The 88,641-nt window shown below is 70.6% G+C and carries 85 protein-coding genes and 1 tRNA gene; 41 read left to right on the forward strand and 45 right to left on the reverse strand.

Annotated elements, in window-relative coordinates:
• Window positions 1-94: 94 nt before the first annotated feature.
• The 3 genes from V8J39_RS10205 to aspS all read right to left on the reverse strand — a co-directional run bounded on the left by V8J39_RS10205 (window position 95) and on the right by aspS (window position 4,623).
• Window positions 95-1,270, reverse strand: coding sequence for a DUF1501 domain-containing protein (locus V8J39_RS10205; RefSeq protein ID WP_336460773.1), 1,176 nt, complete (start codon window positions 1,268-1,270; stop codon window positions 95-97).
• Window positions 1,271-1,281: 11 nt separating this feature from the next.
• On the reverse strand, window positions 1,282-2,643 hold the full coding sequence (locus V8J39_RS10210; protein ID WP_336460774.1) for a DUF1800 domain-containing protein: 1,362 nt from the start codon (window positions 2,641-2,643) through the stop codon (window positions 1,282-1,284).
• Window positions 2,644-2,844: 201 nt separating this feature from the next.
• Window positions 2,845-4,623, reverse strand: coding sequence for an aspartate--tRNA ligase (gene aspS, locus V8J39_RS10215; RefSeq protein WP_336460775.1), 1,779 nt, complete (start codon window positions 4,621-4,623; stop codon window positions 2,845-2,847).
• A gap of 464 nt (window positions 4,624-5,087) precedes the next feature.
• Between aspS and V8J39_RS10220 the strand changes: the two genes are divergently transcribed.
• Window positions 5,088-6,509, forward strand: coding sequence for a cyclopropane-fatty-acyl-phospholipid synthase family protein (locus V8J39_RS10220; protein WP_336460776.1), 1,422 nt, complete (start codon window positions 5,088-5,090; stop codon window positions 6,507-6,509).
• 79 nt (window positions 6,510-6,588) lie between these two features.
• On the forward strand, window positions 6,589-6,981 hold the full coding sequence (locus V8J39_RS10225) for a GFA family protein (protein WP_336460777.1): 393 nt from the start codon (window positions 6,589-6,591) through the stop codon (window positions 6,979-6,981).
• A 156-nt stretch (window positions 6,982-7,137) separates the two neighbouring features.
• Here the strand turns inward: V8J39_RS10225 and V8J39_RS10230 are convergent, their stop codons facing one another.
• On the reverse strand, window positions 7,138-7,902 hold the full coding sequence (locus V8J39_RS10230; protein ID WP_336460778.1) for a CPBP family intramembrane glutamic endopeptidase: 765 nt from the start codon (window positions 7,900-7,902) through the stop codon (window positions 7,138-7,140).
• Window positions 7,903-8,279: 377 nt separating this feature from the next.
• Between V8J39_RS10230 and carB the strand changes: the two genes are divergently transcribed.
• Window positions 8,280-11,618 carry a carbamoyl-phosphate synthase large subunit gene (gene carB, locus V8J39_RS10235; RefSeq protein ID WP_336460779.1) on the forward strand — a complete coding sequence of 1,113 codons (3,339 nt, stop codon included), beginning with the start codon at window positions 8,280-8,282 and terminating at the stop codon, window positions 11,616-11,618.
• A gap of 159 nt (window positions 11,619-11,777) precedes the next feature.
• Window positions 11,778-12,593 (forward strand): cyclase family protein, encoded by an 816-nt coding sequence (locus tag V8J39_RS10240; RefSeq protein ID WP_336460780.1) that lies wholly within the window; start codon window positions 11,778-11,780, stop codon window positions 12,591-12,593.
• 3 nt (window positions 12,594-12,596) lie between these two features.
• On the opposite strand, the gene V8J39_RS10245 is transcribed toward V8J39_RS10240, so the two are convergent.
• A complete protein-coding gene (locus tag V8J39_RS10245) occupies window positions 12,597-13,043 on the reverse strand; it encodes a BrnA antitoxin family protein (protein ID WP_336460781.1) in 447 nt (148 codons plus the stop codon).
• 157 nt (window positions 13,044-13,200) lie between these two features.
• Window positions 13,201-16,716: a DNA polymerase III subunit alpha gene (dnaE, locus tag V8J39_RS10250; protein ID WP_336460782.1), complete on the reverse strand. Its 3,516-nt coding sequence runs from the start codon at window positions 16,714-16,716 to the stop codon at window positions 13,201-13,203.
• Between the two features lie 249 nt (window positions 16,717-16,965).
• Between dnaE and V8J39_RS10255 the strand changes: the two genes are divergently transcribed.
• The 5 genes from V8J39_RS10255 (at window position 16,966) to V8J39_RS10275 (ending at window position 20,997) form a co-directional block, all read left to right on the forward strand.
• On the forward strand, window positions 16,966-18,171 hold the full coding sequence (locus V8J39_RS10255; RefSeq protein ID WP_336460783.1) for a GNAT family N-acetyltransferase: 1,206 nt from the start codon (window positions 16,966-16,968) through the stop codon (window positions 18,169-18,171).
• 35 nt (window positions 18,172-18,206) lie between these two features.
• Window positions 18,207-18,899 carry a glutathione S-transferase family protein gene (locus V8J39_RS10260; RefSeq protein ID WP_336460784.1) on the forward strand — a complete coding sequence of 231 codons (693 nt, stop codon included), beginning with the start codon at window positions 18,207-18,209 and terminating at the stop codon, window positions 18,897-18,899.
• On the forward strand, window positions 18,896-19,249 hold the full coding sequence (locus V8J39_RS10265; protein WP_336460785.1) for a 4a-hydroxytetrahydrobiopterin dehydratase: 354 nt from the start codon (window positions 18,896-18,898) through the stop codon (window positions 19,247-19,249). Before V8J39_RS10260 ends, V8J39_RS10265 begins: the two co-directional genes overlap by 4 nt.
• Window positions 19,250-19,308: 59 nt before the next feature.
• Window positions 19,309-20,178 carry a mechanosensitive ion channel family protein gene (locus tag V8J39_RS10270; protein ID WP_336460786.1) on the forward strand — a complete coding sequence of 290 codons (870 nt, stop codon included), beginning with the start codon at window positions 19,309-19,311 and terminating at the stop codon, window positions 20,176-20,178.
• Window positions 20,179-20,382: 204 nt separating this feature from the next.
• A complete protein-coding gene (locus V8J39_RS10275; RefSeq protein ID WP_336460787.1) occupies window positions 20,383-20,997 on the forward strand; it encodes a glutathione S-transferase family protein in 615 nt (204 codons plus the stop codon).
• Between the two features lie 18 nt (window positions 20,998-21,015).
• Here the strand turns inward: V8J39_RS10275 and V8J39_RS10280 are convergent, their stop codons facing one another.
• The gene (locus tag V8J39_RS10280) at window positions 21,016-21,504 is read right to left on the reverse strand and encodes a peroxiredoxin (protein ID WP_336460788.1); all 489 of its coding nucleotides are present in this window, start codon (window positions 21,502-21,504) and stop codon (window positions 21,016-21,018) included.
• A gap of 116 nt (window positions 21,505-21,620) precedes the next feature.
• Between V8J39_RS10280 and V8J39_RS10285 the strand changes: the two genes are divergently transcribed.
• The 12 genes from V8J39_RS10285 to V8J39_RS10340 all read left to right on the forward strand — a co-directional run bounded on the left by V8J39_RS10285 (window position 21,621) and on the right by V8J39_RS10340 (window position 31,408).
• Window positions 21,621-22,832, forward strand: coding sequence for an NAD(P)/FAD-dependent oxidoreductase (locus tag V8J39_RS10285; RefSeq protein ID WP_336460789.1), 1,212 nt, complete (start codon window positions 21,621-21,623; stop codon window positions 22,830-22,832).
• Window positions 22,833-22,842: 10 nt separating this feature from the next.
• Window positions 22,843-23,421 (forward strand): 16S rRNA (guanine(966)-N(2))-methyltransferase RsmD, encoded by a 579-nt coding sequence (gene rsmD / locus V8J39_RS10290; RefSeq protein ID WP_336460790.1) that lies wholly within the window; start codon window positions 22,843-22,845, stop codon window positions 23,419-23,421.
• Window positions 23,421-24,077 (forward strand): HAD family hydrolase, encoded by a 657-nt coding sequence (locus V8J39_RS10295; RefSeq protein WP_336460791.1) that lies wholly within the window; start codon window positions 23,421-23,423, stop codon window positions 24,075-24,077. Before rsmD ends, V8J39_RS10295 begins: the two co-directional genes overlap by 1 nt.
• A gap of 22 nt (window positions 24,078-24,099) precedes the next feature.
• Window positions 24,100-24,603, forward strand: coding sequence for an RNA pyrophosphohydrolase (locus V8J39_RS10300; RefSeq protein WP_336460792.1), 504 nt, complete (start codon window positions 24,100-24,102; stop codon window positions 24,601-24,603).
• A gap of 258 nt (window positions 24,604-24,861) precedes the next feature.
• Window positions 24,862-25,251 (forward strand): succinate dehydrogenase, cytochrome b556 subunit, encoded by a 390-nt coding sequence (gene sdhC, locus V8J39_RS10305; RefSeq protein ID WP_336460793.1) that lies wholly within the window; start codon window positions 24,862-24,864, stop codon window positions 25,249-25,251.
• 11 nt (window positions 25,252-25,262) lie between these two features.
• Window positions 25,263-25,634 (forward strand): succinate dehydrogenase, hydrophobic membrane anchor protein, encoded by a 372-nt coding sequence (gene sdhD, locus V8J39_RS10310; RefSeq protein ID WP_336460794.1) that lies wholly within the window; start codon window positions 25,263-25,265, stop codon window positions 25,632-25,634.
• A gap of 30 nt (window positions 25,635-25,664) precedes the next feature.
• Complete coding sequence (gene sdhA, locus V8J39_RS10315) at window positions 25,665-27,473, forward strand: succinate dehydrogenase flavoprotein subunit (RefSeq protein ID WP_336460795.1); 1,809 nt, start codon at window positions 25,665-25,667, stop codon at window positions 27,471-27,473.
• Entirely contained in the window at window positions 27,473-27,775 is a 303-nt protein-coding gene (locus V8J39_RS10320) for a hypothetical protein (protein WP_336460796.1), read from the forward strand. The genes sdhA and V8J39_RS10320 overlap by 1 nt, the downstream gene beginning before the upstream one ends.
• A gap of 95 nt (window positions 27,776-27,870) precedes the next feature.
• Complete coding sequence (locus V8J39_RS10325; RefSeq protein ID WP_336460797.1) at window positions 27,871-28,650, forward strand: succinate dehydrogenase iron-sulfur subunit; 780 nt, start codon at window positions 27,871-27,873, stop codon at window positions 28,648-28,650.
• Between the two features lie 208 nt (window positions 28,651-28,858).
• Entirely contained in the window at window positions 28,859-30,283 is a 1,425-nt protein-coding gene (locus V8J39_RS10330) for an AcvB/VirJ family lysyl-phosphatidylglycerol hydrolase (protein ID WP_336460798.1), read from the forward strand.
• A gap of 67 nt (window positions 30,284-30,350) precedes the next feature.
• Entirely contained in the window at window positions 30,351-30,515 is a 165-nt protein-coding gene (locus V8J39_RS10335; RefSeq protein ID WP_336460799.1) for a hypothetical protein, read from the forward strand.
• Between the two features lie 110 nt (window positions 30,516-30,625).
• Complete coding sequence (locus V8J39_RS10340) at window positions 30,626-31,408, forward strand: hypothetical protein (protein WP_336460800.1); 783 nt, start codon at window positions 30,626-30,628, stop codon at window positions 31,406-31,408.
• Between the two features lie 163 nt (window positions 31,409-31,571).
• On the opposite strand, the gene efp is transcribed toward V8J39_RS10340, so the two are convergent.
• On the reverse strand, window positions 31,572-32,138 hold the full coding sequence (gene efp, locus V8J39_RS10345) for an elongation factor P (protein WP_336460801.1): 567 nt from the start codon (window positions 32,136-32,138) through the stop codon (window positions 31,572-31,574).
• 121 nt (window positions 32,139-32,259) lie between these two features.
• On the opposite strand from efp, the gene epmA reads away from it, so the two are divergent.
• Window positions 32,260-33,303: an EF-P lysine aminoacylase EpmA gene (gene epmA / locus V8J39_RS10350; RefSeq protein WP_336460802.1), complete on the forward strand. Its 1,044-nt coding sequence runs from the start codon at window positions 32,260-32,262 to the stop codon at window positions 33,301-33,303.
• Between the two features lie 49 nt (window positions 33,304-33,352).
• Here epmA and V8J39_RS10355 read toward each other — a convergent pair whose 3' ends face one another.
• The 3 genes from V8J39_RS10355 to V8J39_RS10365 all read right to left on the reverse strand — a co-directional run bounded on the left by V8J39_RS10355 (window position 33,353) and on the right by V8J39_RS10365 (window position 37,371).
• Window positions 33,353-34,483, reverse strand: coding sequence for an aromatic ring-hydroxylating oxygenase subunit alpha (locus V8J39_RS10355; protein WP_336460803.1), 1,131 nt, complete (start codon window positions 34,481-34,483; stop codon window positions 33,353-33,355).
• A 122-nt stretch (window positions 34,484-34,605) separates the two neighbouring features.
• Window positions 34,606-35,826: a glycosyl transferase gene (locus V8J39_RS10360; RefSeq protein WP_336460804.1), complete on the reverse strand. Its 1,221-nt coding sequence runs from the start codon at window positions 35,824-35,826 to the stop codon at window positions 34,606-34,608.
• A gap of 171 nt (window positions 35,827-35,997) precedes the next feature.
• Window positions 35,998-37,371 (reverse strand): aspartate aminotransferase family protein, encoded by a 1,374-nt coding sequence (locus V8J39_RS10365; protein WP_336460805.1) that lies wholly within the window; start codon window positions 37,369-37,371, stop codon window positions 35,998-36,000.
• Window positions 37,372-37,505: 134 nt separating this feature from the next.
• Between V8J39_RS10365 and V8J39_RS10370 the strand changes: the two genes are divergently transcribed.
• Window positions 37,506-38,795 carry a glycerate kinase type-2 family protein gene (locus V8J39_RS10370; RefSeq protein WP_336460806.1) on the forward strand — a complete coding sequence of 430 codons (1,290 nt, stop codon included), beginning with the start codon at window positions 37,506-37,508 and terminating at the stop codon, window positions 38,793-38,795.
• Here the strand turns inward: V8J39_RS10370 and V8J39_RS10375 are convergent.
• The 5 genes from V8J39_RS10375 to cyoA are packed head-to-tail and all read right to left on the reverse strand — an operon-like array spanning window position 38,792 to window position 43,775.
• Window positions 38,792-39,562 carry an SURF1 family protein gene (locus tag V8J39_RS10375; RefSeq protein WP_336460807.1) on the reverse strand — a complete coding sequence of 257 codons (771 nt, stop codon included), beginning with the start codon at window positions 39,560-39,562 and terminating at the stop codon, window positions 38,792-38,794. The two genes, V8J39_RS10370 and V8J39_RS10375, sit on opposite strands and share 4 nt — an antisense overlap.
• Window positions 39,549-39,959, reverse strand: coding sequence for a cytochrome o ubiquinol oxidase subunit IV (gene cyoD / locus V8J39_RS10380; RefSeq protein WP_336460808.1), 411 nt, complete (start codon window positions 39,957-39,959; stop codon window positions 39,549-39,551). The genes V8J39_RS10375 and cyoD overlap by 14 nt, the downstream gene beginning before the upstream one ends.
• Entirely contained in the window at window positions 39,959-40,567 is a 609-nt protein-coding gene (cyoC, locus tag V8J39_RS10385; protein WP_442902574.1) for a cytochrome o ubiquinol oxidase subunit III, read from the reverse strand. The genes cyoD and cyoC overlap by 1 nt, the downstream gene beginning before the upstream one ends.
• Before the next feature lie 15 nt (window positions 40,568-40,582).
• Window positions 40,583-42,589 (reverse strand): cytochrome o ubiquinol oxidase subunit I, encoded by a 2,007-nt coding sequence (gene cyoB, locus V8J39_RS10390; protein WP_336460810.1) that lies wholly within the window; start codon window positions 42,587-42,589, stop codon window positions 40,583-40,585.
• A 13-nt stretch (window positions 42,590-42,602) separates the two neighbouring features.
• Window positions 42,603-43,775 carry a ubiquinol oxidase subunit II gene (gene cyoA, locus V8J39_RS10395; protein WP_336460811.1) on the reverse strand — a complete coding sequence of 391 codons (1,173 nt, stop codon included), beginning with the start codon at window positions 43,773-43,775 and terminating at the stop codon, window positions 42,603-42,605.
• A 324-nt stretch (window positions 43,776-44,099) separates the two neighbouring features.
• Between cyoA and V8J39_RS10400 the strand changes: the two genes are divergently transcribed.
• On the forward strand, window positions 44,100-45,419 hold the full coding sequence (locus V8J39_RS10400; protein WP_336460812.1) for an MFS transporter: 1,320 nt from the start codon (window positions 44,100-44,102) through the stop codon (window positions 45,417-45,419).
• An 84-nt stretch (window positions 45,420-45,503) separates the two neighbouring features.
• Here the strand turns inward: V8J39_RS10400 and V8J39_RS10405 are convergent, their stop codons facing one another.
• The 7 genes from V8J39_RS10405 to V8J39_RS10435 all read right to left on the reverse strand — a co-directional run bounded on the left by V8J39_RS10405 (window position 45,504) and on the right by V8J39_RS10435 (window position 52,010).
• Window positions 45,504-46,448, reverse strand: coding sequence for a biotin-dependent carboxyltransferase family protein (locus V8J39_RS10405; protein ID WP_336460813.1), 945 nt, complete (start codon window positions 46,446-46,448; stop codon window positions 45,504-45,506).
• Window positions 46,445-47,143 (reverse strand): 5-oxoprolinase subunit B family protein, encoded by a 699-nt coding sequence (locus V8J39_RS10410; protein ID WP_336460814.1) that lies wholly within the window; start codon window positions 47,141-47,143, stop codon window positions 46,445-46,447. Before V8J39_RS10410 ends, V8J39_RS10405 begins: the two co-directional genes overlap by 4 nt.
• Complete coding sequence (locus tag V8J39_RS10415) at window positions 47,140-47,907, reverse strand: LamB/YcsF family protein (protein ID WP_336460815.1); 768 nt, start codon at window positions 47,905-47,907, stop codon at window positions 47,140-47,142. Before V8J39_RS10415 ends, V8J39_RS10410 begins: the two co-directional genes overlap by 4 nt.
• Window positions 47,908-47,974: 67 nt before the next feature.
• Window positions 47,975-48,460, reverse strand: coding sequence for a hypothetical protein (locus V8J39_RS10420; RefSeq protein WP_336460816.1), 486 nt, complete (start codon window positions 48,458-48,460; stop codon window positions 47,975-47,977).
• Between the two features lie 130 nt (window positions 48,461-48,590).
• On the reverse strand, window positions 48,591-49,202 hold the full coding sequence (locus V8J39_RS10425; protein ID WP_336460817.1) for an MliC family protein: 612 nt from the start codon (window positions 49,200-49,202) through the stop codon (window positions 48,591-48,593).
• A gap of 16 nt (window positions 49,203-49,218) precedes the next feature.
• Entirely contained in the window at window positions 49,219-50,883 is a 1,665-nt protein-coding gene (locus tag V8J39_RS10430; RefSeq protein ID WP_336460818.1) for a thiamine pyrophosphate-binding protein, read from the reverse strand.
• A gap of 53 nt (window positions 50,884-50,936) precedes the next feature.
• Window positions 50,937-52,010 (reverse strand): NAD(P)/FAD-dependent oxidoreductase, encoded by a 1,074-nt coding sequence (locus V8J39_RS10435; RefSeq protein ID WP_336460819.1) that lies wholly within the window; start codon window positions 52,008-52,010, stop codon window positions 50,937-50,939.
• 68 nt (window positions 52,011-52,078) lie between these two features.
• Here V8J39_RS10435 and mnmD point away from each other — a divergent pair, with 68 nt between their 5' ends.
• Entirely contained in the window at window positions 52,079-52,786 is a 708-nt protein-coding gene (gene mnmD / locus V8J39_RS10440) for a tRNA (5-methylaminomethyl-2-thiouridine)(34)-methyltransferase MnmD (RefSeq protein ID WP_336460820.1), read from the forward strand.
• A complete protein-coding gene (locus V8J39_RS10445; protein WP_336460821.1) occupies window positions 52,783-53,667 on the forward strand; it encodes a DMT family transporter in 885 nt (294 codons plus the stop codon). The genes mnmD and V8J39_RS10445 overlap by 4 nt, the downstream gene beginning before the upstream one ends.
• A gap of 49 nt (window positions 53,668-53,716) precedes the next feature.
• Here V8J39_RS10445 and V8J39_RS10450 read toward each other — a convergent pair whose 3' ends face one another.
• The 6 genes from V8J39_RS10450 to V8J39_RS10475 form a co-directional block, all read right to left on the reverse strand.
• The gene (locus V8J39_RS10450; RefSeq protein WP_336460822.1) at window positions 53,717-54,265 is read right to left on the reverse strand and encodes a sarcosine oxidase subunit gamma; all 549 of its coding nucleotides are present in this window, start codon (window positions 54,263-54,265) and stop codon (window positions 53,717-53,719) included.
• Window positions 54,258-57,194, reverse strand: a complete 2,937-nt coding sequence (locus V8J39_RS10455) for a sarcosine oxidase subunit alpha family protein (RefSeq protein ID WP_336460823.1) — start codon at window positions 57,192-57,194, stop codon at window positions 54,258-54,260. Before V8J39_RS10455 ends, V8J39_RS10450 begins: the two co-directional genes overlap by 8 nt.
• Window positions 57,191-57,457: a sarcosine oxidase subunit delta gene (locus V8J39_RS10460; protein WP_336460824.1), complete on the reverse strand. Its 267-nt coding sequence runs from the start codon at window positions 57,455-57,457 to the stop codon at window positions 57,191-57,193. The genes V8J39_RS10455 and V8J39_RS10460 overlap by 4 nt, the downstream gene beginning before the upstream one ends.
• Window positions 57,458-57,472: 15 nt before the next feature.
• Window positions 57,473-58,723 (reverse strand): sarcosine oxidase subunit beta family protein, encoded by a 1,251-nt coding sequence (locus V8J39_RS10465; RefSeq protein WP_336460825.1) that lies wholly within the window; start codon window positions 58,721-58,723, stop codon window positions 57,473-57,475.
• A 380-nt stretch (window positions 58,724-59,103) separates the two neighbouring features.
• Window positions 59,104-59,180, reverse strand: a tRNA-Arg gene (locus tag V8J39_RS10470).
• Window positions 59,181-59,301: 121 nt separating this feature from the next.
• Window positions 59,302-60,717, reverse strand: coding sequence for a sensor histidine kinase (locus tag V8J39_RS10475; protein ID WP_336460826.1), 1,416 nt, complete (start codon window positions 60,715-60,717; stop codon window positions 59,302-59,304).
• Between the two features lie 352 nt (window positions 60,718-61,069).
• Here V8J39_RS10475 and rpmH point away from each other — a divergent pair, with 352 nt between their 5' ends.
• The 8 genes from rpmH (at window position 61,070) to yihA (ending at window position 66,726) form a co-directional block, all read left to right on the forward strand.
• Window positions 61,070-61,207 (forward strand): 50S ribosomal protein L34, encoded by a 138-nt coding sequence (gene rpmH / locus V8J39_RS10480; RefSeq protein ID WP_336460827.1) that lies wholly within the window; start codon window positions 61,070-61,072, stop codon window positions 61,205-61,207.
• Window positions 61,208-61,262: 55 nt separating this feature from the next.
• Window positions 61,263-61,748, forward strand: a complete 486-nt coding sequence (gene rnpA, locus V8J39_RS10485; RefSeq protein ID WP_336460828.1) for a ribonuclease P protein component — start codon at window positions 61,263-61,265, stop codon at window positions 61,746-61,748.
• A complete protein-coding gene (yidD, locus tag V8J39_RS10490; protein ID WP_336460829.1) occupies window positions 61,745-61,987 on the forward strand; it encodes a membrane protein insertion efficiency factor YidD in 243 nt (80 codons plus the stop codon). Before rnpA ends, yidD begins: the two co-directional genes overlap by 4 nt.
• A 2-nt stretch (window positions 61,988-61,989) precedes the next feature.
• Entirely contained in the window at window positions 61,990-62,910 is a 921-nt protein-coding gene (gene ttcA, locus V8J39_RS10495) for a tRNA 2-thiocytidine(32) synthetase TtcA (RefSeq protein ID WP_336460830.1), read from the forward strand.
• 113 nt (window positions 62,911-63,023) lie between these two features.
• A complete protein-coding gene (locus V8J39_RS10500) occupies window positions 63,024-63,239 on the forward strand; it encodes a hypothetical protein (protein WP_336460831.1) in 216 nt (71 codons plus the stop codon).
• Between the two features lie 258 nt (window positions 63,240-63,497).
• On the forward strand, window positions 63,498-65,327 hold the full coding sequence (gene yidC / locus V8J39_RS10505; protein WP_336460832.1) for a membrane protein insertase YidC: 1,830 nt from the start codon (window positions 63,498-63,500) through the stop codon (window positions 65,325-65,327).
• Complete coding sequence (locus tag V8J39_RS10510) at window positions 65,324-66,073, forward strand: MOSC domain-containing protein (RefSeq protein ID WP_336460833.1); 750 nt, start codon at window positions 65,324-65,326, stop codon at window positions 66,071-66,073. Before yidC ends, V8J39_RS10510 begins: the two co-directional genes overlap by 4 nt.
• A complete protein-coding gene (yihA, locus tag V8J39_RS10515; protein ID WP_336460834.1) occupies window positions 66,073-66,726 on the forward strand; it encodes a ribosome biogenesis GTP-binding protein YihA/YsxC in 654 nt (217 codons plus the stop codon). The genes V8J39_RS10510 and yihA overlap by 1 nt, the downstream gene beginning before the upstream one ends.
• Here the strand turns inward: yihA and V8J39_RS10520 are convergent.
• From V8J39_RS10520 to argB, 3 genes are read right to left on the reverse strand one after another with little or no spacing between them, the layout of a single operon-like run.
• Window positions 66,723-67,217, reverse strand: a complete 495-nt coding sequence (locus V8J39_RS10520; RefSeq protein ID WP_336460835.1) for a SixA phosphatase family protein — start codon at window positions 67,215-67,217, stop codon at window positions 66,723-66,725. The two genes, yihA and V8J39_RS10520, sit on opposite strands and share 4 nt — an antisense overlap.
• A complete protein-coding gene (locus tag V8J39_RS10525) occupies window positions 67,214-67,801 on the reverse strand; it encodes a ferredoxin (protein ID WP_336460836.1) in 588 nt (195 codons plus the stop codon). Before V8J39_RS10525 ends, V8J39_RS10520 begins: the two co-directional genes overlap by 4 nt.
• Window positions 67,802-67,851: 50 nt before the next feature.
• A complete protein-coding gene (gene argB, locus V8J39_RS10530) occupies window positions 67,852-68,730 on the reverse strand; it encodes an acetylglutamate kinase (RefSeq protein WP_336460837.1) in 879 nt (292 codons plus the stop codon).
• 145 nt (window positions 68,731-68,875) lie between these two features.
• On the opposite strand from argB, the gene V8J39_RS10535 reads away from it, so the two are divergent.
• Window positions 68,876-69,607, forward strand: a complete 732-nt coding sequence (locus tag V8J39_RS10535) for an SDR family NAD(P)-dependent oxidoreductase (protein WP_336460838.1) — start codon at window positions 68,876-68,878, stop codon at window positions 69,605-69,607.
• Between the two features lie 153 nt (window positions 69,608-69,760).
• Here the strand turns inward: V8J39_RS10535 and V8J39_RS10540 are convergent, their stop codons facing one another.
• The 10 genes from V8J39_RS10540 to V8J39_RS10585 form a co-directional block, all read right to left on the reverse strand.
• Window positions 69,761-70,546 (reverse strand): amino acid ABC transporter ATP-binding protein, encoded by a 786-nt coding sequence (locus V8J39_RS10540; protein ID WP_442902575.1) that lies wholly within the window; start codon window positions 70,544-70,546, stop codon window positions 69,761-69,763.
• 10 nt (window positions 70,547-70,556) lie between these two features.
• Window positions 70,557-71,876, reverse strand: coding sequence for an amino acid ABC transporter permease (locus V8J39_RS10545; protein WP_336460839.1), 1,320 nt, complete (start codon window positions 71,874-71,876; stop codon window positions 70,557-70,559).
• Between the two features lies 1 nt (window position 71,877).
• Window positions 71,878-73,152, reverse strand: coding sequence for an amino acid ABC transporter permease (locus V8J39_RS10550; protein WP_336460840.1), 1,275 nt, complete (start codon window positions 73,150-73,152; stop codon window positions 71,878-71,880).
• A 134-nt stretch (window positions 73,153-73,286) separates the two neighbouring features.
• Window positions 73,287-74,309 (reverse strand): amino acid ABC transporter substrate-binding protein, encoded by a 1,023-nt coding sequence (locus V8J39_RS10555; protein ID WP_336460841.1) that lies wholly within the window; start codon window positions 74,307-74,309, stop codon window positions 73,287-73,289.
• Between the two features lie 223 nt (window positions 74,310-74,532).
• The gene (locus V8J39_RS10560; protein ID WP_336460842.1) at window positions 74,533-75,249 is read right to left on the reverse strand and encodes an ATP12 family chaperone protein; all 717 of its coding nucleotides are present in this window, start codon (window positions 75,247-75,249) and stop codon (window positions 74,533-74,535) included.
• 10 nt (window positions 75,250-75,259) lie between these two features.
• Entirely contained in the window at window positions 75,260-75,940 is a 681-nt protein-coding gene (locus V8J39_RS10565; protein ID WP_336460843.1) for an HAD-IA family hydrolase, read from the reverse strand.
• Window positions 75,937-76,998, reverse strand: coding sequence for an RluA family pseudouridine synthase (locus V8J39_RS10570; RefSeq protein ID WP_336460844.1), 1,062 nt, complete (start codon window positions 76,996-76,998; stop codon window positions 75,937-75,939). Before V8J39_RS10570 ends, V8J39_RS10565 begins: the two co-directional genes overlap by 4 nt.
• Window positions 76,995-77,369 (reverse strand): fluoride efflux transporter CrcB, encoded by a 375-nt coding sequence (crcB, locus tag V8J39_RS10575; RefSeq protein WP_336460845.1) that lies wholly within the window; start codon window positions 77,367-77,369, stop codon window positions 76,995-76,997. Before crcB ends, V8J39_RS10570 begins: the two co-directional genes overlap by 4 nt.
• A gap of 31 nt (window positions 77,370-77,400) precedes the next feature.
• Window positions 77,401-78,801 (reverse strand): replication-associated recombination protein A, encoded by a 1,401-nt coding sequence (locus tag V8J39_RS10580; RefSeq protein WP_336460846.1) that lies wholly within the window; start codon window positions 78,799-78,801, stop codon window positions 77,401-77,403.
• A 136-nt stretch (window positions 78,802-78,937) separates the two neighbouring features.
• Window positions 78,938-79,366: a VOC family protein gene (locus tag V8J39_RS10585; RefSeq protein ID WP_336460847.1), complete on the reverse strand. Its 429-nt coding sequence runs from the start codon at window positions 79,364-79,366 to the stop codon at window positions 78,938-78,940.
• Between the two features lie 257 nt (window positions 79,367-79,623).
• On the opposite strand from V8J39_RS10585, the gene thyX reads away from it, so the two are divergent.
• The 5 genes from thyX (at window position 79,624) to V8J39_RS10610 (ending at window position 85,229) form a co-directional block, all read left to right on the forward strand.
• Window positions 79,624-80,538, forward strand: a complete 915-nt coding sequence (gene thyX, locus V8J39_RS10590) for an FAD-dependent thymidylate synthase (RefSeq protein ID WP_336460848.1) — start codon at window positions 79,624-79,626, stop codon at window positions 80,536-80,538.
• Window positions 80,539-80,869: 331 nt separating this feature from the next.
• Window positions 80,870-81,493, forward strand: coding sequence for an aldehyde dehydrogenase iron-sulfur subunit PaoA (gene paoA / locus V8J39_RS10595; RefSeq protein ID WP_336460849.1), 624 nt, complete (start codon window positions 80,870-80,872; stop codon window positions 81,491-81,493).
• Complete coding sequence (locus V8J39_RS10600) at window positions 81,490-82,440, forward strand: FAD binding domain-containing protein (RefSeq protein WP_336460850.1); 951 nt, start codon at window positions 81,490-81,492, stop codon at window positions 82,438-82,440. Before paoA ends, V8J39_RS10600 begins: the two co-directional genes overlap by 4 nt.
• A gap of 4 nt (window positions 82,441-82,444) precedes the next feature.
• The gene (paoC, locus tag V8J39_RS10605) at window positions 82,445-84,643 is read left to right on the forward strand and encodes an aldehyde oxidoreductase molybdenum-binding subunit PaoC (RefSeq protein WP_336460851.1); all 2,199 of its coding nucleotides are present in this window, start codon (window positions 82,445-82,447) and stop codon (window positions 84,641-84,643) included.
• A gap of 181 nt (window positions 84,644-84,824) precedes the next feature.
• On the forward strand, window positions 84,825-85,229 hold the full coding sequence (locus V8J39_RS10610) for a hypothetical protein (protein ID WP_336460852.1): 405 nt from the start codon (window positions 84,825-84,827) through the stop codon (window positions 85,227-85,229).
• A gap of 2 nt (window positions 85,230-85,231) precedes the next feature.
• Here V8J39_RS10610 and V8J39_RS10615 read toward each other — a convergent pair whose 3' ends face one another.
• Window positions 85,232-86,134 (reverse strand): phosphotransferase family protein, encoded by a 903-nt coding sequence (locus V8J39_RS10615; protein ID WP_336460853.1) that lies wholly within the window; start codon window positions 86,132-86,134, stop codon window positions 85,232-85,234.
• A 117-nt stretch (window positions 86,135-86,251) separates the two neighbouring features.
• On the opposite strand from V8J39_RS10615, the gene V8J39_RS10620 reads away from it, so the two are divergent.
• On the forward strand, window positions 86,252-86,878 hold the full coding sequence (locus V8J39_RS10620) for a class I SAM-dependent DNA methyltransferase (protein ID WP_336460854.1): 627 nt from the start codon (window positions 86,252-86,254) through the stop codon (window positions 86,876-86,878).
• Window positions 86,879-87,003: 125 nt separating this feature from the next.
• Here V8J39_RS10620 and rplQ read toward each other — a convergent pair whose 3' ends face one another.
• Together rplQ and V8J39_RS10630 are read right to left on the reverse strand one after the other, a co-directional pair.
• Window positions 87,004-87,423, reverse strand: coding sequence for a 50S ribosomal protein L17 (rplQ, locus tag V8J39_RS10625; protein WP_336460855.1), 420 nt, complete (start codon window positions 87,421-87,423; stop codon window positions 87,004-87,006).
• A gap of 121 nt (window positions 87,424-87,544) precedes the next feature.
• Window positions 87,545-88,561 (reverse strand): DNA-directed RNA polymerase subunit alpha, encoded by a 1,017-nt coding sequence (locus V8J39_RS10630; protein ID WP_336461202.1) that lies wholly within the window; start codon window positions 88,559-88,561, stop codon window positions 87,545-87,547.
• Window positions 88,562-88,641: the final 80 nt, after the last annotated feature.

Raw genomic sequence — 88,641 nt, forward strand, 5'->3', positions numbered from 1 at the left:
TTCATCGCCCCCCGGGCCTCGGCCGGCGGCGCGAGGGCGGGGGCGCTGCCCCCGCACCCCCGGGATATTTGGGCAAAGTCGAGACCGGCGGCGGTCAGAGCAGCAGGCCGGGGTTCTCGCCCATGTCGAGGCCGGGGAAGATCGTGCGCTCGAGCAGGGCGCGGTCGAAGCCGTAGAGGCCGCGCATCGCCCAGGCCGCCCAGCCGCGCACGTCCGAGGTCGGCATCAGGTCGCGCCGGGCATAGAGCGCGGCCTCGTCGAGGCCCGGCCAGCGCCCGAGCACCCGGCCGCCGCGCACCGCGCCCCCCGCCACCAGCATCGCGCCGCCGGTGCCGTGGTCGGTGCCGCCGGTGCCGTTCTCCTGCGCGGTGCGGCCGAATTCGGTCATCGCGAGGACCGTGGTCTTCGACCAGACCGGGCCCAGCCCCTCGCGCAGCGCGAGGATCGCCTGCGACAGCTGCGCGAGGTTGCGGGTCATCACCTGCGCCTGCGCGCGGTGGGTGTCCCAGCCCGCCACCGAGAAGGCCGCGATCCGGGTGTCGCCCGCCAGCCGGCCGGCGGCGAAGCGCGCCAGCCGCACCGTGGCGCCGTTGTCGCCCGGGGCGCCCGGCTCCATCCGGCCGCCGATCTCGCCGGCGAGCCGCATCGCCTCGGCGCCCGCGTCGCGAAACAGCGGGTCCTCGTGATAGACCATGTCGAAGAGGATCTGCGCCTGTTCGGACAGCGCGAGCTTCGTGTCGGGCGACCAGCTCGCCACCGGCGCCGGTCCCGACAGCACCAGCATCCCCTCGGCCCCGACCGAAAAGGCGGTTTCGGACCCGAGGCCGGGCATCGCCTGCAGCATCCGGTTCAGCCAGCCCTCGCGCACGAGGCCCGCGGGCACGTCGCCGCCGGTCCCGGCCTCGAGGATGTCCTGGCCGTCGAAATGGCTGCGCTTGTCGCGGTAGGGGGTCGAGACCGCCTGCACCACGCCCAGCTCGCCCGCGGCCCAGAGCGGCATCAGCGGCGCCAGGCCCGGGTGCAGCGCCCAGGGCCCGCCGATGTCGAGCGCCGGCGCCCCCGCGGTCAGCCCGGGGCGGTAGGCCGCCAGCAGCGGGTCGCCGACCGGGCGGCAGAGGTCGAGCCCGTCCATCGCCCCGCGCAGGATGATCACGCACAGCCGGTTCTCGCCCGGGGCCTGCGCGAAGGTCACCGTCGACATCAGCGGATGCGCGGCGGCGGAACAGGCGGCGAGGGTCGCGCCCTTGAGGAACCTGCGGCGATCGAGCATCGGGGCCTCCGTCAGCGGCGGTTGAAGTCGGGCGAGGCCAGCACGAGGCCCACCGCCTCGCGCCCGGATTCGGCGCGGGCGACGGCGGTGGTCAGCACCGGCCCCGCGGCGTCGGCAAGCGCGTTGCGCAGGAACAGCCGCGGGTCGCCGGGGTCGCGCGACCAGAACGGCGGCTGGGTCATCGCCCAGTCGATCCGCCCCGCAAGGCCCTGGCTCGTCAGCCAGACATCCGCCGCCTCGGGCCAGCCGTCGGGGCCGGCGGGCTCGCCGATCGGCTGGCCGAGCCGGCGCAGCGGCTGGAACAGCCGCTTGTTGGCCACCGGCGGCGCGAGCGCCGCGACGCCGTCCCCGCCGACCGCCAGCGCCCGGAGCGCCGCCACCAGGAAATCCTGCGGCTGGCGGATCTTCTGCCCGAAGCTATCCCAGGCCGCCGGATGCGACAGCAGCGCCTCGCAGACCGGCACCAGCGCGCCGTCATGCGCGCGCCAGGCGGCCTCGATCGTGGCCACGAGGTCGGGGTCGGGATCGTCGGCGCAGAAATGCACCGCGAGCTTGCGCGACAGGTGGCGCAGGGTCTCGGGCCGGCGGGCGAGATCGTCGAGCGCGGCCTCGACATCGGCGATCCGGGCCCGGCCCGGGCCGCCGTAGGCCCGGCCCAGCACCGTCTCGGCCCCGGGCTCGGCAGCCTCGGGGCGGAAGGTCATGCCGGCCTGCGGGCTCCAGCCGAGGCCGGTGAGCAGCAGCGCCATCTGCCGCACGTCGTCCTGGCCATAGCCCGCCCCGACCCCCAGCGTGTGCAGCTCCAGCAGCTCGCGCCCGAGGTTCTCGTTCAGGCCGCGGCCGCGCCGGGCGGCGGCGCTGTTCGGCCCGACCGAGACGTTCTGCTCGAGGTAGACCAGCATCGCCGGGTGCAGGATCGCCGCGCGCAGCATGTCGGCGAAGCGGCCCGCGACATGGGGGCGGATCGCCTCGTCGGCGAAGGCCAGCACCATCGGGCGCTGTTCGGCGCCGCGGCCGATGACGGTGAAATGGTCGGCCCAGAACGCCACCAGCCGCTCGCGGAACCCGACCGGCGCGGCGACGGCGCGGGCGATCTGCGCCACGCCGTTGCCGCGCGCCGCCGCCACCAGCCGGGCCTGGGCTGCGCGGAAGTCCTGCTGGCTGCCGGTGCCGTCCTTCCGCGCCGCGCGCGCCTCGCGCAGGGCGAGGATCATCGCGCGGACCGCCTCCGACGAGGGGGCGGGATGGCGGGCGGGCATCGGGTCGGGGCCGGAGAGGTCGTCGAGAAGCGCCGCCGCGCCCGCGGGCGGCGCGCCGCCGGGGACGAGCCCGGTGCCGAAGCGCAGGGCGGCGATGGTGGCGGCGGCAGGCATCGTCTCACTCCGTCAGGGCGCCGCCCCGCACGGCCGGGCCGCGCGGGGCGCCGGCACCGGAGGGCCGGTTCGGCCGGAGCATAGGGGCGCGGCGCGCACGAGGGCAGACACTTTGACGCGAGGCGCAGGGCAAAGCAGGGGGTGCGGGGGAGGCGCGCCTCCCCTGCCCTTTCTTTCCGGCCCGTCGCCTGTCGGCCGCGCTCAGGCGTCCTTGGGCAGGACGCGCAGGCGCAGTTCGCGCAGCTGTTCGTTGGTGGGCTCGGACGGCGCGTTCATCATCAGGTCTTCCGCGCGCTGGTTCATCGGGAACATGATGACCTCGCGGATGTTCACCTCGTCGGCGAGCAGCATCACCACCCGGTCGATGCCCATGGCGCAGCCGCCGTGCGGGGGCGCGCCGTACTTGAACGCCTTGACCATGCCGCCGAAGCGCTTGTCGACTTCCGAGTTCGGGTAGCCCGCGATCTCGAAGGCCTTGTACATGATTTCGGGCGTGTGGTTGCGGATCCCGCCCGAGATCAGCTCGTAGCCGTTGCACGCGAGGTCGTACTGGAAGGCATGCACCTTCAGCGGGTCGCCCTGCAGCGCCTCCAGCCCGCCCTGCGGCATCGAGAACGGGTTGTGGCTGAAGTCGATCTTGCCGTCGTCGGTCTTCTCGAACATCGGGAAGTCGACGATCCAGGCGAACTTGAAGCAGTCCTTCTCGGTCAGGCCGAGTTCCTCGCCGATGACGTTGCGGGCGCGGCCGGCGACGGCCTCGAAGGTTTCCGCCTTGCCGCCCAGGAAGAAGGCCGCGTCACCCTCGCCCAGACCCAGCTGCACCCGGATCGCTTCCGTGCGCTCGGGGCCGATGTTCTTGGCCAGCGGGCCGGCCGCCTCGATGCTGCCGTCCTCGGCCTTGCGCCAGAAGATGTAGCCCATGCCCGGCAGGCCCTGGCTTTGCGCGAAGGCGTTCATCCGGTCGCAGAATTTGCGGCTGCCGCCGGTGGGCGCCGGGATCGCGCGGATCTCGGTGCCGTCCTGCTCCAGCAGTTTCGCGAAGATCGCGAAGCCCGAGCCCGCGAAATGCTCGCTGACCACCTGCATCTCGATCGGGTTGCGCAGGTCCGGCTTGTCGCTGCCGTATTTCAGCAGCGCCTCCTTGTAGGGGATCAGCGGCCAGTCCGTGTAAACGGTCTTGGCGGGCGCGAATTCCTCGAACAGCGACTGGATCACCGGCTGCACGGCGGCAAAGACGTCCTCCTGCCGCACGAAGCTCATCTCGATGTCGAGCTGGTAGAAGTCGGTGGGCGAGCGGTCGGCGCGCGGGTCTTCATCCCGGAAGCAGGGCGCGATCTGGAAGTAGCGGTCGAACCCCGCGACCATGATCAGCTGCTTGAACTGCTGCGGCGCCTGCGGCAGCGCGTAGAACTTGCCCGGGTGCAGGCGCGACGGCACCAGGAAGTCGCGCGCGCCCTCGGGGCTCGATGCGGTGATGATCGGCGTCTGGAACTCGTTGAAGCCCGCGTCCCACATCCGGTTGCGGATCGACCGCACCACGTTCGAGCGCAGCATCATCTTGCGGTGCAGCCCCTCGCGGCGCAGGTCGAGGAAGCGGTAGGTCAGCCGCGTCTCTTCCGGATAGTCCGGCTCGCCGAAGACCGGCAGCGGCAGGTCCTCCGACGGCCCGAGGATCTCGCACTCGGTCGCGTAGACCTCGATCTCGCCGGTCGGGATCTTGGCGTTGACGAGGCTCGCATCGCGCAGCTTCACCCGGCCGTCGATGCGGATCACCGTCTCGGCGCGCAGCTTCTCCAGCGTCGCGAAGGCCGGGCTGTCGCCGTCGGCGATCACCTGCGTCAGGCCGTAGTGGTCGCGCAGGTCGATGAACAGCACGCCGCCATGGTCGCGCACCCGGTGGACCCAGCCCGAGAGACGCACGGTCTCGCCGGCATGGCCCTTGTTCAGCCCTGCACAGGTGTGACTGCGATAAGCGTGCATTGTGACTTCCCTTCCCGCGGGTCCAGCATCGCGCCGTGAAAGCGCGGAACGTCCGTGCCGTCAAGGGGACCGGAAGTCAAGCCGCGCCCCCGTTTGCGAAAGACCCGCATCCCCAGCCGGCGGCCCGTCCCGGGACCGCCCCGGACGGCCTGCGCCACAGCCGCCGCAGGCTGCGCCGCCAGGGGGGTGCGGCGATTTCGCATTCGCAGAAAATGCCGCTTTTCAAAGGAACATCCGCGGCGCAGAAATAGTTAACGACCAATTTACCGACGATCAGCGGCGACCTGCCGACGCGCAAACGATCCCGTGTTCCCCATCGCCATGCGATGCGGAGGGAGCGCGCCTGCGGCCGGATGACCGCGGTTCCCGACATGACCCCGGCGGCGGCCCAGGCGGCAGACCGTGTCCGAGGGGTGGAAGCGAAGACCAATACCTCCGATTGCCGCCTGACGGAGCGAATGACGATGTGGGGACCCCTCCTCGACCAGCTACTGAACCGTTTTGTTGACCTTGGCCGGCTGACGCTCACTTGGCCCGACGGCCACACCACCCGCTATGGCAGTGGCAGTGGCAGTGCGGGCGGCGGCGGTGGCGGCGGATCGGGCGATGCGCCCGACATCGCCCCCGACATCGCGGTGACGCTGAGCGATCCCGCCATCGCGCGCCGGCTGGTCACCAACCCCGACCTCGCGCTGGGCGAGGGCTACATGCAGGGCAGCCTGCGGATCGACGGCGACGACCTGCGCGGGCTGATGCGGCTCCTGCTGATCAACCTCAACCGCCCGCGGCCGATGGTCTGGTGGCGCCGGCCGCTCGACCTTGCCGACACCGCGCTGCGGCCGCTGATGCAGTGGAACGACGCCCGCCGCTCGAAATCGAACGTCGCGGCGCATTACGACCTCTCCGACGCGCTCTACGATCTCTTCCTCGATGCCGACCGGCAGTATTCCTGCGCCTATTTCCGCAGCCCCGACGACACGCTGGAACAGGCGCAGGCGCAGAAGAAGGCCCATATCGCCGCGAAGCTGGCGATCGCTCCGGGAATGCGCGTGCTCGACATCGGCTGCGGCTGGGGCGGCATGGCGCTGACGCTCGCGCGCGACCACGGCGCGCGGGTGCTGGGCGTCACGCTCTCCGAGGAACAGCACCGCGTCGCGCGCGACCGCGTCCGCGCCGCGGGGCTCGAGGACCGGGTCGAGATCCGCCTGACCGACTACCGCGCCGTGACCGGCACCTTCGACCGCATCGTCTCGGTCGGCATGTTCGAACACGTCGGCCTGCCGCAGTTCGAGACCTATTTCCACAAGGTCCACGACCTGCTCGCCCCGGACGGCATCGCGCTGATCCACACCATCGGCCGCTCGGCCGCGCCCTCGGCGACCTCGCCCTGGATCCGCAAGTACATCTTCCCCGGCGGCTACGTCCCCTCGATGTCCGAGGCCTCGAAGGCGATCGAGGCGACGCCGCTGTGGCTGCAGGACATCGAGGTGCTGCGCCTCCACTACGCCGAGACCCTGCGCCACTGGGAGGAACGCGTCTCGGCCCGCGCGGCCGAGGTGGTGGCGATGTACGACGAGACCTTCCTGAGGATGTGGCGCTACTACCTGATCGCCTCCGAGATGTCGTTCCGCGCCGGGCGGCAATGCGTGTTCCAGTTCCAGCTGGCGCGCCGCGTCGACGCGGCGCCGGTCACCCGCGACTATCTCTACCCCCAGGCGCCGGCCGGTGCCGAGGCCTTCGGCAGCCTCGGAGGCAGCGTCGGGGGCACCCTCGCGGCCAGCCTGGGGGGCAATCCGGGGGGCGGATCGCGCACCGCCCCGGCGGCCGCGCGGCCCGGCGCCCCGCGCCCCTCCGCACGGCCGCGCCCGAAAGTGGCGGCGGAATGACGCCCGCGCCGGGCGGGGCGGCTTGCGCGCCGCCCCGCCCGGCCGCACCCTTGCGCGCCAGCCACCGAAGGGGACGCGCATGCTCGAAGGCCATTGCCACTGCGGCGCCGTCCGCTGGCGCTTCACCGACCGCCTCACGTCGGTCACCGCCTGCAACTGCACGATCTGCCGCCGCTACGGCGCGCTCTGGGCCTATGGGCACGAGGGCACGGCGGTGGTGCTGGCGGGCGAGACCCGCAGCTATGCCCACGGCCGCGCGGCCGATTTCCATTTCTGCCCGACCTGCGGCTGCGCCGTCGCCTACCGCGACCGCCTGCCGCGCGGCGACGGCCAGCGCTGGCTGGTCGTCAACCTGCGCATGATCACCGATCCTGCCGCGATCGCGGACCTGCCGATCGACCATTTCGACGGGCTCGACAGCTTCGAGGACCTGCCGCACGACGGACGCCGCGTCGCCGACCTGTGGTTCTGACGCCGATACCCGCCCCGATCCCGGCGCAGGCGCAGCCTCCCGCTGCGGATGCCTCCGGCGGGGATATTTTGGCAAAGTCGACCCCGGCTTTCGCATTGGCGGAAATATCCCGGGGGGGCCGCGCGCCAGCGCGGCGGGGGCGGCGCCCCCGCCCGGTCAGAACGGCCGCACCACGCTGCCGGAATAGAAATAGGCCCCCATGCCCGCGGTGAACAGCGCGCCCCCCGCCGCGGCATGCAGCACCACCGCCAGCGGCAGCGAGCGGCGGACCTCGTAGGCCCAGGCGAAGACCAGCCCGCCCGCGAAGGTCATCGCCGCGACGATCCAGCTCCAGTACATCAGGTGCGCGACGGCGAAGACCGCGGCATTGGCCAGGATCGCCGCCCGCTCGCCCGGGATCAGCCGGCCGTAGCGGCGGAAGAACAGCGGGCGAAAGATCAGCTCCTGCGGCAGCGCCGACAGCAGCGGATACAGCACCAGGATCGCCACCCACAGCCCCGGCCGCGCGCGCGGCAGCGCGAAAAGCGCGCCCCCCGTCGCCCACAGCACCGCCACCGAGACCGCGAGCGTCGCCGCGACCAGCGCCAGGACCGGCGCCGCCCGCACCCCGCCCCAGCCCTCGGTCGCGAGCCTTCGCCAGGAAAACCCCGGCGTGCGCCACAACAGCACCAGCCCCAGCGCCGTCATCGCGAAGAGCGCGGCGAACATCCGCCCGGGCGGCAGCCAGACCGCGATCACCAGCGGGATCGCGAGGTAGAGCCCCAGGAACTCGGCCCACAGCAGCGGCCGCGACCGCGGCCAGCCGCGCCCGCCGTCGCGCCCCCCGCCGCCGCCCCCGGGATCGCGGCGTCGTCCAGGCCCGGTGAGAGACCCCGCAACCGGCCCCCCTCTGCCAGCCCCTGCCAGGCTCTCGTCCACCATCCGCACTCCCCTACCGAAACTTGCCCTTCCGACACCGCCCCTCCGGTGACGGGCGCCCGTCACCAGCCCGCGGTCACAGCCCCACGACACGACCCGGCGCGATGGCGCGGCCCGAAATCCCGCCCGGGAGCCCGCCCGAAGGCCCGACCCGCGCCGGCCCGTCACCGGCCCATCACCGGCCCGTCACCGGCCCGTCACCGGCCCAGCCCGTCAGATAGGCCCCGTCCGCCCCCGCACCAAGGCCGCCGCGACGATCCGACCTGCCGCGACGGCAGCGCCGCGACGCCCGCGCAGCCCTGCCATGCCCCCTTCCACCCTTGCGCCGCCGCGCCCCTTGGCTATAACGCCGACAATTTGCGCCGCCGAGGATGGGATCCATGCCGAAAAGAACCGATATCAAGTCCATCCTGATCATCGGCGCAGGGCCCATCGTGATCGGTCAGGCCTGCGAGTTCGACTACTCGGGCGCCCAGGCCTGCAAGGCCCTGCGCGAAGAGGGCTACCGGGTCATCCTGGTCAACTCGAACCCCGCCACGATCATGACCGACCCGGAAATGGCCGATGCCACCTACATCGAGCCGATCACCCCCGAGGTCGTCGCCAAGATCGTCGAGGCCGAGCGCCCCGACGCGATCCTGCCCACGATGGGCGGCCAGACCGGCCTGAACACCGCGCTCGCGCTCGCCGACATGGGCGTGCTGGAAAAATTCGGCGTGGAGCTGATCGGCGCGAAACGCGACGCCATCGAGATGGCCGAGGACAGGAAGCTGTTCCGCGAGGCGATGGACCGCATCGGGCTCGAGAATCCCAAGGCCACGATCATCACCGCCCCCAAGCGCGAGGACGGCAAGTTCGACATCAAGGCCGGCCTCGCCGAGGCGCTGACCGCGCTCGAACACATCGGCCTGCCCGCGATCATCCGCCCCGCCTTTACCCTGGGCGGCACCGGCGGCGGCATCGCCTACAACCGCGACGATTACGAATACTACTGCCGCTCGGGCATGGAGGCCTCGCCGGTCGCCCAGATCCTCGTCGACGAATCCCTCCTTGGCTGGAAGGAATTCGAGATGGAGGTGGTGCGCGACCGCGCCGACAACGCGATCATCGTCTGCGCGATCGAGAACGTCGACCCGATGGGCGTGCACACCGGCGACTCGATCACCGTCGCCCCCGCGCTGACGCTGACCGACAAGGAATACCAAGCGATGCGCAACGGCTCGATCGCCGTCCTGCGCGAGATCGGGGTCGAGACCGGCGGCTCGAACGTGCAATGGGCGATCAACCCGGCCGACGGCCGCATGGTCGTGATCGAGATGAACCCGCGCGTCTCGCGCTCCTCGGCGCTGGCCTCGAAGGCCACCGGCTTCCCGATCGCCAAGATCGCCGCGAAGCTCGCCGTCGGCTACACGCTCGACGAGCTGGACAACGACATCACCAAGGTGACCCCCGCCTCGTTCGAGCCGACGATCGACTACGTCGTCACCAAGATCCCGCGCTTCGCCTTCGAGAAGTTCCCGGGATCGAAGCCCGAACTCACCACCGCGATGAAATCGGTGGGCGAGGCGATGGCGATCGGCCGCACCATCCACGAATCGCTGCAAAAGGCGCTCGCCTCGCTGGAAACCGGCCTCACCGGCTTCGACGAGATCGCGATCCCCGCCGAGGGCGCCGAGCCGACCAAGGCCGAGATCGTCAAGGCGCTGTCGCAGCGCACCCCCGACCGCCTGCGCCAGGTCGCCCAGGCGATGCGCCACGGCCTGAGCGATGACGAGATCCAGGCCGCCACCGCCTTCGATCCCTGGTTCCTCGCCCGCATCCGCGAGATCGTCGACGCCGAGGCCGCCGTGCGCGCCGAGGGCCTGCCCACCGACGAGCGCGGCCTGCGCAAGCTGAAGATGATGGGCTTCACCGACGCCCGCCTCGCGGCGCTGACCGGCCAGGACGAGACCACCGTGCGCCGCGCCCGCCGCGCGCTGGGCGTCACCGCGGTCTTCAAGCGCATCGACACCTGCGCCGCCGAGTTCGAGGCCCAGACCCCCTACATGTACTCGACCTACGAAGCCCCCGCGATGGGCGACGTGGAATGCGAGGCGCGCCCCTCGGACCGCAAGAAGGTCGTCATCCTCGGCGGCGGCCCGAACCGGATCGGCCAGGGGATCGAATTCGACTACTGCTGCTGCCACGCCTGCTTCGCGCTGACCAAGGCCGGCTACGAGACCATCATGGTCAACTGCAACCCGGAAACCGTGTCGACCGACTACGACACCTCGGACCGGCTGTATTTCGAACCGCTGACGCTGGAAAGCGTGCTGGAAATCCTGCGCGTGGAACAGGAGAACGGCACCCTTCACGGCGTGATCGTGCAGTTCGGCGGCCAGACGCCGCTGAAGCTGGCGAATGCGCTGGAAGCCGAAGGCATCCCGATCCTCGGCACCACCCCCGACGCGATCGACCTCGCCGAGGACCGCGAGCGGTTCCAGAAACTGCTCAACGACCTCGCGCTCAAGCAGCCGGTGAACGGCATCGCCACCAACCGCGACCAGGCGTTCGAGATCGCCCACCGCGTCGGCTACCCGCTGGTGATCCGCCCCTCCTACGTCCTCGGCGGCCGCGCGATGGAGATCGTGCGCTCGGACGAGCAGCTTGAACGCTACATCCGCGACGCGGTGCAGGTCTCGGGCAAGAACCCGGTGCTTCTGGACAGCTACCTGACCGGCGCGATCGAGGTCGACGTCGACGCGATCGCCGACGGCACCGACGTGCACGTGGCGGGCATCATGCAGCACATCGAAGAGGCGGGCGTCCACTCGGGCGACTCGGCCTGCTCGCTGCCGCCCTACTCGCTCGACGCCGGGACGGTCGCGGAACTCAAGCGCCAGACCGTGCTGATGGCCAAGGGGCTGAACGTGCGCGGGCTGATGAACGTGCAGTTCGCGATCAAGGACGGCGTGATCTACGTGCTGGAAGTGAACCCGCGCGCCTCGCGCACGGTGCCCTTCGTCGCCAAGGCGACCGACAGCGCCATCGCCTCGATCGCCGCGCGCGTCATGGCGGGCGAGCCGCTGACCAACTTCCCGCAGCGCGCGCCCTACCCCGCCGGCGTCGGCCCCGACACCGCGCTGCCCTATGCCGACCCGCTGACCCTCGCCGACCCGAACACGCCCTGGTACTCGGTGAAAGAGGCGGTGCTGCCCTTCGCCCGCTTCCCCGGCGTCGACACGCTGCTGGGCCCGGAAATGCGCTCGACCGGCGAGGTCATGGGCTGGGACCGCACCTTCGCCCTGGCCTTCCTCAAGGCGCAGATGGGCGCGGGCACGCACCTGCCCGAAGAGGGCCGGGTCTTCGTCTCGATCAAGGATGCCGACAAGACGGCCGAACTGGCCGCCGCGATGCGCGATCTGCTGGGCATGGGCTTCTCGCTCGTCGCCACCCGCGGCACCGCCGCCTGGCTGAAGACCGAGGGCATCGAGGCCGAGCAGGTGCTGAAGGTCTACGAGGGTCGTCCCAACATCGTCGACCGGCTGAAGAACGGCGACATCGCGCTGGTGCTGAACACGACCGAAGGCTCGCAGGCCGTGGCGGATTCGCGCGAGATCCGCTCGGTCGCGCTCTATGACAAGATCCCCTACTTCACGACCGCCGCCGCCAGCATCTCGGCCGTCGCCGCGATGAAGGCCCGCGACGAGGGGATCGGCGTGCGCACCCTTCAGGGCTGAGCGCCCGCCACACGGCAGTTCCGGGGGGCCGTGCCGCAGGGCGCGGCCCCGTCGCGTTCAGGCCCTGCCCAATCGGCGGGCAGCGCGCACGCCGCGCTTGACGCGCACAGGTTGCACCGGCTTCCCTGAACGCACCCCAGCGACAGGAGAGCCTTCCCGATGTGCACCGCCTGCCTGATCGAAGACGTGAAGCGCGACATGCTCTCGCGCCGGGCGCTGTTCGCCGGCGCCGCCACCACCGCCGCGGCCAGCATCGCGGCCGGCGTGATCTCGGCCCGGCCCGCGCTGGCGCAGGCGCGGGGCCGCGCCATCGACCTCACCCATGCCTATGACAGCGACTTCCCCACCTTCGACGGCAAGCCCGGCATCCTCTACGAGGTCGACAAGCAGCACGCCACCGACGGCTACCACCTGTTCAAGCTGACGATCTTCGAACACACCGGCACCCATATCGACACGCCGCTGCACTTCGCCGCCGGCGGCACCTCGGTCGACGCGCTGCCGGTCGAGAACCTGATCGCCCCGCTCTGCGTCATCGACATCTCCGACCGCGCCCGCACCGACCCCAACGCCACCGTCACGCCCGAGGATGTCGAGGCCTGGATCTCGGCCAACGGCGCGATCCCGCAGGGCGCCTGCGTGGCGATGCACTCGGGCTGGGGCGCCAAGGTCGGCGAGGCCGCCTGGCGCAACCTGCCCGACGGCACCATGGCCTTCCCGGGCTTCTCCAAGGCCGCGACCGACCTTCTGGCCGACACCGGCGCCGCCTCGATCGGGGTCGACACGATGTCGCTCGATCCCGGCAACTCGGCCGATTTCGCGGTGCACTACTCCTGGCTGCCCTCGGGCCGCTTCGGGATCGAAGGGCTGGCCAACCTCGACCAGCTGCCGGCCGCGGGCGCCACGATCTTCATCGGCGCGCCCAAGCACCGCGGCGGCACCGGCGGCCCGGCGCGGGTGATGGCGCTGGTCTGATCCTCAGGTGTCGATCTCGCCGGGATCGAAGCCCAGGTCGGCAATGTCGATGCCGATCCCGGCCGCCATCCCCTCAAGCCGCTCGTAATCCGCGCCCCAGTCGGGGCGCGCCCCCTCCAGCCCCTCGTCCTCGCGGCGCTGGTAATAGTCCAGCGTGTCGGCACCCCGCACCACGCCCGCCAGCCGCGCGTGCATGAAGCTGCGCAGCACCTCGTTCATCAGCGGCCCGTGCCCGCTCGACATCGAGCGGAAGAACCGCAGCACGTCCTCCTCGACGCGGATCGTCACCCGGACCCGGCGCTTGGGATGGCGGTCCTGCGCGATCCGGTGCCAGTCGAGCGGCACCTTGCCCGAGGTGACGATCGCATTGTGCAGGTCCCATTCCAGCCGGCGCATCGCGTCGGCCATGTAGTGGTAGTTCTCGCGCTGGCGCTTGGTCTGTCGCGGCATCCGTCCCATGTCGCCCCCCCCCGGCATCCGACCTGCGCCCGCCAGACTGCCGCGCAAAGGTTAACGCCGCCCCAGCCGACCGCGCGCGGGGGGTGTACAGGGGGTGCACGGGGGGCGCACGCAAGTCACCCCCCGATTTCCAAGCGCGCCCAGCTCCTTACAGCTCCTCGACCGCGATGACCCCGGTGATCGCCTTCAGCGCGCCCTTGATCTGCGGATTGAGCGGCATCTCGCCCGGCAGCGCGATCTCGATCTCGTTGCCGGTGCCCGGGTCCTCGACGCAGAAGCTCACCGGCCCCCGCCCCGCCCGGGCCTTGGCCTCGGACCGGACCCGCTCGAACAGCGCCGCGACCGAGGCGACGGCGGCGGTGGTGTCGATGTGGATGCGCAGCCCCGCGCTGCCCGCCTCGGCCGCGACCGCGTCGATCGGCTGCGCCGCCCGCGCCAGCAGCTTCAGCGTGTCGCCCTCGAGGTTGGCCTCGACCGTCAGCACCACCGCCATCCCGGTTTCCAGGTACTGCCGCGCCGCCTCGAGCGTGTCGGAAAACACCGTCACCTCGTAAAGCCCGGTCGGGTCCGACAGCTGCACGAAGGCGAAGCGGTTGCCCTTGGCCGACTTGCGTTCCTGCCGCGAACTGACCGTGCCCGCCAGCTTCGCCACCCGCGGCCCGGCCTGGCATTCATCGGTCAACTCCTGCAGGGACAACACCTTTTTCCGCCGCAGCGCCGGCATGTAATCATCCAGCGGATGGCCGGTCAGGTAGAAGCCGACCGCGTTGTGCTCCTGCGCCAGCCGCTCGGCCGGCAGCCAGTCGTCGCCCGGCGCCAGCCGCGGCTCGGGCAGGTCGTCGCCGCCCTCGCCGAACAGCGACACCTGCGCCGAGCTCGCCGCCTCGTGCACCGCCGCCGAATAGGCCACCAGCGCGTCGAGGCTGTCCAGCACCCGGCGCCGGTTCGGGTCCATCCGGTCGAAGGCCCCGGCCTTGGCCAGCATCTCCAGCGGCCGCTTGCCCACCCGCTTCAGGTCGGCGCGCCGCGCGAAGTCGAACAGGTTGCGGAACGGCCGCTCCACCCCGCCCTCGATCCGCGCCGACACCACCAGGTTCATCGCCTCGACGCCGACGTTCTTCAGCGCGCCCAGCGCATAAAGCACCTTGCCGTCCTTCACCGTGAAGGTCGCAAGCGAACGGTTGACGCAAGGCGGCTCGGTCACGATCCCCATCCGGTCGACCTCGCGCTTGTAGATCGCCAGCTTGTCGGTCAGGTGGATATCGCAGTTCATCACGCCGGCCATGAACTCGACCGGGTGGTTCGCCTTCAGCCAGGCGGTCTGGTAGCTGACCACCGCATAGGCCGCGGCATGGCTCTTGTTGAAGCCGTAGTTCGCGAATTTCTCCAGCAGGTCAAAGACTTCACCCGCCTTCTTCTCGGGCACGCCATGGGTGACCTTGGCACCTTCGATGAACTTCGGGCGCTCCTTGGCCATCTCCTCGGCGATCTTCTTGCCCATGGCGCGGCGCAGAAGGTCGGCGCCGCCAAGGCTGTAGCCGGCCATGACCTGCGCGATCTGCATCACCTGTTCCTGGTAGACGATGATGCCCTGGGTCTCGGCCAGGATGTGGTCGATCGTCGGGTGGATCGACTCGAGCGGCCGGGTGCCGTGCTTGACCTCGCAATAGACCGGGATGTTCTCCATCGGGCCAGGGCGGTACAGCGCCACCAGCGCCACGATGTCCTCGATGCAGGTGGGCTTCATGCGCCTGAGCGCATCCATCATGCCCGAGCTTTCCACCTGGAAGACCGCGACGGTCTTGGCGTTGGCGTAAAGCTCGTAGGTCACCTTGTCGTCGAGCGGGATGTGCCCGATGTCGTTTTCCGCCCCCGCCGGCGGCGCGTAAAGCCTGTCCCCGCCGGGACCGACATGCAGGTCGCGCCCCGAGTTGTGGATCAGCGAGATCGCGTTCTGGATCACCGTCAGCGTCTTCAGGCCGAGGAAGTCGAACTTCACCAGCCCCGCCTGTTCCACCCATTTCATGTTGAACTGGGTGGCCGGCATGTCCGACCGCGGGTCCTGGTACAGCGGCACCAGCCGGTCGAGCGGCCGGTCCCCGATCACCACGCCCGCCGCGTGGGTCGAGGCGTTGCGCAAAAGCCCCTCGACCTTCTGGGCATAGTCCAGCAGCCGCGCCACGACCTCTTCGGATTTCGCGGCCTCGCGCAGGCGGGGTTCGTCGGCCAGCGCCTTCTCGATGCTGACGGGCTTCACCCCCTCGACCGGGATCATCTTCGACAGCCGGTCGACTTGGCCGAAGGACATCTGCAGCACGCGCCCCACGTCGCGCACCGCCGCCTTGGACAGCAGCTGGCCGAAGGTGATGATCTGCCCCACCTTGTCGCGGCCGTACTTCTCCTGCACGTAGCGGATCACCTCTTCGCGGCGGTCCATGCAGAAGTCGATGTCGAAGTCCGGCATCGACACCCGTTCCGGGTTCAGGAAGCGTTCGAACAGCAGCGCATAGCGCAACGGATCGAGGTCGGTGATCGTCAGCGCATAGGCCACGAGCGAGCCCGCGCCCGACCCCCGGCCCGGGCCCACCGGGATGCCCTGGTCCTTGCCCCACTTGATGAAGTCGGCCACGATCAGGAAATAGCCCGGGAAGCCCATCTTCTGGATGATGTCCAGCTCGAACCTCAGCCGCGCCTCGTACTCCTCGACCGGGGCGGCATGGGGGATCACGGCCAGACGGGCGCGCAGGCCCTCCCAGCTCTGGCGCTCCAGCTCCTCGACCTCGTCATCGGCGAATTTCGGCAGGATCGGCTTGCGCTTGTAGGCGGCGAAGGCGCAGCGGCGCGCGATCTCGACCGTGGTCTCCAGCGCCTCGGGCAGGTCGGCGAACAGCGCCGCCATCTCCTCGGGCGTCTTGAGATAGTGCTGCGGCGTCAGCCGCCGGCGCGGTTCCTGCTGGTCGACATAGGCGCCCTCGGCGATGCAGATCAGCGCGTCATGCGCCTCGTACATCGCGGCCTTGGGGAAATAGACGTCGTTGGTCGCGACCAGCGGCAGGCCCAGGTCATAGGCCAGCTCGACCGAGGGGCGCTCGGTCGCGCGCTCGGCCTCGGTGTACTGCCCGCCCTCGCCCGGGTGGCGCTGCAGCTCGATGTACAGCCGCTCGGGATAGATCGCGGCCAGCCGCTCGACCAGGGCGCGGGCCTTGGCGGCGCTGCCGTTGCGCAACAGCCGCCCCAGCGGCCCGTCCGGCCCGCCCGACAGGCAGATGATCCCGGCCGAGAACTCGGCCAGCTCGGCCATCGACACCTGCGGCAGCTCGCCGCCCGCGTCGAGATACAGGCAGCTGTTCAGCCGCATCAGGTTCTCGTAGCCGGTCTCGTCCTGCGCCAGCAGCACGATCCCCGCCGGGTCGCGCGGCTTCTCGCCCGGCGCCGGCGGGTCATAGGCCAGGTCGATCTGGCAGCCCACGATCGGCTGCAGCCCCGCGCCCTGCGCGTTGACCGAGAATTCCAGCGCCGCGAACAGGTTGTTGGTGTCGGTGACCGCGACGGCGGGCATCCCCATCTCGACCGCGGTCTTGATCAGCTTCTTGGCGGGAACGGCGCCTTCCAGCAGCGAATATTCGGTGTGGACGCGCAGGTGGATGAATCGGGGATCGCTCATGGCGCCAGATTAGGGCCGCGCGCGGGGCCGCGCATCCCGAAAAGCGCCCCCACCCCGCGGCACCGCGCGGCGCCCCGGGACCACCACCGCCGCCGCCACCGCCTCACACCACCGCGAGATTGCTTGACCTGTCACCATTCCGGGCGCAGCTTCCACGGGCCGGCACCGCCACGCGCCCCCGCGCAGCTCCCCCGCCCGGCCAGACCGACATGACCGGACCGGCCCCCCCGCCGCCGCGGCAAGGACCCTATGACCGACAGCCCCGACCTGATCGAGATCTCGATGCTCGAAGCGCTCGGCGACATCGCCGCCGACGAATGGGACGCCTGCGCCGCGCCCGAAACCGCGGATGGCGGCCGGCCCCGCGACCCGTTCACCACCCACCGCTTTCTGTCGGCGCTCGAGCGGTCGGGCTCGGTCGGGCGCGGCACCGGCTGGACGCCGCGCCACCTCGTCGCCCGCAAGGACGGCAGGGTGATGGCGGTGATGCCGCTCTATGCCAAAAGCCACAGCCAGGGCGAATACATCTTCGACCACGGCTGGGCCGACGCGCTGGAACGCGCGGGCGGCGACTACTACCCCAAGCTGCAGTCGGCGGTGCCCTTCACCCCTGCCACCGGCCGGCGCTTCCTGACCCGGCCCGGCGACGAGGCCGCGGGCCTCTCGGCGCTGACCCAGGCGCTGGTCAGGGTGGCCAGCGACAACGCGCTGTCCTCGGCCCACATCACCTTCTGCACCGAGGCCGAGGCGATCGCCGGCGAGGCGATGGGCCTCTTGCGCCGCACGACCCAGCAGTACCACTGGCTCAACCGCGGCTATCCCGATTTCCAGGCCTTCCTCGACGACCTGTCCTCTCGCAAGCGCAAGGCGATCCGCAAGGAACGCGAACGGGCGCAGGCCTTCGGCGGCACGATCCGCGCCCTGACCGGCGACGAGATCGAGCCCGCGCACTGGGACGCGTTCTGGGCCTTCTACCAGGACACCGGCAGCCGCAAGTGGGGCCGGCCCTACCTGACCCGCGCCGCCTTCGCGGAATTCCACGCCACGCTGCGCGACGACATCCTGATGGTGCTGGCCGAACGCGACGGCCGCCCGGTCGCGGGGGCGCTGAACTTCATCGGCCGCGACACGCTCTATGGCCGCTACTGGGGCTGCACCGAGGATCACCCGTTCCTGCATTTCGAATGCTGCTACTACCGGGCGATCGACTGGGCGCTGGCGCAGGGCCTGTCGCGGGTCGAGGCCGGCGCGCAGGGCGAACACAAGCTGGCGCGCGGCTACCTGCCGGTCGCGACCCACTCGCTGCACTGGATCGCCGAGCCCGCTTTCCGCAAGGCCGTCGCGCGCTATCTCGACGCCGAGCGCAGCGCCACGGACGACGAGATCGAGGTGCTGACCGCCTACGGGCCGTTCCGCCGCGGCGGGCCCGCAGACCGTCCGGACGAGACGGACTGACCCTTCGCGGCACGGATGCCCGGGGACCCGCGACGATGGCGATGACACTGACGCTGTACCACAATCCGCTCTCGCGCGGCCGGATCGCGCGCTGGATGCTCGAGGAGACCGGCGCCCCCTACCGGGTCGAGGTGCTGGCCTACAACGACCCCGCCCCCGGCGCCGCGGCGCAGGGCATCGGCCCCGGCGGTTTCGCGGCGGTCAACCCGATGCGCAAGGTGCCCGCGCTGCGCCACGGCGAGACGCTGGTGACCGAGGCGGCGGCGATCTGCGCCTATCTCGCCGATGCCTTCCCCGCGGCCGGGCTCGCGCCGCCGCCGGCCGAGCGCGGCGCCTACTACCGCTGGCTGTTCTTCGCCGCCGGCCCGTTCGAACAGGCGATCACCAATGCCGCGATGGGCTGGACGCCCCCGCCCGAGCGCGAGCGCATGCTGGGCTACGGCAGCTTCGCGCGCACGGTCGACACGCTCGAGGGCTGGCTGGCGCAGCATCGCTTCGTCACCCACGACCGCTTCACCGCCGCCGATCTCTACCTCGGGGCGGGCCTCGGCTTCGCGATGATGACCGGCATCCTGCCCGAGCGGCCGGCCTTCCGCGCCTATCACGACCGCCTCGCCGCCCGCGACGCCTTCATCCGCGCGGCCGCGCTCGACGACGCTCTGGCGGCCGAGGCCGCCGGATCTTCCCGGGGCCCCCACGGCCCCCACGGCACGGAGGACCGCCGATGACCATCACCCCCCTTGGCTGGGACGAACGCGCCCGCGACCTGCCCGCGCTTGCCGCCAGCGGCTGGCGCGGCATCGAGGGGCGCGACGCGATCCGCAAGATCTGGGTCTTCGCCAGCTTCTCCGAGGCCTTCGGCTTCATGACCCGCTGCGCGCTCGCCGCCGAGAAGGCCGACCACCACCCGGAATGGTCCAACACCTGGGCCACGGTCGACGTGACGCTGGCCACGCATGACTGCGACGGTCTTTCGGCGCGCGACGTGGCGCTTGCACGCATTTTTGACGCCCTCGGCACCGATGCCCGGAAAATCCGGGACGATCATGGGGTTGAACTCGAGGCGCCCGACCTCTAGCCCCCGGCCCATGCCGCCCGCCGACCGGGCAAACCCCCTTCCCGCTGAAAGGAGCGACGATGGATCTGACGAACTGGAACTGGCACAACTTCATCACCGACGACAGGATCGCGACACTGATCGCGCTGGCGCTGAACGTGGTCTATGCCTTCGTCATCATCATGGTCGCCCTGGTCGTCTCCGGCTGGGCCAAGGGCCGGGTGAACGCGATCGCCAAGCGCTATCCGCGGGTCGACGCGACGCTGTTCGGCTTCCTCGGCAACCTGCTGAAATACGTGATCCTGGCCATGGCCGCGATCTTCGTGCTGAACCGCTTCGGGATCCAGACCACCTCGCTCGTGGCGCTGATCGGCGCCGCCGGCCTCGCCATCGGCCTTGCGCTGCAGGGCACGCTGTCGAACCTGGCCGCGGGGGTGATGATCGTCATGTTCCGCCCCTTCCGCGTCGGCGACTTCATCGATGCGGGCGGGCAGATGGGATCCGTGGTCGAGATCGCGCTGTTCTACACCGAGATGAAGACCTACGACGGGCTGCAGATCATCATGCCCAATTCCGACGTCTGGTCGCAGCCGATCAAGAACTTCTCGGCCAACCCGACGCGGATGACCGACCTGACCATCGGCGTCAGCTATCGCAGCGACCTGAAGAAGGCGCAGGCGGTGCTGGAAGGGATCGCCGCCAGCGACCCGCGCGTGCTGGCCGAGCCCGCCCCCTTCATCAAGGTCAAGGCGCTGAACGACAGCTCGGTCGACTTCGCCTACCGCGTCTGGGCCAACCGCGCCGACTGGTGGTCGATGCAGTGCGAGATGGTGCAGCGCATCAAGGAGGAGTTCGACGCCAACGGCATCGAGATCCCGTTCCCCTCGCGCACCGTGTTCCACGAGGGCGGCGAGGCCGGCGGCGACCCGGACCGCGCGGCAGCCGCCTGAGCGCCCCCCCCGCGCGGCGGGCCTTGCGCCCGGCGCGGCGCGGCAAGACCGGGGACGTCCGGCGCGGGCAGGCCTGCGCCGGAGGGGGCTCTGCCCCCGCCGCGTCCCGCGGCCCCCCGGGATATTTCGGCCAATGCGAAGGGCCGCATTGACGGGCGCGCCCGCGCGGGCGACCGTCGGCGGCGTTGCGACCGGAGACCGCCCATGACCGACCTTCTGCTCTACGGCCATCCCGACAGCGGCCATGCCTGCAAGGTGGCGCTCGCGCTCGCGCTGGCGGGGCTGGCGCACCGGGTCGAGCGGGTCGACATCTGGGCCGAGCCAGCGAGCCGGCCCGCGGCCTTCCTGGCCGCGAGCCCCTTCGCCGAGGTGCCGCTGCTGATGATCGACGGCGTGGCGCACGTGCAGTCGGGCGCCATCCTGCTGGAGATCGCGACCCGCTTCGGCTGCCTCGGCGGCGAGAGCGCGGCCGGGCTGCGGCGCGGGCGCGAGCTTCTGATGTGGGAGGCCAACCGCATCGGCATGTGCCTGCCGCAGCTGAAGGAGGCGCGGCGCACCGGCGGCGCGGGCTTCCCGCCCGGCGCGGTCGACTGGCTGGCGATGCGCTTCGCCGCCGACCGCCGGCGCTTCACCGCGCTGCTGGGCGCCGCGCCCTTCCTGCATGGCGAGGCGCCGGGCATCGGCGACTGCGCGGTCTGGGGCTATGCCCAGTGGCTCGAGGCCGCCGGGGTCGCGCCCTCGGTCGCGATGGCCGGATGGCTCGACCGGATGCGGGCGCTTCCGGCGATGCGGGCGCCGGAAGCCTTCTTCCCGGGGTGAACGCGCCCCGCGGGCGGCTCAGACCGCCTCGAGCATCGCCTCGCCGCCCGACATCTCGCAGACGCCCGGGCTTTCCTCGGCATGCAGCACCTTGACCACGCCGTCCTCGACCAGCATCGCGTAGCGCTTCGAGCGGCCGATCAGCCCCGCCGGCGGGGCGGTGAAGTCCATGCCGATCGCGGTGGTGAAGGCGCCCTCGGCATCGGCCAGCATCTCGATGCCCGCGGCCGCGGCGCCGGTCGCCTCGCTCCAGGCCTTCATCACGAAGGGATCGTTGACCGAGATGCACAGGATCTCGTCCACGCCCTTGGCGGCGAAGGCGTCCCGGGTCCGCACGAAGCTGGGGACATGGGCGGTGGTGCAGACGCCGGTATAGGCGCCGGGCACGGCGAAGATCACCACGCGCCGGCCCTTGAGCCGCGCGGCCAGGTCCACCGGCTCGGGGCCCTTGTCGCCCACCTTCAGCAGCGTCGCCCCGGGCAGCGTGGCCCCCACGGAAATCGTCATGTCGCGGTCCTCTCGCGTTGTCATTGCCGTCAGGGCGGTTATAGGCTCCGCCGCGACAGGCGACCAGCGCGACGACGCGGCGCGGGTCGCGGGATCACGCAGGCGGGGACCACCGGATGCAGAGCATCGTCATTCTGGGCGCGGGCCAGGCCGCCGCCGCCGCCGCCGCCAAGCTGCGCGCGCTGGGCCATGACGGCCCGCTGACCCTTGTCGGGGACGAACCCGTCGCCCCCTACCAGCGCCCGCCGCTGTCGAAGGGCTATCTGCTGGGCGAGATGCCGCTGGACCGGCTGACGCTGCGCGCGCCGGCGTTCTGGGACGACAACGGGGTGACGCTGCGCCTGGGCCGGGCGGCGACGGCGATCGACCGCGGCGCGAAGGCGCTGCGGATCGGCGACGAGGCCCTGCCCTACGACCAGCTGCTGGTGGCGACCGGCGCCCGCGCCCGCACCCTGCCCGCCCCGATCGGCGGCGCGCTGGCGGGCGTCTTCACCGTGCGCACGCTCGCCGATGTCGACGCGATGGCCCCGGCGATGCGGCCGGGCGCGCGGCTGGTGATCATCGGCGGCGGCTACATCGGGCTCGAGGCGGCGGCGGTGGCGGCGAAGCTGGGGCTGGGCGTGACCCTGATCGAGGCCGCGCCGCGCATCCTCGGCCGCGTCGCCAGCGCCGAGACCGCGGCCTGGTTCCGCGACCTGCATGCCCGCCACGGCGTCGAGATCCGCGAGAGCACCCCGATCGAGCGCCTGCTGGGCGAGACCGCGGTCGCGGCGGTGCGGCTTGCCGACGGGACCGAGATCGCGGCGGACCTGGTGATCCTGGGCATCGGCGTCGCGCCCGACACCGCGCTGGCCGAGGCGGCGGGGCTGGCCATCGACACCACCGGCGTCGGCGGCATCGCCTGCGACGCGACCGGGCGGACGTCGGACCCGGCGATCTGGGCCGCGGGCGACTGCGCGAGCTTTGCCCATGGCGACGGCCGGCTGCGGCTGGAAAGCGTCGGCAACGCGATCGACATGGCCGAGGCGGTGGCGGCCAACATGCTGGGCACGCCCGTGCCCTATCTGCCCAAGCCCTGGTTCTGGTCGGACCAGTACGACGTCAAGCTGCAGATCGCCGGGCTCAACACCGGCTACGACCGCGTCGTCACCCGCCCCGGCACCGCCGGCATCTCGTTCTGGTACTACCGCGACGGCCGGCTGGTCGCCGTCGACGCCGCGAACGAGCCGCGCGCCTACATGGTCGGCAAGCGCCTGATCGAGGCCGGGAAATCGCCCGACCCGGACCAGGTCGCCGACCCGGACCGCGACCTGAAGGCGCTGCTGTGAGGGCCGGGCGATGCGCATAGTCGGCGGGGAACGGCGGGGCCTGAAGCTGGCCGAGGTCGGCGCGGGCGACCCGGGCGCGCATCTGCGCCCGACCACGGACCGGGTGCGCGAGTCGATCTTCAACCTGATCGTCAACGGCGGCTACGGCGACCCGATCGGCGGGGCGCGGGTGCTCGACCTGTTCGCGGGCACCGGGGCGCTCGGGCTCGAGGCGCTGTCGCGCGGCGCGGCGCGGGTGGCCTTCGTCGACGACGGCACCGCCGCCCGGGCGCTGCTGCGGCGCAACATCGAGCTGATGCGCGCCATGGGCACCACCGATGTCTGGCGCCGCGACGCGACCCGGATGGGGCCGAACCGCGGGCCGGGCTATGGGCTGGTGTTCCTCGACCCACCCTATGGCAAGGGCCTGGGCGAGCGTGCGCTGGCGTCGTGCCTCGAGGGCGGCTGGCTCGCCCCCGGCGCCTTCGTGGTCTGGGAGGAGGGCACAGCCCCCGTCCCGCCCGCGCAGTTCACCGCGCTCGACCAGCGCCGCTACGGCGACACGATCGTCACCCTGCTCTCGGCCCCCGGCGGCCACAAGGAGACCTGATGCCCCAGTATGATGCCGTGCTTTTCGACTGCGATGGCGTGATCGTCGACAGCGAGCCGCCGGCCTTCGAGCTTATGATCGCCGATTTCCGCGCCCATGGCGTGACCCTGTCGGATGCCGAGATCGAGGAGACCTTCATCGGCGGCACCATCCCCGGCGTGTTCGAGCGCGCCCGGGCGATGGGCGTGCCGCTGCCCGACGGCTGGCCCGACGATTTCTACGACCGGCTCTATGCCCGGCTCGCGCAGGGGGTGCCGCTGGTCGCGGGGGTCGAGGCGCTGCTCGACCGGCTGGACGCGGCGGGGGTGCCCTATGCCATCGGCTCGAACGGGTCGCTGCGCAAGATGGAGATCACGCTGGGCCAGCACCCGCGCCTGCGCGACCGCTTCGCGCCGCACATCTACTCGGGGCAGGAGCTGGGCCGGCCGAAGCCCGCGCCCGACCTCTACCTGCATGCCGCCGCCGCGCTGGGGGTCGCGCCGGCCCGCGCCGCGGTGGTCGAGGACAGCCCCACCGGCGCCGAGGCCGCCCGCGCCGCCGGGATGGACTGCTTCGGCCATGCCGGCGGCCATGCCGGCCCCGCCCGCAGACTCGCCGAGCGCGGCGCGCGGGTGTTCCACCGGATGGACGAGCTGCCCGCGCTGCTCGGCCTGTGATCCCCTGCCCCGGAGCCCGACCATGACCAAGGACCCCGCCAAGCTACCCTATCGCCCCTGCGTCGGCGTGATGCTGATCGACGATCGCGGCCTGATCTTCGCCGGGCGGCGCATCGACAGCCCCGCGGGCGCCCCGCCGGCCTGGCAGATGCCCCAGGGCGGCATCGACGACGGCGAGCGCTCACGCGCGGCCGCCCTGCGCGAGCTGTGGGAGGAGACCGGCGTCACCGGCGACCTCGTCGAGTTCGTCGCCCGCACCGAGGACTGGGTCACCTACGACCTGCCGCCCGACCTGCTGGGCAAGGTCTGGGGCGGCAAGTACCGCGGCCAGAAGCAGCGCTGGTATCTGTTCCGCTTCACCGGCACCGACGCGCAGGTGAACATCGCCACCGACCACCCCGAATTCGCCGAGTGGAAGTGGATCGGCGCCGACGAGATGATCGCCGCGATCGTCCCCTTCAAGCGCCAGGTCTACGAGACCGTCGTCGCGGCCTTCCGCCCGCATCTGGTCCCGGCGCGGGCCTGACCGCGGCGCGGCGGGCGCGGCCCCGCCCCGCCGGGGCGCGGCGAGTCGCCGCAGAGGCCGAAACCCGCGGCCTTCGTGATCACAGCACGCCGCGCTGTGATCACAAACTTCAAAATTCGGCGATTTCGGTACGCTTTCGCATGCCGCAGGTGCACGGCACGCGTGACTTGGCGAATTTTTTCGCTATTCAGGTCTGCGATACCCCAGCCCGGCACGGCGGCCCCGGCAGCCGAGCCCGCCAGTCGAAGAGGGAACATTATGGCAGAGCCAAAAAGGGTGCAGCGCCCGATCTCGCCGTTCATGATCGGTCCGTACTACCGCCCGCAACTGACCTCGGTGACCTCGATCCTGACCCGGATCACCGGCAACGCGATGCTGGTGTCGTTCCTGATCGGCACCTGGTGGATGCTCGCCGCCGCCACCTCGCAAGAGTATTTCGACGTGGTCGACGGCTTCGTCACCTCGTGGTTCGGCGACCTGATCATGTTCCTGTCGCTCTGGGGCCTGTGCTACCACTTCCTCGCCGGCATCCGGCACCTGATCTATGACGCGGGCCGCGGGCTCGACATCCCCACCGCCGAGAAGCTCGGCTGGGCCTGCGTCGGCGGATCGGTCATCCTGACCATCCTCATCGCCATCATCGTCTGAGGAGCCCCGACATGCGCTACATCACCGATCGCAAGCGCGCCGTGGGGCGCGGCGCCTCGGGCACCGGGACCGAGCATCACTGGCACATGCAGGTCAGCGCCGTGGCGCTGGCGATCCTGACGCCGGTCTTCGTCTTCGGCTTCGGCGCGACGCTGGGCAAGGATTACGACCAGGTGCGCGCCTTCTTCGGCAACCCGTTCTGGGCGATCTGGACCGCCCTGTTCCTGGTGGTCTCGATGCGCCACTTCGCCGCCGGCGCCACCATGATGATCGAGGACTACTGGCGCGGCACGCTGCGCAAGGGCCTGATCATCACCGTGATCAGCCTGTCGTGGCTGGTCTCCGCCGTGGGCCTCTTCGCCCTCGTGAAGATGGCGCTGTAAGGCGCCGCCCGCGAACTAAGGATAGTCAAGATGGCTGCTTACGAATACGAGACGCATGTCTATGACGTCGTGGTGGTGGGCGCCGGGGGCTCGGGCCTTCGCGCAACGCTGGGCATGGCGGAACAGGGTCTGCGCACCGCCTGCGTGACCAAGGTCTTCCCGACCCGCTCGCACACGGTCGCGGCGCAGGGCGGCATCGCCGCCTCGCTGTCGAACATGGGCCCCGACAACTGGCAGTGGCACATGTACGACACCGTCAAGGGGTCGGACTGGCTGGGCGACACCGACGCGATGGAATACCTCGCGCGGTCGGCCCCCGCCGCGGTCTACGAGCTGGAGCACTACGGCGTGCCCTTCTCGCGCACCGAAGAGGGCAAGATCTACCAGCGCCCCTTCGGCGGCCACACGACCGAATTCGGCGAGGGCCCGCCGGTGCAGCGCACCTGCGCCGCCGCCGACCGCACCGGCCACGCGATCCTGCACACGCTCTACGGCCAGTCGCTCAAGCAGCAGGCCGAGTTCTTCATCGAATACTTCGCCATCGACCTGATCATGTCGGACGACGGCAAGCGCTGCGTCGGCGTGCTGGCCTGGAAGCTGGACGACGGCACGATGCACGTGTTCTCGGCCAAGATGGTGGTGCTGGCGACCGGCGGCTATGGCCGGGCCTATTTCTCGGCCACCTCGGCCCATACCTGCACCGGCGACGGCGGCGGGATGGTCGCGCGCGCCGGCCTGCCGCTGCAGGACATGGAATTCGTGCAGTTCCACCCGACCGGCATCTACGGCTCGGGCTGCCTGATCACGGAAGGCGCCCGCGGCGAGGGCGGCTATCTGACCAACTCGGAAGGCGAGCGGTTCATGGAACGCTACGCGCCGACCTACAAGGATCTCGCCTCGCGCGACGTCGTCTCGCGCTGCATGACGATGGAGATCCGCGAAGGCCGCGGCGTGGGCGAGCACAAGGACCACATCTTCCTGCACCTCAACCACCTGCCGCCGGAAACGCTGCATGAACGCCTGCCGGGGATCTCGGAATCGGCGCGCATCTTCGCCGGCGTCGACGTCACCAAGCAGCCGATCCCGGTGCTGCCGACCGTGCACTACAACATGGGCGGCATCCCGACGAACTACTGGGGCGAGGTGCTGGACCCGACCGAGGGCAGCCCCGACGCGGTGTTCGAGGGCCTGATGGCCGTGGGCGAGGCCGGCTGCGCCAGCGTGCACGGCGCCAACCGCCTGGGCTCGAACTCGCTGATCGACCTCGTGGTCTTCGGCCGCGCCGCCGCGATCAAGGCCGGCCAGATCCTCAAGGCCTCGGACCCGAACCCGGCGCTGAACAAGGCCTCGATCGACAAGGCCTTCGACCGGTTCGACGGTCTGCGCCACGCCTCGGGCGCGACGCCCACGGCGGTGCTGCGCGACGAGATGCAGCGCACGATGCAGGCCGACGCGGCGGTGTTCCGCACCGACAAGACCCTGGCCGAGGGCGTCGAGAAGATGAAGGGCGTCGCCGCCAAGGTCGGCGACCTGAAGGTCACCGACCGCAGCCTCGTCTGGAACTCGGACCTGATGGAGACGCTGGAGCTGACCAACCTCATGCCGAACGCGATGGCCACCATCGTCGGCGCCGAGGCGCGCAAGGAAAGCCGCGGCGCCCATGCGCACGAGGACTATCCGAACCGCGACGACGAGACCTGGCGCAAGCACTCGCTGGCCTGGGTCGACGGCCCCGAGGTCAAGCTGGCCTATCGCCCGGTGCATCTCGAGCCGCTGACCAAGCACGAGGACGGCGGCATCGACCTGAAGCGGATCGCGCCCAAGGCGCGCGTCTACTGATGCAGGGTCGCGCGGGCCTTCTGGGACTGGCGGCCGCGGCGGCGACGCTCGCGGCCTGCGGCCCGATCCCGCGCGCCGATGCCGAACGCTTCTGTGCCGACCGTTTCGGCGGCGCGGCGCCCTGGGTCAGCGGCACGGTCCGTGCCGGCCTGTCCGACGGCAAGCCGGCGCAGGACTACGAGCTGAACGTCGCCCCCGGCATCGACCTCGGCGGCACCGACCCGAACGCGGGCTATGCCGCCTGCGTCCAGCGCAAGTCCGGCGCCTATCCCAGCCGGCAACTCTACGAGATGGGGGGCTGACGCCTTGGCCCCCCGCCTCATCCCCGAACTGCCAGACCTCCGGCCAGCAGTGACCGGCCGCCAGATTTCCGGAACGACTGGAAAGGACCGCCCCAATGGTTGAGCTCACGCTTCCCAAGAACTCGAAAATCCGCGTCGGCAAGACCTGGCCGAAGCCGGACGGCAAGAACGTCCGCAAGTTCCAGATCTACCGCTGGAGCCCCGACGACGGCGAGAACCCCCGCGTCGACACCTATTTCGTCGACATGGACAAGTGCGGCCCGATGGTCCTGGACGCGCTGATCAAGATCAAGAACGAGATCGACCCCTCGCTGACCTTCCGCCGGTCCTGCCGCGAGGGCATCTGCGGTTCCTGCGCGATGAACATCGGCGGCATCAACACGCTGGCGTGCATCTACGGCCTCGACGAGGTGCATGGCGAGACGGTCAAGATCAACCCGCTGCCGCACATGCCGGTGGTCAAGGACCTGATCCCGGACCTGACCCACTTCTATGCCCAGCACGCCTCGATCATGCCGTGGCTGGAAACCAAGACCAACCGGCCGGCCAAGGAGTGGCGCCAGTCGATCGACGACCGCAAGAAGCTTGATGGCCTCTACGAATGCGTCATGTGCGCCTCGTGCTCGACCGCCTGCCCGAGCTACTGGTGGAACTCGGACCGCTATCTGGGCCCGGCGGCGCTGCTGCACGCCTATCGCTGGATCATCGACTCGCGCGACGAGGCGACCGGCGAGCGGCTGGACGAGCTGGAAGATCCCTTCAAGCTCTACCGCTGCCACACGATCATGAACTGCGCCAAGACCTGCCCCAAGGGCCTGAACCCCGCCAAGGCCATCGCCGAGATCAAGCGCATGATGGTCGAACGCGTGGTCTGACCGGCCCGCGCAGGCCGGCGCACCGCAGACATGGGGGCCCTTCGGGGCCCCCTTCGCGTGTCGGGGCGGCGGAAAATCCGCCGCGGACTGCGCGCATTTATCCTCGCCGTGAGCTTCCCGTAATCTTTTGCCGCGACACCGGGGGCCGGGCCTGCCCGCCGCGCGCCCAAGCCGTCCCGCCCAACCGCCTGCTGCCGGAGACCACCCCATGCGCCCAAGCCGCCGCCGCCTCGCCCTCGCCGGGCTCGGGGGGATCGCCCTGATCGCGCTCGCCGGCGTCGGGCTCGACCTCTGGCGCCGGATGCCTGCGGCGCTGCCCGCCCCGGCGGCCCATGTCTCGGTGCGGCTGCTGCAGGACATTCCCGTCTATGCCCCGCCCAAGGGTGTCACGCCCCGCGCGGTGGTGGTGCATTTCAGCGACGGCGACGACGGCGTGCCGCGGGCGCTGGTGCAGGCCGGCGCGGTGGTGCTGCCCGTCGACACCGAGAGCTTCCGCAAGGCCGTCGCCGCCCGCGCCATCGCCGAAAAGCAGGACTGCGTCTATCTGGCCGGCGATGTCGGCGACCTTGCGATCGCGGCCGAGCGGGCGCTGGGGATGACCGACTACCTGCAGCCGATCTTCACCGGCACCGGCCCCGGCGCCACGATGGCCTACCTGTCGTTCGGCAACGCGCCGGCGAACACGCTGACCGGCGCGATCGGCGCGGGGTTCGACAACCGCATCGAGATGCCGATCCCGTTCTGCCCGGTGCCCGCGATGACCCGCACCGCCGCCGGTCCGTGGGAGGCCGCGCTCGACGCGCCGATGCAGGGCCGCGCGATCCTGTTCGCCGGCGCCGGCGACCTGGCCCGCTTCCAGGCCATGGCCGGGGGCAACGACACCCTGACGGTCGAGCCCGATGCCGGCACCCCGGCCGAGCAGATCACCGCCGCGCTCGACCGGCTGGCGCCGCGGGGCGAGGGCGCGGCGCTGCCGGTGACCGACCTGCCGGCGCAGGACGCGACCGGCGCCGCCGCCGCGCCGCGGGCGCTGGCGGTGATCTATTCCGGCGACGGCGGCTGGCGCGACATCGACATGCGCATCGGCGAGATCCTGCAGAAGGACGGGCTGCACGTGCTGGGCGTCGATTCGCTGCGCTACTTCTGGGCGCAGAAGTCCCCCGGCACCATCGCCGCCGACCTGTCGCGGCTGATCGAGTCCGCAGATCCCGGGCATGAGCTGCCGGTGATGCTGATCGGCTATTCCTTCGGCGCCGACATCCTGCCCTTCGCCGTGCCGCTGCTGCCGCAGGCCCAGCGCGACCGCATCGGCCTGACCGCGCTGCTTGCCCCCGGGCGCACCACCGACTTCCGCATCCACGTCTCGGGCTGGCTGGGGATGCAGTCGGGCGCCGCCGACATCCCCGGCGCGATCGCGCGGCTCGCGCCGGCGACCACCCTGTGCGTCTGGGGCGAGAAGGAGGGCGAGGCCTCGGCCTGCACCGATCCCGCGCTTGCCGGCGTGGCGCAGCTGAAGACCGCCGGCGGCCACCATTTCGACGGCGACTACGCGACGCTGGCGCAGCGGCTGCTGGACCGGTTCGGCACCAGCGATGCCGCGTTGCAGCACGGGCAAGGCAAGGTTGCGCAATAAGCGGTGGTCGGGCCGGCCGCGGTCGCCTATCTCGCGGGGCATGGGGGGAACCGGACCGGAGAAGATGATGACCTTCCACGACCCCAAGACCGTCCCGGCAGCCGCGGCCGCCATCGCCGCCCGCAGCGCCGAGCTGGCCGTGCCCGCCTATTTCACCCCCGAGCCCGCGGCCCAGGCCGCGCCGGTCAAGGCGCTGTCGGCGCTGGACCAGATGTTCGGCTACTACGCCTGACCCCGCGATGATCCGGCCCGGGCGCCCGCATTGGTGCCCGCCGCCGCACAGCGCCGACGCCTGCCGGGCACCGTCTTGACGGCCCGGCCCGCGCGCCCGAAGCTCGGGCCATGACCCGCGCGCCCCATGCCCCTGCCCACACCCCTGCCCTCGCCGCCCTTCTCGCCGCCGCGGCAGCACTCGCGCTGCCCGCCGCCGCGCAGGAGGCGCCTGCGCCGCTGTCCGACTATGTCGTCTACGGCTGCCGCGACGGCGGCACGGCGCTGACGCCCTATGTCTTCCACCGCGCATCCGACGGCGCGCTGTCGGCCCTGACGGGCGAGGGCATCGGCGACCTGACCGACGGCGGCCGCATCCTCGAGGTGACCGAGCCCGAGGCCGGCACCGTGATCGTCACCCGCGGCACGACCACGATCCGCTTCACCGACACCCAGCGCACGACGCTCGGGCCCACCGGCGGCTCGCGCGCGACCGACTGCCTGCGGCTGGACACGGCCTTTCTGGCGGCGCTCGGCGCGGTGGCCGACGACGGGCTGGCGCGGGGCATGGTGGACGACGAGATCGCGACCCTTCAGCGCGACCACCTGCAGCGACAGACCGCCGCCGCCGAAGAGGCCGCCGCCGCCGCGCGCGCGACCGAGGCGCGCGAAGAGGCCCGCACCGCCCGCCGGCCGACCGTCGAGACCTGGCACATCGGCGGCGGTGCGCCGCAGGGCTTCGACAGCGGGGCCGAATGGTCCGACAGCGACCTGCTGACGGCCTACATCCTGTCGAACCGCCGGCTGCTGCGCGACGCGCCGATCGACCGCGACCTGCGCCGCGATCTCGACCGGCTGTACGACCGGATGCGGCGCGACTACGACCGCCACGGTCGGGCCTGGCCCCGCGACTGAGGCGCGCGCCCCGACGGGGCCGCGCCGCCGGTCCGGCGGGTGAACCCGGTCACAGCCCGCGGGCCGCGCCGCAGGCCCCCTGCCCCAAGCCCCCCGGCGAAACGGAAACGGCGCCCCACCCGGCCGGGAGGGACGCCGCCAAGGCAGGCCATCGGGGACGCGATCAGTCCTTTTCGCGGCCCTGGTAGCTGTTGTCTTCGGTGTTGATCACCACGCGGGTGCCCGGGCCGATGTGCGGCGGCACCATCACGCGCACGCCGTTGTCGGCGATCGCGGGCTTGTAGGAGGACGAGGCGGTCTGGCCTTTGACGACCGGCTCGGTCTCGACGATCTCGACCACGACCTTGGCGGGCAGTTCCATCGCGATCGCCACGCCTTCGTAGGTGCGCAGGTAGACCTTGATGCCTTCCTTCAGGAACACCTTGTCGTCGCCCACGACATCGGCCGAGACGGCGAGCTGTTCGTAGGTGTTGGGCTCCATGAAGTGATAGCCCTCGGCGTCGTCGTAGAGATAGTCGTATTCACGCTCGTCCACGGTGGCCTTCTCGACCATCTCGGTCGTGCGCCAGCGCTCGGCGACCTTCACCCCGTCCGAGATGCGGCGCATGTCGACCGAGGTCGTCGGCGTGCCCTTGCCGGGGTGGAAGTTCTCGGCCTTGAGAACGGCGTAGAGCTTGCCGTCCATCTCGACGACATTGCCCTTGCGAAGCGAGGAAGCGATGACTTTCACGGGCGAATTCCTTCAGGAAACCTTGTGTGCCGGGCACCCGCGGCGCTAAGTCCCGGGCGGATGGCCCCGGCGCTACCCGATCCTGCGCGAAAATTCCAGCCTTAAGCCATGCGAGGGCGCAATGACCGACACCGATGACCGCTGGTGGTCGCCCGCCCGCCATGCCGACCGCCGGCCGCTGCTGCTGGCGCGCAACCGGATCCAGGCCGGGCTGCGGCTGTGGCTGGCCGAGCAGGGCTTCACCGAGGTCGATCCCGCGGGCCTGCAGCTCAGCCCCGGCAACGAGACCCACCTGCACGCCTTCGCCACCACGCAGATCGGCAACGACGGCGTCGGGCGGACGCGCTACCTGCACACCAGCCCCGAATTCGCGATGAAGAAGCTGCTGGCCGCGGGCGAGACCCGGATCGCCGCCTTCGCCCATGTCTGGCGCAACCGCGAGCGGGGGGCGCTGCACGCGCCCGAGTTCACCATGCTGGAATGGTACCGTGCCGACGCGCCCTACGAGGCGCTGTTCGACGACTGCATGGCCTTCCTGCGGCTGGCGGCCGAGGCCACGGGCGCCACGCGGCTGCGCTTCCGCGAGGCCACCTGCGACCCCTTCGCCGCGCCCGAGCGCCTGTCGGTGGCCGAGGCCTTCCAGCGCCATGCCGGGATCGACCTGCTGGCGACCTGCGACGGCGCGGGCGGCACCGATGCCGCGGCGCTGTCGGCGCAGCTTGCGCGCGCGGGCATCCGCCACGACGCCGACGACGGCTGGTCGGACATGCTGTCGCGCGTGCTGGGCGAGAGCGTCGAGCCGCATCTGGGCCACGGTCGGGTCACGATCCTTGACCGCTATCCCGCGCCCGAGGCCGCGCTGGCCCGGCGCGCGGCGGACGATCCCCGCACCGCCGAGCGGTTCGAGCTGTATGCCTGCGGGGTGGAACTGGCCAACGGCTTCGGCGAGCTGACCGACCCGGTCGAGCAGCGCCGCCGCTTCGAGGCCGAGATGGTCGAGAAGGCGCGCCGCTACGGCGAGACCTATCCGATCGACGAGGAGCTGCTGGCGGCGCTGGCGATCATGCCGCCGGCCTCGGGCATCGCGATGGGCTTCGACCGGCTGGTGATGCTGGCCACCGGGGCGCCGCGGATCGACGACGTGCTCTGGGCCCCGCCGGCGTAGGAAGTCCGCCTCCGGCGGGGATATTTGGACAAAGTCGAGGGGCAGGCCGTCAGGCCGGGCCGACGCGCGCCGAGATCCAGCGCGCGAAGTCGAAGTTCGGGCGTTCCAGGTGCGACAGGTGGCCGGGCGCGCCCATCCGCGAGCGGATGCCGCGATAGACCCGCTCGACGCAGTCCTTGTCCTCGTCGTTGACCTCGTCGAGCAGGGCCTTGAGGCGGGCGAAATGCTCGGAGGCCTTCGGGTCGGCGACGAATTCCGGCGCGAGGCCGCCACCATAGAGCACGTTGACGTGGTCCGGCCCGTCGGGCGTCAGGCACAGGTACCAGAAATAGCCGGGCGAGAGCGTGATCAGCAGCGCCGGGTAGATCGACAGCAGCCAGGTCGTGCGGCGGTCGTCGCCTTCCAGCGTGGTGTTGGTCGGATGCGCCAGCGTCAGGTCCAGCGCGTCGTTCTTGATGATGTAGTGGTAGTTGAACGCGGCCTCGCCTTCCGGGCAGGTCATCTTCATCAGGTCGACCGTGTGCCCGATCGTCTCGGCGTGGCAGACCGGCAGGTGGTAGCTTTCCATGAAGTTCTCGGCCAGCACCTTCCAGTTGGTGTTCCAGCGGAACTCCTCGCGGAAGGCCTCGACGTAGTGCTGCATGCCGAACTTGCCGACCAGCGCCTCGACGCCCGCCAGCGTCTCGGCCGGCGGCGGCGCGTCGGGGTTCAGCGTGACCATGATCCAGCCCAGCCACTCTTCGCAGCGGACCTGCGGCAGGGCGACGTCGGTCTTGCAGAAGCCCTCGTTCGCCGCCATCGCCGGTGCGCCGCGCAGGCTTCCGTCAAGGCTGTAGGTCCAGGCGTGGTAGGGGCAGACGATCGAGCGCACGTTGCCCCGCCCCTCGAGCAGGGTCGACATCCGGTGGCGGCAGACGTTCGACATCGCCCGGAGCGCGCCCTCGCGGTCGCGCAGCACGATGATCGGCTCGCCCGCGATCTGCATCGTCAGGTAGTCGCCGGGCGCGGGCAGCGCATCGGCCCGCCCGGCGCAGAGCCAGTCGCGCGCGAAGATCGCGGACAGCTCGCGCTCGAGGAACTCGGGGCTGGTATAGACCGATTTCGGCATCGCCCGGGCCTGGCCGAAGGGCGCGGAGACGTTTTCGAACAGTTCTGCGGCGGGGCTGATCGGGCGGGTCATGGCGATCCTCGGACGGGGCGACAGGCAGTGACGCGACCATCAGAATCGTTTGCGCACAAACGTCAATCGAGTCGTGGTCCCGACCGCTTTCGCCCGCAGGCTACCGCCCGCCCGGCGAGCGGTCAGGTGAATTCTTCGGCATCCGCCGCCACCGCCGCCAGCATGTCGCGCATCAGCTGCGGGTCGGCGGCATGGACGCGGTTCCAGGTCGGGATGAAGGGCGTGGCGGCCGGAAACTCCAGATACACCCGCCCCGCCTCGACCACGTTGCGCGCGAACAGCTCGATCGCGCGTTCCTCGGCGTGGCGGTCCAGCGTCAGGCCGTTCATCATCGCGTCGGAATAGTAGCTGTCGAGAAGATCGAGCGCGGTGCGGTAGTAGGTGGCGCGCAGCGTGCGGAAGATCTCTTCCGAGAAGACGGTGCCGTCGGCGGCGAGCTTGCGGTAGAGCGCCTTGCAGATGTCGACCGACATCCGCGACAGGCCGGTCGAGGCGTCGTGCTCGCTCAGCGCCTGGTGCTTGTGGTCATAGGCGTCGGTCAGTTCGACCTGCGCGACGGCGCGCGGCGCCATGTTGCGCCAGGCCTCGGACAGCACGCCGATCTCGAGCCCCCAGTCCGACGGGATGCGCAGGTCGGCGAGCGCATGGGCGGCGATGGCGAACTCGCCCGAGAGCGGGTAGCGGAAGGCGCGCAGGTAGTCGATGTAGTCGCGGTCGCCGATCACCCGGCGCAGCGCGATCAGCAGCGGGCTGACCAGCAGCCGCGCCACCCGCCCGTTCAGCTTGCCGCCGCCGATGCGCGGGTAATAGCCCTTGGACAGCTGGTAGGGGAAATTCGGGTTCGCCACCGGGTAGACCAGCCGCGCCAGCAGGTCGCGGTCGTAGGTGGTGATGTCGCAGTCATGGAACGCCACCACCGCCGTGTCGGCACGCGCCAGCGTGTAGCCGATCGCGGTCCAGACGTTGCGGCCCTTGCCCGGCTCGACCGGGCCCAGTTCGTGCAGCACCAGCCGCGCCGCGATCCCCTGCATCCGCGGGCTGTCGTTCCACAGCACCACGTGGTCCTGCGGCAGCCGCGCGAAGAAGGCCCGCGCGGCGCGGTACTGGCCGGCATCTGCCTGGTCGAGGCCGATGACGATGCGTTTCAGCCAGGTCACCCCGCTCAGCTCGTCGAGGATGCGCGGCAGCGCCTCGCCCTCGAGCTCGGAGTAGAGCGAGGGCAGGATCAGCGTCACCGGCCGGCGGGCGGCGAAGACCTCGAGTTCGCGCGACAGGTGGCGGGCATTGCCGCGGTCGAGCATGTGCAGCGTGGCGATCGAGCCGCCCTGGTGAAAATCGGCCATCGGTCGGCTCCCAGCTGGTTCGCGGCCTTTGCGCCGCACTGCAGAGAGAGACCCTAGCGCGGATCGCGCCGGGGGCCAGCCGTCGCGCCCTGCCGGGCCGGGTCCGAGCCTTCGGTGCACGCGAAGGGGCCGCCCCTGCGGACGGCCCCCGGCTGCGCTTTGGGCGGCGGATCAGGCCGGCCGGATCTCGGCCGCGAGCCGGTCGAGCGTGCGGCCCATCCGGGCGAGGATCTCGTCGATGTCGGCCTCGGTCACGATCAGCGGCGGGCACAGCGCCAGCGTGTCGCCGATCGCGCGGAAGATCAGCCCCTCTTCATGGCCGATGACCGAGGCGCGGGCGCCGACCTTGCCGACGGGGTCGAACATCGCCTTGGTGGCCTTGTCCGCCACCAGCTCGACCGCCGCGATCAGGCCGGTGCCGCGCACCTCGCCGACCAGCGGGTTGTCGGCGAACCGCGCCATCCCCGCCTGCAGCCGCGGCCCGAGGCGCGCGGCATTGCCGATCAGGTCGCGCTCTTCGATGATCTTGAGGTTCTCGAGCGAGACCGCCGTCGCCACCGGGTGGGCCGAGGCGGTGTAGCCATGGCCGAAGGTGCCGATCTTGTGGCTGTTGTCGGCGATGGCGTTGAACACCGCGTCCGAGAACATCACCGCCGCGATCGGCTGATACGACGACGACATCTGCTTGGAGATCGCCATCAGGTCCGGGGTGAAGCCGTAGTGCTGGCAGCCGAAGGCGGTGCCCAGGCGCCCGAAGCCGTTGATGACCTCGTCCGCGACGATCAGGATGTCGTTGGCGCGGCAGATCCGCTCGACCCCCTGCCAATAGCCTGCCGGCGGCGGCAGCACGCCACCCGCGCCCATCAGCGGCTCGCCGATGAAGGCCGCGATCGTGTCGGCGCCCTCGGCCGCGATCGTGTCCTCAAGCTCTTGCAGCAGCCGGGCGCAGAACTGCGCCTCGGTCTCGCCCTCGGCGCCGAAGCGGTAGAAATGCGGGCAGGTCAGCCGCACCACCGGGATCAGCGGCAGGTCGAAGTCGCGGTGGTTCGCCGGCAGCCCGGTCAGCGAGGCCGCGACCATGGTCACGCCGTGATAGGCCTTGTTGCGGGCCAGGAACTTCTTCTTCCCGGGCCGGCCCAGCGCGTTGTTCATGTACCACACCATCTTGACCACGGTGTCGTTCGCCTCGGAGCCCGAGTTGGTGTAGAAGACGTGGTTCAGCCCCTCGGGCGCCATCTCGACCAGCTTTTCGGACAGCCGGATCCCCGGCTCGTGCGACTTGGCGCTGAAGGAATGGTAATAGGGCAGCTTGCCCATCTGGTCGGCCGCGGCCTTCACCAGCCGCTCCTCGCCGAAACCGACGGCGACCGACCACAGGCCCGACAGCCCCTCGATGTACTGCTTGCCGGTGTTGTCCCAGACGTGGATCCCCTGCCCGCGTTCCATGATCAGCGGACCGTTGGCCTCGAAGGCGCGGGCATCGGTGTAGGGATGCAGGTTGTGGGCGACATCCGCCTGCGCGAGCGAATTGGAAAGCGTGGCCATGGGATCCTCCGGTCGATCGGGATGGCCAAGTGCTAGTCTCGCAGGATGCGGAACGCCATCACCAATTCATTTCGATACCGATCATTCCCTTGCACATGACAGCGCGAAATGTCACCCAGACCGCGGAGGGGCCCATGGACCGTGACGCTATCCGCCACCTGTTGCGCAGTATGTTCAGTGCCGCCGTCGCCAGCGCCCAGCCGCTTGGCGCCCTTTGGCCGCATCTGCCCAAGCCGCAGGATCTTGAGACCGGGGGACGCCTGGTCGTGCTGGGGGCCGGCAAGGCCGCCGCGGCCATGGCCGTGGCCGTCGAACGCTCCTGGCCCGCGGACGAGCCGCTGACGGGCCTTGTCATCACCCGCTACGGCCATGTCACCCGCACGCCGCCCAAGCGCATCGAGGTGATCGAGGCCGCGCACCCGGTGCCCGACGAGACCGGCCGCGCCGCGACCGAGCGGATGCTGGAGATCGCGCAGGGGCTGGGGCCGAAGGACCTGGCGCTGGTGCTGATCTCTGGCGGGGGGTCGGCGCTGCTGACCGCGCCGCCCGAGGACGTGTCGCTGGCCGAGAAGCAGGCTCTCAACCGCGCGCTGCTGCTGTCGGGGGCGACGATCCACGAGATGAACATCGTGCGGCGTCACCTCAGCCGGGTGAAGGGCGGGCGGCTTGCGGCGGCCTGCCACCCGGCGCGGGTGCTGACGCTGATGATCTCGGACGTGCCCGGCGATGACCCGTCGGTCATCGCCTCGGGTCCGACCGTCGCCGACGGCACGACCGTCGACGATGCGCTGGAGGTGCTGCGCCGCTACAGCATCGCGCCCTCGCCCGCGGTGGCGCGGGCGCTGGCCCGCCCCGAGGCCGAGTCGGTCAAGCCCGGCGATCCGCGGCTTGCCCGGGCCGAGGCGCGGATCGTCGCCTCGCCGACGAAGGCGCTGAAGGCCGCGGCCGAGGCCGCGCAGACCCGCGGCATGACCTGCCACGTGCTTGGCGACTCGCTCGAGGGCGAGGCGCGCGAGATGGGGCGGGTGCTGGGCGGGATCGCGCTGTCGGTCGCGCGGACCGAGCTGCCGTTCGCGCGCCCCTGCGTGCTGGTGTCGGGCGGCGAATCGACGGTGACGGTGCGCGGCGGCGGTGTCGGCGGGCGCAATGTCGAGTTCCTGCTGTCGCTGGCGCTGACGCTGGAGGGGGCCGAGGGCATCCACGCGCTGGCCGCCGATACCGATGGCGTCGACGGCGCGCGCGAGGTGGCCGGCGCCTTCATCGGGCCGGACACCATCGCCCGGGCCCGCGCGCTTGGCCGCGATCCGCGCGACGACCTGGCCGACAACGACGCCCACACCCTGTTCGCCGCCCTTGGCGACCAGATCGTGACCGGGCCGACGCTGACCAACGTCAACGACTTCCGCGCGATCCTGGTGCTTTAGCGCGCGGCGCGGCGCAGGCGGGCCTCGTGGCGCCAGACGATCCCGGCGCACAGCAGCGTTCCCAGCGCCATGCCGAACCAGGTCAGGGCGTATTGCAGGTGGTGGTTGCGGAAGCTGACCACGGTCAGCCCGCCCACCGGCAGCGCCGCGGCATCGGGACCGGCGGCCGCGTCGATGAAGTAGGGCGCGACCTGCCCCAGCCCGCGCGCCTGGGCGATCGCCGCGACATCGCGCGAGAACCAGCGGTCCGCCTGCGGGTCGTTGGCGCGCAGGAAGGCGCCCCCGGGCTCGGGCAGGCGCAGCAGCCCGGTGATCGTGCGGGTGCCCTCGGGATAGTCGCGATAGCCCGGCTCGCGCCGGTCGGCCGGGACGAAGCCGCGGTTGACGAGGACGGTCCAGCCCTCTTCGGTGGCCATCGGCGTCATCACCCAGAAGCCGGCGCCGCGGTCCGTCACCGCCTGCACCAGCGTGTCCGTGGTGTTCATCAGCGTGCCGGTGACGGTCACCTTCAGGTATTCGTCGCGCGCGGGCGTGATCCCGGGCCAGTCGGCGGGGCCCGGGGCCGGCACCGGATCGGCCGCCAGCCGCGCCTCGGTCCGCGCGATCAGGTCGGTCTTCCACGCCAGCCGCTGCACCTGCCAGATCCCCAGGGCGCAGAAGCCCGCGACCAGCACGGCGGCGACAAGCGCCAGCAGCGCAAGCGCAACGGGCCCGCGCGGCTTGCGCGCGGGCCCGTCGTCGGCGTTCGTGGCCTCAGTTCCCGCCAAGGCCGGTCAGCTCGTGGTTCATGCCCGGCATCATGTTCGTGTTCAGGTGATACATGACCCAGAGCGAGCCCGAGAGGGTGATGACCACGACGATGATCGTGAAGATCGTCGCCAGCATGGTCCAGCCCTCGTCCGAGCGGGTGTTCATGTGCAGGAAGTAGACCATGTGCACGACGATCTGCACGATGGCGAAGGCCATGATCGTCAGCGCCGTCCAGACCGGGCTGGTGAAGCCGCCGGCCATGACGATGATGAACGGGATCGCGGTCAGCACCACCGACAGCACGAAGCCGGTGACATAGGACTTGTGCGTGCCGTGGTCGTGGCCGTCGTCGTGGTGATGGCCGTGCTCTTGCGCAAGCTTCTCGTGGTGCGTCTCGGGAGTGGCGGCGGACATCAGATCATCCCCATCAGATAGACGAAGGTGAAGACGCCGATCCAGACGACGTCGAGGAAGTGCCAGAACATCGACAGGCAGCCCAGCCGGCGCATGTTCGCCGGGATCAGGCCCTTCTGCGACACCTGCACCATCAGCGTCACCAGCCAGATCGAACCGAAGGTGACGTGCAGCCCGTGCGTGCCGACCAGCGCGAAGAAGGCCGACAGGAAGGCCGAGCGCTGCGGCCCCGCCCCCTCGTGGATCAGGTGGTTGAACTCGTAGAGTTCGACGCAGAGGAACCCGAGCCCGAACAGCAGCGTGACGAACAGCCAGCGCAGCGCGCCCGACTTGTTGCCCTCGTGCGCCGCCAGCATGCCGAAGCCGAAGGTGATCGACGAGATCAGCAGGAAGGCGGTGTTGAGCGCCACCAGCTCGAGGTCGAAGAGTTCCTTCGGCCCCGGCCCGCCGGCGTAGTTGTGGCCCAGCACCCCGAACACGGCGAAGAGCACCGCGAACATCAGGCAGTCGGACATCAGGTAGATCCAGAAGCCCAGGCTGGTGCTCGCGCCCTCCGCATGGTGGTGCGGCTCGAGCTCCCAGAACCCGGTCTGGTCGTTGCTATGCATGGATGCACTCATCGATCAGGCTCCCAGGGCGAGCTGGCGGGTGCGCTCGTCCTCGACCGTTTCCACCTCGTTCGCGGGGATGTGGTAGTCACGGTTGTAGTTGAAGGTGTGGATGATGGCGCCGATCACGATCGCGGCGAAGCTCGCGATCGCCAGCCACCAGATGTACCAGATCATCGCGACGCCGAAGATCGTGGCGAAGCCGGCCAGAACGACCCCCGCGCCGGTCGATTTCGGCATGTGGATCGGCAGGAAGCCGTAGAGCGGGCGCTGCGCCTTCTTCGACTTCATGTCCCACCAGGCGTCCAGGTCGCGGATGACGGGGGTGAAGGCGAAGTTGTAGGCCGGCGGCGGCGACGAGGTCGCCCATTCCAGCGTGCGGCCCCCCCACGGGTCGCCGGTGACGTCGACCAGTTCCTTGCGCTTCCAGATCGACCAGGCGATCTGCGCGATGAAGGCGGCGATGCCGACGGCGATCACGGCGGCGCCCAGCGCGGCGATGGCGAACCAGATCCGCAGGTCGGGGTCGTCGAAGACGCGCATCCGGCGGGTCACGCCCATCAGGCCCAGCACGTAGAGCGGCGTGAAGGCCAGCCAGTAGCCGATCACCCAGCACCAGAACGAGATCTTGCCGAAGAACGGGTCAAGCCGGAAGCCGAAGGCCTTGGGCCACCAGAAGTTGATGCCCGCGAAGACCGCGAAGACCACGCCGCCGATGATCACGTTGTGGAAGTGCGCGATCAGGAACAGCGAGTTGTGCAGCACGAAGTCGGCCGGCGGCACGGCGAGAAGCACGCCGGTCATGCCGCCCACGGTGAAGGTGACCATGAAGGCCACGGTCCACATCATCGGCAGTTCGAACCGGACGCGGCCCTTGTACATGGTGAAGAGCCAGTTGAAGATCTTCGCCCCGGTCGGGATCGAGATGATCATCGTGGTGATCCCGAAGAACGAGTTCACCGAGGCGCCCGAGCCCATCGTGAAGAAGTGGTGCAGCCAGACGACGTAGGACAGGATGGTGATGCAGATGGTCGCGTAGACCATCGAGGTATAGCCGAACAGCCGCTTGCCCGCGAAGGTCGAGGTGACTTCCGAGAAGATGCCGAAGCAGGGCAGGATCAGGATGTAGACTTCCGGGTGGCCCCAGATCCAGATCAGGTTCACGTACATCATCGAGTTGCCGCCGAGATCGTTCGTGAAGAAGTTCGTCCCCACGTAGCGGTCAAGGGTCAGCAGGATCAGCGTCATCGTCAGCACCGGGAACGACGCGACGATCAGCACGTTGGTGCAGAGCGCGGTCCAGGTGAAGACGGGCATCTTCATCATGGTCATGCCCGGGGCGCGCATCTTCACGATGGTGACGAGAAGGTTGATCCCCGACAGCGTCGTGCCGACGCCCGCGACCTGCAGCGCCCAGATGTAGTAGTCGACCCCGACCCCCGGGCTCGCGTCGATGCCCGACAGCGGCGGGAAGGCCAGCCAGCCGGTCTGCGCGAATTCACCCACGAACAGCGACATCATGATGATGATCGCGCCGCCGGCCGTCATCCAGAACGAGAAGTTGTTCAGGAAGGGGAAGGACACGTCGCGCGCGCCGATCTGCAGCGGGACCACGTAGTTCATGAACCCGGTGACGAAGGGCATCGCCGCGAAGAAGATCATGATCACGCCGTGGGCGGTGAAGACCTGGTCGTAGTGGTGGGCGTTCAGATAGCCCTCGGACCCGTTGAAGGCCCAGACCTGCTGAAGCCGCATCATCAGCGCGTCGGCGAAGCCGCGCAGCAGCATGATGATGCCCAGGATCATGTACATGATCCCGATCTTCTTGTGGTCGACGCTGGTGAACCACTCTTTCCAGAGATAGCCCCAGAGCTTGAAGTAGGTCAGCGCGATGAGAAGCGCGATGCCTCCCAGCGCCACGACCGCGAAGGTCGCCCAGACGATCGGTTCCTGCGGGATCGCGTCAAAGCCGAGCTTGCCGAACAGGAAGGTTGTGTGTGGTGCAGTTGCTGCGGGTGTCATCGGGGAGGTCCGTTCAGAGGTTCCGGTCGGCGGTCTCGGTGTCGAGCGCGGTCAGGCCGCTCGCCGCCGGGGCGCCGGGACGGGTCAGCGCGTGGCCGCGCATCGGCGAAGGATCGAAGGGGGCGGTCACGGCGGTGTCCGACGATGCGAACATGCGCGCGCTGTCCTCGGGGGTGCAGAAGCTCGTGACCATGAAGCTCGCGGTGCCGAACACCGGGCGGATCGTGCCGGTCACGTTGCGGGCGCGCGGCAGCTGGGCCACGTTGATCGCGCCGGCAAGGCCGGTGCCGCCCTGCGCGTCCAGCGCCATCATCTCGCTCATGCACATGCGGCCCTCTTCGACGCACATCTGCACCACGCGCGGGAACAGCTCAGGATCGACCTCGGCCCAGTACTGGACGGGGGCGTTCTCGGTCGGCTGCGACAGCTCGATATAGCTCGGCCGGTCGAGGGTGGCGCCGCTCTCGCGCGCCTTGGCGATCCAGGCGTTGAAGCCGTCGGTATCGGTCGCGTGCGCCTTGAAGCGCATGTGCGAGAAGCCGGCGCCGGAATAGTGCGACGAGAAGCCGTCATAGGTGCCGGGCTTGTTGATCACGCCGTGCAGCGTCGTCTCCATGCCGGGCATCGCGTAGATCATCCCCGCCATGGTCGGGATGTAGAAGGCGTTCATCACCGTCGAGGACGTCAGCTTGAATTCCACCGCCCGGTCCACCGGCACCGCCATGTCGTTGACCGACGCGACCCCGTATTCCGGGTAGATGAAGAGCCATTTCCAGTCGAGCGCGACGACCTCGACCACCAGCGGCTCCTCGCCCGGCGCGGCCTGTTCGGTGGCCGAGATCCGGTTGAGCGGGCGGTAGGGGTCAAGCAGGTGCGTGCCGACCCAGGTCAGCGCGCCGAGACAGATGATGATCAAGAGCGGCGCCGCCCAGATCACCAGCTCGAGCTTGGTCGAGTGGTCCCAGTCGGGTTGATAGTCGGCGTCCTTGTTCGATTCGCGATATTTCCACGCGAAATACAAAGTCAGGAAGATCACCGGGATGATGATGAGGAGCATCAGCACGGTGGAAATCACCAGCAGATCACGCTGCTGTGCGGCGACATCGCCCGAGGGTGCCAAGACCACCGGCTTGCAGGCGGCGATCAGAAGAATCGGCAGCAGGGCGGCGAATCTCTTGAGTTTCAAGGCTGTATCCTGTCGGTCAGGCCAATGGCACCCCTGCGGCGCCATGGGAGAGGCTATGAGTCCGCGCCCCTGCTAGTACGTACGGCGGAAAAGTGACATAGGACAATTTGACCACTGCCGCTTTGCAGCAAACGGGTGCACAAGGCCCCCGGCGCATTGCGACTCAGACACGGACAGGCAAATAAGCCGTCACCGCGCGGTCGCGCGACTTGGAATTAGGCCCGTGCAAAGGCATGGACCGTTAAACACTCCGCACGCGAGTGCGTATGAAACCAGCGCGCCCTCCCCGGCGCGATGAACGTCAGAACAGGAGCCGTTTCCGGCATGTCCAGCCAACCCGCATCGGTGACCGCCGAACAGGACGCCCGCCAGATCCACGCGCATGATCACGTCAGCCCCGGCGACATCGCGATCGGCGTCATCATCGGCCGCACGTCGGAATTCTTCGACTTCTTCGTCTATGCGATCGCGTCGGTCATCGTCTTCCCGCAGACGATCTTCTCCTTCGCCGATCCGCTGACGGCGACGCTGTGGTCCTTCGGGATCTTCGCGCTCGCCTTCATCGCCCGCCCGTTCGGCACGATGATCTTCACCGCCATCGACCGCACCTATGGCAAGGGCGCGAAGCTGACGCTCGCGCTGCTGCTGCTGGGCACGTCGACGGTGCTGATGGGCCTGCTGCCGCAATACGAGACGGTCGGCGCCTGGGCGGTGGTGATGCTTGCCGCGCTGCGCATCGGCCAGGGCCTCGCGCTTGGCGGCGCGTGGGACGGCCTCGCCTCGCTGCTGGCGCTGAACGCGCCGCGCAACAAGACCGGCGTCTACGCGATGGTGCCGCAGCTCGGCGCGCCGCTCGGGCTGCTGGTGGCGGCGCTGCTGTTCGTCTTCCTGGTCTCGTCGCTCTCGGCGCAGGACTTCCTCGACTGGGGCTGGCGCTATCCGTTCTTCGTGGCCTTCGCGATCAACGTCGTGGCGCTGTTCGCGCGCCTGCGCATCGTGGTGACCAGCGAATACGAACGCCTGTTCCTCAGCCGCGAACTGCAGCCGACCTCGTTCCGCGAGACCATCGCCAAGGAAGGCAGCACGATCATCGCCGGCGCCTTCGTGCCGCTCGCGAGCTTCGCGCTGTTCCACATGGTGACGGTGTTCCCGCTCAGCTGGGTCTATCTCTACACCGACGAGGCGCCGGCGAACTTCCTGCTGATCGAGGCCATCGGCGCCTGCTTCGGCCTGGTCGCCGTCTACCTGTCGGGCAAGATCTCGGACGCGATCGGCCGCCGCACGCTGCTGATGCTGGGCGCGATCGCCATCGGCATCTTCGCGCTGGTCGCGCCGCTGCTGCTGTCGGGCGACACCCTGGGCGAACTGACCTACATGATCGTCGGCTTCATCCTGCTGGGCCTGTCCTTCGGCCAGTGCTCGGGCGCCGCCGCCTCGGTCTTCGCGCCGGGCTACCGCTATGTCGGCTCGGCCATCGTGTCGGACCTCGCCTGGCTGTTCGGTGCGGGCTTCGCGCCGCTCGCCGCGCTGGTGCTGTCGTCCTACTTCGGCCTGGTCTGGGGCGGGATCTACCTGCTGTCGGGCGCGATCTGCACCGTGCTCGCACTGCGCTTCGTCAAGGTGCTCGAGTTCCGCGCGAACTGACACGCGGTCCCGCGACGAGATGAGAACGGCCCCCCGGATCGCCTCCGGGGGGCCGTTTCGCATCCGGGGGGCGGCGGCCGCCGGTCAGCGGCGGGCCAGCGCCCCCAGCCAGCGCGCCCGGGTCGCGGCACGGGTCCGCGCCGCGGCCGCGGCCTCCTCGGGCGACACGGCGCGGAACACCAGCCGGTCGCGGGCGCGCATCTGCGCCAGCCGGTCGATGTCGGGCCCGATCACGGTGGCGATCTTCGGATAGCCGCCGGTGGTCTGGTGATCGGCCAGAAGCACCGTCGCCACCCCCTCGCCGTTGACCTGGATCGCACCGCGGCAGATCGGTTCGGAGGGCATGTCCAGCGCCGCGACCGGGCGCAGCGGCGGCCCGTCGAGCCGCACCCCCATCCGGTCGTAGGCGGGGCTGAGCGTGAACGGCGCCTCGGTCAGCAGGCCCATGGTGGCGGCGTCGAAGAACCGTTCCTGCGGGCCGGTCACCACCCGCATCTCGGCGCGTGGCCGCGCGCCGGCGGGGCGCGGGATCGGGCCGTGGCGTGGCGCCATCGTGGCGGCCTCCTCGACGACGATCTCCTGCCCCGCCAGCAGCCGGCCACCGCCCAGCCCCGTCGGGCCATGGGTCGAGCTTGATCCCAGCCACTGCGGCACCGCGATCTCGCCCGCCAGCGCAAGGATCGCCCAGGATCCCCAGAAGCCCGGCAGGATCTCAAGCCGCTGGCCCGCGCCGAGACCCGCGACCAGCCAGTCGCCCAGCATCTCGCCCGCGAGCCGGGCCCGGAAGCCGCCGCCGGTCAGGGCAAAGCCGACCTCGCCCTCGAGGCAGTCGATGACCAGCCCGCCCAGCGAGATCTCGATCGCCGTCGCGCCGGGGCGCACGCCAAGCGCGGCCTGCGCCGCGTCGAAGGCGTCGCGGTCCATCGCCCCCGAGCGGGTGACGCCGAAGCGTTTCATCCCCGGCCGGCCGGCATCCTGGAAGGTGACATGCGGCCCGGCGCGGAACACGCGAAGAACGGCGCGGCTCATGCCTCCCTCCCCTCTCGGGCCAGGCCCGCATCGTAACGGGCGCGGTCGACCCGGCGGAAGGCGACGCGGTCGCCGACGTCGAACAGGAACGGACGCTCGGCCCCGGGATCGAGGATCCGGGTCGCCGACCGGCCGATCATCCACCAGCCGGTGGGCATGGTCAGCGTCGACACGAGGCATTGCGGCCCCGCGATCATCACCGCACCCGCGCGGATGTCGCGCACCGGCTGCGCCTTGCGCGGCAGTTGCAGCGCGGCCGGCAGCCCGGCGAGATAGGCGTAGCCCGGCGCGAAGCCGTACATGTGCACCCGGTAGTCGCCCGCCAGATGCGCCGCGATCACCGCGTCGCGCGACAGCCCGGTCGCCGAGCAGACCGCAGCCATGTCGGGGGCGAGATCGTCGTCATAGCAGACCTCGACCTCGCGCAGCCGCCCCTCGGTCGCGGCGGCATCGAGCCCGTCCAGCAGCCCGGCCAGCGCCGCGGTGGCGGTGGCGTGGTCGGTCACGGCGGGGTCGAACTCGACCAGCAGGTTGACATAGGCGGGCGTCGCCTCGGCGAAGCCGGCGAAGGGCCGCGCCGCCAGCGCCCGGTCGAAGGCGATGACGCGCGCGTTCACCGCCGCGTCGATGCGCTCGCCGAACTCGACCAGCACCGCGCGGTCGGCGACGGGCTTGAAGCGGGGATAGCCGCTCATGCCGGCAGAAAGGGGCGCAGGATCACCCCGGCCTCGGTCAGGGCGCGACGGACCTCGACCGCGCGGGCGACGGCACCGGCGCTGTCGCCGTGCACGCAGATCGACTGCGCCTCGAGCCGGATCGGATCGGCGCCGTCGACCACGGGCATCCGCCCGGTGTCGAGAAAGCGCAGCAGCCGCTCGGCCCCGGCCACCGGGTCGTGCACCATCGCGTCCGGCCGCGACCGCGGCACCAGCTGGCCGTTGGGCAGGTAGGCGCGGTCGGCAAAGATCTCGGAGAACACCTGCAGCCCCGCGGTCCGCGCCGCGCGTTCGAGCGCGGTGCCCGAGATCGCGAGCACCGCGAGATCGGGCGAGATCGCCCGCACCGCCGCCGCGATCGCGGCCGCGACATCGGCATCGGCGGCGGCGAGGTTGCCGAGCGCCCCGTGCGGCTTGACATAGCGCACCGGCACGCCCGCCTGCGCGGCCACGCCCTGCAGCGCGCCGATCTGCGCCGCGACCATGCGCCCGATCTCGGCCGGCGCCATCGGGATCACCCGGCGACCGAAGCCCTCGCGGTCGGCATAGCCCGGGTGCGCGCCGACGACGACGCCGCGCGCGGCGGCCTCGGCCAGGGTGGCGAACATGGTCTCGGGATCGCTGGCGTGGCCGCCGCAGGCGACGTTGGCCGAGGTGACGACGGACAGCATCGCCGCATCCTCGCCCATCACCCAGGGGCCGAAGCTTTCGCCGAGGTCCGAATTGAGGTCGATCTCCGCCATCTGCCGCTCCGTTCCCGATCGTTCGGGGCCGAATTCAACACAAGCGCGCGCCGGGGTGTAGCCCCAATCAGGCGCCGGCCAGCAGCAGCGACCAGGGATAGACAAGCCCGCTGATCGCCGCGCCGAGGCCGAAGGGCCGCGGGCAGCGCAGGACGGGAAGCATCGGCGCCCTGTCGGCAGCGGCGGACCCGGCAGTGCGGGCCAGCCGACGGGCCAGGCCGAAGGTCGCGACTTGCAGCAGCACGAAGACCGCGGCGAAGCCCGCGAGTTCGTCGGGCGGCACCGCCAGCACCAGCGCGGTCGCCAGCCCGATCTCGTCCAGCTCGGCCCGGCGCATCGCGTGCACGGCATAGGCCAGCCAGAAGGCGACCAGCGCCGCGACCAGCCGCGGCAGCAACGGCACGTCGCCGAAGCCCACGAGCCAGAAGGCCAGCGTGACCGACGTCGCGACGACGATCGCGCTTGGCGGTATCCTGTGACTCGACAGCTCGTAGCCGATCACCGCCGCCAGGATCGGCCCCATCAGCAGCAGCGGCAAAATCTCGCCGGACATAACACCCTCCCATGCGCGGCCCTGCGCGTTCTGCGCCGGTCCGACACCCTCATGAAGATGTCGAACATGGCCGAGAGCACGGAAAGAATGGGGAAATTTTTCGACGGCCCGGCCGGAAGGCGCGGCGCGGTCAGCCGGTGCCGTCGCGCCGGCAGGCGACGCCCGCCCGCGATCCGGGCGGCATGAACGTCGCCTGATCGCCCTTGATCCAGAATTCGGCCGGCCCCGCGATCGTCGGGCCCTGATAGCGCGCGCCCGAGCCGGAGGGCGCCTGCGGCAGCACGGCGGCCATGTCGCCCCAGCGCAGGACCGCGACCGGGTCGCCCACGGTGACGAAGGCCGCGCTGACCACCGGCTCCCAGCCGTCGCAGACATAGGGGAACGGCCCGGTCGAGCCGCCCTCGCCCTGCCGCGCGGCGGCCGATCCGCGGCGCAGTTCCTCGATGCGCAGCGCGTATTCGTCGCGGGTGCAGGCCGCGACGCCCGCGTCGGACTTCCAGCAGTCGTCGCGACCCTTGATCCAGCCGCGCTGCATCGCCCGGAGCGTGGGATCGCCGCCCCCCGCCAAAGCCCGCGCGTAGAGCCGCGCCAGTTCCCGGTCCATCGCCGCCAGCGCGGGATCGGCGCAGACGGCGGTCTCGGCCGCGCTGCCGGCGCGGGCGCAGTCGAAGCTGGGGCCGGCCTGCTGCGCCGCGGCCGGGGCGGCCAGGGCCAGCAGCGCACCGAGAACAAGGAGGCGCATCGCCATCGTCCCGCCCTCAGCCGCCCGCGGCGGCGCGGATTTCGGACAGCGTCGCGCCGGCGGTCAGTGCCTCGGGGTCCAGCCGCAGCTCGATCACCGAGACCACGCCCGATCCCAGCGCCCGGTCGAAGGCATCGGCGAAGTCCTCCTGCCGGGTCACGACCTCGCCATGGCCGCCATAGGCGCGGGCGAGCGCGGCGAAGTCGGGGTTGGCGAGCGCCGTGCCTGACACGCGACCGGTGTAATGGCGTTCCTGGTGCATGCGGATCGTGCCGTACTGACCGTTGTTGGCGACGACGACGACCGGGGTCGCGCCGTGCTGCACCGCCGTCGACATCTCGTTCAGCGTCATCTGGAAGCAGCCGTCACCGGCCATGCAGACCACGACCCGCCCCGGGTGCTGCAACGAGGCCGAGACCGCGGCCGGGAAGCCGTAGCCCATGCTGCCCGAGGTCGGCGCAAGCTGGGTGCCGTGGCGACGGAAGCGGTAATAGCGGTGCAGGAACGCGGCATAGTTGCCCGCGCCGTTGGTCAGGATCGCGTCCTCGGGCAGGTTTTCCGACAGCCAGGTCACCACCTCTTCCATCCGTACCGCGCCGGGGGTGGGCTTGGGCTGCTGCCAGGCCTCGTATTCGGCGCGCGCGGCGGCGGTCCAGTCCGTCCAGCGCCCGGCGATCTCGTCGGGGACGGGCTGCTGGGCCAGCGCGGCGATCATCTCCTCGGGCGGGCAGGCGATCCCGAGGTCGGGGCGCACGACCCGACCAAGCTCGGAGGCGTCGGGATAGACGTGGATCACGGTCTTGCCCGGCGCGGCGGGATCGACGAGCGTGTAGCCCGCGGTCTGGTTGTCGCCGATCCGCGCGCCCAGCCACAGCACGACATCGGCCGCGCGCAGCCGCGCGCCCAGCTTCGGGTTCATGCCGACCCCGAGGTCGCCCGCATAGTTCGGGTGGTCGTTGTCCATGTGCCCCTGCCGCCGGAAGCTTGCCGCGACCGGCAGGCCCCAGCTTTCGGCGAAGCGGGCAAGATCATCGGCCGCGGTCTGCGACCACAGGCTGCCGCCCACCACCACCAGCGGCCGCTCCGCGAGCGCGAGCGCGCGCGCGACCGCGTGGCGCTGCGCCGGGGCGAGCGCCTTCGGCACCGGCGCGCGGGCGGGGATCGCCGGCACCTCGGCCAGGGCCGAGAGCATGTCCTCGGGCAGGGCCAGCACCACCGGGCCGGGCCGGCCCGAGGTGGCGACGTGGAAGGCGCGGCTGACGTATTCGGGGATGCGCTCGGTGGTCTCGATCTCGGCCACCCATTTCGCCACCGTGCCGAACATCGCGCGATAGTCCACTTCCTGGAACGCCTCGCGGTCGCGGTGGGTGCGGTCGATCTGGCCGACGAACAGGATCATCGGGGTCGAATCCTGTTTGGCCACGTGCACCCCGGCCGAGGCATTGGTGGCCCCGGGGCCGCGGGTGACGAAGCAGATGCCGGGCTCGCCGGTCATCTTGCCATGCGCCTCGGCCATCATCGCGGCGCCGCCCTCCTGCCGGCAGACGACATTGGCGATGCCCGAATCATAAAGCCCGTCCAACACCGCAAGGAAGCTTTCGCCGGGCACGGAAAAGACGCGGGTGACGCCCTCGGCCTTCAGCTGGTCGACAAGGATGGCGCCGCCGTGGCGATTGGTCATGTCCGGGTCCTCCGCTTCTCCGGGGGCGAGACTGGCCCCCGACGGCCGGAGGTTCAAGGGGTTGCGCGCGGCAGCGAGTCCTCGACCCGGAAGCCGGCGGGGATCGCGTCGTGGCCCCCGAGCACGAGGTCGGCGATCACCTCGGCCACCTTCGGCGCCATGCCGAAACCGATCTTGAAGCCGCCGTTGGCGATGACGTGGCCCGGCCGGCCCGGCCAGGCCCCCAGCATCGGCGCCCGCGAGCGCGCCCGTGGCCGCAGCCCGGCCCAGCGGTCGACGACGGGCGCGTCGCGCAGCGCCGGGCAGGCGGCGCGCGCGGTCTCGACCAGCGCGTCGAGCTGCGCATCGGTCGCGCGCGGGTCGTCGAACGCGCGCTCGGTGGTCGAGCCGATGGCGACGGTGCCGTCGGCATGCGGCACGATGTGCAGGCCCGCGACGAACAGCTGCGGCAGGTCGCGGCACTCGCGCGCGGGGCGCAGCAGCGCCGACTGGCCCTTGATCCCCTGCCCCACCCCGCGGCCCAGCGCCGCCGACAGATCGGCAAGGCCCGCCGCCCCGGTCGCATGGATCACCGTGCCGCGGTCCTCGCCCTGGGTCAGCACCGCGCCGCCGCGCGCCCGGATCGCCGCGACCAGCGCCGCCACCGCCCGGCGCGGCGCGATCCGCGCGGTCAGCGTGTCGTGCACGAAAACCGCGCCCTCCCCCAGCCAGTCGGCGGGCAGGCCGAGGTCGCCGGCCGCGACGACGCGCCAGTCCGCCCGCCCCTGCCACAGCGACCGCGCGCCCGCGCCCCGCGTGCCGGCCAGCGCCGCCGCCGCATCATCGGCCAGCGGCTGCAGCCGGCCGCTGCGGGCATAGCCCGGATCGACGCCCCCCACCGCCGCGACCGCGGCCCAGAACCCCTCGGCCATCAGCAGGCTGTCCAGCTGGAAGGCCTTCTTCGGATTCCAGGCTTCGGGCACGTGCGGCGCCAGCGCGCCGACGGTCCCGCCCGAGGCCCCCGCCCCCGGCCCGGCCGGGTCGATCACCCGCACCGCCGCGCCGCGCTGCAGGCAGACGAAGGCGCAGGCCAGGCCGAAGACGCCCGCGCCGCGCACCGTGACCTCGTTGATGTGCTCACTTGCCATTCGCCGCCGCCTCGGTCATCTCTCAGCCGTTCCACGCAGGCATAGGTCGGATGACGGGCGAGGGCCAGATGGCTGAACCGGGCGAGGGCGCCCGCCTGAGCTGGCGCGAAGAGCCGGGCGCGGCGGCCGTGCCGGTCTCGTCGCGCTTCGACGACCCGTATTTCAGCCTTCGGGGCGGGCTCGACGAGACGCGCCACGTGTTCCTGGCCGGCAACGACCTTCCCGCGCGCCTGCGCGAGGGGTTCCATGTCGCAGAGCTTGGCTTCGGCACCGGGCTGAACCTGCTGGCGCTGCTGCTGCTGCGCCGCGCGGCCCGGATCGCGGCGCCGATGCGCTTCACCAGCTTCGAGGCCTTCCCGATGACCGCGCCCGAGATGGCGCGCGCCCATGCCGCCTTCCCGGAGCTGGCGGCGGTCGGCCCGGCGCTGGTCGCCGCTTGGGGCGCCGGCGCGCGCCGCTTCGCGCTCGAGGGCGTCGCGGTCGAGATCGTGGCGGGCGACGTGCGCGCCACCCTGCCCGCCTGGGACGGCTGCGCCGACGCCTGGTTCCTCGACGGCTTTTCGCCGGCGAAGAACCCCGAGATGTGGGGCGAGCCGCTGATGGCCGAGGTCGCCCGCCACACCGCGCCGGGCGGCAGCTTCGCCACCTACACCGCCGCGGGCTTCGTGCGCCGCGGTCTCGCCGCCGCGGGGTTCGAGGTCGCGCGGCGGCCCGGCCATGCCGGCAAGCGGCACATGTCGGCGGGCCGGATGCCCGCGATCGGGGACACGGAATGAGAGAGCAGAACCTGCGCCGCGGCATCCTGCTGATGGTCGCCACCACCTTCGTCTTCTCGGTCCAGGACGGGATCTCGCGCCATCTGGCGGGGACCTACAACGTCTGGATGATCACCATGGTGCGCTACTGGTTCTTCGCGGTCTTCGTGATCGCGCTGGCGGCGCGCCGGCCCGGCGGCCTTCGCGCCGCCGCCCGGTCCGAGGTGCCGCTGCTGCAGATCTTCCGCTCGGTGCTGCTCGTGGCCGAGGTCTGGGTGATGGTGTTGGCCTTCGTCGCGCTGGGCCTGGTCGAGGCCCATGCCGTCTTCGCCTGCTATCCGCTGCTGGTGGCGGCGCTGTCGGGGCCGGTGCTGGGCGAGACGGTCGGCTGGCGGCGCTGGGGCGCGATCGCGATCGGCTTCGTCGGCGTGATGGTGATCCTCGAACCCGGCATCGGCGTCTTCAACCCGGCGGCGATCATCCCGCTGTGCTCGGCGCTGATGTTCGCGCTCTACAGCCTGCTGACACGCTATGTCGGGCGGCGCGACAGTGCCGCGACCTCGTTCTTCTGGACCGGCACCTGGGGCGCGGTCGTGGCGACGCTGGGCGGGTTCTGGGCCTGGCAGCCGATGAGCCTGGGCGACTGGGGCTGGATGGGGCTTTTGTGCCTGTTCGCCTGCCTCGCCCATTACCTGCTGATCGCGGCCTACGAGGCAGCCGAGGCCTCGGCCATCCAGCCCTTCGCCTACCTGCAGCTTGTCTTCGCCTCGATGTTCGGGATGGCGATCTTCGGCGACACGCTGCGCCCGAACGTGGCGCTTGGCGCCGCGATCGTGGTCTGCGCGGGGCTGTTCACGCTCTGGCGCGAGCGGCGGCGCAAGATCGTCGGCGGCAGCGCCTGACGGCGCGGCCACGCGCGGGCGCCGCCCGGGGAGCGGGCGGGCCGCGCCCTCAGGCCAGCGCGGCGCGGGCGGCGACGCCGCGCATCGCGGTGGCGATCTCGTGCACCGCGGTCGCGGCCATCGAGCGGAACACCCAGATCTCGACCGTCTCCGCGCCGATCGGCCGCAGGATCGCGGCCATGTGCCCAAGCTGGGTGCGCAGGCTGGCCTCGGGCGGCAGCCGCGCCGGCGACAGGTCGACCGGGCACAGCCGCGCCAGCGCCGCACGAGTCCCCGGACCGGCGAGCGTCAGCACCGTCCAGGCGTCGGACTGGTCGGTCAGCGCGGCCAGCCCCTCGAGCCCCTCGGGGGCGATGCCCGTGAGGAAGGCCTGCCCGCGCCCGGTCCACAGGCAGCTTGCCACCGCCCCGGCGACCGCGCGTCCCGGCGCCGGCCAGCCAAGGCCCAGCGCCGCGAGCGCCGCCGCCACCGCCGCCTGCTGCCCGGCAAGGGGCGCGACCGAGGTCACCCGGCCCGGGCGATGCTCGTCGAGGACCATCGCGCCGACGGTCAGCGGGACCAGCCCCTCGGCCGGGCTGCGTTCGTAGAGATTAGCCACGGGCCCGCGCTCCTTCCTTGTCGAAGGCCACCGGGTCGGTGACCTCGCACAGCACATCGATGTCGCGCAGCCGGTCGAGCACGCGGATCACCTCGCCATGGCGCGCGCGGCCATTGGCGAGGAAGCCGAGGCCCAGCGCCGTGCCGAGCGTCGGCGAATGGCAGACCGAGGTGACATAGCCCTGGTCGTGTTCGCGGATCGGCTGGGTCTCGGGGACGAAGAGGTGCGCGCCGGCGGTCAGCAGCGGCCCCGGCTCGATCGGCCTGAGCCCGACGAGCTGCTGGCGCGTCTGCTCAAGAAGCCCCGCGCGCATCGCGGCACCCTTGCCGATGAAGTCCTTCCTGCCGCTCATCATCCCCTGCAGGCCGATGTCGAAGGCGGTCACCCGGCCGTGGATCTCGGCATGGGTGATGAATCCCTTCTCGATGCGCAGGACATTGAGCGCCTCCATCCCGTAGGCGCAGCCGCCCAAGCCCTCGGCCCGCGTCACCAGCTCGCGCCAGAGCGCCTCGCCGAAGCGCGACGGCAGCGCGAGTTCATAGGCGTGCTCCCCCGAGAACGAGATCCGGAACAGCCGCCCCTCGATCCCGTCGATCGAGACCGGGCCGCAGCCCATGAACGGCAGATCGGCCGGGGCGTCGAGCAGCCCGTCCAGCAGCGCCTTCGCCTGCGGACCGGCGATCGAGGCCTGTGCCCAGGCCTCGGTGACCGAGATCGTGCGGACGTCCCAGCCGGCGCAGAAGGCCTGCTGCACGAAGTCGAGATGGCGCATGACCTCGCCCGCGGCGGCGGTGGTGGTGGTCATCACGTAGTGATGCTCGCCCAGCCGCGCGGTGGTGCCGTCGTCCATCACGTGGCCGTCCTCGCGCAGCATCAGCCCGTAGCGGGCGCGCCCGACGGGCAGGGTCGAGAACATGTTGGTGTAGACGAGGTCGAGGAACCGGCCCGCGTCGGCGCCCTGGATGTCGATTTTGCCAAGCGTGGAGACGTCGCAGACGCCGACGGCGCCGCGCACCGTCATCACCTCGCGGTCGCAGGCGGGACGCCAGCCCGTTTCGCCCGCGCGTGGGAAGTAGCTGGGGCGGTACCACAGCCCGGCCTCGATCATCGGCGCGCCGCGTTCCAGGCTCGCGCGGTGCGAGGTGGTGAAGCGCTGGGGCGCGAAGCCCTCGGCCCGGCCGCCCGCGCCCATCGCCGCGATCGACACCGGGGTGAAGGGCGGGCGGTAGGTGGTGGTGCCGGTCGCGGGGATGCCGCGCCCGGTCGCATCGGCCAGCACCGCGAGCGCGCCCAGGTTCGACAGCCGCCCCTGGTCGGGGGCCATGCCCTGCGTGGTGTAGCGCTTCATGTGCTCGACCGACCGGAACCCTTCCTGCGCGGCCAGCTTCACGTCCTTGGTGGTCACGTCGTTGGCCATGTCGAGCCAGGCGCGGCCCTTGCCCGGCACCGCCCAGAGCGGCGCGATGGCATAGGCGCCGTCCGCGGTCGCGGGCAGGTCGGCCGGCGGAACCTCCAGCCCCAGTGCCGCCAGCGCCTGCGCCGCGGCGCGGTGGCCGTCCTGCAGGCACTCGGCGGTGGTGAACCGGCCGGTGGCGGCGCCGCAGGGGATCAGGTCCGGGACCGATCCCGGGCTGCCGGCGGGCGCGGGCACGAAAGCGGCGATGGCCTCGTCCCACACCGGGCGGCCGTTGTGGTGGCAGGTCAGGTGCACCGCCGGGTTCCATCCGCCCGACACCGCGAGACAGTCCGCCGAAACCCGGACCTCGCCCGCCGGGGTGGCGACGGTGATCCGGCTCAGCCCCCTGCGCCCGGCGGTGTCGATCACGCGGGCCCCGGCGTAGACCGGGATCTCGAGATCGGGCAGCACCGTGCCGGGGCGCGAGTCGATCAGCGCCGCGACCTCGACGCCGGCATCGATCAGGTCGCGGGCGGTGCGGTGGGCATCGTCGTTGTTGCCGAAGACCGCGACGCGGCGGCCGGCGGCGACGCCGTAGCGGTTGAGATAGCTGCGCACCGCGCCCGCCTGCATCACGCCGGGGCGGTCGTTCATCGGGAAGGCGATCAGCCGTTCCTGCGCGCCCGCCGCCAGTACCGCCTGCCGGGCGGTCACGCGCCAGAAGCATTCGCGCGGCAGGTCGGCATGGGGCCGGGCGACATGCAGGCCCACGCGCTCCAGCATCCCGAAGCTGCCGCCGTCATGGACGGAGCTGACGGTGGTGCGCGGCATCAGCCGCACGCCCAGGCGGGCAAGCTCGGCCAGCGTGTCGGACACCCAGGCATGGGCCGGGCGCCCCTCGATCAGCGCGGTCTCCGACAGCAGGCGCCCGCCCATCCGCGCGTCCTCGTCCGCAAGGATCACCTCGGCGCCGGCGCGGGCGGCGGTCAGCGCGGCCGACAGGCCCGCGGGCCCCGCGCCGATCACCAGCACGTCGCAGAAGGCAAACGCCTTTTCGCTGTGCGCGGTGTCGTGCAGCCCCGAAAGCGCGCCCAGCCCCGCGGCGCGGCGGATCAGCGGCTCGTAGAGACGTTCCCAGAACCGCGCCGGCCACATGAAGGTCTTGTAGTAGAAGCCCGCGCCGAAGAACGGCGACAGCAGGTCGTTCACCGCCAGCAGGTCCAGCCCCAGCGAGGGGAACCGGTTCTGGCTTTCGGCATGCAGCCCCTCGAACACCTCCTGCATCGTGGCGCGCACGTTGGGGGTGGTGTCCGCGCCCTGCCCGGTCGTGACCAGCGCGTTGGGTTCTTCCGACCCGGCGGTCACGATGCCGCGCGGCCGGTGGTACTTGAAGCTGCGCCCGACCAGCCGCACCCCGTTGGCGAGCAGCGCCGAGGCCAGCGTGTCGCCTGCCAGGCCCTGCATCTCGCGCCCGTCGAACCGGAAGCCGACCGGCGCCGCCCGGTCGACCAGCCCCTTGCCCGCGATCCTCATGCGTCACCTCCGGCATCGACCGCGCGCACCGCGCCGATCACATGGGTCCGGGTGTCGCGCGTGACCACCAGCCACGAGGCGCAGCCGCCCGCGTGATACCAAAGCTCGTCGAGCGGCCCCTCGGGGTTGTCGCGCAGGTGAAGGTGGGCATCCCAGTCCGCGGCGCCCGCGTCCGGGCCCGGGCGGTCGAGATAGTCGGCCGCGCCCTTGTAATAGAATTCGCGGCTGTCGCGGGGCCCGCAGAGGGGGCAGTCGATACGCATGTCTCGTCCGTACTCTCAGTGCAGGTTGTGCTGGCTGCCGGTGCCTTCCTCGTCGAGCAGGTGCCCGGTGAGGAACCGGTCGAGCCGGAAGCGGCGCGCGACGGCGTGCGGGGTGTCGGTGGCCATCAGGTGGGCCATGCACCAGCCCGAGGCCGGCACCGCCTTGAACCCGCCGTAGTTCCAGCCGCAGTCGATATAGAGCCCGTCGATCGGCGTGCGGTCGATGATCGGCGAGCCGTCGGGCGACATGTCCATGATCCCGCCCCACTGCCGCAGCACCTTGGCCCGGCCGATCATCGGCATCAGCGTCATGCCGGCCTCCATCACGTGTTCGACCAGCGGCAGGTTCCCGCGCTGGGCGTAGGAGGCGTACATGTCGAGATCGCCGCCGAAGACGAGGCCGCCCTTGTCGGACTGGCTGATGTAGAAATGGCCCATGCCGAAGGTGACGACGTGGTCGATCACCGGCTTCAGCCCCTCGGTGACGAAGGCCTGCAGCACGTGGCTCTCGATCGGCAGGCGCAGGCCCGCCATCGCCGCGACCTGGCCCGAGCGGCCGGCGGTGACGATGCCGACCTTCTTCGCCCGGATCGGACCGCGCGTGGTCTGCACGCCGGTCACCCGGCCGTTCGCGGTGTCGATGCCGGTGACCTCGCAGTTCTGCAGCAGATCGACGCCCAGCCGGTCGGCGCCGCGGGCATAGCCCCAGGCGACGGCATCGTGGCGCGCCGTCCCGCCGCGCTTGTGGTAAAGCCCGCCGTGCACCGGGAACCGGACGTTGTCGTAGTCGAGATAGGGCAGCAGCTTGCGCACGCCCGCACGGTCCAGAAGGATCGCGTCATCCCCCTGCGCGATCATCGAATTGCCGCGCCGCGCTGCGGCGTCGCGCTGCCCGTCCGAGTGGAACAGGTTGATGATCCCGCGCTGCGAATGCATGACGTTGTAGTTCAGCTCGGCATCCAGCCCTTCCCACAGCTTCAGCGAGTGGCTGTAGAATTCCGAGTTGCCGGGCAGGAAGTAGTTCGCGCGCACGATGGTGGTGTTGCGCCCGATGTTGCCCGAGCCGAGATAGCCCTTCTCGAGCACCGCGATGTTGCGCAGCCCATGGTTCTTCGCGAGGTAATAGGCCGTGGCCAGCCCGTGACCGCCGCCGCCGATGACGATCATGTCGTACTCGGCCTTCGGCTCGGGCTCGCGCCAGACGGGTTTCCAGCCCCGGTTGCCGCGCAGCCCCTCGGCGAAGACCCTCAAGCCCGAATAGCGCATGCCCTGCTCCCTCAGCGTTCACGGACGGAGTGAACCGCCGCGCTGGCGAGTATTCAAGGCACGTCCGGGTGAAACCTTGCCCAAAAGCGGCAGACCGCCGTCGTTTCCATGCCGGAGCGGCAACAGCCGGCCATTGCGCCGAAGCGTCCCCCCCCGTCGCCCCCCGTTGCGCCGCGGGATGACCTGATGCGGCCATGCCCGGTCCGACCGACAGCCGGCGCGCGGATGTCGCGGCGATGTCGCGGTCGGGCGCTGCCGGCAGGACCGGCGCTGCGGTGTACGGAAAGGACGTGGAGCGAGACCCGGCCGGACGGCCCTGACGCACCGATGCTGCCCCGCGGGGCGGAGGTGCGATCACTGCGTCGATGTCTGGATGATAATGGCGGACCCGGAGCGATTCGAACGCCCGACCCCCAGATTCGTAGTCTGGTGCTCTATCCAGCTGAGCTACGGGTCCGCTGTGAGGGGGCGTTTAGCCCTGCCCGCGGGGGAGCGCAAGGGCCTTCGACGCGCCGGGATGCAAAAACTTGGCCGCGCGCCGCGTGACCCGGCGGAAGGCGGGCCGGGGCGGGCTGAGGTCAGGCTGCGACCTCGACCACGCCCACCGATTTCGGCAGGCGCAGGATGAACTCGGTGCCGTCGGCATCCGACCGCAGCAGTTCAAGCCGCCCGCCGTGACCGCGCACGATCTCGGCCGAGATCGCGAGGCCAAGGCCGTTGCCGCCCTTGCGGATCCCGCCCTGGAACGGCTGGAACAGGTGCTCTTTCGCGCGCTCGGGCAGGCCCGGGCCGGTGTCGCCGATGCGGATCCACCACTGGCCGTCATCCTCGCCGGCGCCGACCTCGATCGTGCCGCCAAGGCCGGTGGCCTCGATCGCCTGGCGCGCGTTGCGCACGAGGTTCTGCAGCACGCGGTACAGCTGCTCGCTGTCGGCGCGGACCGCCAGCGACCCCGCGACATCGATCACGAAATCGACCCCGCCCGCCTCGGCCGCCGGTCCCTCGGCCTCGAGCACCTCGGCGATGAGATTGGCCAGCATGAAGCGCTGCAGCCGCGGCGGCGGCTCCTCGGCCCGGCCGAAGGTCAGCGTGCTTTCGCACAGGTTCACCGCGCGCGCGATCGACGCCACCAGCTTCGGCGTCGCCCGCTTCACCGCCGGATCCTCGGAATTCTCCATCCGGTCGGCGAAGAGCTGCGCGGTGGTCAGGATGTTGCGCAGGTCGTGGCTGATCTTGGCCACGGCGCTGCCCAGCTGCGCCAGCCGCTCTTTCTGCCGCAGCGCGCCGATCAGCTGGGTCTGCATCCGCGCCAGCGCATCCTCGGCCTCGCGCAGCTCGTCGATGCGGGCATTTGGCTCGATCACCCGGCGCGCGTCTTCGGGCGCCTCGGCATAGCGGGTCATGTGCTCGACCACCCGGCCCATCGGCTTCAGGATCAGCCGCCGCGCCGCCAGGAACAAAAGGATCGCCGTCAGTACCGAGATCACCGCCGACAGCGACAGGATCCGCAGCCCGTACTCGATCATCTCGCGCCGCATCGGCCCGGTTTCCATCGTGATCTCGATCAGCTGCCCGCCCTCGCGCACCGGGCGGCCGATCACCCGGATCACCCGGTTCTGGGTGTCGAGCAGCGTCGCGACCGCGTCGCGGATCAGCCCCAGCGACGAGGCGCCGCGCAGGTCGTAGCTGGCATAGACCGGCTCGGGGATCGGCGAGGACAGCACCAGCTGGCGCATCTCGTCGCGCCGTAGCACGACGTTGAACACCCCGGCATTGGCCAGCAGCTCCTTCTCGAGATCCTCAGAGATCACGTCGTCCGTGGTCAGCAGCGCCAGCGACGCGATCTGCGCCCGCTCCAGCCGCAGCTCGAGATAGTCCTCGCGGTACCGCGCGACCGAGGGCACGAGAATCAGCACCTCCGCCAGGACGACGAAGGCGGTGGTCAGAAGCAGGAAGCGCCCCGAAAGCGTATTCAGGAATCTCGCCCGTCTCATCGCGTGCCTATGGCGGTCCTTTCCGACCCTGGCGCCCCCGTGGCGGCGGCGCTCGCGGTATTTTACGCGCGAATCCCATCCGAGAGATAGGCACCCGCACCGCACGAGCAACGTCGCAGGCCCGATTTTCCGTCGACATCTTCGGCAAATGGGCGGGAATCTCCCGTGCGGGGGGCGGTTTCCGGGCCCCGGGCGCCCGATCGCGTCGCCTGTGCCGGCCGCGCGCGGAAATTGCCACCGCCCCGATTGACTTGCATCGGCTTCGCCTTTAGAGGGCGGTCTTCGAATGAAGCAGTGCTCGAATCCCGGCTGACCAGCGGGGCATCGCGCTGCCCGGAACGGAGTACGAGCGATGACCAAACGCACTTTCCAGCCGTCGAACCTGGTTCGCAAGCGCCGCCACGGTTTCCGCGCGCGCATGGCCACCAAGGGCGGGATGAAGGTTCTGAACGCCCGCCGCGCGCGTGGCCGCAAGAAGCTCAGCGCCTGATATCCCGCGGATGTCGGCCCCGGCCGGCATGCGACAGGACAAGGGGTCGGATCTGATGACACCGCCGGTGGCGCCCGTACCAGACGCGGGACCGCAGCCGGCGGTTTCCCTTTGCCCGACGCCCGCGGCGCCGGCCCGCGCGACGCCGCAGGTCCTGGCCAAGCGCGCCGATTTCCTGCGCGCCGCCCAGGCGCGCCGGCAGTCCGCGCCCGGCTTCCTGCTGCAGGCGCGCGAGCGGCGCGAGGGAGAGCCGGCGGCGCCCGACGCCCTGCGCGTGGGCTTCACCTGTTCCAAGAAGGTCGGCAATGCCGTCACCCGCAACCGCGCCAAGCGCCGGCTGCGGGCGCTGGCGGCCGAGTTCCTGCCGCTGCAGGGCCGGCCCGGCTGGGACTACGTGCTGATCGGCCGCCCCGAGGTCACGGTCGCGCGCAGCTTCGCCGAGATGCGGGCCGAGCTGTCGCAGGCGCTGGAACGGGTGCACGACGCGCCGGTCGGTCCACGCCCGCCACGCAGCGGACCGCGCAAGGGTCGCAAGGCGTGAGCCCGCTGGCCCGGATCCTGGCGCTGCCGGTCAAGGCCTACCGGCTGACCGCCAGCCCCTGGGTCGGGCGCAGCTGCCGCTTCCAGCCGACCTGTTCCGAATACGCGCTGGACGCGCTGAAGACCCACGGCGGCGTCCGCGGCGGCTGGCTGGCCGCGTGGCGCATCTGCCGCTGCCATCCCTGGGGCGGATCGGGTTACGATCCGGTACCGCCCGCCGCTGCCGCGAAGGATCCCTGACGATGCGCGACGACACGCCCGAGATCGAGACCACCGCCCCGGCGAGCGAGGCGGGCGGCGACATCCACCCGCTGTTCCACGGCGCCCCCTCGTCGACCGAGTTCCGCAAGCTGCGCAAGCGCATCGTGCGCGAGACCCGCGAGGCGATCGAGACCTACGGCATGATCGAACGCGGCGCGCGCTGGCTGGTGTGCCTGTCGGGCGGCAAGGACAGCTATACCCTGCTGGCCGTCCTGCACGAGCTGCAGTGGCGCGGCCTGCTGCCGGTCGAGATCCTGGCCTGCAACCTCGATCAGGGTCAGCCCGGCTTCCCCGCGACCGTCCTGCCGGAATTCCTGGAACGGATGGGGGTCAAGCACCGGATCGAGTATCAGGACACCTATTCCATCGTGAAGGAGAAGGTGCCGGCGAACCGGACCTACTGCGCGCTCTGCTCGCGGCTGCGGCGCGGCAACCTCTATCGCATCGCGCGGGAAGAGGGCTGTTCGGCCGTGGTGCTGGGCCATCACCGCGACGACATCCTGGAAACCTTCTTCATGAACCTGTTCCACGGCGGGCGGCTGGCGACGATGCCGCCGAAGCTGGTGAACGAGGATGGCGACCTCTTCGTCTACCGCCCGCTCGCCTTCGTGGCCGAGGCCGATTGCGAGAGGTTCGCCCGGGCGATGAACTATCCGATCATCCCCTGCGATCTCTGCGGGTCGCAGGACGGGCTGCAGCGCCAGCAGGTCAAGCAGATCCTCGACGGCTGGGAGGCACGCAGCCCCGGCCGCCGGCAGGTGATGTTCCGCGCCCTGATGAACACCCGGCCCTCGCACCTCCTGGACCCGTCGCTGTTCGACTTCGCCGGGCTGATGCGCGGCGCGGCCGGCGAGGGCGGCGACCCCGAGGCGCTGATCCCGCGGCTGCGCGGCGCCGACTGAAGGCGCGGTGGCACGCGGCGACAAGCGGCCGCGCGCGCAGGCGTTAACCAGACTTCAGGATTCCGGCGTCTAGCCTGTTCCCGCCGGCATTCCGCCGGGCTGGGGGCAGCGCCATGTCGATCACCGATTCCCGTCCCGTCACACGTCGCGCCACAGCCGCGACGCTTCGGCTGCCGATGCCGCACATCGGCCCGGCCGCCGCGGCCTGGCTGCTCTATGCCCTTGCGGCACCCGTGATGGTCTGGTCGGGCACCGTCTCGTCCGAAATCGTCACCCTCGCGGCCAGCCTGCCGATGACGGTCAGCCTGCTGCGCCGACGCCCGCGCTGAGCCGCCCGCACCGATCCGCCCGCACTGATCTGCCGTCGCTTTTCCCGCCGCGCCACGCCCGGGGCCCCTGCCCGCGCACGGCCCGGGCCCCTGGGGCAGCACAGGGCGACACATGGGGCGCGGCACGGGGCGCGACACGAGGCGGCGCGGGACACGCAGGCTTGAGGCGCCGCCCGGCCGGGGCGAAACCGCTTGACCTTTGGACGGGCAATCTGTTGAACCTCCCCGAACCTTGAAAGGCCGGGTGGTGCGTCCCTCATGGACAATCAGAACAAGAACCTCATTCTCGCGACCGTGCTCTCCTTCCTGGTGATCCTGGTCTGGTACACGGTCTTCGCGCCGTCCACCCCGACCGTTGATCCCAATGCCCCGGAAGTGGCGACGGCCCCGGCCGAGGGTGGCACCCCGCCGGCACAGCCGCAGGACCGGCCCGCCGTGGCCGCCGCGGCCGAGGCCGCGCCGCAGGCGCCGCGGATCGCGATCGACACGCCCCGGCTGACCGGGTCGCTTTCGCTGGCCGGCGGCCGCATCGACGACCTGTCGCTGAAGGACTACAAGGAAACGCTCGATCCGAACTCGGGCCTCGTGCGGCTGCTGTCGCCCGTCGGCGGCACCGATCCCGGCGAGGCGCAGCCCTATTACGCGGTCTACGGCTGGTCTCCGGCCGGCAATCTCGACGGCTCGGCCGTGCCGAACGCGCGCACGCTCTGGACGCTGGACGAGGGCGCGACCCTATCGCCGGGCCAGCCGGTCACGCTGTCGTGGGACAACGGCGCGGGCCTGGTCTTCCGCCGCACGATCTCGGTCGATGACAACTACCTTTTCACCGTGGCGCAGAGCGTCGAGAACACCGGCTCGGCCCCGGTCCGTCTTGCGCCCTACGGCATCGTCGCCCGCCACGGCCTTCCCGCCTCGCAGCACATGTGGGTCCTGCACGAGGGCGTCGTCGGCATGACCGACGGCACGCTCGAGGAGATCGCCTACGGCAAGATGGACGACCTGCCGAACGTCGCCCGCGAGGGTGGCCTGGCCGAGGTCAAGGACGTCGCCACCGATGGCTGGATCGGCTTCACCGACAAGTACTGGATGACCGCGCTGGTGCCCGAGAACGGCCAGGCCTACACCTCGGTCGTCAAGTACATCCCGGGGTCCGAGATCTACCAGACCGAGACCCGGATGCCGATCATGGAGGTCGCGCCCGGCGCCACCGCCTCGATCGACACGCGGCTGTTCGCCGGCGCGAAGGAGTGGGAGACGATCCGCCACTACCAGAACGACGTCGGCATCGACCGCTTCGTCGACTCGATCGACTGGGGCTGGTTCTTCTTCCTGACGAAGCCGATCTTCATGCTGCTGCACTGGCTGCACGGCTTCATCGGCAACATGGGCTGGTCGATCATCCTGCTGACGCTGATCATCAAGGCGATCGTCTTCCCGCTGGCGCGCAAGTCCTACATCTCGATGGCGAAGATGAAGGAACTGCAGCCCGAGATGGAGAAGCTGAAGGAGCGCACCGGCGACGACCGCGCCAAGTTCCAGCAGGAGATGATGGCGCTCTACAAGACGAACAAGGTCAACCCGGCCTCGGGCTGCCTGCCGATCGTCCTGCAGATCCCGATCTTCTTCTCGCTCTACAAGGTGATCTTCGTCACGCTGGAACTGCGCCACGCGCCGTGGATCGGCTGGATCCACGACCTGTCCGCGCCCGATCCGTCGTCGATCCTGAACCTGTTCGGCCTGCTGCCCTATGCCACGCCCGACGCGACCTCGGCGCTGCACATCCTGTCGATCGGGGTGCTGCCGATCCTGCTCGGGATCTCGATGTGGCTGCAGCAGAAGCTGAACCCGGCGCCCACCGACCCGGCGCAGGCGATGATCTTCACCTGGATGCCCTGGGTGTTCATGTTCATGCTGGGCCGCTTCGCCTCGGGGCTGGTGCTGTACTGGATCGCGAACAACACGATCACCTTCACCCAGCAGTACCTGATCATGACGATGCACGGGCACAGGCCGGACATCTTCGGCAACATCAAGTCGAGCCTGAAGCGCAAGAAGCAGGAACCGGCAGTGGAAGGGAAGAAGAAGTGACGGCGAGCCTCGCGCACATCTTCAGACACCCGATCAAGGCCCACGGACGCGAGGAACTCGCGTCCGTTCGGCTTTTGGCGGGCGCGTGTCTGCCCTGGGACCGGCACTGGGCCGTGACCCACGGAAAGTCGAAATTCGACCCCGCCGCGCCCGGCTGGCTGCCGCCCGGCAACTTCCAGCGCGCGGCGCGCACCCGCACGCTGATGGCGATGACCGCGCGGCTGGACGAGGCCACGGGCCGTGTCGCCCTCGCCCACCCCGACCTGGACCCGCTGGAGATCGACCCCGAGACCGAGGGGCCGCGGCTGATCGACTGGCTCGCGCCGATCAGCCCCGAGGGCGACTTCGCGCCGCTCTCGCTGGTCAGGGGCCCGCGCGGCATGACCGACAGCGACTTCCCGTCGATCTCGATCAAGAACCTCGCCTCGAACGCGGCGCTGTCGCGGCACATGGGGGTCGACCTGTCGATCCACCGCTGGCGCGGCAACCTGTGGCTTGACGGGATGGAACCCTGGGCCGAGGTCGGGCTGATCGGGCGCGAGATCCGCATCGGCCAGGCCCGGCTGAAGGTCGTGGACCGGATCGGGCGCTGCAAGGCGACGACCGGCAACCCCGAGACCGGCATCGAGGATGCCGACACGCTGGCCGCGCTGCGCGCGGTGGTCGGCGTGCAGGATTTCGGCGTCTATGCCGAGGTGATCGTGGCGGGCGAGATCGCCTGCGGCGACCGGATGGAGATTGTCTGATGGCCCCCCTGCCCTTCCCGCTGGCCGCCGAGCCCGACCAGTTCGCCCGTGAATCCGGGCGGCTGCTGTTCGCGGGACCGGTCGATTTCCTGAAGGGCGTCGTCGCGATGGACGGCCTGCCCCCGGCCGACCGGGTCGAGGTCTGCTTCGCCGGCCGCTCGAACGTCGGCAAGTCGAGCCTGATCAACGCGCTGACCGGCCGCAAGAACCTTGCCCGCGCCTCGAACACGCCGGGCCGGACGCAGGAGATCAACTATTTCACGCTCGGGGACGAGCGCTACATGGTCGACCTTCCCGGCTACGGCTTCGCCGAGGCGCCGGTGGCGGTGGTCAAGAAGTGGCAGGCGCTGCTGAAGGCGTATCTGGGGGGCCGCCAGACCCTGCGCCGCGCCTTCGTGCTGATCGACGCGCGCCACGGCGTGAAGGCGGTGGACGAGGAGATCCTCGAACTTCTGGACCGCTCGGCGGTGACCTTCCAGGCGGTGCTGACCAAGGCCGACAAGATCAGCGCCAAGGAACGCGAGGCGGTGCTGGCGCAGGTGCGCGGCGCGCTGTCCAAGCACCCCGCCGCCTATCCCGAGATCGTGCTGACCTCGTCCGAGAAGGGCGAGGGGATCGAGACGCTGCGCGCGCTGATCGCGACGATGGCCTAGCCGCCGCGCTCGGTCGGCGTGAAGAAGGCGACGGCCCGGCCGGTGCGCGGCCGGACCTCGGCCCAGCCGGGCGCGTCGAACTCGGCCACCAGGGTCGCGCAGGTCGGATAGTCGTGGAACCCCGCGGCCTCGGGCGGCGCGGTCACCATGCCCTCGGCAAAGGCCGCGATGCCGGGATTGTGCCCCAGCATCATCACCACCGGCGCGGTGGCGCCGCGCAGCGCGGCCAGCATCGCGTCCGGGCCCGCGTGGTAGAGGCCGGGCAGCAGCCGGGGCGCGCCGGCAAGCCCGGTCTCCTCCCAGGTCTGGCGCGTGCGCAGCGCGGTCGAGCACAGCACCTCGCCCGGCAGGTCGCCACGCGCGGTCAGCCACTGGCCAAGCTCGGCCGCCGCGCGCCGCCCGCGTCCCTTCAGCGCCCGGTCGTGATCATCGAGACCGGGGTTGCCCCAGTCGGATTTCGCGTGGCGGGTCAGGATCAGGCGCAGGGTCATCGGTGGAACTGGCTCATGTGATAGGCGGATTGCCCCTCCTGGCGTCCATGGGCGGCGCTGACCGGGCAGGCCCGGCGCACGGCGCAGCCCCGGTCCATGCAGGCAGGCCCCGACGCAAGATAACGGTGGCAGGCCCCCAGATCATAGCCCTCGCCGGTCAGGGCCGCCACCGGGCAGGCCGTCAGGCAGGGCGCGGCGCAGCTGTCGCAGGGCCGCGGCGCCGGTGGCGGCAGCTCGATCCGTCCGGGCAGCAGCAGCGCGCCGCGGTAGGACACGAAAAGCCCGGCCTCGGCCCCCACCAGCAGGGCGACCGGCGAGGGCCAAGCCCGCCCGGTCCGCAGGGCCCAGGTGAAGAACGGGTGCCAGGGCGGCCCGCCGAAGGGAAATTTCGCTTTCCCGCCCAGCGTGCAGGCCATCCGTCCGATCACCCGGCGCGACCAGCGGTCGACCGGATCGGGCCGGCCGTCGCCCCATTCCGGGCTCGCGGTCAGATGCGGCCAGAAGCCGGGCTCGGCCGGCGACAGCAGCAGAAGCGTCCCCTCCCCCAGCCCGTCACCGGGCCCGGGGTGAAAACCGCCGGCCACCGCCAGCCGCTCGGCCGCGGCCAGCGCGCCGACACGGGCAAGCGCGCCGCTCAGCGGCCGCGCGGCTTCACCCGCGGCTCGGTCGAGCGGATCTGGCTGCCGGCGCCATGGTCGGTGAACAGCTCGAGAAGGCAGGCATTCGGCACCCGGCCGTCGACGATCGTCACCGCCCGCACCCCCTCGTCGAGCGCCGCAAGCGCGGTCTCGGTCTTCGGGATCATGCCACCGGCGATGGTGCCGTCTGCGATCATCGCGCGCACGTCCTCGGGCGTCATCTGGGTCAGGACCTCGCCCGCCTTGTTCTTCACGCCCGACACGTCGGTCAGCAGCAGCAGCCGATCCGCCTGCAGCGCCCCCGCGATCGCGCCCGCGGCGGTATCGCCGTTGACGTTGAACGTCTCGTTGTCGGCCATGCCCGTGGCCACCGGCGCCACCACCGGGATGATCCCGGCGGAATAGAGATCGCGCAGCACCTGCACGTTCATCTCGACCGGCTTGCCGACAAAGCCCAGCTCCGGGTCGTCGGCGACGCAGACCATCAGGTCGTCGTCCTTGCCCGAGATCCCCACGGCGCGGCCGCCCTGGTCGTTGATCGCCTGGACGATGCGCTTGTTCACCAGGCCCGACAGCACCATCTCGACCACCTCGACCGTGGCCTTGTCGGTGACGCGCTTGCCGCGCACGAACTCGGACGTGATGCCCAGCTTGCCCAGCAGGTCGTTGATCATCGGCCCGCCGCCGTGCACGACGACCGGGTTCAGGCCCACCTGCTTCATCAGCACGATGTCGCGCGCGAATTCCGCCATCGCGTCGTCGTCGCCCATCGCGTTGCCGCCGAACTTCACGACGACCACGGCGCCTGCATAGCGCTGCATGTAGGGCAGCGCCTCGGAGAGGGTGCGGGCGGTGGCGATCCAGTCACGGTTCATCGGCTGCGTTCTCATCTCTCTCGGGCTCCGTCTGTCGCGGGCAAGTGTTAGACCCCTTTGCCGGGCCTGCCAAGGGCAAGGCAGCCGTTGCCAATCCGACGCATTTGCTTAGGTTCCCACTGACCCCTCCCGGAGCTGCCTTGACATGAGCGACCAGAAAACCCTGCTGCTGACCGGCGCGAGCCGCGGGATCGGCCATGCGACCGTGATGCGTTTTGCCAAGGAAGGCTGGCGCGTCATCACCTGCTCGCGCCAGCCCTTCCCCGACCAGTGCCCTTGGGGTGGCGGCCGCGAGGATCACATCCAGGTCGACCTCACCAGCCCCGACGCGACCATCGCCGCGATCCGCACGATCCAGGAGCGGCTCGACGGCAAGCTGCACGCGCTGGTCAACAATGCCGGCATCTCGCCCAAGACCCCGAGCGGCGGACGGCTGAACACGCTCGACACCGACCTGCGCACTTGGGGGCAGGTGTTCCACGTCAACTTCTTCGCCTCGATCGTGCTCGCCCGCGGCCTGAAGGACGAGCTGTCGGCGGCCAAGGGCTCGGTGGTCAACGTGACCTCGATCGCGGGCAGCCGCGTCCACCCCTTCGCGGGTGCGGCCTACGCGACCTCGAAGGCGGCGCTCGCCGCGCTGACGCGCGAGATGGCGCATGATTTCGGGCCCCTGGGCGTGCGCGTGAACGCGATCGCCCCGGGCGAGATCGAGACCTCGATCCTGTCGCCCGGCACCGAGAAGATCGTCGAGGGCCTGCCGCTGCGCCGCCTCGGCCAGCCGCGCGAGGTCGCCGACGTGGTCTGGTTCCTCTGCTCGGACCAGTCGAGCTACGTCACCGGGACAGAGATTGAAGTGAACGCGGGCCAGCACGTGTGAGGCAAGACCGGGGGGATGCGTCCCCCCGGACCCCCGCCCGCTTTCGACTTTGCCCAAATATCCCGGGGGTCCGGGGGCAGCGCCCCCGGCCTTGCCATAAACGCGAACGGCCGCCCGGGGGGGGCGGCCGTCGTCATTTCCGGGATGTCCCGCTCAGTGCCCGAGGATCTGGCTCAGGAACTGCTTGGTGCGGTCCGACTGCGGGTTGTTGAAGAAGTCGTAGGGGTTGTTCTGCTCGACGATCTGGCCGTCGGCCATGAAGATCACCCGGTTCGCCACGGCCTGGGCAAAGCCCATCTCGTGGGTCACGCAGAGCATGGTCATGCCCTCTTCCGCCAGCTCGATCATCGTGTCGAGCACTTCTTTGATCATCTCGGGGTCAAGCGCCGAGGTCGGCTCGTCGAAGAGCATGATCCTGGGCTTCATGCACAGCGAGCGCGCGATGGCGACGCGCTGCTGCTGGCCGCCCGACAGCTGGCCGGGATACTTGTGCGCCTGCTCGGGGATCTTGACCTTCGACAGGAAGTGCATCGCCGTCTCCTCGGCTTCGCGCTTCGGCATCTTGCGCACCCAGATCGGCGCCAGCGTGCAGTTCTCGAGGATCGTCAGGTGCGGGAACAGGTTGAAGTGCTGGAACACCATCCCCACTTCCGAGCGCACCTTGTCGATGTTCTTGAGGTCCGAGGTCAGCTCGGTCCCGTCGACGACGATCTTGCCCGACTGGTGTTCCTCCAGCCGGTTGATGCAGCGGATCAGCGTCGACTTGCCCGAGCCCGAGGGCCCGGCGATGACGATCCGCTCGCCGCGGTTCACCGTCAGGTTCACGTCGCGCAGCACGTGGAACTGGCCGTACCACTTGTTCATGTTGACGATCTGGATCGCCACTTCGTCCGAGACCTGCATGTGGCTGCGGTCGACGGCGCGTTCGATGGTTTCCATGGTCAGTCCCTCAGCGGTGCTCGCGGCGCAGCCGACGCTCGAGATGCATCGAGTAGCGCGACATGGCGAAGTTGAAGATGAAGAAGATGAGGCCGACGAAGATGAACGGCTCCCAGTAGACGCCCTTCCACTCGATCGAGGCGCGGACGGCATCGGTGATGCCCTTCAGCGGGTCGAGAAGGCCGACGAAGATCACCAGGGTGGTGTCCTTGAACAGGCCGATGAAGGTCGACACGATCCCGGGGATCGAGATCTTGAGCGCCTGCGGCAGGATGATCAGCCGCATCGCCTTCCAGTAGTCGAGGCCCAGCGCGTCGGCAGCCTCGTACTGGCCGCGCGGCAGCGCCGCGAGGCCGCCGCGGATCACCTCGGCGATATAGGCGGCCGAGAAGAAGGTCACCATGATCACCACCCGCAGGATGATGTCGAAATTGGTGCCCGGCGGCAGGAAGTAGTTCAGCAGCAGCGAAGCGGTGAACAGCAGCGTGATCAGCGGCACGCCGCGGATGAACTCGATGAAGCCGACCGACAGCGCCTTGACCAGCAGCATGTCCGACCGCCGCCCGAGCGCCAGCAGGATCCCCATCGGCAGCGACAGCGCGATGGCCGCGACGCCGATCGTGATCGACAGCACGAAGCCGCCGAACGCGTTCGAAGGCACCGACTGGATGCTGAGCGGGATCACCGCCTCGAGCGCGCGCTCGACCGGGCCGCTGAGGAAGAGCCAGTACAGCAGCACCACGAGCCCGCCGAGGATCGGCGCCAGCAGCGCCTGCCCGGCCTTGGCGAGGCTCGTGAACACGACGTATCCGATCACGAAGCCCAGGTAGACCGCGACCGGGAACCAGAACGAGCCGCCCCACAGCAGCAGGTAGCCCAGCCCGGGATAGAGCGCGGTCAGCGCCATCATCCCGCGCGGCAGGCTGGGGAACAGCACCGGCGCGAGCGCGGCGAACAGCAGCACCAGCGCCAGCACCGGGCGCCAGTACAGCTCGGACGGGTAGAACCCGAACAGGAACTGCGGCCAGCGCTCGCGGATCACGGCCCAGCAGGCCCCCGTCGCGCCGTCGCCCCAGGCCTGGGCGATGGCCTCGCGGCACTCGGCGACCGAGTTCGCGTTCCAGACGCCGTGCAGGAACCAGGGCAGGAAATGCACCGCGAGCCAGACGAGCACCAGCGCGCCCAGCACGGTCAGCAGGGTGTTGAACCAGCCCGAGAAAAGGTTCTCGCGCAGCCACTTGACGGCCCCCGCCTGGCTCGACGGCGGTGCCAGCTGCGGCAGCATCGTCTCGCGGACATAGGGCACGGTTTCGGCATGGGTATCGCTCATCTCAGCGCTCCTTCAGCCGGACGCGGTTGTTGTAGGCGTTCATCACGCCCGAGATCAGCAGCGAGATCGTCAGGTAGATCAGCATCATCAGCAGCACGCATTCCAGCTCCCGGCCGGTCTGGTTCAGCGTGATGCCGCCCAGCGTGCCGCGCAGGTCCATGTAGCCGACCGCGATCGCGAGCGAGGAGTTCTTGGTGATGTTGAGATACTGCGAGATCAGCGGCGGCACGATCACGCGCAGCGCCTGCGGCAGGATCACCAGGTTCATCGTGCGGTTCGGGCGCAGGCCCAGCGCGAAGGCGGCCTCGCTCTGGCCCTTCGAGATCGCGGCGATGCCGGCGCGGACGATCTCGGCGATGAAGGCGGCGGTATAGAGCGTCAGCCCCAGCCACAGCGCCATCAGCGAGTTCGACACCAGGATGCCGCCCTGGAAGTTGAAGCCGGCAAGCTCGGGCAGGCCGAGGTGGAAGCCGAGCACGGCCAGCAGCACCGCGAGCGGCCCGAAGACCAGCAGCAGGCTTTTCCACCAGGTCACCGGCCGCACGCCGGTCGCGTTCTGCACCTTGTTGGCGTGGGTGTTCAGCGCCCGGCGGGCCCAGAGGCCGCCGGCCAGCACGATCAGCACGGCGATCAGGTCGACGCTGACGTCGAAGATGCCCAGGCTGATGTTGCCCAGCGAGCGCGAGAACAGCGGTTCGGGGATCGAGGTACCGCGGTTGGTCACGGCGATCGCGTCGAGGATCATCGAGGCGGCCGGCGCCTGGCCCGACGCCTCCATCTCGGGGGTGACGCGGAAGTCGCGGGGCTGCGGCGTCACCTCGGTGAACACGGCATAGGCCACGAGGATCCACAGCAGCACCGGGATGTTGCGGAACATCTCGACGTAGAAGGTCATCAGCCGCCCGACGAGCCAGTTTGACGACAGCCGCAGCACGCCGATGACCACGCCCAGGATCGTCGCGGCGACGCAGGCCATGGCGGCGACCAGCAGCGTGTTCAGCAGGCCGACCAGCATCGCGCGGGCATGGCTGCTGTCGTTGCTGTACTGGATCAGCACCTGCCCGATGTCATAGCCCGAGCGGTTCCACAGGAAGCCGAAGTTGAAATCCTTGCCCAGCGCCTGCAGATTGCGGACGGCGTTGTCCGCAAGCCAGGCGACGCCGGCCATGAACAGCATCAGCACGATGACCTGGATGGTGATCGAGCGATACCGCGTATCGTATAGCAGCATGCTCAGCCGAAAGGTCTCTTTCGGCGGGTTTTCCGCGATTGCCATGTAAAATCCCCTGATACCGGGCCCCGGGCGTTACGCCTCATTCGTCGGGGTCATGCCCCATCGGGTCCGGTCGTCGACCGTGTCGAATGTGTCGAGGGGCGCATCGCTGCGCCCCCCGGGTCGTCTGTGGCCGTTCAGCGGAACGGCGGGGTGTAGAGCAGGCCGCCCTGGGTCCACTGCGCGTTCAGGCCGCGCGCGAGACCGATCGGGGTCGATTCGCCGATGGTGGCGGCGAAGATCTCGCCGTAGTTGCCGCCGGCACCGACGATGGCCTTCTTGGCCCAGTCCTTCTCGAGACCGATCATCGCGCCGAGGTTGTCATCACCCGCGCCGAGCAGGCGGTTGATCTCGGGGTTCTCGGTGCCCTTCGACAGTTCCTCGATGTTGGCCGAGGTCACGCCGTATTCCTCGGCTGCGATCAGCGCGTTGAGGCTCCAGCGCGCGATGTCCGCCCACTGGTCGTCGCCCTGGCGGACGAGCGGGCCGAGCGGCTCTTTCGAGATGATCTCGGGCAGGATGACGTAGTCGTCGGGGTTGGCGAAGGCGGCGCGGGTCGCGGCCAGGCCCGAGGCGTCCGTGGTGTAGGCGTCGCAGGCGCCGGCCAGGAACTGCTGCTCGCCTTCAGCATTGGTCTCGATCGGGACCGGCTGATACGACATGTTGTTGGTCTTGAAGAAGTCGGCGAGGTTCAGCTCGGTGGTGGTGCCGGTCTGGATGCAGACGGTGGCGCCGTCGAGTTCCTTGGCCGAGGTCACGCCCAGCGACTTCGGAACCATGAAGCCCTGACCGTCGTAGTAGTTCACGCCGACGAAGGTGAACTTAAGGTCGGTGTCGCGCGAGAAGGTCCAGGTCGTGTTGCGCGCCAGCATGTCGATCTCGCCCGAGGCGAGGGCGGTGAAGCGCGTCTGGCCGGTGGTCGGCACGTACTTGACCTTGGACGAGTCGCCGAAGATGGCGCCGGCAACGGCCTTGCAGACCGCAACATCGAAACCGGACCAGTTACCGTTCGCGTCGGGGGCCGAGAAGCCCACGAGCCCGGTGCTCACGCCGCAGTTCAGCTCGCCGCGGGCCTTGACGTCGTCGAGGGTCGCCGCGCCGGCGATACCTGCAACGAGGCCGGCCGCCGTCAGCGTGCCGAGAAATACGGTTTTGTTCATGCTTACCTCTTCCTGAGTTGCCGCCCTGTGCACCAGGGGGAAATCTGTTGCTCCCGCCGTCTCCCCTGCGGGGCCTTGAGGTTGATCCTCAATGGGCCGAATTGTGGAGCGAATTTGACTGACGCGTCAAGGGCAGATGCCCGGCGGCTGCACAGATGTTCAGCAACCGCCGCATAACGAGGCAAGCTGCCGCAGCGGCAGCCTCAAAACCCCGCGAAAGCGCTTATTTCGTTGCCCGAACGAGGGTCAGGAAGCGGGCGGCGTCCAGGAATGCGGCACGCCGGATCTCGGCCACCGCCTCGGCCTCGTCGTCGCGGCCCCACTGCTCGGCCTGGAAGGTCTCGTCGAGGCGCGACAGTGCCCACAGATGCTCGGGCGGATGCCGCCCGGCCGCGGCCGCGAGACCGATCACCAGCGAGCCCGACAGCGCGACCAGGTCGTGCAGCGCGGCAAGCTCGAAATCCGACACCGCGCCCAGCGCCGCATCAAGCCGCGCGAGGCTGTCGGCCGGCTGGTCGACCGGCACGATTCCCGCCGTGACCGCGAGCGGCGCGCCATGCGTCGCGGCCAGCCAGGCCAGCAGCGGGTCCCAGCCTTCGGCCTGGCGCGCGACCAGTTCGGCCGGGGCCTCGGCGCGATAGCACAGCAGGTCCGACCCGCCGTAGGCCGCGATCATCTCCTGCACCGCGGCGCGGTTCGCGCCGATCGTGTCGATGGCGGAATTGGCGGCGCGGGTCACCGGCATCGTCGCCGGGTCGACCTTGTCGCCCTGCGCGGCCCATTCCGCCGCCGCCGCCTCGGCCAGCGCGCGCGAGGGCAGCACGAAGGCCGCCCGGGCCGGGGTGCGCACCGCGCGCCCGTCGAGATGCACCGCGTGGCCGCCCTCGACCGCCACCGCCTCGGCCGCGGTCCAGAACCGTTTCGGAGCCCATTCCGCCATGCCGTCCCCCTCAGGCCTGCTCGGCCACCGGCCGTCCGGCCAGCAGCGCGTCGATGGCGGCGGGCACCGCGTCGAAGCCCGCGACGACGGCGCCGGCGCCGGCCGCGCGCAGCGCCGCGGCCGGGTGATAGCCCCAGCCGACGCCCAGCGCCGCGGCGCCCGCGGCGCGCCCCATCTCAATGTCAAAGGTCGTGTCGCCGATCATCACCGCGTCGCGCGGATCGACCCCGGCCTCGTCGCAGGCCGCCTGCACCATCGCGGGATGCGGCTTCGACGGGTGGTCGTCGGCGGTCTGGCGGGTGATGAAATGCCCGGCGATCCCGTGGCCGTCGAGCACGATACGAAGCCCCCGCCGCGACTTGCCCGTCGCCACGCCCAAGAGGATGTCGTCGCGCGCGATCAGCGCCTGCAGGCAGTCCATCGCGCCCGGATAGAGCGGCGCGGGACCGTCGGCCACCAGGGTGCCGAAGCTGGACTTGTAGCCCTCGATCAGGCGCAGATGCTCGGCCTCGGGCAGGTCGGGGACCAGCCGCGCGAAGGCCTGCGGCAGCGAGAGGCCGACGATCGAAAGCACCTCCTCGCGCGGCGGGCAGACATGGCCCGCGGTCTCGAAGGCCATCCGCATCGAGCGGTCGATATGGTGCTGGCTGTCGACCAGCGTGCCGTCGACGTCGAAGATGACGAGCTTCATTGATCGTCCGCGAACGGGTCCTCGGGCACGTCGTTCTCGTACCAGCCCATGGTCTTCCAGGTGCGCTTCATGTGCTCGGGCAAGGGCGCGGTCAGGGTGATGCGCTTCTTGGTGATCGGGTGGTCGAAGCTGATCGAGCGGGCGTGCAGGTGCAGCTTGCGGGAAATGTCGCCGCCGATCTGCGCGCCCCAGCCGTCGCCGAGGTTCTCCTGGCTCGACCCGCCGTACTTGCCGTCGCCGGCGATCGGATGGCCCAGCTCGGCCATATGCGCGCGCAGCTGGTGGGTGCGCCCGGTGATCGGCACCAGCGCCACCCAGGAGGCGCGCGTCCCCAGCGCGTCGAGCACCGCGTAATCGGTGGTGGCGCGCTTGGCGTTCTCGGTCGTGTTCACCTTCGAGGGGTGGATGCAGATCATCTTCTCGCCCTCGCCCTGCCCGCCGCGGCCCGGTGCCTTCACCAGGCCGTAGCGGATCGTGCCCATGCGCGGGTTCGGGACGCCGGCGACGACGGCCCAGTAGATCTTGCGGGTGGTGCGGTCGCGGAACGCCTCGGACAGCGCACGCGCGACCCGGTCGGTGCGCGCCAGCAGCAGCACGCCCGAGGTGTCCTTGTCCAGCCGATGCACCAGCTTCGGCCGGTCCTTGTAGCCGAACATCAGCGCGGGCGTCAGCCCGTCGACATGGCGGTGGTCGGACTGGCCCGAGCCGCCCTGGCTGGGCAGGCCCGCGGGCTTGTTCAGCGCGATGATGTGCTCGTCCTTCCACAGGACGGCAGCCTGGATCATCTCGGCATCGGCGGCCGGGATCCGCGGCCCGCTCTCGCGCAGCGACACCGGCGCGACCGGCCCCGAGGTCGGCAGCGGCGGCACCCGGATCTCCATCCCCGGCGCGATCCGGGTCGCGGCCTTGGCGCGCGCGCCGTCGACGCGCAGCTGGCCGGTGCGGCACATCTTCTCGACCGCGCCCTGCGTCAGCTGCGGGAACTTCTTCTTCAGCCAGCGATCCAGCCGCGCCTCGCCCTCGGCTTCCGAAACCGTCACCATCTGCACGCCGCTCATCCGACGATCCCCCGCGCCACCATCAGACCCACCGCCAGCGCCGCCAGCGACACCACCACCGATCCCAGCACGTAAAGCGCCGCCGCCTCGGGCCGGCCGCCGTTCCACAGCGTCACCGCGTCCAGCGAGAAGGCCGAGAAGGTGGTGAACCCGCCCAGCAGCCCGGTCATCAGCAGCGGCGCGAAGCGGTTGCCCTGCGCGGCCAGCACCACGACCAGAACGCCCATCACGAACGAGCCCAGGATGTTTACCGCCATCGTCGCCACCGGGAAGCCGGGGCCGACAAGGCGCATGACGCCGACATTGGTCAGATAGCGGGCCGAGGCACCGAGGGCGCCGCCGAGCGCCACCTGGAGAAGGGTCTGGATCATCGGGTCTCTCTCGCCTCGCCCCCGCGGAAAGTCAATCGTCGCCGCCGTTCCCGGTCGCGTCCCCGGTCCCGTCCTTGGTCCCCTTCTTGGTCTCACTGCGGCCGCCCGGACCGGAGCGCCGGCTCTCGCGCAGCCGGGCGAAGAATTCGACCCGCTTCTTCAGCTCGCGTTCGAACCCACGCTCGACCGGGTGGTAGAAGATCGGCCGGCGCATGCCTTCGGGGAAATAGTCCTGCCCCGAGAAGCCGCCCTCGACATCATGGTCATAGGCATAGCCCGCACCATAGCCCTGATCCTTCATCAGCTGCGTCGGCGCGTTCAGGATGTGCCTGGGCGGCATCAGCGAGCCCGTGCGCCGCGCCTCGGCCCGCGCGTTGCCATAGGCGACATAGCCCGCGTTCGACTTCGGCGCGAGCGCGAGGTGGATCAGTGCCTGCGCCAGCGCGAGCTCCCCCTCGGGCGAGCCCAGCCGCTCGTAGGTCTCCCAGGCGTGCAGGCACAGGGTCTGTGCCTGCGGATCGGCAAGCCCCACGTCCTCGACCGACATCCGCAGGATCCGGCGGGCCAAGAACCGGGGATCCTCGCCCCCCTCCAGCATGCGCGCGAACCAGTAGAGCGCGGCATCCGGGTCCGATCCGCGCACCGCCTTGTGCAGCGCCGAGATCAGGTTGTAGTGGCCGTCGCCCGACTTGTCGTAGCCGGCCGCGCGCCGCATCAGCCGCCGCCCCAGCGCCTCGGGTCCGAGCGGTTCGGCCAGGTGCCAGCCCACCACCTGCTCGACGAGGTTCAGAAGCGCGCGCCCGTCGCCATCGGCCATCTCCAGCAGCCGCTCGCGCGCCACCGGCGTCAGCGGCAGCGGATGCCCGGTGGCCTGCTCGGCCCGCTGCGCGAGCCGCTCCAGATCCGCGGGTCCCAGCCGCTCGAGCACCATCACCTGCGCCCGGCTCAGAAGCGCCGCGTTCAGCTCGAAGCTCGGGTTCTCGGTGGTGGCGCCCACCAGCAGGATCGTGCCGTCTTCCATGTGCGGCAGGAAGCCGTCCTGCTGGGCCTTGTTGAAACGGTGGATCTCGTCGACGAACAGCAGCGTCCCCCGCCCCTGCCCGCGCCGCATCCGCGCCGCGTCGAACACCTTGCGCAGCTCCGGCACGCCGGTGAAGATCGCCGAGATCTGCACGAAGACCAGTTCGGTCTCCTGCGCCAGCAGCCGGGCGATCGTGGTCTTGCCCACGCCCGGCGGCCCCCAGAGGATCAGCGAGCCGAGGCTGCCTGCCGCCAGCATCGCCCCGAGCGGCCCCTCGGGGCCCAGAAGCCGTTCCTGCCCGATCACCTCGGACAGGGCCCGCGGCCGGATCCTGTCGGCAAGCGGCCGCGGCCCCGCATCGCGCGGGGCCGGCGTCGACGGGTCGGGCGCGCGGTCAAAGAGATCAGCCATGCCCCGAAAATAGGCACGCGCCCCACCACCGTCGAGCCCGCCCCCTTTCGCATTGGCACAAATATCCCGGGGGGCCGCGCGACAGCGCGGCGGGGGCGGCGCCCCCTCCCCGGCCGGGCTCACCTGTACGCCGGGCTTACCAGTGCCCGGTGTTCTCCATGCTCGCCCACGGCTCGGCCGGCGCGAGGCTCTCGCCCTCCTGCAGCAGCTCGATCGAGACGTTGTCGGGCGACCGCACGAAGGCCATGTGCCCGTCGCGCGGCGGGCGGTTGATGGTCACGCCGGCGTCCATCAGCTTCTGGCACATCTCGTAGATGTTGCCGACGCGGTAGGCGAGGTGGCCGAAGTGGCGGCTGTCCGAGGGCAGGCCCTCGTCGCCGTCCCAATTGTAGGTCAGCTCGACCGGGCATTCCGGCTGGCCGGGGGGCGCCATGAACACAAGGCTGAAGCGGCCCTTGTCGTTGTCGATGCGTCGCGTCTCCTCGAGACCCAGCAGACGGTAGAAGGCCATCGACGCCTCGAGATCGAGAACCCGGACCATGGTGTGAAGATAGCGGACCTGCATGGTGTTCCTTTCCTGTGCGCCCCGGGGCTGCCCGGGGCCTCGCGCGCAACACTAGTGTGCCGGGCGCGAAGGGCCAGCCCGTTCGACCGCCGCGACCGCCGCGACCGCCCGAGGGGGCGCTGCCCCCGCTGCCCGTGCCGGGCAGCCCCCCGGGATATTTTGGCAAAGTCGACGGCAGCGCGCGGAGCACCCTTTGCGTCTGTCCGCGATGGTGTTACCAGATGTTGCGCCCTGCAGTGAATTCACGGAGAGACCCGATGCCCCTGACGCCCGACCAGCAAGCCGAGATCGACGCCGCGCGGGCCGAGCCGAAAGCCACGCTGAGGGCCGTGTCCGAGGGGATGGAGGCGCATCTCTACAGCGCGCACCAAGTGCTCGACCACGGCCTCGTGCGGGTCATCGACTACATGGGCGACGATGCCGCGATCACCCAGGCGGCACGGGTCAGCTATGGCCGCGGCACCAAGTCGGTGTCGAACGACGAGGGGCTGATCCGCTACCTGATGCGGCACTGGCACTCGACCCCGTTCGAGATGTGCGAGGTCAAGTTCCACGTCAAGCTGCCGGTCTTCGTCGCGCGCCAGTGGATCCGGCACCGGACCGCCAACGTCAACGAATACTCGGCCCGCTACTCGATCCTCGACCGCGAGTTCTACATCCCCGCGCCCGAGCAGCTGGCGGCGCAGTCGACGGTCAACAACCAGGGCCGCGGCCAGATCCTGCAGGGCGAGGAGGCCGCGCGCGTGCTCGAGCTGCTGCGCGAGGATGCGATGCGCAGCTACGACCATTACGAGGCGATGCTGAGCCAGGACGGCCAGCAGGGCCTCGCGCGCGAGCTGGCGCGGATGAACCTGCCCGCGAACGTCTACACGCAGTGGTACTGGAAGGTGGACCTGCACAACCTGTTCCACTTCCTGCGCCTGCGCGCCGACGCCCATGCCCAGTACGAGATCCGCGCCTATGCCGAGACGATGTGCCGGATCGTGCAGGACTGGGTGCCGCTGGCCTATGCCGCCTTCGAGGACTACCGGCTGGGCGGCGTGTCGATGTCGGGCCGCGCGGTCGAGGTGATCAAGCGCCGCCTTGCCGGCGAGGTGGTGACGCAGGAAAGCTCGGGCATGTCCAAGGGCGAGTGGCGCGAGTTCGAGGCGATCTGGGCCGAGAAGGCCTGATCCGGCGCCGCCGACCGGCCAGTCCTGACCCTCTAGTCCTGACCCGCCATCCTGATTGGCCACTTCTGGCCTGCCCCGCCGCGGCCCTTGTCCGGGTCCGGCGCGGCCCCTGCCCGGAACCTGCCCGGCATCGGCAGCGGTCGCGCTGAGCCGGCTGCGGCGCGGGGCGATGCGGCGCGACGAGGGCGCGCGATGACCGGGCGGACGGGGCGCGCGCACGCCGCCGTGTTCCGCCCAAGATGGACTTCCTGCCGGATCGCCCCAGTTCAGGGCGATCCCCACCAGCTGCGCCGCGTCCCCGCGGCGCCACGCCAGACGAGCAGGATCAGACATGTCCACATCGATGCATCCCGACATCCGTCGCCACACCCGCACCGCCGCGGCGCCGCAGGGCGCGCCGGATCCCAGACGCGCCGGCGGCACCGCCGTGCAGGCCGCGCCGCCGAAGACCGCCGTCACCTTCACCGTAAACGGCACGCCGCGCACGCTGACGGTCGACAACCGCACCACGCTTCTCGACGCGCTGCGCGAGCACCTGCACCTTACCGGCACCAAGAAGGGCTGCGACCATGGCCAGTGCGGCGCCTGCACCTGCAGCGTGAACGGCGCCCGCATCAACGCCTGCCTCTCGCTTGCGGTGATGCACGACGGCGACGCGATCGAGACGATCGAGGGCATCGGAACGCCCGATGCCCTCGACCCGATGCAGGCCGCCTTCGTCAAGCACGACGGGTTCCAGTGCGGCTATTGCACCCCCGGCCAGATCCAGTCCGCCCGCGCCGTGATCGACGAGATCCGCGCCGGCATTCCCAGCCACGCGACCGGCGACCTGACCGCCGCCATCGAGATCACCGATGCCGAGATCCGCGAGCGGATGTCGGGCAACATCTGCCGCTGCGGGGCCTATGCCAACATCCTCGCCGCCATCACCGAAGTCGCGGAGGACCGGGCATGAGGGCATTTTCCTACGAGAAGGCCACCTCGGCCGAGGCCGCGGCCCGGGCCGCCGCCGCCCATGACGGCGCGCGGTTCATCGCCGGCGGCACCAACCTTCTGGATCTCATGAAGCTCGAGATCGAGACGCCGGTGCACCTGATCGACGTCAACGGCACCGGGCTCGACCAGATCACCGAAACCGCCGACGGCGGGCTGCGCATCGGCGCGCTCGTGCGCAACACCGCGCTGGCGGCGGACCCGCGGGTGCGCGCGGGCTGGCCGGTGCTGACGCGGGCGCTGGTCGCGGGCGCCTCGGGCCAGCTGCGCAACAAGGCCACCACCGCGGGCAACCTGCTGCAGCGCACGCGGTGCCCGTATTTCTACGACACCGCCCAGCCCTGCAACAAGCGCAGCCCCGGCGCGGGCTGCGCCGCGCAGTCGGCGGGCGCGTTCTCGCGCCAGCTTGGCATCATCGGCATCTCTGACGCCTGCATCGCGACCCACCCGTCCGACATGGCGGTGGCGATGCGGGTGCTGGACGCGGTGGTCGAGACGGTGACGCCCGAGGGCGAGACCCGCGCGATCCCGATCGCCGACTTCCACCGCCTGCCCGGCGACACGCCCGAGCAGGACAGCGTCCTGCGCCCCGGCGAGATGATCACCGCCGTCACCCTGCCCGCACCGGTCGGCGGCGCGCAGGCCTATCACAAGGTGCGCGACCGGGCCTCCTATGCCTTCGCGCTGGTCTCGGTCGCGCTGATCCGCCAGCCCGACGGGACGGGGCGGGTCGCGCTGGGCGGCGTCGCGCCGAAACCCTGGCGACGGGCCGAGGCCGATGCCGAGCTGCCGAACGGCGCCGCCGCGGTCATGGCGCGGCTGCTCGACGGCGCGCGTCCGACGGACGAGAACGCATTCAAGATCACTTTGGCCGAGCGCGCGCTGGCCGCGCTGCTGGCGGAGGGCTAACCAGATGGACTTCACCCAACCCGCAGGTCAGAACCTGTTCGACACGGCCCGCGTCATCGGCCGTCCGCAGACCCGCATCGACGGCCCGCTGAAGGTCGCGGGGCTTGCGAAATACGCATATGAACGCCACGAGGTCGCCCCCGGCCAGCTGGTCGGCTACCCGGTCGCCGCGACCATCGCCCAAGGCCGCGTGACCGCGATCGACACCGATGCCGCGATGGCCGCGCCCGGCGTCGCGGGCATCGTCACCACGCTCGAGATCGGGGACATGCCGAAGCCCTTCAGCATGAACGTCGCCCCGCTGTTCGGCGGCGACCGGGTCTGGCACTACCATCAGGCCGTCGCCGTCGTCGTCGCCGAAAGCTTCGAGATGGCGCGCGCCGCCGCGGCGCTGGTCAAGGTCAGCTACGACGTGACCGAGGGCAGCTATGACCTCGAGGCCGAGTGGGCGAAGCGGCGCGACGACGCCTCTGACGCCGATGCCGATGTCGGCGATTTCGCCGGCGCCTTCGCGCAGGCCGAGGTGACGCTGGACGAGGAGTACCGCACCCCCGGCCACAGCCAGGCGATGATGGAGCCCCATGCCTCGATCGCCGAGTGGCAGGATGGCAAGCTGACGGTCTGGACCTCGAACCAGATGATCGCCTGGAACCGGAAATCGCTGGCGACCACCTTCGAGATGGACCTCGACGACGTGCGCGTCGACAGCCCCTATGTCGGCGGCGGCTTCGGCGCGAAGCTGTTCCTGCGCGCCGACGCGGTGATGGCGGCGCTGGCCGCGCGCAAGCTGGGCCGCGCGGTCAAGGTCGCGCTGCCGCGGCCGATGATCATGAACAACACCACCCACCGGTCCCAGACGATCCAGCGGGTCCGGCTGGGCGCCGGCCGCGACGGCCGGCTGACGGCGGTGTCCCACATCGCGATCTCTCACAGCCTGCCCGGCGGCTCGGGCGAGAACGCGGTCGACCAGACCCGGCACTTCTACGGCGGCGCGAACCGCCTGATCGCCAAGCACGTCGCCGAGATGCACCTGCCCGAGGCGAACGCGATGCGCGCGCCCGGCGAGGCGTCGGGCCTGATGGCGCTGGAAGTGGCGATGGACGAGATGGCCGAGAGGCTGGGCATGGACCCGGTGGAATTCCGCATCCTCAACGACATCCAGACCCATCCCGAATCGGGCCTGCCGTTCTCGGACCGCAACCTCGTCGAGTGCCTGCGCGAAGGCGCCGCGCGCTTCGGCTGGGCGGATCGCAACACCGCGCCCGGGGCGCAGCGCGACGGGCAGTGGCTGATCGGCCACGGCATCGCCGGCGCCTATCGCGGCGCGCCCGCCGACACCTCGGCGGCGCGGATCCGGCTGCAGCCCGGCGGCACGCTCGTGGTCGAGACCGACATGACCGACATCGGCACCGGCAGCTACACCATCCTCGCCCAGACCGCGGCCGAGATGCTGGGGCTCGAGGTCGCGGCGGTCGAGGTGCGGCTGGGCGACAGCGCCTTCCCGGTCTCGGCCGGCTCTGGCGGGCAGTTCGGCGCCGCCAGCGCCACCGCCGGCGTCTACGCCGCCTGCGAGGCCCTGCGCACCGAGATCGGCCGCCGTCTCGGCGCCAACGACGCCGACACGCTGACCTTCGCCGATGGCCGCGTCACCGTCGGCACCGAGACCGTCGCGCTGGCCGATCTTGCGGCCGAGGGCGAGATCGTGGCCGAGGACGGCATCGACTTCGGCGACTTCCGCGACGACGACCACGTCGTCTCGACCTTCGGCGCGCATTTCGTCGAACTGGGCGTGCACGCCCTGACCGGCGAGGTGCGGCTGCGCCGGATGCTCGCCGTCTGCGATGCGGGGCGGATCCTGAACCCGATCACCGCCCGCAGCCAGGTCATCGGCGGCATGGTGATGGGCGTCGGCGCGGCACTGATGGAAGAGATCGCGGTCGATCGCGGCCGCGGCTTCTTCCCGGCGCACGACCTCGCGGGCTACGAGGTGCCGGTCCACATGGACATCCCGGCGCAGGAGGTGGTGTTCCTCGACACGCTCGACCCGGTGTCCTCGCCGCTCAAGGCCAAGGGCGTGGGCGAGCTGGGCCTGTGCGGGGTCGCCGCCGCCGTCGCGAATGCCGTGCACAACGCGACCGGCGTGCGGGTCCGCCAGTTCCCGATCACCCTCGACAGGTATCTCGACCGCCTGCCCGGCGCCTGACACCAGCCAGCCGGCCACCCTGTCACCGCGCCACGGGGCGCGCCCGCGCGGCGCGCCCCGCCTGCGTCACCCGATGCGCCCCTGCCGCGGGTGTCGTCGGATCACACGACCGGCGGGCATGGTCATCACGCCACCGCGCCCCCATCTCAAGTCGACGCACGCTTTCCCAGCCCGGTGTCCCATGACCCTGCAGTTCTGCACCCCCCTCCCCCCGTCCATCCCGGCCGAGGCCGCCACCCTCCCGCCCGTCGCGCCGCTCATCGCGCTTCTCGCGCGGGATGAGAGCGGCGCCACCTTCTGGACGGAACTCGCCGAGACCGGCGATGGCAGCCTTGCCGCCCGCCCGACCTGCCCCTTCGACGCCGCGACGCTGCCGCCGGGCGTCGGCGCGGCGCTGAGCTTCCTCGTGTTGTCGGCAAGCGACCTGTCCGAGGCGGCACTGTCGAACCGCCTGCAGCGCGCCTTCGGCGCGCGCGGCCTCGGCCGGCCCGGCGGCCCGGCCACAGGGGCCAGACCCTGCGTCGGGCGGATGCAGGAGGATGGCACCTTCGTCTTCACCGCCTGCCCGGCCCCGCCCCCGGGCTGAGGTCACCGCAGCAGGCTGTCCCGTGCCGCCGCGAATTCGGGCTGCGCCATCAGCGCCCGGCAGCGGGCGAAACGGCCGTCGGCATAGGCGCGGAAATCCTCGGCCGGGTTGCCGTCGGACAGCTGGATCAGCCCCCACAGCGTCCACAGCAGGTCGCACATCGCCTTCAGCAGCACCATCCGCGCCAGATCGGCGGCCGGCGGATCGCCGGGGAAATAGGCCGCCAGCATCTCGGCCTCGTGCTCGGCATCGAATCTCGCCTCGACCGACAGGTCCGCGAGATCCCACATCGGATCGTTCATCCCGGAATACTCCCAATCCACGATCCACATCCGCGCACCGGTATCTAGGAAGTTCTCGCACAGCGGATCGCAATGGCAGGGCGCGAGCGGCAGGTCCGGCGCGCCGAGAAGCGGGCGCAGGCCAAGCGCCTCGGCCAGCACCGCGTCCCAGCCCGGCGGCAGCGCCACCGACCGCGGCGCCAGCACGGCGAGATAGTCGTCGATCATCGCGAAAAGGTCGAACCGCGCCGTGAACCGCGCGCCGGAACGGTGCAGCCGGCCGAAGGCGGCGCCCGCCCGCGCGGCCGCCCCCGGTCGCGCGGCAAACAGCGCGGGCGTCATCGTCACGCCATCGACCGCCTCGGTGATCATGATCCCGCTTGCGGCATCGGCGTGCAGCACCGCCGGCGAGACCCCGGCCACCGCGGCCGCCCGCGCCGCGACCGTCTCGGCTTCGCGGTCGATATAGGCCTCGGTCCCCTGCCCCGGCAGCCGCAGCACCACGCCGCCGGCCCGGTACACCCGGTTCGTCAGCCCGCCCAGCCGCTCGGGCGTCCCGCGCCCGCCGAAGCCCGCGGCCTGCAGCGCCACCTCCGCCTCGCCCCGTTCCGCCGCCTTGCTCATGCCGCCTCCGATGCCGTTGCGGACAAAGCGTTTCAGATTCGGGGACGACGCGCTATCCTTTCCCCCGCATTGACCACCCCGCATCGACCACCCCGCAAACCCTCAAGGAGGCGACCGATGGCCGGACACGAAGGACATCTGGGGCAGGTCTACGCCGCCGCCGCCCCCGAGGACATCGCCCGCGCCTACGACGCCTGGGCCGAGACCTATGACAGCGAAATGGCGCGCAACGGCTACTGCCACCCCGCGGTCTGCCTCGCGCTCCTGTCGCGCCACCTCGCGCCGGGTCCGGCGCCGATCCTCGACGCGGGCTGCGGCACCGGGCTGATGGGCGACTGGCTAGCGATCCTTGGCTATCCTCGGGTCGAGGGGCTGGACCTGTCCGAGGGGATGCTGGCGCGCGCCCGTGCCAAGGGGCGGTATTCCGCGCTGCACCGCCTCGCGCTCGGCCAGCCGCTGCCCTTCGCCGACGGCGCCTATGCCGGCGTGGTCTCGACCGGGGTCTTCACCACCGGCCATGTCGGCGCCGAGGCCCTGCCCGAGCTGATCCGCGTCACCCGCCCCGGCGGCGTCCTGTCGATCACCGTCAAGGACACGGTCTGGGAGCAGGGCTTCGCCGCCGCCATCGCGCACGAGGTCGATGCCGGCCGGCTGGCCTGGCTCGAGGAGACGCCGCCCTATGTCTCGATGCCGGGCGACGCGGCGACGATCCCCGGCCGCTGCATCGCGCTCAGCCGCGCCTGATTTCGACTTGGCACAAATATCCCGGGGGAGTCGCGGCACGCGACGGGGGCAGCGCCCCCCTCGCGACGTGAAAAGGCCCCGCGCAGCGCACGGGGCCTTTCGAATTCCGGCGATCCGGGTGGGGATCAGGCCTCGGCGGCCTCTTCCTCTTCCAGGCGGGCGCGGTCGGCGGCGCCCTTGGCCGAGGTGTCGCGGTCCACGAGCTCGATGATCGCCATCGGCGCCATGTCGCCGTAGCGGAAGCCGGCCTTCAGGACGCGGGCATAGCCGCCCTGGCGGTCCTGGTAGCGGGCGCCCAGCACTTCGAACAGCTTGGCGACGTGCTTGTCCTGCTTCAGCTGCGCCGCGGCCTGGCGGCGGGCGTGCAGGTCACCGCGCTTGGCCAGCGTGATCAGCTTCTCGATGATCGGACGCAGTTCCTTGGCCTTCGGCAGGGTGGTCTTGATCTGCTCGTGCTCGATCAGCGAGCCGGCCATGTTGGCGAACAGCGCCTTGCGGTGTTCGTGGGTGCGGTTCAGGCGGCGGTAGCCACGGGCGTGACGCATGATGTTTCTCCGTTACGTCTTTGTGCTTTGTGTTGCGTCCCGTGCGTTGCGGGAAGCGTCGTTGGGGCGGAACTGCCCAGGGTGGTCTGGCGCCGGGCCCGGAGGCCCGGCACCGAAAGGATCAGAACTGGTCCTCGAAGCGCTTGGCCAGGTCCTCGATGTTCTCCGGCGGCCAGTCCTCGACTTCCATGCCGAGGTGCAGGCCCATGCCCGAGAGCACTTCCTTGATCTCGTTCAGCGACTTGCGGCCGAAGTTCGGGGTGCGCAGCATCTCGGCTTCGGTCTTCTGGATCAGGTCGCCGATATAGACGATGTTGTCGTTCTTCAGGCAGTTCGCCGAACGGACCGACAGTTCCAGCTCGTCGACCTTCTTGAGCAGGAGCGGGTTGAACTCCAGCCCGTCTTCGACCTCGCCGGCGCGGGCCGACTCGGGTTCCTCGAAGTTGACGAAGATCGCCAGCTGGTCCTGCAGGATGCGCGCGGCATAGGCCACGGCGTCCTCGGGGGTCAGCGAGCCGTCGGTCTCGACCTTCATGGTCAGCTTGTCATAGTCCAGCACCTGGCCCTCGCGGGTGGGCTGCACTTCGTAGGACACGCGCTTGACCGGCGAATAGATCGCGTCGATCGGGATCAGGCCGATCGGGGCATCCTCGGGGCGGTTCTTGTCGGCCGAGACATAGCCCTTGCCGGTGTTCACGGTCAGCTCCATGAACAGGTCGGCGCCGTCGTCGAGGTGGCAGATCACGTGGTCCTTGTTCAGGACCTCGATGCCGTTGGTCTCCGAGATGTCGCCGGCGGTGACGACGGCCGGGCCCTTGGCCGAGATCGAGACGCGCTTGGGCCCCTCGACGTCCATCTTCAGCGAGACGCCCTTGAGGTTCAGCACGACGTCGGTGACGTCTTCACGCACGCCCGCGATCGAGGAGAACTCGTGCAGGACGTTGTCGATCTGGACGGAGGTGATGGCGGCGCCCTGCAGCGACGACAGCAGCACGCGACGCAGCGCGTTGCCCAGCGTCAGGCCGAAGCCGCGCTCGAGCGGCTCGGCGACCACGGTCGCCTGGCGCGCGGGGTCGTTTCCGCCCCGGACTTCAAGCTGCGCAGGCTTGATCAGTTCGGCCCAGTTCTTGTGGATCATGCAGTCGGCCTCCATGCCAGTTTCCGGTCCATGTCCCGAGACCGGAAACACCCGAGGTAAAAAGAACGCGGCCCGGGCCG

Source organism: Frigidibacter sp. MR17.24, from assembly GCF_037095655.1.
Lineage (GTDB): Bacteria > Pseudomonadota > Alphaproteobacteria > Rhodobacterales > Rhodobacteraceae > Frigidibacter.

What these genes read in the sequence shown, in the direction of transcription:
- V8J39_RS10205 (WP_336460773.1), bottom strand. Translation starts at nt 1,270, where the DNA reads ATGCTCGATCGCCGCAGGTTCCTCAAGGGCGCGACCCTCGCCGCCTGT.
- V8J39_RS10210 (WP_336460774.1), bottom strand. Translation starts at nt 2,643, where the DNA reads ATGCCTGCCGCCGCCACCATCGCCGCCCTGCGCTTCGGCACCGGGCTC.
- aspS (WP_336460775.1), bottom strand. Translation starts at nt 4,623, where the DNA reads ATGCACGCTTATCGCAGTCACACCTGTGCAGGGCTGAACAAGGGCCAT.
- V8J39_RS10220 (WP_336460776.1), top strand. Translation starts at nt 5,088, where the DNA reads ATGTGGGGACCCCTCCTCGACCAGCTACTGAACCGTTTTGTTGACCTT.
- V8J39_RS10225 (WP_336460777.1), top strand. Translation starts at nt 6,589, where the DNA reads ATGCTCGAAGGCCATTGCCACTGCGGCGCCGTCCGCTGGCGCTTCACC.
- V8J39_RS10230 (WP_336460778.1), bottom strand. Translation starts at nt 7,902, where the DNA reads ATGGTGGACGAGAGCCTGGCAGGGGCTGGCAGAGGGGGGCCGGTTGCG.
- carB (WP_336460779.1), top strand. Translation starts at nt 8,280, where the DNA reads ATGCCGAAAAGAACCGATATCAAGTCCATCCTGATCATCGGCGCAGGG.
- V8J39_RS10240 (WP_336460780.1), top strand. Translation starts at nt 11,778, where the DNA reads ATGTGCACCGCCTGCCTGATCGAAGACGTGAAGCGCGACATGCTCTCG.
- V8J39_RS10245 (WP_336460781.1), bottom strand. Translation starts at nt 13,043, where the DNA reads ATGCCGCGACAGACCAAGCGCCAGCGCGAGAACTACCACTACATGGCC.
- dnaE (WP_336460782.1), bottom strand. Translation starts at nt 16,716, where the DNA reads ATGAGCGATCCCCGATTCATCCACCTGCGCGTCCACACCGAATATTCG.
- V8J39_RS10255 (WP_336460783.1), top strand. Translation starts at nt 16,966, where the DNA reads ATGACCGACAGCCCCGACCTGATCGAGATCTCGATGCTCGAAGCGCTC.
- V8J39_RS10260 (WP_336460784.1), top strand. Translation starts at nt 18,207, where the DNA reads ATGGCGATGACACTGACGCTGTACCACAATCCGCTCTCGCGCGGCCGG.
- V8J39_RS10265 (WP_336460785.1), top strand. Translation starts at nt 18,896, where the DNA reads ATGACCATCACCCCCCTTGGCTGGGACGAACGCGCCCGCGACCTGCCC.
- V8J39_RS10270 (WP_336460786.1), top strand. Translation starts at nt 19,309, where the DNA reads ATGGATCTGACGAACTGGAACTGGCACAACTTCATCACCGACGACAGG.
- V8J39_RS10275 (WP_336460787.1), top strand. Translation starts at nt 20,383, where the DNA reads ATGACCGACCTTCTGCTCTACGGCCATCCCGACAGCGGCCATGCCTGC.
- V8J39_RS10280 (WP_336460788.1), bottom strand. Translation starts at nt 21,504, where the DNA reads ATGACGATTTCCGTGGGGGCCACGCTGCCCGGGGCGACGCTGCTGAAG.
- V8J39_RS10285 (WP_336460789.1), top strand. Translation starts at nt 21,621, where the DNA reads ATGCAGAGCATCGTCATTCTGGGCGCGGGCCAGGCCGCCGCCGCCGCC.
- rsmD (WP_336460790.1), top strand. Translation starts at nt 22,843, where the DNA reads ATGCGCATAGTCGGCGGGGAACGGCGGGGCCTGAAGCTGGCCGAGGTC.
- V8J39_RS10295 (WP_336460791.1), top strand. Translation starts at nt 23,421, where the DNA reads ATGCCCCAGTATGATGCCGTGCTTTTCGACTGCGATGGCGTGATCGTC.
- V8J39_RS10300 (WP_336460792.1), top strand. Translation starts at nt 24,100, where the DNA reads ATGACCAAGGACCCCGCCAAGCTACCCTATCGCCCCTGCGTCGGCGTG.
- sdhC (WP_336460793.1), top strand. Translation starts at nt 24,862, where the DNA reads ATGGCAGAGCCAAAAAGGGTGCAGCGCCCGATCTCGCCGTTCATGATC.
- sdhD (WP_336460794.1), top strand. Translation starts at nt 25,263, where the DNA reads ATGCGCTACATCACCGATCGCAAGCGCGCCGTGGGGCGCGGCGCCTCG.
- sdhA (WP_336460795.1), top strand. Translation starts at nt 25,665, where the DNA reads ATGGCTGCTTACGAATACGAGACGCATGTCTATGACGTCGTGGTGGTG.
- V8J39_RS10320 (WP_336460796.1), top strand. Translation starts at nt 27,473, where the DNA reads ATGCAGGGTCGCGCGGGCCTTCTGGGACTGGCGGCCGCGGCGGCGACG.
- V8J39_RS10325 (WP_336460797.1), top strand. Translation starts at nt 27,871, where the DNA reads ATGGTTGAGCTCACGCTTCCCAAGAACTCGAAAATCCGCGTCGGCAAG.
- V8J39_RS10330 (WP_336460798.1), top strand. Translation starts at nt 28,859, where the DNA reads ATGCGCCCAAGCCGCCGCCGCCTCGCCCTCGCCGGGCTCGGGGGGATC.
- V8J39_RS10335 (WP_336460799.1), top strand. Translation starts at nt 30,351, where the DNA reads ATGACCTTCCACGACCCCAAGACCGTCCCGGCAGCCGCGGCCGCCATC.
- V8J39_RS10340 (WP_336460800.1), top strand. Translation starts at nt 30,626, where the DNA reads ATGACCCGCGCGCCCCATGCCCCTGCCCACACCCCTGCCCTCGCCGCC.
- epmA (WP_336460802.1), top strand. Translation starts at nt 32,260, where the DNA reads ATGACCGACACCGATGACCGCTGGTGGTCGCCCGCCCGCCATGCCGAC.
- V8J39_RS10355 (WP_336460803.1), bottom strand. Translation starts at nt 34,483, where the DNA reads ATGACCCGCCCGATCAGCCCCGCCGCAGAACTGTTCGAAAACGTCTCC.
- V8J39_RS10360 (WP_336460804.1), bottom strand. Translation starts at nt 35,826, where the DNA reads ATGGCCGATTTTCACCAGGGCGGCTCGATCGCCACGCTGCACATGCTC.
- V8J39_RS10365 (WP_336460805.1), bottom strand. Translation starts at nt 37,371, where the DNA reads ATGGCCACGCTTTCCAATTCGCTCGCGCAGGCGGATGTCGCCCACAAC.
- V8J39_RS10370 (WP_336460806.1), top strand. Translation starts at nt 37,506, where the DNA reads ATGGACCGTGACGCTATCCGCCACCTGTTGCGCAGTATGTTCAGTGCC.
- cyoD (WP_336460808.1), bottom strand. Translation starts at nt 39,959, where the DNA reads ATGTCCGCCGCCACTCCCGAGACGCACCACGAGAAGCTTGCGCAAGAG.
- cyoC (WP_442902574.1), bottom strand. Translation starts at nt 40,567, where the DNA reads ATGCATAGCAACGACCAGACCGGGTTCTGGGAGCTCGAGCCGCACCAC.
- cyoB (WP_336460810.1), bottom strand. Translation starts at nt 42,589, where the DNA reads ATGACACCCGCAGCAACTGCACCACACACAACCTTCCTGTTCGGCAAG.
- V8J39_RS10400 (WP_336460812.1), top strand. Translation starts at nt 44,100, where the DNA reads ATGTCCAGCCAACCCGCATCGGTGACCGCCGAACAGGACGCCCGCCAG.
- V8J39_RS10405 (WP_336460813.1), bottom strand. Translation starts at nt 46,448, where the DNA reads ATGAGCCGCGCCGTTCTTCGCGTGTTCCGCGCCGGGCCGCATGTCACC.
- V8J39_RS10410 (WP_336460814.1), bottom strand. Translation starts at nt 47,143, where the DNA reads ATGAGCGGCTATCCCCGCTTCAAGCCCGTCGCCGACCGCGCGGTGCTG.
- V8J39_RS10415 (WP_336460815.1), bottom strand. Translation starts at nt 47,907, where the DNA reads ATGGCGGAGATCGACCTCAATTCGGACCTCGGCGAAAGCTTCGGCCCC.
- V8J39_RS10420 (WP_336460816.1), bottom strand. Translation starts at nt 48,460, where the DNA reads ATGTCCGGCGAGATTTTGCCGCTGCTGCTGATGGGGCCGATCCTGGCG.
- V8J39_RS10425 (WP_336460817.1), bottom strand. Translation starts at nt 49,202, where the DNA reads ATGCGCCTCCTTGTTCTCGGTGCGCTGCTGGCCCTGGCCGCCCCGGCC.
- V8J39_RS10430 (WP_336460818.1), bottom strand. Translation starts at nt 50,883, where the DNA reads ATGACCAATCGCCACGGCGGCGCCATCCTTGTCGACCAGCTGAAGGCC.
- V8J39_RS10435 (WP_336460819.1), bottom strand. Translation starts at nt 52,010, where the DNA reads ATGGCAAGTGAGCACATCAACGAGGTCACGGTGCGCGGCGCGGGCGTC.
- mnmD (WP_336460820.1), top strand. Translation starts at nt 52,079, where the DNA reads ATGGCTGAACCGGGCGAGGGCGCCCGCCTGAGCTGGCGCGAAGAGCCG.
- V8J39_RS10445 (WP_336460821.1), top strand. Translation starts at nt 52,783, where the DNA reads ATGAGAGAGCAGAACCTGCGCCGCGGCATCCTGCTGATGGTCGCCACC.
- V8J39_RS10455 (WP_336460823.1), bottom strand. Translation starts at nt 57,194, where the DNA reads ATGAGGATCGCGGGCAAGGGGCTGGTCGACCGGGCGGCGCCGGTCGGC.
- V8J39_RS10460 (WP_336460824.1), bottom strand. Translation starts at nt 57,457, where the DNA reads ATGCGTATCGACTGCCCCCTCTGCGGGCCCCGCGACAGCCGCGAATTC.
- V8J39_RS10465 (WP_336460825.1), bottom strand. Translation starts at nt 58,723, where the DNA reads ATGCGCTATTCGGGCTTGAGGGTCTTCGCCGAGGGGCTGCGCGGCAAC.
- V8J39_RS10475 (WP_336460826.1), bottom strand. Translation starts at nt 60,717, where the DNA reads ATGAGACGGGCGAGATTCCTGAATACGCTTTCGGGGCGCTTCCTGCTT.
- rpmH (WP_336460827.1), top strand. Translation starts at nt 61,070, where the DNA reads ATGACCAAACGCACTTTCCAGCCGTCGAACCTGGTTCGCAAGCGCCGC.
- rnpA (WP_336460828.1), top strand. Translation starts at nt 61,263, where the DNA reads ATGACACCGCCGGTGGCGCCCGTACCAGACGCGGGACCGCAGCCGGCG.
- ttcA (WP_336460830.1), top strand. Translation starts at nt 61,990, where the DNA reads ATGCGCGACGACACGCCCGAGATCGAGACCACCGCCCCGGCGAGCGAG.
- V8J39_RS10500 (WP_336460831.1), top strand. Translation starts at nt 63,024, where the DNA reads ATGTCGATCACCGATTCCCGTCCCGTCACACGTCGCGCCACAGCCGCG.
- yidC (WP_336460832.1), top strand. Translation starts at nt 63,498, where the DNA reads ATGGACAATCAGAACAAGAACCTCATTCTCGCGACCGTGCTCTCCTTC.
- yihA (WP_336460834.1), top strand. Translation starts at nt 66,073, where the DNA reads ATGGCCCCCCTGCCCTTCCCGCTGGCCGCCGAGCCCGACCAGTTCGCC.
- V8J39_RS10520 (WP_336460835.1), bottom strand. Translation starts at nt 67,217, where the DNA reads ATGACCCTGCGCCTGATCCTGACCCGCCACGCGAAATCCGACTGGGGC.
- argB (WP_336460837.1), bottom strand. Translation starts at nt 68,730, where the DNA reads ATGAACCGTGACTGGATCGCCACCGCCCGCACCCTCTCCGAGGCGCTG.
- V8J39_RS10535 (WP_336460838.1), top strand. Translation starts at nt 68,876, where the DNA reads ATGAGCGACCAGAAAACCCTGCTGCTGACCGGCGCGAGCCGCGGGATC.
- V8J39_RS10540 (WP_442902575.1), bottom strand. Translation starts at nt 70,546, where the DNA reads ATGGAAACCATCGAACGCGCCGTCGACCGCAGCCACATGCAGGTCTCG.
- V8J39_RS10545 (WP_336460839.1), bottom strand. Translation starts at nt 71,876, where the DNA reads ATGAGCGATACCCATGCCGAAACCGTGCCCTATGTCCGCGAGACGATG.
- V8J39_RS10550 (WP_336460840.1), bottom strand. Translation starts at nt 73,152, where the DNA reads ATGGCAATCGCGGAAAACCCGCCGAAAGAGACCTTTCGGCTGAGCATG.
- V8J39_RS10555 (WP_336460841.1), bottom strand. Translation starts at nt 74,309, where the DNA reads ATGAACAAAACCGTATTTCTCGGCACGCTGACGGCGGCCGGCCTCGTT.
- V8J39_RS10560 (WP_336460842.1), bottom strand. Translation starts at nt 75,249, where the DNA reads ATGGCGGAATGGGCTCCGAAACGGTTCTGGACCGCGGCCGAGGCGGTG.
- V8J39_RS10565 (WP_336460843.1), bottom strand. Translation starts at nt 75,940, where the DNA reads ATGAAGCTCGTCATCTTCGACGTCGACGGCACGCTGGTCGACAGCCAG.
- V8J39_RS10570 (WP_336460844.1), bottom strand. Translation starts at nt 76,998, where the DNA reads ATGAGCGGCGTGCAGATGGTGACGGTTTCGGAAGCCGAGGGCGAGGCG.
- crcB (WP_336460845.1), bottom strand. Translation starts at nt 77,369, where the DNA reads ATGATCCAGACCCTTCTCCAGGTGGCGCTCGGCGGCGCCCTCGGTGCC.
- V8J39_RS10580 (WP_336460846.1), bottom strand. Translation starts at nt 78,801, where the DNA reads ATGGCTGATCTCTTTGACCGCGCGCCCGACCCGTCGACGCCGGCCCCG.
- V8J39_RS10585 (WP_336460847.1), bottom strand. Translation starts at nt 79,366, where the DNA reads ATGCAGGTCCGCTATCTTCACACCATGGTCCGGGTTCTCGATCTCGAG.
- thyX (WP_336460848.1), top strand. Translation starts at nt 79,624, where the DNA reads ATGCCCCTGACGCCCGACCAGCAAGCCGAGATCGACGCCGCGCGGGCC.
- paoA (WP_336460849.1), top strand. Translation starts at nt 80,870, where the DNA reads ATGTCCACATCGATGCATCCCGACATCCGTCGCCACACCCGCACCGCC.
- V8J39_RS10600 (WP_336460850.1), top strand. Translation starts at nt 81,490, where the DNA reads ATGAGGGCATTTTCCTACGAGAAGGCCACCTCGGCCGAGGCCGCGGCC.
- paoC (WP_336460851.1), top strand. Translation starts at nt 82,445, where the DNA reads ATGGACTTCACCCAACCCGCAGGTCAGAACCTGTTCGACACGGCCCGC.
- V8J39_RS10610 (WP_336460852.1), top strand. Translation starts at nt 84,825, where the DNA reads ATGACCCTGCAGTTCTGCACCCCCCTCCCCCCGTCCATCCCGGCCGAG.
- V8J39_RS10615 (WP_336460853.1), bottom strand. Translation starts at nt 86,134, where the DNA reads ATGAGCAAGGCGGCGGAACGGGGCGAGGCGGAGGTGGCGCTGCAGGCC.
- V8J39_RS10620 (WP_336460854.1), top strand. Translation starts at nt 86,252, where the DNA reads ATGGCCGGACACGAAGGACATCTGGGGCAGGTCTACGCCGCCGCCGCC.
- rplQ (WP_336460855.1), bottom strand. Translation starts at nt 87,423, where the DNA reads ATGCGTCACGCCCGTGGCTACCGCCGCCTGAACCGCACCCACGAACAC.
- V8J39_RS10630 (WP_336461202.1), bottom strand. Translation starts at nt 88,561, where the DNA reads ATGATCCACAAGAACTGGGCCGAACTGATCAAGCCTGCGCAGCTTGAA.